The sequence below is a fragment of the Shewanella sp. GutDb-MelDb genome (assembly GCF_002836075.1).
Classification (GTDB): Bacteria; Pseudomonadota; Gammaproteobacteria; order Enterobacterales; family Shewanellaceae; genus Shewanella.
The window spans coordinates 1-115343 of sequence record NZ_PJBM01000265.1 but is presented as its reverse complement, the minus strand read 5'-3'; the positions used below and the strand labels follow the sequence as shown (position 1 = coordinate 115343).

Annotated in this window: 97 protein-coding genes, 2 tRNA genes and 1 pseudogene (1 of these 100 running past the window's edge); 79 read left to right on the top strand and 21 right to left on the bottom strand. The window is 43.9% G+C overall.

From position 1 onward, the window contains the following. The 3 genes from kdsA to CXF82_RS22110 all read left to right on the top strand — a co-directional run. On the top strand, positions 1-272 hold the 3' portion of the coding sequence (kdsA, locus tag CXF82_RS22120) for a 3-deoxy-8-phosphooctulonate synthase (protein WP_101089939.1). Its footprint begins 577 nt before the window's first position; 272 of the gene's 849 nt are visible here — the last part of the coding sequence; the start codon falls outside the window, past its left edge; the stop codon is at positions 270-272. A 500-nt stretch (positions 273-772) separates the two neighbouring features. Next, entirely contained in the window at positions 773-2332 is a 1560-nt protein-coding gene (locus CXF82_RS22115) for an AbgT family transporter (RefSeq protein WP_102038825.1), read from the top strand. 257 nt (positions 2333-2589) lie between these two features. After that, positions 2590-3465 carry a DMT family transporter gene (locus CXF82_RS22110; RefSeq protein ID WP_102038824.1) on the top strand — a complete coding sequence of 292 codons (876 nt, stop codon included), beginning with the start codon at positions 2590-2592 and terminating at the stop codon, positions 3463-3465. A gap of 48 nt (positions 3466-3513) precedes the next feature. Here the strand turns inward: CXF82_RS22110 and CXF82_RS22105 are convergent, their stop codons facing one another. From CXF82_RS22105 to CXF82_RS22085, 5 genes are all read right to left on the bottom strand, one after another. Further along, entirely contained in the window at positions 3514-4212 is a 699-nt protein-coding gene (locus CXF82_RS22105; RefSeq protein ID WP_102038841.1) for a phosphatase PAP2 family protein, read from the bottom strand. A gap of 79 nt (positions 4213-4291) precedes the next feature. Continuing rightward, on the bottom strand, positions 4292-4396 hold the full coding sequence (locus CXF82_RS22100) for a methionine/alanine import family NSS transporter small subunit (RefSeq protein WP_102038823.1): 105 nt from the start codon (positions 4394-4396) through the stop codon (positions 4292-4294). Continuing rightward, positions 4393-5892 carry a sodium-dependent transporter gene (locus tag CXF82_RS22095; protein ID WP_101089944.1) on the bottom strand — a complete coding sequence of 500 codons (1500 nt, stop codon included), beginning with the start codon at positions 5890-5892 and terminating at the stop codon, positions 4393-4395. The genes CXF82_RS22100 and CXF82_RS22095 overlap by 4 nt, the downstream gene beginning before the upstream one ends. Before the next feature lie 126 nt (positions 5893-6018). Beyond that, positions 6019-7041 (bottom strand): ketopantoate reductase family protein, encoded by a 1023-nt coding sequence (locus tag CXF82_RS22090; protein ID WP_102038822.1) that lies wholly within the window; start codon positions 7039-7041, stop codon positions 6019-6021. Between the two features lie 43 nt (positions 7042-7084). Continuing rightward, entirely contained in the window at positions 7085-7492 is a 408-nt protein-coding gene (locus tag CXF82_RS22085; protein ID WP_374702332.1) for a VanZ family protein, read from the bottom strand. Between the two features lie 124 nt (positions 7493-7616). On the opposite strand from CXF82_RS22085, the gene CXF82_RS22080 reads away from it, so the two are divergent. Continuing rightward, positions 7617-8102, top strand: a complete 486-nt coding sequence (locus CXF82_RS22080; protein WP_101089946.1) for a YajQ family cyclic di-GMP-binding protein — start codon at positions 7617-7619, stop codon at positions 8100-8102. A 60-nt stretch (positions 8103-8162) separates the two neighbouring features. Here CXF82_RS22080 and CXF82_RS22075 read toward each other — a convergent pair whose 3' ends face one another. The 4 genes from CXF82_RS22075 to CXF82_RS22060 all read right to left on the bottom strand — a co-directional run bounded on the left by CXF82_RS22075 (position 8163) and on the right by CXF82_RS22060 (position 11350). Next, positions 8163-9569 carry an AmpG family muropeptide MFS transporter gene (locus CXF82_RS22075; protein ID WP_374702331.1) on the bottom strand — a complete coding sequence of 469 codons (1407 nt, stop codon included), beginning with the start codon at positions 9567-9569 and terminating at the stop codon, positions 8163-8165. 180 nt (positions 9570-9749) lie between these two features. Beyond that, the gene (locus CXF82_RS22070; protein WP_101089947.1) at positions 9750-10070 is read right to left on the bottom strand and encodes a hypothetical protein; all 321 of its coding nucleotides are present in this window, start codon (positions 10068-10070) and stop codon (positions 9750-9752) included. 102 nt (positions 10071-10172) lie between these two features. Then, a complete protein-coding gene (locus CXF82_RS22065) occupies positions 10173-10754 on the bottom strand; it encodes a peptidylprolyl isomerase (RefSeq protein ID WP_232775180.1) in 582 nt (193 codons plus the stop codon). A gap of 29 nt (positions 10755-10783) precedes the next feature. Beyond that, on the bottom strand, positions 10784-11350 hold the full coding sequence (locus CXF82_RS22060) for a YajG family lipoprotein (protein WP_101089949.1): 567 nt from the start codon (positions 11348-11350) through the stop codon (positions 10784-10786). A gap of 223 nt (positions 11351-11573) precedes the next feature. Between CXF82_RS22060 and CXF82_RS22055 the strand changes: the two genes are divergently transcribed. The 3 genes from CXF82_RS22055 to CXF82_RS22045 all read left to right on the top strand — a co-directional run bounded on the left by CXF82_RS22055 (position 11574) and on the right by CXF82_RS22045 (position 14448). Continuing rightward, positions 11574-12137, top strand: coding sequence for a porin family protein (locus CXF82_RS22055; RefSeq protein WP_102038821.1), 564 nt, complete (start codon positions 11574-11576; stop codon positions 12135-12137). Positions 12138-12359: 222 nt separating this feature from the next. Next, a complete protein-coding gene (locus CXF82_RS22050) occupies positions 12360-13424 on the top strand; it encodes a DUF2804 domain-containing protein (RefSeq protein WP_102044942.1) in 1065 nt (354 codons plus the stop codon). 67 nt (positions 13425-13491) lie between these two features. Next, a complete protein-coding gene (locus CXF82_RS22045) occupies positions 13492-14448 on the top strand; it encodes a sterol desaturase family protein (protein ID WP_101089952.1) in 957 nt (318 codons plus the stop codon). A gap of 114 nt (positions 14449-14562) precedes the next feature. On the opposite strand, the gene CXF82_RS22040 is transcribed toward CXF82_RS22045, so the two are convergent. Beyond that, the gene (locus CXF82_RS22040) at positions 14563-15822 is read right to left on the bottom strand and encodes a methyltransferase (protein ID WP_102044941.1); all 1260 of its coding nucleotides are present in this window, start codon (positions 15820-15822) and stop codon (positions 14563-14565) included. Positions 15823-15954: 132 nt separating this feature from the next. On the opposite strand from CXF82_RS22040, the gene CXF82_RS22035 reads away from it, so the two are divergent. The 17 genes from CXF82_RS22035 to dinB all read left to right on the top strand — a co-directional run bounded on the left by CXF82_RS22035 (position 15955) and on the right by dinB (position 31989). Further along, on the top strand, positions 15955-16626 hold the full coding sequence (locus CXF82_RS22035; RefSeq protein ID WP_101089954.1) for an alpha-ketoglutarate-dependent dioxygenase AlkB family protein: 672 nt from the start codon (positions 15955-15957) through the stop codon (positions 16624-16626). A gap of 177 nt (positions 16627-16803) precedes the next feature. After that, positions 16804-17307: an ACT domain-containing protein gene (locus CXF82_RS22030; RefSeq protein WP_101089955.1), complete on the top strand. Its 504-nt coding sequence runs from the start codon at positions 16804-16806 to the stop codon at positions 17305-17307. A gap of 182 nt (positions 17308-17489) precedes the next feature. Continuing rightward, positions 17490-17789: a BolA family protein gene (locus tag CXF82_RS22025; RefSeq protein WP_102044946.1), complete on the top strand. Its 300-nt coding sequence runs from the start codon at positions 17490-17492 to the stop codon at positions 17787-17789. 592 nt (positions 17790-18381) lie between these two features. After that, positions 18382-18891 carry an S-ribosylhomocysteine lyase gene (gene luxS, locus CXF82_RS22020; RefSeq protein WP_101089956.1) on the top strand — a complete coding sequence of 170 codons (510 nt, stop codon included), beginning with the start codon at positions 18382-18384 and terminating at the stop codon, positions 18889-18891. Positions 18892-19544: 653 nt separating this feature from the next. Continuing rightward, positions 19545-20879 carry a Na(+)-translocating NADH-quinone reductase subunit A gene (locus CXF82_RS22015; protein WP_102038840.1) on the top strand — a complete coding sequence of 445 codons (1335 nt, stop codon included), beginning with the start codon at positions 19545-19547 and terminating at the stop codon, positions 20877-20879. After that, a complete protein-coding gene (locus CXF82_RS22010) occupies positions 20879-22078 on the top strand; it encodes an NADH:ubiquinone reductase (Na(+)-transporting) subunit B (protein ID WP_101089957.1) in 1200 nt (399 codons plus the stop codon). Before CXF82_RS22015 ends, CXF82_RS22010 begins: the two co-directional genes overlap by 1 nt. Then, a complete protein-coding gene (locus CXF82_RS22005; protein WP_101089958.1) occupies positions 22071-22865 on the top strand; it encodes a Na(+)-translocating NADH-quinone reductase subunit C in 795 nt (264 codons plus the stop codon). Before CXF82_RS22010 ends, CXF82_RS22005 begins: the two co-directional genes overlap by 8 nt. Then, positions 22865-23497, top strand: a complete 633-nt coding sequence (locus tag CXF82_RS22000) for an NADH:ubiquinone reductase (Na(+)-transporting) subunit D (RefSeq protein WP_101089959.1) — start codon at positions 22865-22867, stop codon at positions 23495-23497. Before CXF82_RS22005 ends, CXF82_RS22000 begins: the two co-directional genes overlap by 1 nt. A gap of 5 nt (positions 23498-23502) precedes the next feature. Then, positions 23503-24111 carry an NADH:ubiquinone reductase (Na(+)-transporting) subunit E gene (gene nqrE, locus CXF82_RS21995; RefSeq protein ID WP_101089960.1) on the top strand — a complete coding sequence of 203 codons (609 nt, stop codon included), beginning with the start codon at positions 23503-23505 and terminating at the stop codon, positions 24109-24111. Between the two features lie 46 nt (positions 24112-24157). Continuing rightward, a complete protein-coding gene (nqrF, locus tag CXF82_RS21990) occupies positions 24158-25405 on the top strand; it encodes an NADH:ubiquinone reductase (Na(+)-transporting) subunit F (protein WP_101089961.1) in 1248 nt (415 codons plus the stop codon). Between the two features lie 30 nt (positions 25406-25435). Continuing rightward, the gene (locus CXF82_RS21985) at positions 25436-26452 is read left to right on the top strand and encodes an FAD:protein FMN transferase (RefSeq protein WP_101089962.1); all 1017 of its coding nucleotides are present in this window, start codon (positions 25436-25438) and stop codon (positions 26450-26452) included. 12 nt (positions 26453-26464) lie between these two features. Next, complete coding sequence (gene nqrM / locus CXF82_RS21980) at positions 26465-26686, top strand: (Na+)-NQR maturation NqrM (RefSeq protein ID WP_101089963.1); 222 nt, start codon at positions 26465-26467, stop codon at positions 26684-26686. Between the two features lie 325 nt (positions 26687-27011). Beyond that, a complete protein-coding gene (bfr, locus tag CXF82_RS21975; protein WP_101089964.1) occupies positions 27012-27479 on the top strand; it encodes a bacterioferritin in 468 nt (155 codons plus the stop codon). Positions 27480-27491: 12 nt separating this feature from the next. Further along, entirely contained in the window at positions 27492-27959 is a 468-nt protein-coding gene (gene bfr / locus CXF82_RS21970) for a bacterioferritin (protein ID WP_101089965.1), read from the top strand. 295 nt (positions 27960-28254) lie between these two features. Further along, positions 28255-28458, top strand: a complete 204-nt coding sequence (locus CXF82_RS21965; RefSeq protein WP_101089966.1) for a hypothetical protein — start codon at positions 28255-28257, stop codon at positions 28456-28458. Positions 28459-28737: 279 nt separating this feature from the next. Further along, a complete protein-coding gene (locus CXF82_RS21960; RefSeq protein WP_101089967.1) occupies positions 28738-30738 on the top strand; it encodes a methyl-accepting chemotaxis protein in 2001 nt (666 codons plus the stop codon). Positions 30739-30912: 174 nt separating this feature from the next. Further along, entirely contained in the window at positions 30913-31989 is a 1077-nt protein-coding gene (gene dinB / locus CXF82_RS21955; protein WP_102038818.1) for a DNA polymerase IV, read from the top strand. Between the two features lie 183 nt (positions 31990-32172). On the opposite strand, the gene CXF82_RS21950 is transcribed toward dinB, so the two are convergent. Next, on the bottom strand, positions 32173-33636 hold the full coding sequence (locus CXF82_RS21950) for an aminoacyl-histidine dipeptidase (protein WP_102038817.1): 1464 nt from the start codon (positions 33634-33636) through the stop codon (positions 32173-32175). Between the two features lie 227 nt (positions 33637-33863). Here CXF82_RS21950 and CXF82_RS21945 point away from each other — a divergent pair, with 227 nt between their 5' ends. The 10 genes from CXF82_RS21945 to CXF82_RS21900 all read left to right on the top strand — a co-directional run bounded on the left by CXF82_RS21945 (position 33864) and on the right by CXF82_RS21900 (position 49030). Then, the gene (locus tag CXF82_RS21945) at positions 33864-35402 is read left to right on the top strand and encodes a M17 family metallopeptidase (RefSeq protein ID WP_101089970.1); all 1539 of its coding nucleotides are present in this window, start codon (positions 33864-33866) and stop codon (positions 35400-35402) included. A gap of 2095 nt (positions 35403-37497) precedes the next feature. Beyond that, positions 37498-38016 (top strand): TetR/AcrR family transcriptional regulator, encoded by a 519-nt coding sequence (locus CXF82_RS21940; RefSeq protein WP_101089971.1) that lies wholly within the window; start codon positions 37498-37500, stop codon positions 38014-38016. Beyond that, positions 38016-39065: an alcohol dehydrogenase family protein gene (locus tag CXF82_RS21935; protein WP_102044945.1), complete on the top strand. Its 1050-nt coding sequence runs from the start codon at positions 38016-38018 to the stop codon at positions 39063-39065. The genes CXF82_RS21940 and CXF82_RS21935 overlap by 1 nt, the downstream gene beginning before the upstream one ends. Positions 39066-39574: 509 nt before the next feature. After that, positions 39575-40864, top strand: a complete 1290-nt coding sequence (locus tag CXF82_RS21930; protein ID WP_101089973.1) for an NCS2 family permease — start codon at positions 39575-39577, stop codon at positions 40862-40864. Between the two features lie 319 nt (positions 40865-41183). Continuing rightward, positions 41184-42860, top strand: a complete 1677-nt coding sequence (locus CXF82_RS21925) for a sensor histidine kinase (RefSeq protein ID WP_102044940.1) — start codon at positions 41184-41186, stop codon at positions 42858-42860. Then, a complete protein-coding gene (btsR, locus tag CXF82_RS21920; RefSeq protein ID WP_101089975.1) occupies positions 42857-43567 on the top strand; it encodes a two-component system response regulator BtsR in 711 nt (236 codons plus the stop codon). Before CXF82_RS21925 ends, btsR begins: the two co-directional genes overlap by 4 nt. Before the next feature lie 259 nt (positions 43568-43826). Beyond that, entirely contained in the window at positions 43827-45263 is a 1437-nt protein-coding gene (locus CXF82_RS21915) for a carbon starvation CstA family protein (RefSeq protein ID WP_101089976.1), read from the top strand. A 438-nt stretch (positions 45264-45701) separates the two neighbouring features. Next, on the top strand, positions 45702-46820 hold the full coding sequence (gene proB, locus CXF82_RS21910; protein ID WP_102044939.1) for a glutamate 5-kinase: 1119 nt from the start codon (positions 45702-45704) through the stop codon (positions 46818-46820). Continuing rightward, positions 46817-48085 carry a glutamate-5-semialdehyde dehydrogenase gene (locus CXF82_RS21905; RefSeq protein WP_102044938.1) on the top strand — a complete coding sequence of 423 codons (1269 nt, stop codon included), beginning with the start codon at positions 46817-46819 and terminating at the stop codon, positions 48083-48085. Before proB ends, CXF82_RS21905 begins: the two co-directional genes overlap by 4 nt. Before the next feature lie 285 nt (positions 48086-48370). Continuing rightward, the gene (locus CXF82_RS21900; protein WP_102044937.1) at positions 48371-49030 is read left to right on the top strand and encodes a hypothetical protein; all 660 of its coding nucleotides are present in this window, start codon (positions 48371-48373) and stop codon (positions 49028-49030) included. Positions 49031-49127: 97 nt separating this feature from the next. Here the strand turns inward: CXF82_RS21900 and CXF82_RS21895 are convergent, their stop codons facing one another. Further along, positions 49128-50045, bottom strand: coding sequence for a DMT family transporter (locus CXF82_RS21895; RefSeq protein WP_101089980.1), 918 nt, complete (start codon positions 50043-50045; stop codon positions 49128-49130). A 301-nt stretch (positions 50046-50346) separates the two neighbouring features. Here CXF82_RS21895 and dnaK point away from each other — a divergent pair, with 301 nt between their 5' ends. The 11 genes from dnaK (at position 50347) to secF (ending at position 65133) form a co-directional block, all read left to right on the top strand. Then, positions 50347-52272: a molecular chaperone DnaK gene (gene dnaK / locus CXF82_RS21890; RefSeq protein WP_102038813.1), complete on the top strand. Its 1926-nt coding sequence runs from the start codon at positions 50347-50349 to the stop codon at positions 52270-52272. Positions 52273-52361: 89 nt separating this feature from the next. Next, positions 52362-53495 (top strand): molecular chaperone DnaJ, encoded by a 1134-nt coding sequence (gene dnaJ / locus CXF82_RS21885; RefSeq protein ID WP_101089982.1) that lies wholly within the window; start codon positions 52362-52364, stop codon positions 53493-53495. Positions 53496-53583: 88 nt separating this feature from the next. After that, positions 53584-54384, top strand: a complete 801-nt coding sequence (locus tag CXF82_RS21880; protein ID WP_102044936.1) for a M48 family metallopeptidase — start codon at positions 53584-53586, stop codon at positions 54382-54384. An 82-nt stretch (positions 54385-54466) separates the two neighbouring features. Continuing rightward, positions 54467-55084: a BamJ family beta-barrel-assembly machinery protein gene (locus CXF82_RS21875; protein ID WP_101089984.1), complete on the top strand. Its 618-nt coding sequence runs from the start codon at positions 54467-54469 to the stop codon at positions 55082-55084. Between the two features lie 63 nt (positions 55085-55147). Then, positions 55148-55963, top strand: coding sequence for a 4-hydroxy-tetrahydrodipicolinate reductase (gene dapB / locus CXF82_RS21870; RefSeq protein WP_101089985.1), 816 nt, complete (start codon positions 55148-55150; stop codon positions 55961-55963). 175 nt (positions 55964-56138) lie between these two features. After that, on the top strand, positions 56139-57311 hold the full coding sequence (gene carA, locus CXF82_RS21865; RefSeq protein WP_101090038.1) for a glutamine-hydrolyzing carbamoyl-phosphate synthase small subunit: 1173 nt from the start codon (positions 56139-56141) through the stop codon (positions 57309-57311). Between the two features lie 28 nt (positions 57312-57339). Beyond that, on the top strand, positions 57340-60561 hold the full coding sequence (carB, locus tag CXF82_RS21860; protein ID WP_101089986.1) for a carbamoyl-phosphate synthase large subunit: 3222 nt from the start codon (positions 57340-57342) through the stop codon (positions 60559-60561). 367 nt (positions 60562-60928) lie between these two features. After that, positions 60929-61405: a transcription elongation factor GreA gene (greA, locus tag CXF82_RS21855; RefSeq protein WP_101089987.1), complete on the top strand. Its 477-nt coding sequence runs from the start codon at positions 60929-60931 to the stop codon at positions 61403-61405. Positions 61406-61552: 147 nt separating this feature from the next. Continuing rightward, positions 61553-62068, top strand: a complete 516-nt coding sequence (locus tag CXF82_RS21850) for a hypothetical protein (protein ID WP_257982845.1) — start codon at positions 61553-61555, stop codon at positions 62066-62068. Between the two features lie 349 nt (positions 62069-62417). Then, positions 62418-64232, top strand: coding sequence for a protein translocase subunit SecD (gene secD, locus CXF82_RS21845; RefSeq protein ID WP_102044935.1), 1815 nt, complete (start codon positions 62418-62420; stop codon positions 64230-64232). 1 nt (position 64233) lies between these two features. Further along, on the top strand, positions 64234-65133 hold the full coding sequence (gene secF, locus CXF82_RS21840; protein WP_101089989.1) for a protein translocase subunit SecF: 900 nt from the start codon (positions 64234-64236) through the stop codon (positions 65131-65133). 136 nt (positions 65134-65269) lie between these two features. Here secF and yhbY read toward each other — a convergent pair whose 3' ends face one another. Then, positions 65270-65569, bottom strand: coding sequence for a ribosome assembly RNA-binding protein YhbY (gene yhbY / locus CXF82_RS21835; protein ID WP_101089990.1), 300 nt, complete (start codon positions 65567-65569; stop codon positions 65270-65272). Between the two features lie 91 nt (positions 65570-65660). Here yhbY and rlmE point away from each other — a divergent pair, with 91 nt between their 5' ends. The 14 genes from rlmE to rpsO all read left to right on the top strand — a co-directional run bounded on the left by rlmE (position 65661) and on the right by rpsO (position 79004). Further along, positions 65661-66290 carry a 23S rRNA (uridine(2552)-2'-O)-methyltransferase RlmE gene (gene rlmE / locus CXF82_RS21830; protein WP_101089991.1) on the top strand — a complete coding sequence of 210 codons (630 nt, stop codon included), beginning with the start codon at positions 65661-65663 and terminating at the stop codon, positions 66288-66290. 61 nt (positions 66291-66351) lie between these two features. Next, entirely contained in the window at positions 66352-68304 is a 1953-nt protein-coding gene (gene ftsH, locus CXF82_RS21825) for an ATP-dependent zinc metalloprotease FtsH (RefSeq protein ID WP_180961038.1), read from the top strand. Between the two features lie 112 nt (positions 68305-68416). After that, positions 68417-69205, top strand: coding sequence for a dihydropteroate synthase (folP, locus tag CXF82_RS21820; RefSeq protein ID WP_374702382.1), 789 nt, complete (start codon positions 68417-68419; stop codon positions 69203-69205). Positions 69206-69288: 83 nt separating this feature from the next. Next, the gene (glmM, locus tag CXF82_RS21815; protein WP_101089994.1) at positions 69289-70626 is read left to right on the top strand and encodes a phosphoglucosamine mutase; all 1338 of its coding nucleotides are present in this window, start codon (positions 69289-69291) and stop codon (positions 70624-70626) included. 186 nt (positions 70627-70812) lie between these two features. Beyond that, entirely contained in the window at positions 70813-71595 is a 783-nt protein-coding gene (gene tpiA, locus CXF82_RS21810) for a triose-phosphate isomerase (RefSeq protein WP_101089995.1), read from the top strand. A gap of 2 nt (positions 71596-71597) precedes the next feature. Further along, a complete protein-coding gene (gene secG, locus CXF82_RS21805; protein ID WP_102044934.1) occupies positions 71598-71933 on the top strand; it encodes a preprotein translocase subunit SecG in 336 nt (111 codons plus the stop codon). Positions 71934-72042: 109 nt separating this feature from the next. Beyond that, positions 72043-72129, top strand: a tRNA-Leu gene (locus CXF82_RS21800). Positions 72130-72234: 105 nt separating this feature from the next. After that, a tRNA-Met gene (locus CXF82_RS21795) sits at positions 72235-72311 on the top strand. 162 nt (positions 72312-72473) lie between these two features. Continuing rightward, the gene (rimP, locus tag CXF82_RS21790) at positions 72474-72929 is read left to right on the top strand and encodes a ribosome maturation factor RimP (RefSeq protein ID WP_101089997.1); all 456 of its coding nucleotides are present in this window, start codon (positions 72474-72476) and stop codon (positions 72927-72929) included. A gap of 27 nt (positions 72930-72956) precedes the next feature. Then, positions 72957-74456 (top strand): transcription termination factor NusA, encoded by a 1500-nt coding sequence (gene nusA / locus CXF82_RS21785; RefSeq protein ID WP_101089998.1) that lies wholly within the window; start codon positions 72957-72959, stop codon positions 74454-74456. Between the two features lie 26 nt (positions 74457-74482). After that, positions 74483-77164, top strand: coding sequence for a translation initiation factor IF-2 (infB, locus tag CXF82_RS21780; protein ID WP_101089999.1), 2682 nt, complete (start codon positions 74483-74485; stop codon positions 77162-77164). Positions 77165-77228: 64 nt separating this feature from the next. Then, positions 77229-77657 (top strand): 30S ribosome-binding factor RbfA, encoded by a 429-nt coding sequence (gene rbfA, locus CXF82_RS21775; RefSeq protein ID WP_101090000.1) that lies wholly within the window; start codon positions 77229-77231, stop codon positions 77655-77657. After that, positions 77657-78607, top strand: coding sequence for a tRNA pseudouridine(55) synthase TruB (truB, locus tag CXF82_RS21770; protein WP_101090001.1), 951 nt, complete (start codon positions 77657-77659; stop codon positions 78605-78607). The genes rbfA and truB overlap by 1 nt, the downstream gene beginning before the upstream one ends. 127 nt (positions 78608-78734) lie before the next feature. After that, entirely contained in the window at positions 78735-79004 is a 270-nt protein-coding gene (gene rpsO / locus CXF82_RS21765) for a 30S ribosomal protein S15 (protein WP_101090002.1), read from the top strand. A 139-nt stretch (positions 79005-79143) separates the two neighbouring features. Here the strand turns inward: rpsO and CXF82_RS21760 are convergent, their stop codons facing one another. After that, positions 79144-81189 carry a putative bifunctional diguanylate cyclase/phosphodiesterase gene (locus tag CXF82_RS21760; RefSeq protein WP_101090003.1) on the bottom strand — a complete coding sequence of 682 codons (2046 nt, stop codon included), beginning with the start codon at positions 81187-81189 and terminating at the stop codon, positions 79144-79146. Between the two features lie 197 nt (positions 81190-81386). Here CXF82_RS21760 and pnp point away from each other — a divergent pair, with 197 nt between their 5' ends. From pnp to deoD, 10 genes are all read left to right on the top strand, one after another. Further along, positions 81387-83492 carry a polyribonucleotide nucleotidyltransferase gene (gene pnp / locus CXF82_RS21755; RefSeq protein WP_101090004.1) on the top strand — a complete coding sequence of 702 codons (2106 nt, stop codon included), beginning with the start codon at positions 81387-81389 and terminating at the stop codon, positions 83490-83492. 224 nt (positions 83493-83716) lie between these two features. Beyond that, a complete protein-coding gene (gene nlpI, locus CXF82_RS21750) occupies positions 83717-84610 on the top strand; it encodes a lipoprotein NlpI (RefSeq protein WP_101090005.1) in 894 nt (297 codons plus the stop codon). Positions 84611-84782: 172 nt separating this feature from the next. Further along, positions 84783-86363 carry a peptide chain release factor 3 gene (gene prfC / locus CXF82_RS21745; protein WP_101090006.1) on the top strand — a complete coding sequence of 527 codons (1581 nt, stop codon included), beginning with the start codon at positions 84783-84785 and terminating at the stop codon, positions 86361-86363. 232 nt (positions 86364-86595) lie between these two features. Then, complete coding sequence (locus CXF82_RS21740; RefSeq protein ID WP_257982844.1) at positions 86596-87414, top strand: TatD family hydrolase; 819 nt, start codon at positions 86596-86598, stop codon at positions 87412-87414. Positions 87415-87591: 177 nt separating this feature from the next. Continuing rightward, positions 87592-88866 carry a NupC/NupG family nucleoside CNT transporter gene (locus tag CXF82_RS21735; protein ID WP_101090007.1) on the top strand — a complete coding sequence of 425 codons (1275 nt, stop codon included), beginning with the start codon at positions 87592-87594 and terminating at the stop codon, positions 88864-88866. 342 nt (positions 88867-89208) lie between these two features. Next, positions 89209-90054, top strand: a complete 846-nt coding sequence (locus CXF82_RS21730) for a nucleoside-specific channel-forming Tsx family protein (RefSeq protein ID WP_101090008.1) — start codon at positions 89209-89211, stop codon at positions 90052-90054. A 516-nt stretch (positions 90055-90570) separates the two neighbouring features. After that, positions 90571-91344, top strand: a complete 774-nt coding sequence (gene deoC / locus CXF82_RS21725) for a deoxyribose-phosphate aldolase (protein ID WP_101090009.1) — start codon at positions 90571-90573, stop codon at positions 91342-91344. Positions 91345-91507: 163 nt separating this feature from the next. Then, a complete protein-coding gene (gene deoA, locus CXF82_RS21720) occupies positions 91508-92839 on the top strand; it encodes a thymidine phosphorylase (RefSeq protein WP_101090010.1) in 1332 nt (443 codons plus the stop codon). A 13-nt stretch (positions 92840-92852) separates the two neighbouring features. Then, positions 92853-94073 carry a phosphopentomutase gene (locus CXF82_RS21715; RefSeq protein WP_101090011.1) on the top strand — a complete coding sequence of 407 codons (1221 nt, stop codon included), beginning with the start codon at positions 92853-92855 and terminating at the stop codon, positions 94071-94073. 99 nt (positions 94074-94172) lie between these two features. Beyond that, positions 94173-94883, top strand: a complete 711-nt coding sequence (deoD, locus tag CXF82_RS21710) for a purine-nucleoside phosphorylase (protein ID WP_101090012.1) — start codon at positions 94173-94175, stop codon at positions 94881-94883. Between the two features lie 109 nt (positions 94884-94992). Here the strand turns inward: deoD and CXF82_RS21705 are convergent, their stop codons facing one another. Beyond that, positions 94993-95700 carry a YtjB family periplasmic protein gene (locus tag CXF82_RS21705; protein ID WP_101090013.1) on the bottom strand — a complete coding sequence of 236 codons (708 nt, stop codon included), beginning with the start codon at positions 95698-95700 and terminating at the stop codon, positions 94993-94995. Positions 95701-95778: 78 nt separating this feature from the next. Here CXF82_RS21705 and serB point away from each other — a divergent pair, with 78 nt between their 5' ends. Together serB and CXF82_RS21695 are read left to right on the top strand one after the other, a co-directional pair. After that, on the top strand, positions 95779-96750 hold the full coding sequence (gene serB, locus CXF82_RS21700; protein ID WP_101090014.1) for a phosphoserine phosphatase SerB: 972 nt from the start codon (positions 95779-95781) through the stop codon (positions 96748-96750). Positions 96751-96972: 222 nt separating this feature from the next. Beyond that, positions 96973-97881, top strand: a complete 909-nt coding sequence (locus CXF82_RS21695) for an alpha/beta fold hydrolase (protein WP_101090015.1) — start codon at positions 96973-96975, stop codon at positions 97879-97881. A gap of 27 nt (positions 97882-97908) precedes the next feature. On the opposite strand, the gene CXF82_RS21690 is transcribed toward CXF82_RS21695, so the two are convergent. After that, the gene (locus CXF82_RS21690; protein ID WP_101090016.1) at positions 97909-98517 is read right to left on the bottom strand and encodes a response regulator transcription factor; all 609 of its coding nucleotides are present in this window, start codon (positions 98515-98517) and stop codon (positions 97909-97911) included. A gap of 157 nt (positions 98518-98674) precedes the next feature. Between CXF82_RS21690 and CXF82_RS21685 the strand changes: the two genes are divergently transcribed. The 4 genes from CXF82_RS21685 to nrfD all read left to right on the top strand — a co-directional run bounded on the left by CXF82_RS21685 (position 98675) and on the right by nrfD (position 104561). Next, positions 98675-100459, top strand: coding sequence for a sensor histidine kinase (locus tag CXF82_RS21685; protein ID WP_101090017.1), 1785 nt, complete (start codon positions 98675-98677; stop codon positions 100457-100459). A gap of 296 nt (positions 100460-100755) precedes the next feature. Next, positions 100756-103032 carry a thiosulfate reductase PhsA gene (gene phsA, locus CXF82_RS21680; protein ID WP_180961244.1) on the top strand — a complete coding sequence of 759 codons (2277 nt, stop codon included), beginning with the start codon at positions 100756-100758 and terminating at the stop codon, positions 103030-103032. A gap of 12 nt (positions 103033-103044) precedes the next feature. Beyond that, a complete protein-coding gene (locus CXF82_RS21675; RefSeq protein WP_101090018.1) occupies positions 103045-103617 on the top strand; it encodes a 4Fe-4S dicluster domain-containing protein in 573 nt (190 codons plus the stop codon). Beyond that, positions 103614-104561, top strand: a complete 948-nt coding sequence (nrfD, locus tag CXF82_RS21670) for an NrfD/PsrC family molybdoenzyme membrane anchor subunit (RefSeq protein ID WP_101090019.1) — start codon at positions 103614-103616, stop codon at positions 104559-104561. Before CXF82_RS21675 ends, nrfD begins: the two co-directional genes overlap by 4 nt. A gap of 119 nt (positions 104562-104680) precedes the next feature. Here the strand turns inward: nrfD and CXF82_RS21665 are convergent, their stop codons facing one another. Continuing rightward, positions 104681-107107, bottom strand: coding sequence for a PilZ domain-containing protein (locus tag CXF82_RS21665; RefSeq protein ID WP_102044933.1), 2427 nt, complete (start codon positions 107105-107107; stop codon positions 104681-104683). Positions 107108-107267: 160 nt separating this feature from the next. On the opposite strand from CXF82_RS21665, the gene radA reads away from it, so the two are divergent. Beyond that, positions 107268-108641, top strand: a complete 1374-nt coding sequence (gene radA, locus CXF82_RS21660) for a DNA repair protein RadA (RefSeq protein ID WP_101090021.1) — start codon at positions 107268-107270, stop codon at positions 108639-108641. Positions 108642-108693: 52 nt separating this feature from the next. Here radA and CXF82_RS21655 read toward each other — a convergent pair. Both CXF82_RS21655 and CXF82_RS21650 read right to left on the bottom strand, forming a co-directional pair. Beyond that, positions 108694-109066: pseudogene (locus tag CXF82_RS21655) on the bottom strand (PilZ domain-containing protein). Between the two features lie 157 nt (positions 109067-109223). Then, positions 109224-109769: a YgjV family protein gene (locus CXF82_RS21650; protein ID WP_101090023.1), complete on the bottom strand. Its 546-nt coding sequence runs from the start codon at positions 109767-109769 to the stop codon at positions 109224-109226. A gap of 606 nt (positions 109770-110375) precedes the next feature. Between CXF82_RS21650 and CXF82_RS21645 the strand changes: the two genes are divergently transcribed. Further along, positions 110376-111608, top strand: coding sequence for a DEAD/DEAH box helicase (locus tag CXF82_RS21645; protein ID WP_180961036.1), 1233 nt, complete (start codon positions 110376-110378; stop codon positions 111606-111608). 299 nt (positions 111609-111907) lie between these two features. Here CXF82_RS21645 and CXF82_RS21640 read toward each other — a convergent pair whose 3' ends face one another. Together CXF82_RS21640 and CXF82_RS21635 are read right to left on the bottom strand one after the other, a co-directional pair. Continuing rightward, the gene (locus CXF82_RS21640) at positions 111908-112603 is read right to left on the bottom strand and encodes a 2OG-Fe(II) oxygenase (protein ID WP_102044932.1); all 696 of its coding nucleotides are present in this window, start codon (positions 112601-112603) and stop codon (positions 111908-111910) included. Positions 112604-113962: 1359 nt separating this feature from the next. Beyond that, the gene (locus CXF82_RS21635; protein ID WP_101090026.1) at positions 113963-114301 is read right to left on the bottom strand and encodes a winged helix-turn-helix transcriptional regulator; all 339 of its coding nucleotides are present in this window, start codon (positions 114299-114301) and stop codon (positions 113963-113965) included. A 194-nt stretch (positions 114302-114495) separates the two neighbouring features. Between CXF82_RS21635 and CXF82_RS21630 the strand changes: the two genes are divergently transcribed. Continuing rightward, positions 114496-114906, top strand: coding sequence for a YybH family protein (locus tag CXF82_RS21630; protein ID WP_102038805.1), 411 nt, complete (start codon positions 114496-114498; stop codon positions 114904-114906). Between the two features lie 38 nt (positions 114907-114944). Then, entirely contained in the window at positions 114945-115166 is a 222-nt protein-coding gene (locus CXF82_RS21625; RefSeq protein WP_219621800.1) for an alcohol dehydrogenase catalytic domain-containing protein, read from the top strand. Positions 115167-115343: the final 177 nt, after the last annotated feature.

Sequence of the window (115343 nt, the reverse complement as noted above, 5' to 3'; positions counted from 1 at the left end):
CAGTGATGTTTGATGCGACTCATGCTTTACAACAGCCGGGTGGACGCAGCGATAGTGCTGGTGGACGCCGCGCTCAAGCAACAGAGCTTGCACGCAGTGGTATGGCATTAGGTTTAGCGGGCTTGTTTATTGAAGCGCATCCAGATCCAGATAACGCAAAATGTGATGGACCTTGTGCATTGCCGTTAAACCAGTTAGAAAACTACTTAAAACAAATGAAAGCGGTCGATGATCTTGTTAAGTCATTTGAGCCAATCGATACCAGTAAGTAATTTGTCACTTAAAGTCTATTTACTGCTAAAGCCTCGTTGAACAACGGGGCTTTTTTATGCCTATCTGAAACTGCAACAGTAGTAATACCAATCAGTATAAAGATTTGATCGCTCAGCGAGAATTTAGCGGTTCTTAGGCAAGGCCGCGAGTGAAGAGCATAGTCATTCTACGTTTAAGCTCGTTAACGCCGCATCAGAATCGCTAAAACTCGCCTATTAGGAGTGTTTTGGACTGCCTACTTCTGCGTTGAATGTACTCATAAGGGGATAACCATTATGTCCCCCATTCGCCTTGAATGAGTTTGCCAAAAACACTCTGAGTAGATACTGATTGGTATAACGCTATCTAATTTAAAATCAGCCGCTTAATTTAAGCTTGGGTAAAGCCACGAATTATATCCTATCGTTTACTAAGAAATCCGCGTTGCTGAGGTTGAGCCTGATGTATAGGTTTTCGCTTTTTAGCCAGACGGATAAAAACAAAATAGGTTGGATTGATTATGGCGAGTACACAAATCCCTGCTGATAACGGTGCGCAGGGCATGCTAGGTAAAGCGCTGGACGGTATTGAACGTGTGGGTAATAAATTACCTGATCCGGCGATGTTATTTCTAATACTGATGTTTGCAGTGTGGGGGCTCTCAGCACTGTTGTCAGGTGTCAGTTTTGATGCGATAGACCCACGCACTGACAGCCCAATTGTGGTGAACAATCTGCTGAGTGCGGATGCGCTCACTCACTTCCTAACCTCCATGGTTAGCACTTTTACCGCATTCGCTCCTTTAGGCGTAGTACTAGTCGCTATGCTAGGTGTTGGCGTAGCAGAGCATTCTGGCTTTATCAATACAGCGCTTAAACAGATGCTCAAGATAACGCCGGCAAAGTTTCTGACTCCTGCAGTGGTGCTGGTGGGTATTATCTCGCATACCGCAACCGATGCGGGTTACGTGGTGGTGATCCCGCTGGCTGGGGTTATCTTTTTCACTGTCGGACGACACCCATTAGCGGGAATAGCTGCAGCCTTTGCAGGAGTATCGGGTGGATTCTGTGCCAACTTCATTCCATCGGGAATTGACCCGTTACTGCAAAGCTTTACTCAGTCAGCGGCGCAAATTGTTGACCCAAGTATTGAGATAAACCCGCTTAACAACTGGTTTTTTGCGGCCTCTTCTTGTATTCCAATCACGCTGCTGATTTGGTGGTTAACCGATAAAGTGCTTGAGCCTAGACTAAATCGAACCCATAAGGTAAACCGCGACGAAGTGGACTTACCGGCGATGGATAAGGTTACGCCTATAGAGTTGAAAGCATTTCGAAGTGCCTCTTTAGTGATGTTAATCGCGATAGTGGGCTTTTTCTCACTAACTCTGCCAGAAACCTCAACTCTGCGTGATAGTAACGGCTCACTTACCAGTTTTAGTGCTCCTTTGATGCAGTCTATTGTACCGCTGATATTTATCTTTTTTATGTTGCCCGGACTCGTGTATGGCTATATCACCGGCAGTTTTAAAAACTCGAGTGATGTAGTGCAAGCAATGTCTAAATCGATGAGTGGTATGTCGCATTACATTGTAATGGCATTTTTCTGCGCTCAATTTGTAGCAGCATTTTCGGCATCGAATCTTGGGGCGCTAATTGCAGTTGAGGGAGCGAGTGGTCTTAAAGCGCTTAACTTACCGGCAGAGATAACCGTTGTGGGGATGATTATACTGGTTGGTTTTGTAAACCTGTTTGTGGGTTCATCCTCGGCAAAATGGGCATTGATAGGGCCAGTACTGGTGCCAATGTTGATGCAGCTCAATATCAGTCCAGATTTATCGCAAGCCGCTTATAGGGTAGGGGATTCAAGTTCCAACATCATTACCCCACTGATGCCTTATTTCCCGTTAGTGGTGGTCTATTGCCAGCGTTATGTGAAGGGTATTGGCATAGGAACGCTGATCTCTATGATGTTGCCGTTTAGCCTTGCCTTAATGACGATTTGGAGTGGTTGGTTACTGCTTTATTGGTCAATCGGATTACCGCTAGGGCTAGGGTCTAGTTACAGCTACGGCTTATAATTTAATGAGTGACTAATGTCAGTGTTAATGTGTGCAGCAAGCTAATAAAAGGCCAAGTTATTTAACTTGGCCTTTTATATATCGGGATCTTGGTAATATCGAGGTTTTTACTGATGATGAATCGAGCTAATTTGATGGAGTACACTCTCCTTATCATCCTCACTAATATTCACTATTTAGCTGAATGCAGAGCGTATCTTCGCTAACCATTGCATAATGGACCGAAATATCCTCTAAATTTAGGTGTGCAGTATAAGATGGGATGGATTCTTTTTACTTTTCTTGCCGCGTCAATGCAGGCATGGCGTAACGCATTTCAAAGCCAACTCAGTAAAGACGTTAATACCGCAGCGGTAACTTTGGCGCGCTTTTTATGGGCGACGCCTATTGCACTGGTTTATTTAGGCGGTTTATATTATTGGCAGCCGGTCGGGCTGCCTTTTGTTACTCCGACATTTAGCCTTTATGTGCTTGCTGCCGCAGTAATGCAGATCCTTGCCACCGTGCTGATGGTTAAGCTGTTCAAAATGCGAAACTTTGCAGTGGGTGCTGGTTTAGCTAAAAGTGAAGCTTTGATGGCTGCTATTTTTGGCGTGGTATTTTTTGGCACTTACCTATCATGGCTAGGCTGGTTGGGAGTCTTGCTTGGCGGTGTTGCTGTTTTCATCATGAGCAGTGGTCATAAGTTAAAACAGATATCCATTCCCACTGTGATGCTAGGTATCGCTTGTGGCAGTGCATTTGCACTGACTTCACTTTGGGTACGAGCTGCTAGTCTCAGTTTGGATCTGCCATTTCCTCACCGTGCGGCCTGGGTACTATTGTTCGTTATTGCGATCCAGACATCGGTACTAGTGTTGTATGCCTATGTGGTTGATCGAAGGACTATTGATAGCCTATTAAAACGCCCGAAACTGACGCTATTAACCAGTACCACTAGTTGTTTAGGCTCTATTGGTTGGTTTAGCGCTATGTCTCTGCAAACAGTGCCGTATGTTAAAACACTTGGGCAAATTGAGGTGTTCTTTACGCTGTTAATTGCCGCTTTCTGGTTAAAAGAAAAGGTCAAAATAAAAGATATAGCTGCGCTAGTGATGATTGCTATCGCGGCGATTTTAGTGATGTGGGGTTAACGCTAAACTTCAATACCGCGAGACTCTTAATTCTGTTCTTAGATTCAACTAACCAGCCTGATACTTATGCGATAGATAGCGGCTTATGTTAATCGATATGTGAGCTGCTAGGACTCCGAAGGTTGCCCCTGCAAGTAGATCACCTAAGAAATGGTAGTTCTGGCCGACTTGTCCAGCTATCGCCCCTAACATGGCTATCATCCAAATCCCTTTTAAGCGTGGAAACCGCCACCAAAATACGCTCACTAGTGCGAAGGTAAAAAGGGCATGCCCAGAGGGAAAGGAGTTATAAGCGAGCCCTTGGGCAAATGGGTGGAAGCCCTCTACACCATCGGTAATCCAGGATGGATTGCTCCCCGTTGCGGTATGGACCCAAGTTTCAGGCCAAGTACGACCAAAGGCAAACTTAGCACTCACACGAACGGCACTGGCCATGATTAAGGTAATAGTGAGCGTGAGTGCGAGCGAAGCAAACTTTTCTCGGCCTTTGGGGGTAATGCAGCAGATAAGTACCAAGGCGGATAATATTTCAAACAGTAGCGGCATTTGACTCAAGGGTTTAAAGATATAACTGGCGTGACTATACTGATGCATCCAACTGGCAATGCCGCGATCGAGAAATAGCACACAGAATAACGTCAGCGTGATGGCGCTAAGGTACAGGCATATACTGGTGCGTATGCTGATAGATGGTACGACATCAGGCGTAAGTAAAGGCATTTTAATTGAAAATGTTGGCTTGTTCATCAATGGCTTAGCAATAGGTGTTCTAGATGATAATAGTTTAGAGACTGATAAAGCCAAGCACAAGTAGTTTGCCAATAAGCTATTTTTTGTGTGATTTTTTCATCGCAATAGCAATACAGATTGCAGCGCCACCCCAAGTGATGATCAGTGCTAGTACCATCATAATGATTGCTCCAGTACTCATGGTTTACGCTCCTGTGGTAGGTGTTGATTCGACACTAGGCCGATAAAGATGGCACAAAAAAGCATTAGTGCGATAAGACCCCAGCCTAAAAGTAATTGATCGACGACGGGGTAGTCGCCATAGCCATTTTGAATAGTATTAATGAGGTTTTTGACCAGGATCCCTGCCAACATAATAGGGCTAATAAAGCGTAAGCAGACGATAAGCCACTTACCTACGCTAAACTCGCTACTGCGATTAACATAATCTCTGACATCTGCCAGTTTGAACAGCCAGCCCATGATCAATAGCTCAATCAAACAACTGGTCAGCAGTGCAACGTTGTTGATGAAGTAGTCCACCAGATCCAATAGCAGTAAGCCGCCATTACTGGAGAATGCAAGTGAGGTGATATAGCCTAGGGCACAAACTAACAAGGCAGCTTTCTTTCTTGAAATCGTGATTTTATCAATCACCGCGGATACCACGGCTTCAATTATCGATATATGCGAGCTAAGCCCTGCAACCACTAGGGCAAGAAAGAACAATGGCCCGAGAATATAAGGTATTGGTAATAAGTTGATTGCTGCAGGAATAGTGACAAAAGCGAGTCCCACCCCAGAGGTGACTACTTCGGTGATCGGTTTCGATTGTTCAGCAGCCATATAACCCAATACCGCAAAAATCATGATCCCACCGAGTATAGAGAAACCACAATTGATCAGTACGGTCATAAAGGCATTGTTGTTGATATCCGATTTCTCTGGTAAATAACTGGAGTAGGCCAGCATGATGGCAAAGCCAACACTGAGGGTGAAAAATATCTGTCCGTAAGCGGCTGACCATACTTTAGCATCGAGAATTTTACTAAAGTCAGGCCTAAATAGGTAGTTGAGCCCATCTAAAGCGCCGGGCAACATAACGATCCTACCTATAAGCACTAACACCATGATAAATAGCAAAGGCATCATTATTTTACTGGCGCGTTCGATGCCGGCTTTCACACCGGAATAAACCGCCAGAGTGGTTATTGACCAGGCGACCGTCATCGGTATTGCAATGTGGAACTGTAGGTCACCAAGCTTAGTGGGGGAGTTATCGCCTAGCGCTAAGTATTCGTCGAAAAAGAAACTATTGGTGTCGGTGCCCCAGCTTTGGTCGACTGAGAACACTAAGTAGGACATTGCCCAGCCAATAATAGCGACATAATAAACGGCAATAACCGCTGCGATAAAGACTTGAAACCAACCTAACCATTCGAGTCGTAACCCAATACTTTGCCCTAGCTTGGCGAACACCTTTGGCGCTGCTCCGCGGTATTTATGGCCGAGGCTAAATTCCATAATCATAAATGGAATACCTGCTGAGAGCATGGCAAATAGGTAAGGGATAAAAAACGCACCACCGCCATTTTCATAGGCCATATAGGGGAAGCGCCAGATATTGCCTAAGCCTATGGCTGAGCCTACAGCAGCAAGAATGAAGCCTGTTCTTGAATTCCATTGCTCTCTTTGCATCGAACGCGCCTTTTTCTTGCCAATTACTAGATTGTAAATTGGAGATCATGGCTTAATTTTAGTCTGAATTCAGAATCTTGCTTTATATGGGGTATTGGCGTGTAAGCTCGTCCTTAGTTACAGGTTCTAGCGGCGATATTGCAGCTCTAAACACTTGATTTGATCGACAAGCTGTTGGTTCTGAGGCGTGGTAATACCATGCCGTTTTGCCATCTGGACAACAAATCCATTAATGGAGTCAATTTCTGTGGTTCGTTGATGCAGCACATCTTGATGCATCGACGAATAGTTGTCGGCCGTAAGCGTTATTACTTGGTAAACCCTATCTAACACTGAAGGTAACTCCAATGGAATATGTTCGGCATTTGCGACTTTTACCAGCTCTGTGACCGCCGCTATGATGGTGTCACGGTATTGCTCATGTGCAAGCTGACCATTTTGACAATTATGGATCGCGGTCAGTGGATTAATCGCGACATTGATTGCCAGCTTTTGCCAGAGCATAGTCAAGATCTCTTCACTCCACAGACTTTGTGGTATGGCAGTTAAAAGTATGTTTTTAAGCGATTCAGATAATGTTTTCTGGGCAGAAGGCTTTTGCTGTGAAGCCGTTCCTAACGGCTTAAAATGCTTAGGCAGGTGAAAAGTCCCTAGCTGAGTGACCCCTTTGCCAGTTTGTTTGGTATGCCACTGAGATTGTTTTAATGCGGCTTGAGAGGTGGTGCCAAGACTAAGGCTCTGCCCGTTGAGCATTTGGGCAACGCCTAAATGCGGTCCCATTCCATTGTGTAACAGTAAGATGTTGCACTCAGTGCTGAGCATGGGGATGATTATTTTGAGTGCGGCGCAGACTTGATATGCTTTGAGACAAACAATGAGTAGATCGGTCTCTGGCAATCGCTGCGAATAGTCATTTAGGCCAACAAACTCTGCAATCTGAGTAGACTCAGTATTGTCTAGATTGGTAAACGTGAGCGGTTGTAATTGTGAATGCGCAGCTCTGCTAATGACGTTAACTGCTATTTTGCTCGCGGAGACATCAGTGCTTAGCTGGTGATAGATCAGTTGCCCTATCGCACCAGCGCCAACAATGCTGACCTGCTTTAATAATGTCGAATTTGGTGAGGTTGAATCGTTGGCTAAGATCATCAGTGATTTATGTTCTTTAATTATCAGGTATTAGCTTCTTTGCTTAGCCTACACTGTCGTCGATAACTTTCGCAGCTTTAAAGTACTTTATATAGAGCCATAGCGTGAAATAAAACAGCGCGATACCCATCATGTCAGCAATGACATCAGCAACGGAAGCGCTGCGGTAAGATAGCTGAGATTGGACCATTTCGATAAAGACGGCATAGACGGCTAACACGACTGCAAGTAAATACCATCTCGGTTTAAAGGCAAAATAGGTCAGACAGGATAGGACAAAAAAACTGCCGAGATGACCTAGTTTATCAAAGTTAGGAATGCTGTTGATGTTATAATTTGGCTTGGAAAAAACCAAATAACTAACGACCATTAAGGTTATTGCTAACGCGAGCTTGAAGATATTTTGTTTGTTGATCACATCGTACACACTGGAGTCATTTGCCTTTATCATAAAAAAATAGGCCGATAAAGTCACCTATAACTATGCTTGGTATCAATTTAATCCTTATTACCTCTTCAAGTCATCGCTTTTCGTGGGTAAAATACGGTCAAATCAAATTTTAAGGATCAAGCGCATGCCTTCAATGGATATCGTGTCTGAAGTAAATGAAGTCGAATTACGTAACGCCGTGGACAATTCTATACGTGAATTGCAAGGTCGCTTTGATTTTCGCGGCAAAGAAGCCAGTTTCGAATATAAAGACCATGCGGTGACGTTATCTGCCGAAGATGACTTTCAATGTAAGCAGTTAGTGGATATTTTACGTATGCAATTAAGCAAACGTGATGTTGATCCTAAGTCGATGGATGTTGCTGATAAGGCCATACATAGTGGTAAAACTTTCTCTTTACAGGTGAAATTTAAAGAGGGTATCGAAACATTAATTGCTAAGAAGTTGGTTAAGCTGATAAAAGACAGCAAGCTTAAAGTGCAATCTTCTATTCAGGGTGACTCGGTGCGTATTACCGGTAAAAAACGTGACGACTTGCAAGCAGTTATGGCGCTAGCGCGCGAATCGGATCTTGGACAACCGTTTCAGTTTAATAACTTTCGGGATTAATCGCTTTCGCGACTCATCCTAAGGCGTCGACAACTCATGTTGTTATAAGAGAGCTCACCGTTAACTGTTGAGCTCTTTTTGTTGGGTGCTTTCATCAGCGGTCACTGTTTGAGTCTCGGGGACATACTTTTGCACCAACAGCACTAGCCCTAATACTGGGAAACCGATTAGACTGGCACCAACAAAGAAACTCACGTAGTCATAAGCATCTATGTACGCGCCGGAGAAACCGGCAACAAACTTAGGAAATAGCAACATGATGGACGACAGTAATGCGTATTGCGTCGCACTATAGCCGGTGCTGGTTAGGCTAGAGAGATAAGCAATAAAGGCTGCCGTTGCAACGCCACCGCTGAAATTGTCGACCGAGATCGCTAGGGTTAAAAAAGGCACGTTGTAGCCAATGACGGCTTGATAAGCGAAGAGTAAGTTGGTAGTGGCGACCAAAAATGCGCCTAGAAATAATATTTTCATTGTGCCGTACCGAGCCACTAATAGCCCGCCGGCACCAGCGCCCACCAGCGTCATGATCAAACCATAGACTTTACTTAGTGTGGCAATTTCTGCTTTAGAGAAGCCCATGTCTACGTAAAATACGTTTGCCATTACGCCCATCACAATATCTGAGATCCGATAAGTCGATATTAACAGTAGAATTAGGATGGCACTTTTACCATAGCGTTTAAAGAAGTCGAGAAAGGGCAGTACGCTGGCGGTATATAACCAAGACAGAGTGGCCGCTATTGCTGGCGAGTAACGCATCGAAAACTGTTGCTTAAGCTCAGCTTCTTTCTCATCGGCCTCTTTAGATTCTACTTTGGGTTCATCGCTAAATAGCGTGGTGATGATACCGACGGACATTAAGCCCGCCATGGCTAAATAGGCTGTTTGCCAAGACACTAAGCTATAGGTGTCATTACTCGGTTCAATCCAGGCGGCGATGGTTAATGCACCTGCGGTCGCAATAATCATTGCGCTGCGATAACCCACTTGATAAGCCGCGGCTAGCGCTGCTTGCATCTTTTCTGACGCAGATTCAATTCTGAATGCATCAATAACAATGTCCTGAGTTGCAGATGCCAAGGCAACCATTAAGGCAAAAACAGCCAGCTTTTCGATATCGACCAGAGGATCGCTCTGGCTCATGCCTACAATGGCAACGACCAGGATCAGTTGGGCGAATATCATCCAGCCTCTGCGCCGGCCAAGTAGCTTAGTGAATATAGGTAATGACATTCGATCGACTAGCGGCGACCATGCCCATTTGAAACCATATACTAATGCTATCCAACTGAAATAACCGATAGCCGTTCGGTCTACTCCCGCTTCTCTTAGCCAAAAAGAGAGTGTTGAAAAAACTAACATTAGCGGTAAGCCAGCTGAAAACCCCAAAAGTAATAGGATCAGAACCCGTTTATGACAGTAGATCGAGAGTGATTTTTTGATGCGCTGAGAATAAGAGGTCATTGACACTGAAGGCACACGCTTGCTTAAAAAGTCAGGATATAAACAGCTTACGGGTGAGTTTGCTTTGGTTCAAGGATTTAATGGTGGGGGCAACGAATAATTGGTTAGACCCACTAAAAAGCCCAAAGCGAGAGGCTTTGGGCTTTGGGTGTTGCTTTTAGTTAAAGCTTTCGATTGAAACTAAGGTCTAACGCCCACACATCCTTGAGGAATTTCTCCACCAATACTGAGATAGTCACAGCAGTCATCGACTTGCTGCCTCAAGAACTGATTACCTCTAATTGCCCAAAAGGGCCATTTGTCGAAGGAATGTAGTAGGTGCCAAAACACACGCTCCATATCCGTTTGCGCATCACCCTGATGGTCATACATCTGCCATTCTTCTAAGGTGTCCCATAGATATAGCTGGATTTCATTGAAATCGAGTTGATTACTTAAAAACGCTTTTCCATAAAAAGCCAGCTGGGGCGCTTTATCATCAATGAACTCATTTGGTGTCATTGAACCGCCTCCTTATTACTTACTCTGCAAGTATAGGATCTAATTTAGGGCTTTTGCTCAAATAATTCAAAATAATTCAAAATAATTCAAAATTTACATTTGTTACTTTCTAGGCAGCAAAGTCGCTTTTTTTAATACTATGTCTTCGATAGGAAAGTCGGGCCATTTAAGCTTACTGTTAAACTCTGTTGGCACCAAAGCCATTGCCGCGAGAACTTCCATGCCTGACGTGACTTCACCAAAAACGGCATAGCCCCAACGGCGCGATGAAGGATCGAGCTTTTCGTTATCGGCGATATTGAAATAGAATTGGCTGGTGGCTGAGTGTGGCTCAGCTTCCCGCGCCATTGCGATAGTACCGGTTAAGTTGGATAAGCCACTGCCAGACTCATTCACAATGGGTTTATCCGTTGGACGTTCATCTTTATTTAAATCAAGGCCTCCTCCTTGCACGACAAAGTCTGCAATAACGCGGTGAAATAGCGTGTTGTCGTAGTGGCCTTTTACAACATAGGTGAGAAAGTTATCAACGGTCAGTGGTGCGCGGGTTCTGTCGAGCTCAACCACTATTTTTCCCATGCTGGTGTCAAACTCAACCTCGGGATATAGCGTATTAGGTTGAATATCGACAGCATGGGCAAACGGCGTGAGTAATAACACGACTAAGCTAACGCAATTTATCATCCAAGATTTCATAATCTTCCTCGTTGTCGTTATTGTTGTATGAACTGATTCAGTTCTGGATCATTAATAATGTCACGAGTGAGCTCACCGAGTAGCTTGTTCATTTCAAGTTCAAGGGTGGCGAAATCAGCACTAAAAGGGCCTTTTAACATGCCTTTTGCTCGATAGCGTTTAGTCAGCGACTGATGTGTATTTTGAGCAATGACATTGATGATGATCTGACTATTAGCTTCAAAACCAAAAGTACCTTCATCTACATCTGTTAATAACTGTTCTATTTGGATTTGTAAGTGCTTAACCGAACTTGGGTCGACATGATAACCTGCTTGAGAAAAGCCATCTCTAAAGACCTGATCCATTTGTACTCGTGGTGCTTCGCTCGGGCTCACTAAGCGCGCTGCATTGTCGCCATCATTAAATCGCACGATGAAGTTAGCTGAACGGGTATCGATAGTTTCTATCGCGATTGGCAGTAGGGCACCTGTCTGTTGCGTAATACTGGGGATTTCTGGATTTAACGCAATGTGTGTTGGGGGCTGGCTCGCGCAGCCTATAACGGAAAAAGCAACTGCAATTATCAAAAGTTGAGGTTTCATTATCACTATTTTTGTCAAAAATTGGGTTGGCTCCAGCATACCAGAAGATGATCTGATTTCCAGAGTCAGAGTGGATTTTTAGTACATCAGTTTTTCTGACCGTTTTTGTTATGGCGGACGCAATAAAAGTTGTTGTAATATGGCGGCTTAGTATAAGTGAACTGTTTATTTCTATGGATTAGTGGATTTCACTATCTTTGTAAAGTGTATTAAGGGAACAAATATGCGTATTTTAACAATCCTGGTCGCGGGTTTATTGAGTTGTAACGCAATGGCTGCTGAAGGCGAACATATTATAGGCGGTAGTGTGGGCTATGGCGGTAATGAAATTGATGGATTCGAGAAGGACACTTCAACCAGTGGTGATAACGTTGTTTATGATATTTACTATCGCTACATGTGGCATGACAATTTCGGTATCGAGGCGGGGTATTTTGCCGGTAGTAGCGGATTAGCCAGTGCTTTTGGGAGTATTTTTGGCCAGATTAACGATATCGAATATTCAGGTTTTAGAACCACTCTCTATGGAAAGTATATGTTATCTGAAAGAAACAGCTTATATGCTAAGTTAGGGGGGAGCGCTAATAAGCTGAGCTATGAATGGGGAAGTAGTTGGAGCAATGACGAACTTCAACATTCTAATGAAAATGATGTTGATTTATACACGGCTGTAGGGTGGGAGGTTCGTTTTCATTCGGGCTTTGGTATGAATATTGAGTACCAATATATTCCCGTTCAAGCGTTAACGGCTCAAAACGTTAACTTTGGTATCAGTTACCAATTTTAGAAGCGTAGATTGAATGCTAATAGCGTCTTTAATATAAGGCGCTATTTGCTGATAGAGAGTTGCCACTTTATATTTATCCCCTCCTCTAACCGCCATCCTTTCTATAGGCTATAGACCTAATTGATTTACAGTTCGTTAACAAAAAAACCTTGAACAGCTTTTAACCTGCGTCAGTTCCAGTTAGAGTAAAAGGTCAAATCTACTCTTACGGATTTACGCGTTATGTCAGCGAATCGTGTGCCATGGACACCAAAAGTTCTTACCAGTTCTACAGCTCCCCAAAGTCTTATCGATGATAAAGGCTGCGCGATCTATGGGCATTTCGATGGCCCGGTTGTCAATTTAGCGGCTGATAAATTCCGTTACTTTAACGAAATGGACAAGCCTGCATCACAGTGGGCTAAATATTTCGACTTTAAGCAATTTCAGTTTGTCAGTATTGTGACTCCCCATTATGTCATTGGCGTTGCGCTGGCTGATATTCGTTATGCGGGTAGTGCGTTTTGCTATTTGTATGACATTAAGCAAAACCAGTTGATTGAAACAAGCTGGCTCAAACCTTTGGGGATGGGCTATCAGATGTCAGCTTCCCCTATGCAGGGCGGCGCGAAAATAAAAAGCGTTAAAGGGTCCGTTGAATTTGATATTGAGCAGGGTCGCTGGCGTGTAAAACTCGATACGTTAGGCATTGAAGCTGATTTATATTTGCAACCTGAACCGCTGAGCTTACCTATGGCCATGTGTAACCCAACAGGTTATAGCGGCTGGACCTATACCCAAAAACACAATGCACTGAATGTAAAAGGTACCTTGCTGATTAATCATGAGCCACAACCATTGCAAAGGGTGACGGCGGGCTATGATTTTAGTGCCGGTTTTATGCGTCGTGAAACAAGTTGGCGCTGGGCCAGTATTAACAGTTTAACTGATGAAGGTAGTTTAGGACTTAACTTAGCCGCTGGCGTGAATGAGACAGGTTGCAATGAAAATGTGTTTTGGCTTAATGGCGAGCGACATCTGCTCGGTGCAGTGCATTTTGAGTTTACGCGACAGCGGATAAAAGGGGAGCAAGCACGGCAGTGGCGGATCTATTCCGACAATGGCCAGGTTGAGCTGACGTTTACCCCGCAAAATTGTCGCCAAGAAAAGCTAAACTTATGGCTAATTAAAAGCAATTTTAGGCAGTACCTCGGGCACTTTAACGGATTTATTACGGATAACCTGGGCAATAAGCACCCATTAACCAATGTATTGGGTTTAACCGAAGATCACTTCGCCCGTTGGTAATTAAGCTGAACAATCCTGCTTCTTAGGGGGTGAGTAATAACTAGAGACTATAGAAGGACAATATAAGATGGATTTTAATTCACTGATCTCCCACCCTGAAGTTTTGCTGCTGGTATTGGCACCGATTTTCTTCGTCTGTATTTTATTAGAATGGTATGTCGGCGATAGGCAAAATCGATTACCGCTTAATGCGCGCTATCATCTGCCAGAAGTATTGTGTAATTTTGGTTTGGCAGGTATGCATCAGTTAACAGATATCCTTACAGGACTGTTAATCGCTAAGCTTTATTTGGTGTTTTTTGGTTGGCGGCTATTTGATATAGAGATGAATGGCGCAACATTTGTCGCATTGATGGTTGCTCAAGATTTTTGCTATTATTGGTTCCATCGTGCCAGCCATCGAATTCGCTGGATGTGGGCAGCTCATGTGGCTCACCATAGCTCGGAGAACATGAACTTTAGTACCGCATTTCGCCAAAGCTTAATGTATCCGTTAGCAGGGATGTGGATCTTTTGGTTGCCGTTAGTGGTGGTCGGCTTTGATCCTAATTGGGTGGTGTTTGTGGTACTACTTAATTTAGGGTTGCAGTTTTTTGTCCATACTCAAGCGGTAAAGTCTCTGGGGATTTTGGAATGGCTGATCAATACGCCCTCGCACCATCGAGTGCATCACGGGCGTAATCCGCAATACATCGATAAAAACTACGCTGGGATCCTGATTATTTGGGACCGCATATTTGGTACTTTTGAAAAGGAAGTCGAAACGGTTGAGTACGGCATTACCAAGCCTATCAATAGCTTTAATCCGTTAGTGGTCACCTTTACAGAGTGGCGCGATATGTTTAAAGACACTTTCGCGGCAAACCTCAGTCCAATGCAGCGTTTTAAAATACTGTTTGCGCCGCCCGCGACGGCTGAATCGCAAATCACAAGGTTAGATGTTTATAATGAGAGTCAGAATACTAACAGCGATGAGCCACAAGAGCCGCTCGTTGCAGTAAAGTCGGCTACCGACGCTAAATAGGTTGTAGCCAGTGCTGATGGGATAAGTTAATTGTCTTAATTTACGCAATAAAAAACGGTGAGTTAATCGCTCACCGTTTTATTGTCTATCTATAGTGTATTAATGCCAATAAGCCTAAGCGTTAGGTTTACCGTACAGGGCACTTTGCGGGTGCGGTGTATCAGACATTTTATCTGTATCAAGCTCAACTTCAACTTCAAGCTCAGGCTCTTGCGCTTTTTTACTGATTTTTTGTGCCTGTAAAATCACAAATTTCCCATTTGATGCCACCGTCGTACAATTCTTGAAAATACGCTGTAACTTTACGTGGTAAGCCAAATGTCGATTACCTACCACATGTAAGATCCCGCCATTCTTTAAACGTCTAAATGCATCTAAAAACATCTGCCATGCGATATGATCGGTAATCGCTTCACCTTGGTGAAAAGGAGGGTTACATAAGATTAAATCTGGGCGGAAGCCTTCGCTCATGTGTGTTAGACAATCATCCCAAGCAAAAGTGGCTTGCTCGCCAATCAGAGTGGGGTTATCCAAATCATTCAATGCCCAGTTGTCTCTCGCCGATGCGACAGCCATCTCTGAGTCATCAATAAAGTGTATGTAAGCTTCTGGAAAACATTGTTTAGCGTGTAAGCCCAAAATACCGTTGCCACAGCCCAAATCGATAATCGATTTAAAATCACCTTTAGGCATGTTGTCGAGCATGATCCGTGCGCCTATATCAAGTTTGCTAGCGGCGAACACATTGCTCAAATTACTTATCTGCAGCTGACACTCGTCTACTGACCAGTTTGTGGTGGTGGGTAAGGTACGTGCTTTACCATCTGCGATACAGGTAATAACGCGGGTCTTTTTCCAAGTGAGGCTAGCGCTAGCCTCACCAAGATTACGGCTAATGGTTTCTAGCAGTGACTTATTAATCGATTTAGCTTTAGCCCCTATCAGCACGGGCGTTCCCGCTGGCAGGACATGTGACAATCTCTTTAGCTGGTGGCTAAAGTAGTTAAGATTCTTTGGTAGTTTCATTAACACCAGTTCGATGCCTTGCGGCAACTCGTCACGACTGTTAACCCATGTGAGGCTATCTTCACTGAGCTGGTTGCGCGTTAGGTTCTGGCTTGTGCCCAGTAAACTGGTTTTTGCGTCTGTTTCTAGCGTTAGTGGCCACTGAGGGTTAATGGATAACAAACCTGCAGTTAACGCACCAAAGCCATCATTTACAATCGTGGTGTTGACCGCCGCTTGCTCTGTGTCGATTAGATGCTTTACTAAGTGCTCATCGGCAGCGTCCCAAGCCTGCAGGTTAGACTCTTGTCTGCTAGGGTAACGGAAGAGTTCGAGATCGATGCTCGATACTGAAAATTGTGTCGTCATATGCCAATAAGTACCAAATAAATGCGGGCGCGTATTATCGCAGATTTATGATCTTAGGTATATGTTAGGTGTAATGATAGCTTTCTAGCACATTTGATGACTTTAAAAGCAGTATGAGAAGGAGAAGGAAGGATGAAACAAGAGGGCTTTGGCTTTGATGAACAAACACCATCGAGCGTAGATAAGTCAAAGACGGCGGAGAATTTTGCGCAGGCGGATCGATCAGCAAAACCTGTGTCTGCACCTTATACATTAATCAAGGGGTACCTTAATGAGGCTCAGCAACAAGCGCTATTGATTGAGGCGAGGCAATATCCGATGAGTCGGCCAGAATTGGTGGTATACGGTAAAAGTCATCCTATCCCTCGAAGCCAAGCTTGGTTTGCAGACAAGGGCTGCGATTACTTTTACTCAGGCCTGTTTATCGAAGCTCTACCATGGCCAAAATATGCTGATAAATTGCGACAAAAGCTAAACCGAGATTTCTCTCTGATGAGTAATGGCGTGCTGGTTAACTGTTATGAAAATGGCACTGAGTCGATGGGCTGGCATAGCGATGATGAGAAAGAGATTGAAGCAGGAAGTGATATCGCCTCGGTGACATTAGGCGCAAACCGAGACTTTTTTCTGCGACACAAACGTACGAAAGAAAAAATAGTACTGGCGCTAAATAGTGGTGATCTACTCATCATGCACTGGCCAATGCAGGCGCAATGGGAACATGCGTTACCCAAACGATTACGAGTGTCGCAAAGCAGAATCAATTTTACCTTTAGGCAGCTAATACCTCACTTTCATTTGTGACGAGTAACTCTTCGTCAAATTTATACCGTTTTGTTAGCAAGTTCGCACTCTACGCTTAATAATTACTCTATGCTGGAACAAGGAGTTGTAGTTACGTATAAAATTATTAACGTTAACTGCTATTAAATTGTGAAACGGGCTGAGGGCTCTTCACTTATGACGGTTAAGGAGTTTTCGATGAAAAAGATGTTTATTGCAACAGTGTTAGGCGCTGTTACTCCTGGTGTGATTAAAGCCCTGGCTGAAGAAACACGGCAAGCCGGTGGTGAGTGGATAACCAGCAAGGTTATTAAGGTTGATCACCATTTTGCGGCCTTGTTAAAAGTGGCTATTGAAGATGACATGTCACAGCCTTTAAAAGTTCAGTTTGAGCGACAGTTTCCCAAACTCACTTTTTTATTTGAAGCATCCAATGCAGCTCCGTTGAGTAATGTTAGGGAGCTTCATCTTAATGTGGATTGTAAAGATCGTCCTGGCTTGACGCGAGAGATCGTGGATGTATTAGTTAATCTAGATCTTGGCATTGAGCATATGGAGTTTAACCGGGTGCATGTGTCGACTATCGGGCAGACAGTATTTACTTCAAAGCTTACCGTATTACTGCCAAATGAGGTAAGCAACGAGAGTGTGGTTGAACTGTTGGAAGGAATATCTAACGATTTAAGGGTGAGTATTATTTAAAGGACGTTGTTATCGACAGTTCTGCTGTTGAATTAAACGGTGATACTGACTCGGCTTTGCTGCAAACTATCCGATAAGGCTAATGTGCGTGTCACCGTATCCGTAAACAGGCTAGAGTTGACCTTTACTTCTCATGGCAGTAATCTGCCGCAATCGCATTTATGCCATTTGAGAACATCGTTATGTCAGTTGAACAGATCATTACCGAAAAACTCACCGCAGCACTTTCACCTTCGCACTTAGAAGTGATCAATGAAAGCCATAACCATCACGTACCGCCAAACTCAGAAACTCACTTTAAAGTGATTATTAGTAGCAGTGAATTTGTGGGTAAACGTCTGATTGGGCGTCACCGAGCGGTAAACGAGGCATTAGCCGAAGAGTTTTCTCAAGGCTTACATGCACTCTCTATGCATACATTTACACCTGAAGAGTGGACGCTTGAATCTGCAGTACCTGCTTCTCCTAAATGTAAAGGCTAGTATTAGTCATACAATTAGTAAAACGCGTTTACAAAATCACAGCATAGCGCTGTGATTTTTTGGTTTAAGGCGCTGAAATGTGAAATAAAAGATGCTGGCTTTTATTTATGAATGTGTTTTGACCTTGTTCTAGTTTACTCGATGACATCTGCTCAACTTTATTGGCAGCTTACTTTGTCTATTTCCTGCTTCAACCCCCCATCTTGCTTACAGGGCTTTGAATTCCCGCGCAATGGTCAAACTTTTAATGCAATTGGTATAACAGAGTCGGCGGATCTTACTATGACTTAGCATTTGGTGTGCATCACGCCGCTAAATGCGGCGATTCCCAGGCTGCATGAGCCGTAATCTTAGGGTTATTGATAAGTTAATTGCTGCAGAGGTGATGGCTTAACTTGCGACTTGGTCAAAGAAAGCAACGGCAAAGCCGTCTCTGCAAGGCTCAATAATGAAAAAAGTTAATGGTGCTTAATATTGACTACTACGCTGGGGTACGTAAGTATCAGCTGATACCAAAAAATCCTTACAGTCGATTAAGGCAGTAACCTACACCGTGCTCGATGGTAAACAAAGAGCAAATTTGGAGATTAATATGCCGTTATTAGATAGTTTTACCGTTGACCATACTCGAATGAATGCACCTGCAGTTCGCGTTGCCAAATCAATGTCGACGCCTAAGGGCGATACAATAACGGTATTTGATCTGCGTTTTTGTGTACCAAATAAAGAGATATTAAGTGAAAGAGGCATCCATACTCTTGAACATCTTTTTGCCGGTTTTATGCGTGATCACCTAAATGGCGGCAATGTCGAGATTATCGATATTTCACCTATGGGCTGTCGTACCGGTTTTTACATGAGTCTTATCGGTACACCAACAGAGTCGATTGTGGCTGATGCTTGGTTGGCGGCCATGCAAGATGTACTTGCCGTGGTTGAGCAATCTGAGATCCCCGAGCTCAATGAGTACCAATGCGGTACTTATGAGATGCATTCGTTAGAACAAGCCAAAGAGATTGCTCGCAGCATCATATCTGCAGGGATAAATGTGAACCGTAACGATGAACTCACTTTGAGCGATGAGATCTTAAACGGCTTGTAATATTAGTCGTGTCGGTGATGTTAAAAAAGCGGCTTTAGCCGCTTTTGTTGTTTTTGCTTAGTCATCAGTCAATAGTGCGTCGATAGGCTTTTTTGACCGTTAACTTGTTAAATTGCGACCGAGGCATAATAACTGGCTACTTAGCGATCGATTTAAAAGCTATTTGAGTTGCTTAGCGGGGAATGTAAATCACACATTGTCTATATTAAGGTCGAATTCAAGCTGCAATTGTCTGATTCTTTGGTCATATTGTCCAATGAGACAAAGAGGTGTCGATTAAATAATCGGCATTTGAATTCAAGACCGTTGTTAATCATATCCGCCTAATGTTAGTTGCATTTTTCTCAATTAAAATCGATTAACCCCTTTATAGCTATGGATAAAGGGAGATCGGTGGCAACTAATTGAAACCTAAACATCTCATCAATTCGGGATGTTTGTTATTAAAACGTCGGCAACCTTTTAAAACAGGCATATTTTTCATGGCGACCTAGTGATATTTGGGGTAAAATGCGCGCGACCAGCGTGATTGCGATCGCATTTCTGTGATAAATCTGCGCTAGCTCAACACGAAAAAAAGGTTTGTTTAAAACTTGTGTGTTTAGCAGGAACGCGGCGCATTGTCTTTCCTTCATAACGTAGTGCTTGTGGATATGATTACAATAAAGAAAGGATTGGACCTACCCCTAGTCGGTGGGCCAGAGCAAGTTATCTATGATGGCCCGGCCATCAACCATGTAGCTATTTTGGGTGAAGAGTATATTGGCTTACGTCCTACGATGAAAATCAAAGTGGGCGATAAAGTTAAAAAAGGTCAGGTTCTTTTTGAAGATAAAAAGAATTTGGGCGTGAAATATACTGCTTTAGCCAGTGGCACAATTTCCGAAGTTAACCGGGGCGCTCAACGTGTTCTGCAGTCTGTTGTTATTGATGTAGAAGGGGATGACAGTATCTCTTTTGCTAAATTTGACGCCACTGCAATAGAATCAGTTGAGACTCAGCAAGTTCGTGACAACCTGATCGAGTCAGGTTTGTGGACGGCTTTGCGAACGCGTCCTTTCAGTAGAGTACCCGCAGTTGATTCAACTGCAGCCGGTATTTTCGTCACCGCGATTGATACTCAACCATTGGCAGCAGATCCTGTTGTCGTGATTGCTGAGCATAAAGCTGATTTTGAACATGGCTTAACGCTACTTTCAAAGTTAACCGAAGGTAAAGTTTACCTTTGTAAAGCACCAGGCGCTGATATTCCTGTTGCTAATGCTCAAGTTGAAGAGTTTGCAGGGGCACACCCAGCAGGCTTGCCAGGTACTCATATACACTTCCTATTACCAGCTTCTGCTAATAGAACCGTATGGCAGATTAACTATCAAGATGTTATCGCGATAGGTCAGCTATTTACTACTGGTGAGTTAAACACTCAACGAGTGGTATCTGTAGCAGGCCCTAAAGCGGTTAAGCCTCGATTAGTTCGTACTGTTGTCGGCGCCGCCATGGCTGAGTTGATTCAAAATGAAGTAAGCGAAGGTAACGTACGTGTTATCTCCGGTTCCGTTTTGAGTGGACGTATTGCCGTTGGTCCTCATGCTTATCTTGGTCGTTACCACAACCAAATTAGCTTGTTAGAAGAAGGCACTGAGAAAGAATTATTTGGTTGGGCTATGCCTGGCAGCGATAAGTTCTCTATCACTCGTGCATTTCTTGGGCATCTTTCATCTTCTCGTTTGTTTAATATGACAACGAGCACCGGTGGTTCTGACCGCGCTATGGTACCGATTGGTAACTATGAGCGAGTTATGCCGCTGGATATTCTTCCGACTATGCTACTGCGTGATCTTGTTTCTGGTGACTACGATGGCGCTGCAACATTAGGTGCATTGGAGTTAGATGAAGAAGATTTGGCACTGTGTACTTTCGTATGTCCTGGTAAGTATGACTATGCGTCATATCTACGTGACTGTTTAGATACGATCGTGAGGGAAGGCTAATGGGCTTAAAACAGTTTTTCGAAAATATTGAACCGCAATTTGAAAAAGGCGGTAAATACGAGAAGTTTTATGCGCTTTTTGAAGCTGCATATACTGTCTTCTATACGCCAGGTCAGGTGAACAAGGGTCGTACCCATGTTCGTGATAACTTGGACCTAAAGCGTATGATGATTATGGTTTGGGCATGTGCATTCCCAGCTATGTTTGTCGGTATGTACAACGTAGGTTTACAAGCACAAGACGCGTTAGCAGCAGGCTTTGGCTCTCCTGATACGTGGCAGGTTGCTTTGTTCGGGTTGTTTGGTACTGAATTGACTGCAAATTCAGGTGTGGCCGCATTGATGTGGTATGGCGCTTGTTGGTTCCTACCCATATACGCAGTGACATTCGCTGTCGGCGGTATTTGGGAAGTGCTATTTGCATCAGTACGTGGCCATGAGATTAACGAAGGCTTCTTTGTTACCTCGATTCTTTTCGCACTAACACTGCCTGCAACAATTCCTCTATGGATGGTTGCTTTAGGTATCACCTTTGGTGTGGTTGTGGCGAAAGAGATCTTTGGTGGCACTGGTCGTAACTTCTTAAACCCAGCACTTGCAGGTCGTGCATTCCTATTCTTTGCTTATCCGCTAAACATGTCTGGCGATACTACTTGGGTCGTTGCAGACGGCTTCTCTGGTGCAACTGCACTGAGCCAAGCGGCGCAAGGCACATTGGAATATGGAATTACTCAAGATTGGTGGAACGCGTTCTTCGGTTTCATTCCAGGTTCTGTTGGTGAAGTTTCGACACTGGCTATCTTGATTGGTGGCGCAGTTATCATCTATACCCGTATTGCTTCATGGCGTATCGTGGGGGGTGTTTTGGCCGGTATGATTGCCGTTTCATTTCTCCTTAACGCGGTTGGTAGCGACACTAACCCAATGTTTGCCATGCCTTGGTATTGGCATCTAGTGTTAGGTGGTTTTGCATTCGGTATGATGTTCATGGCGACAGACCCTGTTTCAGCGTCTTTCACTAATAATGCGAAGTGGGCTTACGGTATCTTAATCGGTGCTATGGCGGTATTTATTCGTGTTATCAATCCTGCTTTCCCAGAAGGCATGATGTTGGCCATCTTATTCGCTAACCTATTTGCTCCATTATTTGACCATTTTGTGGTTCAGTCGAATATCAAGCGGAGGATTGCTCGTGGCTAGTAATAAAGATTCGTTCGGAAGAACACTGTTTGTTGTTGTTGGCTTATGTTTCATCTGCTCTATGTTCGTTTCGACGGCCGCAGTATTATTGAAACCGATTCAGCAAGAAAACAAATTACTTGATAAGCAAAAGTATATTCTTGAAGCTGCTGGTCTGATTAATACTAAAGACGGTAAAGTTGAGAAGGCGCAGGTTCTTGAAATATACAATAAGCATGTAGAGGCTAAACTCGTTGATCTTAAAACGGGTGACTGGGTTGAAGGTAATGCAGATACTTTTGATGCAGAAAAAGCAGCGCGTACTCTAACGACTTCTTTTGTACCGCAAAATGACATAGCGTCAGTTAAGCGTGTTGCAAATAATGCCGTGGTTTACCTTGTTCGTGATGACAACCAGCAACTACAGACAGTGATTATTCCTGTTAAAGGTTATGGCTTGTGGTCAACGATGTTTGCTTTCCTTGCTGTTGAGCCTGATCTAAATACGATTCGTAGCTTGGTTTATTACAGCTTTACCGGTTCTGGTGAAACGCCAGGTCTCGGTGGTGAAGTGCAAAACCCACAGTGGATTGCTAAGTGGACGGGTAAGAAGTTATACGATGAAAAGGGCAACCTTGCTATCAGTGTCACTAAAAACCCGACTGTTGCCGCTTCTCCATACGGTGTTGATGCACTGTCTGGTGCGACGTTGACAAGTAATGGCGTACAGCATTCTCTGACATTCTGGTTAGGTGAAGAGGGCTTTGCTCGCTTTATCGAAAAAGCTCGCAATGGAGGGATTAGCTAATGGCTGATGCTAAAGAACTTAAACAGGTTCTAACCGGACCTATCATCAGTAATAACCCAATTGCTTTGCAAATTCTGGGTGTATGTAGTGCACTAGCTGTTACCAGTAAAATGGAAACGGCGATTGTAATGACCATTGCACTTACTGCGGTAACGGCACTGTCTAACTTGTTCATCTCAATGATCCGTAATCACATTCCAAGTAGTGTGCGTATTATTGTGCAGATGACGATTATTGCGTCACTGGTAATCGTGGTTGACCAAGTACTACAAGCTTATGCTTACGATGTTGCTAAGCAACTTTCAGTATTCGTTGGTTTGATTATTACTAACTGTATTGTGATGGGCCGCGCTGAGGCTTATGCGATGAAGACACCGCCATTGATGAGTTTCATGGACGGTATCGGTAATGGTCTAGGCTACGGTGCAATTCTATTGTCTGTAGGCTTCGTACGTGAATTGTTTGGTAACGGTTCATTGTTCGGTATTGAAATCTTAAGCAAGATTTCAGACGGTGGCTGGTATCAGCCTAACGGCCTATTGCTTCTGCCTCCTAGTGCGTTCTTCCTGATCGGTGCATTGATCTGGATTATCCGTACTATGAAGCCAGAGCAAGTAGAAGCAAAAGGATAAGCATAATGGAACATTATATTAGTCTACTAATTCGTTCTGTTTTCATTGAAAACATGGCGTTATCCTTTTTCCTCGGTATGTGTACTTTCTTAGCAGTATCAAAGAAAGTTAAAACTGCTATGGGACTCGGTGTTGCCGTTATCGTGGTACTGGCAATTTCAGTTCCCGTTAACCAAATTATCTATCAAGGTATTCTTGCTCCAGGTGCTTTAGCTTGGGCGGGTGTTCCAGATGCGGATTTGAGCTTCTTGAAGTTCATCACCTTTATCGGTGTTATCGCAGCTTTGGTGCAAATCCTTGAGATGGCATTGGATAAGTATTTTCCACCGTTATATAACGCGTTGGGGATCTTCCTACCGCTAATCACTGTTAACTGTGCAATTTTCGGTGCAGTCTCTTTCATGGTTGAGCGTGACTACAACCTGACTGAAAGTTTAGTGTTTGGTATTGGTTCTGGTATCGGTTGGGCATTAGCACTTGTCTTGCTTGCTGGTATCCGTGAGAAGTTAAAATATGCTGATGTTCCTAATGGGCTTCGCGGACTAGGTATTACCTTTGTTACCGCAGGTTTAATGGCTCTAGGTTTCATGTCGTTCTCTGGTGTGTCTCTGTAAAGAGGCACCTAACGACGTCTTAATTTGAACCTTTAAGGATAAGTTAATGGGTATTCTTGAATCTACTCCAATCGATGTATATCTCGGTGTGAGTATGTTTACCGCAATTGTATTGGTTTTAGTTTTGGTTATTTTATTTGCCAAATCAAAGCTAGTACCAAGCGGAGATGTCATCATCGGCATCAACGATGATGCAGGAAAAGCAATTACAACTGCTGCAGGTGGCAAGCTACTAGGTGTATTAGCAGAGAGCGGTATTTTCGTCTCGTCTGCTTGTGGTGGTGGTGGTACTTGTGGTCAGTGTAAAGTACACGTTAAATCAGGTGGTGGTGATATTCTGCCGACTGAGATGGATCATATTAGCAAAGGTGAGGCTCGTGAGGGCTGCCGTTTATCTTGTCAGGTAAACGTTAAAGCTGATATGGAAATCGAATTAGAAGAAGAGATTTTCGGTGTTAAGAAGTGGGAGTGTGAAGTTATCTCAAACGATAGCAAAGCCACTTTCATTAAAGAACTTAAGCTGCAAATTCCTGGTGGCGATTCAGTACCTTTCCGTGCTGGTGGTTACATCCAGATTGAAGCACCAGCGCACCACGTTAAATATGCAGATTACGATATTCCTGCAGAATACCGTGGTGACTGGGAACACTTTGGTTTCTTTAACCTTGAGTCTCAAGTTGAAGATGAAACAATCCGTGCATACTCAATGGCGAACTATCCTGAAGAGGAAGGTATCATCATGTTGAACGTACGTATTGCGTCTCCTCCACCGCGTAACCTTACGCTGCCTTGCGGTAAGATGTCATCGTACATCTTTAGCCTAAAAGCGGGCGATAAGGTCACTATTTCGGGTCCATTCGGTGAGTTTTTTGCGAAACAAACTGATGCTGAAATGGTCTTTATCGGTGGTGGTGCGGGTATGGCGCCAATGCGTTCACATATCTTCGATCAGCTTAAGCGTCTTAACTCTAAGCGTAAGATTAGCTTTTGGTATGGTGCCCGTTCTAGTCGTGAAATGTTCTATGTTGAAGATTTTGATGGCCTAGCGGCTGACAATGATAACTTCAAGTGGCATGTCGCACTGTCGGATCCACAACCTGAAGATAACTGGGATGGTTACACAGGCTTCATTCATAACGTGTTGTTTGAAAACTACCTACGTGATCATGATGCACCAGAAGATTGTGAATTCTATATGTGTGGCCCACCAATGATGAACGCTGCTGTTATTAGCATGCTTAAAGATCTTGGTGTCGAAGATGAAAACATCCTACTCGATGACTTCGGTGGCTAACCCCCTCTCTAATTGGAGATCTAGGTCATAATGTTTAAGACCTTAGTAAACTGGCTGGCCCTTATTGGGTTAGCCTTTTTTATTTCAGGATGTAGTAAACCTACTGAAGTAATTTCACTGTCTGGTAACACAATGGGCACAACTTATCATATTAAAGTTGTGCGCAGCGAGTTGCTACCAGATGTTCAACTCTTGCAGGCTGAAATTGATATGGCACTTGAAAAAGTGAACGACCAAATGTCAACCTACCGACCAAGTTCTGAGTTGTCTCAATTTAATCAACTGACACGTAATGTACAGATGGAAGTCTCTGCTGATACCGCTAAAGTGGTGGCAGAAGGACTTAGGCTCTACAAGATTACCGATGGCGCGCTTGATATTACTTTAGGCCCGCTTGTTAACTTGTGGGGCTTTGGACCCGATAAACGGCCAACGACTATTCCGTCTGCAGAGATGATAAACGATGCAAAAAGCCGTACAGGCATAGAGTATCTATCGTTAAACGGCAATAAGATGAGTAAGCAAAATCCTGATCTATATGTCGATCTGTCTTCGATTGCAAAAGGCTTTGGTGTTGATAAAATAGCTGCACTATTAGACAAGTATCAACCCATGGGTTATTTGGTTGAGATTGGTGGTGAGATTAGCCTGCGTGGAACAAAAGCTGATGGTTCTTTGTGGCGTATTGCAATAGAGCAACCAGGTGATACCAGCAGTGGTATTCAGCAAGTTATTTCACTTGAAAATATGGCAATGGCAACTTCTGGAGATTATCGTAACTATTATGAAGAGGAGGGCAAACGCTTCTCTCATTTAATTGATCCACGAAGTGGCTACCCAATTGACCACAAATTAGCATCTGTTACTGTGCTGCATGCCGAGTCTATGGTTGCTGATGGTTACGCTACTGCGATGATGGTTTTAGGGACTCAGGCGTCACTAGAACTTGCTAATCGCGAGCATCTTGCGATAATGCTAATAGAAAAGCAGGAAGATGGCTTTAAAGTTTTTTATAGTGAGGCTTTTAAACCTTTCGTCACTCAGTAGTTGGAGTCGAATATGAGCACATTTATAGCGGCATTTGTCGCGTTACTCGCATTTTTTTTCTTAATGTCGATAGGCTATCTTGTTAAGAGACAGGTGGTGGCAGGAAGCTGCGGTGGTCTAGGCGCGCTAGGAATTGAGAAAGCATGTGATTGTGATGATCCATGTGATAAACGTAAGGCCAAAATGGCTGAACAAGAACGTCGCGAAAAACTAGAACAGAACAGAATTATCTAAGTTCGTGTTGGCGATGGTTATTAAGGCTCCTCTTGAGGGGCCTTTTTTATATCTTTTATTGTTAGCGCTAGACACTTTTATCTGCTATCTAACAGCTGAACATCCACTTTAAAGATCGGTAAACTCACAGCTCTCCCGATTCAATACACTAGTTTTGTTCGATTAAATCGAGAATTAACGACGTGCGCGCCAATTAGGAATTGTAGTGCTAATGATAATGGTTACCTTTCATAAAGAATTGAAATATAAGGTTAATTTGTTTTTGTATGTTTTTTGCTCTAGGCTGTGGTTATTGATATAGATCAATTTTACTAAGGATGAGCAGATGAAAGGACAACCCAAGGTCATTAGCCAGTTAAATAAAGTGCTGACCAGTGAACTGACCGCAATCAACCAATACTTCCTCCATGCCCGAATGTTTAAAAACTGGGGATTGGGTGAGCTAAATGAAAAAGCTTACAAAAAATCAATCCAAGACATGAAGCATGCCGACAAGGTTATTGAACGTATTTTGTTCCTTGAAGGGCTGCCAAACCTACAGCAATTAGACAAAATCCGTATTGGTGAGCATAGCCAAGAGATGTTGGAATGCGACAAAGTGATGCTAGAAGAGCAACTTGTTTCATTGCGAGAAGCAATTGCTCTATGCGAACTGTCAGCAGACTATGTCAGCCGCGACATGTTAGAAGATCTGTTAGAAGATGAAGAGGAGCATTTGGATTGGCTTGAAGCCCAATTAGAGCTTATTTCACTGACAGGCATTCAAAACTACTTACAATCGAAAATGGACTAACCGGAGACTTTTATGAAAGGCAATAAAGAGGTTATCGACACATTAAACAAACTGCTCACCGGTGAGTTGTCAGCAATGGATCAATATTTCGTACATGGACTGATGTATGAAGATTGGGGCCTGAATGAACTGCATGAACGGATCTCTCATGAATCTGATGATGAGCGTGAACATGCTAAGAAGCTAGTGCAACGTATCTTGTTTTTAGAAGGCACTCCTGATGTTGCCAGTCGCGAGCCGCTCAATATCGGAAAAGATACCGAACAGATGCTCAAGAATGACTTAGCATACGAGTATCAAGTCGCTGATAACTTGCGTGTGGCAATTGCATTATGCGAACAGAAAAAAGATTACCAGAGTCGTGAGATTTTAGAGGTTTTGCTCGAAGAGACCGAATCAGACCATATGTACTGGTTAGAGAAACAGTTAGGCCTGATTGATAAAGTCGGTTTACCTAATTATCTACAAAGTAAAATGTAGCCTGCTATTTTTACAATAGATAGATGACTTAGTAGGCACCTGAGCTTCGACTAGTGATGGTGCCTAATGCTCTCTATCGTTATTGCCTAGACTTTTATATTGCCCATCTTTGTGGTTTATCCACTGCTGTACAGTGAATATTCAGCTTCTCTAAGTTACTATTATTCTCAAATTTAATACCATAATTAGTGGCACTGTTGGTTTTTTAGACTAATATTAAAGTCCAGTAGTGTGATTAATTCGATAGTTATTTTAATAGATAACGTGAACACAACTTGAGAAGAAAGGAGAGATTATGATGATTACAGGCAATAGCAACACATACGAAAGTGAAAATCAGCTAACAATCGAACGTCTTCTTGGTAAGATTGAACGACTAGAGCAACAACTTGAGTTGGCTCAGTCTGGAAATCGTCGTTCACAGGCAATGCACAAAGCTAACACGACTAAATCTGCTCTTTCTGCAGATGAGCTGTCAATGCTGACAACTCTATTTTAATCTTTAGGTCTCTTCAATTGTGCTCTGTTTAGTGCTAGAACTGTCCAAATTTTTTGTTAAAACATCTTGTTCTGCTATTACACAGTAACAAACAATATTATAGTTTTTCACTTGCATATCATTAGCTAATGTTATTGGCTACCGCGATTAATCCTCTTCGTTCTCAGTTAGCCCCTAATTAAGCTGCTAGTAATTAATGTTGTACTTTGTGCTTTAATCTTGTCAAATTTCTGTTAAATTCATTATTCCTAAAAAAATATAATTATAAAGGGATATAGGATGCATTGGTTTAAACGCTCGCTAAGTATGCAGCTAGTTGTGGCAATTGTTGGGGCTTTGGCGGTACTTTTTACCCTCGTTGCATTGTTCTTAGTTAAGAATGAAAGTGCCAGTACCCGTCAGCAAATCGACAACGACCTAAGCGGTCTAGTACAACTTAAATCTAACGAAGTTCGCAGCTATTTTGTCGCTAAAGGTCAATTGATCCACGCCGTCTTTGCTGATCCTATGGTGTTAGAATGGTTCGGTAAATATGATAGTCGTTCAAGAGACCTCTCTTCAGATAAACAATACCAAGCTATTGTTGACTACTTTAAATTTTTCTCCGATAAAGACAGCGACATTAAGTCGGTGTTTTTCGGCTCCGCTAATACCTTTGAGTACTTTGACCTTAATGGTCGCTACAACGATAGTGAGTACTACACTAACAAACGCCCATGGTGGCAAGAAGCGATTGATCAAAACGGCATGTTTGTCGGTGATCCAGCCGTAGATGCTAACGACGGATCAATCTCGGCAACAGTGAAAACAGTTGTAAAAGATCAGTCCGGTCGGTTTATCGGCATTGGGGGGATGGACATATTAATCGACACCATAGGTAGTGAACTACTAGCGCCGATTAAATACCAAGGATCAGGCCAAGCCTTCTTAATTACCGATGCGGGTAAATTGGTCTACTTTCCTGGTTTTACTGAACAATTCCCACCTGGCTCTGATGTTGAAAAAGTGGATAGCCAATTTAGAGACACCAAAGGCTTTAGTACCTTAAGCCAACAAATGCAATCACAAACCTCTGGTTTTGCCGAAGTCACTTTTAAAGGTGAGCAGCAAAGAGTGAGTTTTGTGGAAGTGGGGGGGGATTTCCCCGAACAGAAATGGCATTTGGCGTTCATGTTGCCAACGGCGGTCATTGAGGCTCCAGTGACCGATGCTATTATCAACTCAATTTTACTCTCTTGTTTGATCATGCTTTTTGTCGGTGTAACGGTGTGGGGAATGTTGCTTCCGTTTAGAAAACAGATCAATAACTTACTGCGAGCGATGGAAGATATTGCTGAAGGCGATAATGATTTAGCTAAGCGTATCCAAATGGACAGAGAGGATGAACTTGGACAACTGGGTGATGCATTCAATCGATTCGCCGCAAAAGTTCAGGGAATGCTACAAGATACTCGAGACTTAACTTTAGAAGTTGAACACGGCGTTTCAGCTGCGTCTGAAGTCAGCGAACGAGCGCTTAACTCCGTCGCGCAGCAGAAAGCGGAGATAGCCTCTGTTGCAACTGCTGCCACCGAGATGGCGCATACTAGCCAAGAGATGGCAGCAAGTGCACAACGTGCTAGCGACTTTGCCGATAAGGCACAAGCTGAATCGATAGAGGGTGGAGCCATCGTTGCGCAAGCGACTCAAGGTATGCAGTCTTTATCGGTGCAGGTGATTGAAGCCGCTAAAGTGGTTAAGCAATTACGCACCCGCTCTGAGCAAATAGGTGAAGTCCTCAATGTCATCAGAGGCATTGCAGAACAAACCAACTTGTTAGCACTTAACGCTGCTATTGAAGCTGCAAGAGCTGGTGAGCAAGGGCGTGGTTTTGCGGTTGTAGCTGATGAGGTGCGCACATTAGCCTCGCGCACTCAAGATTCAACCGCGAACATCCAAGAGATTATTCAGACGCTACAGCAAAATGCTAATGAAGCTGAGCAAGTGATGGAAGCGGGAGTCGAGCAGGCTAATATTGGTCAGGATCTCACCGCTAAAGTTGAGCTGGCGCTCGATAGCATTACCGGTGCTATTGGCGCTATTCAGCAGCAAACCATCGAGATATCGGCGGCTGTTGGCCAACAAGCGGTGGTTGCTGAAGAGGTGGCATGCAATGTTGAAAATGTTCGTGCTTTATCAGATGATTCTTTGGCGGCAAGCGAAGAGCTATCACGTAACTTTGACAGTTTTGCTCGGGTAACAGAGTCATTGTCGAGTAATATTAAGCAGTTCAAAATCTAGCCCTCTATAGTATGGGTCATAAGCTTTAACGAAAAAACGGAGCCGATTGGCTCCTTTTTTTGATCCAATCATAAGCCATTAATACGTATCCACTGCCGCTGAAAGCACTATTTAGTTAACTTTGCTTGAGTACTGTTTTTATATACAGTAATATCTTCTGTAGAGGGCTTAAGATTGCAAAAAATAATTCATGTCGATATGGACTGCTTTTACGCTGCAGTAGAGATGCGTGATTTTCCAGAGCTGAGAGGCAAGCCCATTGCAGTGGGGGGAAGGAGTGATCGCCGTGGTGTTATCAGTACTTGTAGCTATGAGGCCAGAAAATTTGGTGTGCGCTCAGCAATGGCATCAGGTTATGCACTCAAGCTTTGCCCTGATCTCATTTTAGTGCCTGGCAGGATGCAGGTATATAAAGACGTTTCCAGTCAAATTCGCGCGGTGTTTGCTAAATATACCAGTCTTATTGAACCACTGTCTTTAGATGAAGCCTATCTCGATGTGACTGACAGCCCTCATTGCCAAGGCTCTGCCACGCGTATTGCAGAAGCCATCAGGCAAGATATTTTTCAGGAAACGGGGCTTACAGCCTCCGCAGGAATAGCGTCAGTTAAATTTTTAGCAAAAATAGCATCCGATCTTAATAAACCTAATGGCCAATATGTTATCCGTCCTGAAATGATTGAAGAGTTCGTTAAAACACTGCCACTGATTAAAATTCCAGGGGTAGGTAAAGTCACCGCTAAAAAGTTAGCTGATATCGGCCTACATACCTGTAGTGATGTGCAAGCCTATCCGGATAATAAGCTAGTAGAGCGATTTGGAAAGTTTGGTTCTGTGTTGATAGAAAGGGCAAAAGGCATAGATACCCGTGGTATTTCGTCCAACAGAGAACGTAAGTCAGTTGGGGTAGAAACAACATTAGCCAAAGACATACATACATTAGAGCAGTGTAAAGCCGTTATGCCGCAACTGATTCAAGAGTTAGGGGCCAGAGTGGGTCGCAGTGCCAAAAAGCGTACCATTCATAAACAAGTGGTAAAGCTTAAGTTTGATGATTTTAAACAAACTACCATAGAGCACCGTAGTGATGAGGTCTCGGTTAATTTGTTTTATCAGTTATTAGGGCAAGCCTTGGAAAGGCAGCAAGGTAGAGGTATTCGTTTGTTAGGCGTTGCCGTTGGGTTGGCGTCTAGCGCATCGACTGACGATGAGGTGCAAACGGTTGCTCCACAGATGGACTTAGGGTTTTAATCAAATGGTTTAAACCAAGGACTTTTAAACAAGGGCTGTAGAACGAGTATGTTAGTCGCCTTATTTTAATGCCTTTGTTGGTCAATGTTAGAATACTGCAAAGTACTCATCGAAAAAAGCCGCTAAACAGTTAGCGGCTTTTTAGCTTGTGCGTTTGACTCACCGCACAGGTTACAGGCTAATTTAGCTGCCTTTAACGGGTGTGCGTTCAAGTACCGCTAACAATAGTTTCCAATATTGGCCAACGGTGGTGATGTTAACCTTTTCGTCAGGGCTGTGTGGGTAGCGAATGGTCGGACCAATAGAAACCATGTCCATCTCAGGGTAAGGCTTTTTAAATAAACCACACTCAAGACCTGCATGGATCACCATAATCGTTGGCTCTTTTTTATAGATGTCGGCATACGTTGCCCGGACACTTTCCATTACTGGTGAGCTGTTGTCAGGTTTCCAACCAGGATAAGCACCGCTAAATTCAACGTTGGTACCCGCAAGATTACTCAAAGAGGTTAATACGCCTTCTATCTCTTCGCGGCCAGAGTCGATTAATGAACGGATAAGACAAAGTATTTGAACAGAATCTGTTTCAGTACTGATGACACCGACATTAAGCGAGGTTTCTGTTACGCCTGCAACTTCGTCACTCATACGCACTACGCCGTTAGGGCAGGCATTGAGGATATCAATTAAGATCTGTTGTGAGTCTTCACTCATCACCTTTGTTTCGGCTGGGATCTCAGTCAATGTCAAGGTAGTGTCAGGATCTGCAATCGCTAGCTCTTGGCGAACTAAGGCTTGGAACTCAGCTATACGTTGCTGCAGCACTGTCACGTTTTCAGCTGGGATCATAAAGCTAAACTGTGCTTCACGCGGAATAGCGTTACGTAGTGAACCACCAGTGAAGTTAGTTAGCTCAAGTGCAAGCTCATCGCTATGATCGAATAGGAATCTAGCGAGTAATTTATTCGCATTACCGCGACCCAAATGAATGTTAACCCCCGAGTGACCGCCTTTAAGACCTGCTAACGATAACGTGAAGCTCGAGTTAGTCGGCTCTGGAGATTGCCACACCATAGGAACACTGATTTGACCGTCAACGCCGCCGGCGCAACCCATGTAGATCTCACCCTCTTGCTCAGAGTCTGTGTTGATAAGAATTTCAGCTTCAAGTGTGCCAGCTTCTAAACCAAATGCGCCTGTCATTCCAGCTTCTTCATCGATAGTCAATAAGACTTCAAGTGGACCATGGGCAATATCATTAGCGCCGAGAATCGCTAATGCTGAAGCCATACCGATGCCATTATCAGCACCTAACGTAGTGCCTCTCGCTTTAACCCAGTCACCATCAACGTAAGCATCGATAGGATCTTTTTCAAAATCATGCACTTTGTCGGCATTCTTTTGTGGAACCATATCTATATGGGCTTGCAGTACCACTATTTTACGATCTTCCATGCCCGCAGTTGCAGGTTTTTTGATGATCAAGTTACCGACTTTATCTTCAATAACGGAAAGCTGCTTGTCTTTTGCCCATGCTTGAATGTGCTCACTCAACGCTTGTTCATGCTTTGAAGGGTGTGGAATGGCACAGATTTGTTCGAACCATTGCCATAGTGCTTGTGGTTGTAGCTGGTTTAGTGCGGTCACAGAAAATTCCTCTATATCTAAGATTATCACTAGAGCGCTGGTGCGCTGGAGGCTGAAAATGGCAATATTCTACCATAGTCTTTGTTTGCGCAAGAGGGGTTTACTCCGCTTTACCAGATGACTGTCAGCAGAAGTTGCCAGATCAGTTTTTAAGCACTATTAAGTCGTTGGTAATCTGCGCTCAATAGGACAATAATGCCAACAATTAAAAATAAAAAGGAAGGGTTATGACTGCTGTAAAATTTGTTGATGTTGTCGATAAAGAGGCAATTTTTGAAGGTAACGGTTGGGATGCGCTGGTGGTGGTTTCCGCGGATCTTAAATCGATAAAAGTAGATGAAGTAGCAATGCTGGCTGATCATGGCCAAAAAGTCGATCAACGTGTCGGCAAGTCAGTGACATTGTTGTTTGCGCCAGGTATGGCGGGTGGACGCTTAGTGATTGCGCCAGTGAAAAAAGCTGCTGATGAATATGAAGATGTCCGCGTCTTTGCCGATGCCGCACGCAGTGGTATTAGAGTCGCCAAAGAGGCGGGGGCAAAACGGCCGTTATTGCTGGTTAATGGTATCGCTGATGCACGCTATCAAAAATCGGGCGAAGTTGCTGCGTTAGCATGTGGTCAAGAACTATGGCAAGCGTTAGAGCTGCGAGAAGCGGGTGGGGCGGATGAGGAGTTAGAGTGCATTGGTTTATTGAGTGATACGCATAATGCTGCGACGTTAACCGCGATTGAAGAGGGTCGTACTCTTGCGAGAGATCTATGTGGTACCGAACCCGAGCGTATGTCAGCACCCGCTTTTGCTGATTATTGTTTGGCAGCGTTTACTGATAGTGGCTTAACAATATCTGTTGTAGAAGACAGAGATATTCTAGAGCGTGATTACCCGCTGTTATGTGCAGTTGGCCGTTCATCTTTTGCGGTGCTAAGACATCAACCCCGGGTGCTAAAGCTTGAATATGTCGGTGAAGGCGATATTCAGCGTACCTTCCTATTTGCAGGTAAAGGGGTTATTTACGACACTGGCGGTGCTGATATAAAGATTGCTGGTGGAATGGCTGGCATGAGTCGAGATAAAGGTGGCGCTGCTGCCGTTGCGGGCTTAATGAAAACCGTGAGTATGCTTAAACCTAAAGGCATACGCATTGTTGCTGAGTTAGGATTAGTGCGAAATAGTATTGGTAGCGAAGCGTTTGTCACCGATGAAATTATCGCCAGTCATGCAGGTAAACGGGTTCGAATTGGTAATACCGATGCCGAAGGGCGACTTGTTTTAGCCGACTTGTTGTCTCATCTGCGTATTAAAGCGGAGTCTGCGGTGAGTCCTGAAATGTTCTCAGTGGCGACGTTAACCGGACATGTCGTTCGTTGTTTTGGTGGTTATACCGCGGCGGTAGAAAATAGTGTGGCTAAGCAAGCAAATGTGGCTGAACGTATGCAGCAAAAAGCGGCTGTTTGGGGCGAACCTATAGAAGTGTCACAATTGCGTCGAGATGACTTTAGCAAAATAGTGGACCCATCTGGCGCTGCAGATATGCTTTCGTCAAATAATGCTCCCTCTTCGGTTACTGCGCGAGGGCATCAATATCCTGCTGCATTTTTAATCCAAGCATCGGGTTTAAGCCGTCATGGCTTGAATAGTGACAAGCCTATCGCTTATACACATTTAGACATTGCAGGCAGTGCCACAGAAGGGCACCCACAATACGGCAGCCCAACGGCAACGCCTTTGGTCGGGCTATTTAACTATATGGTCGATAGTCAGTAATTTTCAGAAGCCGACTAAAATGTCGGCTTTTTACTGGACATTAGTGTAATTAAATTACGTAAAAAGTGCTTTATTGGCTTTTTTGATGGAAATACTTGTAATAAAGTTACATTTCGTTATAATGATTCTCGTTGGTTAGGCAGGTGCCTAATCGAGCTAGTCTATCCAGGATGGATAATTCTCCAAGGAATCGAGCGACAAGTTGACTTTGCTTAACCCAAGATGGGTTGTAACAACAAGCATAGTATTTGGAATTCAACTTAGTTAGGAGTATTGATTATGTCTTTTACAATGAGTAGCACTATTTATTCGCAGAGCTTTTGGTTAAACACAGATGCTTTGCGTGGTGGTATATACACCATGGCATACAAGGGCTAATCCTTCTTGTAGGCTTTTAGTTTTCATCATCTTTATCGCGCCTTTTAGGTGCTTATAGACCAAGTTGTGAATTGAGTATCAATTTGCAATTGATTACCGCTAGCGCGTTAACCAATTTCCAGTAGGAACACTTGAATACGTCTTGCCCACTCATAGAGTGGGCTTTTTTTTATCTGTTGGTTTGCTATACAGGAATTCATCAGGTTGAGCGTTAGTGATTATCGTTGTTTAATCGTAATTTTTTTGATCCTAAACTGTTAACATTTAGGCGTTGGTTTACAAAAGCAGCTGTTTTTGTGACTTAGACACACAATTGGTGTGGTTAAATTACCTTTAAAGCCTATTTTTGGCATTATTCGCAATTAATAGTTGTAATTAAATTACAAAAACCTATAATAGCAACTCTTGGTTAGGGTGAATGCCTACCAAGGTTAGTCTATCCAGGAAGGATAATTCTCCAAGGAATCGAGCGACAAGTTGACTCATCAGTTTAATTGGACTCAACCCCGTAATTAAATTGATTTGAGTATTTTTTACAACTTTGTTTAGGAGTAATGATTATGTTATTTACAGCTAGTAGTACTATTTATTCGCAAAGCTCTTGGTTAAATACAGATGTTTTGCGTGGCGGTTTATTCGCCATGACTTTTTAGGGCTAACCCTCCTTTAAAGTAGTTCCATATCCATCAACCTTATAGCACCTTCTGGGTGTGTTTAGACGCAAGTTGTGTATTGACCTTGTTGATACGCCATTGATTAACGCTAGCGCGCTAACCGATTTCCGATTGGAACACTTGAATATGTCTGCCAGCTCTTTGAGCTGGCATTTTTTTTGCCTACAATTTGGCAAAGGGTAAATTCTTTGCTTCTACTTCTCGTTTATTAAACGAGAAGTAGCAGGCATATTGCAGACACAGCCTTAACACGCTGCAAGTCCATCCTTGGAAGCTCGACCATGACGTCCATGTCATGGACGGTCAAGGCCGTATCTACACTTGATTATTGGTGTTTTCATTTAGGCTACTGTGAATTTATGTCTAACTTGGAAGTGACCCAAAACGATTTGACTGCTCTATCAGCTGTTTTGTCTAAATCTAAATCAAAGTCGTGGCGTTCGCCCACACCTGAGCCAAGGGATAAAGCGCTTGTACCTGCTCTTGATTTCATAAGAGTAGAACCCTCAGCGTGCTGACGAAATTGTCTGAAAATCAAAAATTTCCAACGAGGAAGATTGTTATCTTTAAGTCATGAGTTTAGTTTGTCAGTCGGGTGAAATATCATTTCATTAAGTTCCTATATGAAGCTCAAATGCCAATGGTTTGCGCTTTTCTAACCCTGTGTAGATGCGTCCAAGACAGTTGAAATCAAGGCCCATTCTATTCCCTACAGAATTTGGAATTTTCTCCCTATAATAAAGAGTTGCAACGAGATTCAGTTGCGTTTGTACATGCGCTCACTGTAGGCAATTGGAGCGTTTTGAGCTGAAGGTAACTCAGTATTGCCCTTTTCCATTTAGGGTTTTAACTCACAGCCAGATAGTGTCAGCCTATTTGCACTATAATAACTCATGTCAGACAGTTTATCCGTGACGAACGAAAGTACCCAAAGCAAGCCAAATTCAGCAGTACATCCCTATTATCTAACACAATGCATTGACAGGGGTAGAGTGAACACTCTACCCTATAGGTAGAGCGAACATTCTACCTATAGGGTCATTATGCTTAGAGAACAAATTGCCGCTAGTCTTGAAGAGGCGTTCAGTCAATATGGTTTCGCCGAACCGAGCGTTGCTCAGTTAAAGACTGCGTGTAATGTCAGCTTGCGAACCCTATACAAACACTACCCGTCCAAAGAAGCGATGATCGTCGGTGCGCTGACGTATCGTCATCAAAGATACCTCACTTTTCTGCTTAACGAGTCGCCTGCTTGTGGTGTTGAGTCTGTTGTGCATATTTTTAATAAACTTGAACAATGGATGAAAGAATTTTCACCACATGGCTGTCTGTCTATGAGCGCTATTGCGGCCTTTCCCGACAATCCAATTATTAACAAAGCCGTTAAAGAACACAAAGAAGATGTTCGCCAGTTCTTAGGCCTCCAAAGCCAGAGAGAAGATCTTGCAACGGCTCTTTTTTTACTGCATGAAGGTGTATCAAGCGCATGGCCCGTGCTGGGGCGAAACGCGGTAACATCAGCCCAAAAGGCGCTATTACAACTTTTAGAGGAACATTCATGATGACTACTATTCCAAAAATAATGAAGGGTATTCAGCTTGTTGGTCATGGTGGCCCAGAAATGCTCGAATACCGTGATGATATTCCTGTACCCACGCCCACTTCAAATGAGGTACTGATCCGTGTCTCTGCTGCTGGTGTTAACAATACCGACATCAACACCAGAACTGCCTGGTACTCGAATAAGGATGGTTGTAGCTCTGATGTAGGCTGGTCTGGTACTGCGATGGTTTTTCCTCGTATTCAAGGTGCAGATGTCTGCGGTGCTATAGTCGCCGTAGGTGATAACGTCAGTAAAGAACGTATAGGTGAACGAGTTCTTATCGAACCTTGTCTTAGCGAAGCCCACGGTCAGCCACTTAACTCTCCTTGGTACTATGGCTCAGAATGTGATGGAGGGTTTGCTGAATATACTGTCGTCACAGCCAAGCATGCCTATGCAGTGAATAGCGCTCTTACTGATATCGAATTGGCTTCATTTCCTTGCTCTTATTCAACAGCAGAGAATATGCTTACCCGAGCAAACGTCACCTCACATGATACAGTGTTGATATCTGGTGCCTCTGGCGGTGTTGGCTCAGCAGCCATTCAGCTTGCTAAAGCTCGCGGAGCGTATGTTATCGCTATTACCAGCCCAAGCAAAAACCAACAACTGCTGGATCTGGGAGCTGACCAAGTCATATCACGCGATGCTGACTTAATCGAGAATCTAGGTGAAAACAGTATTGATGTCGTTATCGATCTCGTTGCTGGAAAGCAGTGGCCGCAGTTTTTACGATTGTTAAGACCAGGCAGCCGATATGCCGTGTCTGGTGCGATTGGAGGTGCCTTGGTTGAGTTGGATATCAGAACGCTGTATTTAAAAGATCTAAGCTTTTTCGGCTGCACAGTGCTTGAACCTGAAGTATTCCGAAACTTAGTTAGCTATATCGAACAACGTAAAATTAACCCAATCATTGCACAAACTTTTCCACTGAAAGAGATAAATAAGGTTCAAGACATTTTCTTGAAAAAGAAACACGTAGGTAAAATTGTCCTAAAAGTATCATAGCAATAACAACAAGTTATCAAAAGTTAGTGAGTGCATAAATGGCTTTGTATTGAATTTTCAGTTCAAGGCCTGTTATTAGCTAAGCTCAAGTTTTTTACTCTGGTATTCAATCTAACCAAAAAATGTTCTCGCTTTGCCTCGAAATCAAGCATCACTGTCCCAATCCCAAGTAGTGACTTCTGGTTATATGCTTTACCAGAGGTTATCCGTAAATCTGGAACTGTGAATTTAGCGTAAGAATTTGTAGAGGATCTTCGCTAAATACAACGCCAGCGATGATATGGTGATTGTCACCGACTCATTAATGAAACCTTGCTTTTTAGCTAAGAGAGGCTGGAGGGAACTTATGCGAAAAGGGCATAAAAATTAGGCTCTTCTAGCGTATGGTAAATAGCTAGCCTGAATTATTATCTGCCCGTATAATCGGCTAAAAATAGGCTTTGTTAACGGTGCGTTAACATTAGTCATAACAATAGTGCCTACATCATAAAATCAAGGAACCTTGTTCCATGCTAGAAAAACTATTCAAACTGAAAGAAAATGAAACGTCATTAAAACAAGAGGTTATTGCCGGGTTAACCACTTTTTTAACCATGGCTTATATTATATTTGTTAACCCGATGATGTTAGCCGATGCAGGAATGGACCATGGTGCAGTGTTTGTGGCCACCTGTTTAGCGGCCGCTATTGGCTGCTTGATTATGGGAATAGTGGCTAACTATCCGATCGCACTCGCGCCAGGAATGGGCTTAAACGCCTTTTTTACGTACACCGTTGTTGGCGAAATGGGCTATTCGTGGGAAACCGCGTTAGGCGCTGTGTTTCTTTCGGGAGTCTGCTTTTTAGTCCTGTCACTTGTGCGTATTCGTGAGTGGATTGTGAACAGTATTCCTATGTCTTTGCGCTTAGGGATTGCGGCGGGTATCGGCTTGTTTTTAGCGCTAATTGGTTTGAAAAGTGCTGGGATTGTGGTGGCAAGCCCTGCAACATTGGTGACCATGGGCGATGTGACTGCATTTCCTGCGGTGATGGCAGTACTTGGGTTTTTCTTGATCATTGCCATGGTGCATAGAGGGATGAAGTCTGCGGTCATTATTAGCATTTTAGCGGTGACTGGACTTGGGCTGTTATTTGGCGATGTGCAGTATCAAGGGGTGGTGGCTATGCCGCCCTCAATAATGCCTACCTTTATGAAGATGGATCTTTCGAGTGTGCTCGAAGTGAGTATGCTGTCGGTGGTATTCGCATTTCTATTTGTCGACCTGTTTGATACTTCAGGCACGTTAATTGCTGTCGCGCAGCGTGGGGGGTTTTTAGATGACAAAGGTAAATTACCACGATTAAATAGAGCGCTAACGGCGGACAGTACAGCGACTATTGCGGGGGCGATGCTCGGGACTTCTACCACCACCAGTTATATTGAAAGTACGGCGGGTGTGAGCGCGGGCGGCAGAACTGGCCTAACCGCGGTCGTGGTTGGTTTACTCTTTTTGGGGTCACTGTTTATTTCACCTCTTGCGGGGATGGTGCCTGCATACGCCACCGCCGGAACGTTATTCTATGTGGCCATTTTAATGATGTCTGGACTGGTGCATGTCGAATGGGAAGATATTACCGAAGCTGCACCCGTAGTCGTGGTCTGTATTTTAATGCCACTGACGTTTTCAATTGCTACCGGTATCGCCATGGGCTTTATCTCTTACGCTGTGATTAAGTTGATGAGCGGCCGCTATAAAGATTTAAGTGTTGGCGTGGTTATTCTAGCAGCGCTGTTTGTGGCTAAGTTTATGTATGGCTAAGAGTCACGGAAGCTGAAGAGTGACTGCCATTTGACACGATAAATGATAAAGCCACCTTGTGTGGCTTTTTTTTGCCTGCTTTAAAGTTTACGCCTCTTTGCTAATCGCTTTCCCTAGGGTTAACATTAATGCCATGACTTAATGGCTATCTACTGATTTCGGTATAGGTTGTCTCATAAATTATTTATATCGTTAATAAATGATTTTTGAAAGTTGGACTTTGACCTTACACTCACAGAGAGATCTCAAGCAAAATTTGAATTGAGATCCTGCCTATCTTGCTATTGAATGCCAAGAATGACTCATTGGAATACTTATCATGTCGTTGATTTTACTTTTAACCCAACAGATGTGCCTTTATCTGGTGATGGTTTATCTTGTCAGTAAGACCCCTTTATTCAAGTTTTTTGCAGAAGCTGCAACCCGCTTGCCTCACAAAATATTCATCTACCTGATTTTTTCAGGTTTTTGCATCATGGCAACCTACTTTGGTGAGCAGACAAACGATGCTATTGCCAACACCCGTGCTATGGGAGCCGTCTTAGGCGGACTTTTAGGCGGTCCAGTGACAGGCTTTTTAGTAGGACTTACCGGAGGATTACACCGCTACAGCCTAGGAGGTTTTACCGATGTGGCCTGCGCAATTTCTACGACTCTAGAAGGGTTTTCAGCGGGCATAATTAGTCTCTATTTACGTCGGCAAGATAAAAGTGAACTGATTTACGCCCCTTTGTTGGTCTGCCTAGTTACTTTTTGTGCCGAAATGCTGCAGATGGGAGTGATTTTACTCGTCGCTCAACCTTTTGATGATGCATGGGCACTGGTCAAACAGATAGCCTTACCAATGCTCTTAGTCAACTCTATTGGTGCAGCCCTATTTATGAGTATGGTAAGAGATCAAAAAACCATGTTCGACAAACTCTCATCTACATTCTCAACTCAAGCTTTAAAAATAGCCGAGCGAAGCGTCGGGGTGTTATTGAAGGGGGTCAATCAAGAAAGCAGTGCTCAGGTAGCCCAAATAATCATTGAAGAAACCCATGTAGGAGCGGTTGCGATAACCGATAGAGAGCGCCTGTTGGCCTTTGTCGGGACCGGCGCCGACCATCATATTCCTGGTACTCCGATATCATCGAAAATAACTCAAGATGCCATTGATAATAATTGTGTCATGTTTGCCGATGGGGTCAATACGGCTTACTCCTGTTCTGTCTCGCCACAATGTAGACTCGGCTCCAGCTTAGTGATCCCGCTTCGTTATGAAAATGAGGTCATTGGAACCATTAAACTTTACGAGCCAAAGAATAAGCTGTTTCTTAACATTAACCGCACACTGGGTGAAGGAATTGGTCGATTATTGTCGAACCAAATCTTATTTGGTCACTTCGAACGTCAACAAAATCTGCTCACTCAAGCAGAGCTGAAGTTATTACAGGCTCAAGTTAATCCTCACTTTCTCTTCAATGCGCTCAATACCATTGCCGCCATCACAAAAAGAGATCCCTTAAAGGCAAGGCAGTTGATCCAACAATTATCTCAATTTTTAAGAATTAACCTCAAACGTACCACTGGACTGGTGACTCTTGCTGACGAACTTGAGCATATAGATTCATATCTGACCATCGAAAAAGCACGCTTTATCGATAAGCTAAACGTTGAGATAGATATCCCTGAACTGTTACTCCCTTTTCGCCTTCCCGCATTTACGTTACAACCCATCATTGAAAATGCAGTTAAGCATGGTACCAGCCATATGCTAGAACGGGGTGTTATAAGCGTTACTGGCAAGATCCACGATGATTTATTAATATTAGAGGTAATTGATAATGCAGGGCTATACAAGTTAGATAACAATTCGGAGGGGCTGGGGATGAATTTGGTTCATAAACGAATTCAAAATCAGTTTGGATCTGAATTTGGTATAGATGTCGATTGTCGCAAAGATGAATACACCAGAGTCAGTATTAAGCTACCATATACGGAAACCGAAACGTGATCACATCACTTATTATCGATGATGAGCATTATGCTCGAGAAGAGTTAGCCGACCTACTGAGTGAAAACTCAGATATAGAGATCATCGGCCAATGCAGTAATGCTATCGAAGCATTGCAGATGATCACAAAGCTTAAGCCGCAGTTGATTTTTCTGGACATTCAAATGCCAAGGATCAGCGGTATTGAACTCATTGGCATGCTTGATCCCGACATCATGCCACGTATTGTTTTCGTAACCGCTTACGATGAATTTGCCATCAAGGCCTTCGATAATCACGCCTTCGATTATCTGTTAAAACCTATCGATGAAAAAAGGCTTCAACAGACATTAAATCGAGTCAGAAAAGATCTTAAACCAAGATCTGTCAGTATTCTTACACCTGAGCAGCTAACTCATCTGCCTTGCTATAGCGGCTGTAAGCTTAAGGTGATATCGATTAAAGAGGTAGAGTTTGTATTTAGCGATCTCTGTGGTGTTAATGTTGCAACTGATAAGGAGCAAGTACATACACATTTGACCTTAAAAGTACTGGAAGAAAAAACCTCATTAATCAAATGTCATCGACAGTACCTGATAAGCCCTGAAGCAATATCTGAAATAGAGATCCAGGAAACCGGAGCCGAAGTTACGACAGTCTCAGGCGCTAAAGTGCCTGTTTCAAGGCGTTACTTAAAACCACTGAAGCAGATATTCGGTTTTCTATAGTCTGTTGGGTTTTTTAGCCGAATCGTATGATTGAAACGTTTGTCGAAAGCAACGATCGCAGCTGGCGCTTATTAAGCTCAGCTTTTAGGTGGTTTAACATTTAGGCAGAAAAAAAGCGTCAGTTCTGTAACAAGCCAAAACCACTTAGGGTCAATATAAAACCGTTAACCCTCTCCATTTGACCACTCACCTGATTCCCCATTTTCTAAATGACAAACCTCTTTACACTGACTGCAATTCAAAATGGGGGAGTGTAATTATGATGTGGTTTCTAATGTGTGTCGGCCTACTTATCGGCGGATATTTTATCTATGGGGCTTTCGTAGAGAAGGTCTTCGGTATCAATGCTCAACGCCAAACACCGGCATTTACTAAAACAGACGGTGTTGATTTCGTGCCAATGTCTAAGGGTAAGGTCTACCTTATTCAACTGCTCAATATCGCAGGTGTGGGACCGATATTTGGCCCTATTCTCGGTGCTCTTTATGGCCCAGCTGCCATGTTATGGATTGTTTTTGGTTGTATTTTTGCTGGTGCCGTTCATGACTACTTCTCGGGTATGTTATCTGTTCGCAATAACGGCCAGTCAGTACCAAACCTGGCGGGTAAATATTTAGGTAAAGGTGCTAAGCACTTTATGAACGTATTTGCCATCATCTTATTATTGCTTGTCGGTGTGGTATTTATTTCAGCGCCTGCTGGACTACTAGGAAAGCTTACCGGTTGGGACGTATCAATCTTCCTCGGTGTTATTTTTGCTTACTATCTTATCGCTACGATTGTCCCTGTCGATAAGATTATCGGTAGACTCTATCCATTCTTCGGTGCGCTGCTGCTCTTTATGTCAATCGGCCTGACGATTGCCATCATGGTCTCGAGTGAATACACATTATTACCTGGCTTCGAAGCCAGTGATTTTCTGACTAACCTTAATCCCAATGATATGCCTTTGTGGCCTGCATTGTTTATTACTATTGCCTGTGGTGCGGTATCTGGCTTCCATGCGACTCAGTCTCCTTTAATGGCTCGTTGTGTAGAAAGTGAAACTAACGGTCGCTTTGTTTTCTTCGGCGCTATGATCGGTGAGGGTGTCATTGCGCTTATCTGGTGTGCTATTGCTCTCTCTTTCTTTGGTGGTGTTGAAGGCCTTAACGAAGGGATGGCGGGTAACCCAGCAAACGTTGTATATGAAGCATCAACTGGGCTTCTAGGCACTGTGGGTGGCTTTATGGCAATCTTGGGCGTTATTGTTCTGCCAATTACCTCTGGCGATACAGCCTTTCGTTCGGCTCGTTTAATCTTGGCTGAATTTTTCAAGATCCCACAGACTGAATTACCTAAGCGTTTAATGCTAGCCGTCCCCCTATTCATCATGGGTGCAATTCTGACTCAAGTTGACTTCGGTGTTATCTGGCGTTACTTCGGTGTCGCAAACCAAACTACTGCGGTCATGATGCTATGGACTGCCTCTGCATACTTGCTGCGACACAACAAGTTCCACTGGATCTGTACGGCACCGGCCATGTTCATGACGACGGTAGTGATTAGCTTCCTGTTGAGCTCACACACCTTAGGTGCAGGGCTGCCTATCACTATTTCAACCATCGCGGGACTTGTCTCTACAGCTGTCATTACCTCATTGGTGATGATTAAGACAAAGGGCAAAGGTGATGAAGGAGTCATCGAAGAAGCTTAACATTTACCCGTTTAGCTGAGTCCATTAGAAAGTCAGTCATGTGACTGTAATGCCGTTTATTTAATGATTTATCGAGCGGTTGACTGATCTTCTAGATGCTTAAGAATCCGAGTCCTATCTCTAGGTCTCGGATTTTTTTATGCTTCTTTAGCTCATGATATGAGCTTTGACGAACTCGGTATTTCCCTCGGATGGTCAAGCGTCTGCCTCAAGATAGGCCAGAAATAAAAATGCCAATAAGTTTAATCGCACTATGCGTGGCTTTTTTGCCAGCTTTAACATTTACGTCTCTTTTGGCCATATATGGCAGGTTAAATACCAATAATATGAGATATATCCAATTCATCTTATTTATTTACGGCTCTTTGTGGGTACTCACTACCAATTCAAACCGAGATTGGGTATAAGGTTTATTCAATGCATTTTAGCTAGATAATAATGAACTTAAGTGAGATTGCTTATCGCCGTGTGGTGGTAAAACTGGGAACGAGTGTGCTGACCTCGGGCAGCCGTAAGTTAGACAAAGCACATTTAGTTGAACTTGCACGTCAAATGGCCAGTTTGATGAAGTCTGGTGTCGAGGTTGTACTGTGTACATCTGGTGCTATCGCCGCAGGAAGAGAACACTTAGGTTACCCCGAACTCCCCGATACCATCGCGAGTAAGCAATTATTGGCAGCCGTTGGCCAAAGCCAATTGATCCTTGCATGGTCTCAGTTATTCAGTATTTATGGTTTACACGTTGGCCAGCTGCTATTGACCCGAGCAGATCTGCACGACAGGGAGCGCTACCTTAATGCAAGAGACTCGTTAAATGCACTGTTAGCCCATGGCATAATCCCGATCATCAATGAAAATGATGCCGTCGCAACCGCTGAAATTAAAGTCGGTGATAACGATAATCTATCGGCCAGAGCAGCTTTGCTTTGTGATGCCGACATACTTATTTTATTGACTGACCAAAAAGGGTTGTTTGACGCAGATCCTCGCAAAAACCCCAATGCAAAGTTAATCACGCAAGTTGATACTATCGATGACAGCCTGCGCATGCTTGCTGGTGGAGCGGTCTCAGGGCTTGGTACGGGCGGAATGGCGACTAAGCTAGAAGCGGCTGATATTGCAAGGCGAGCAGGCGTTGAGGTGGTGATTGCGTCGGGACATCATAAAGATGTTATTCAGAAAGTGGTGTGTTCAATCCCCGTGGGTACCCATTTTACCGCCTTAGAAAATCCATTAGAAAGTCGCAAGCAATGGATCCTTGCGGGCCCCGCTACGCGTGGACAATTGATACTGGATCCCGGTGCGGTGGAAGCGGTCACTCATAAAGGCAGAAGCCTGCTGTCTAAGGGCATTACTGGCATAAAAGGGCAGTTCCAACGAGGCGATACTGTTGAGCTTACTGATACCAGCGGTAAAGTCTGCGCGAAAGGGATGAGTCGATATAGTGCTAAAGATCTAAGCCTGATAGCGGGCAAACATTCAGATAGCATCGAGTCGGTGCTCGGTTATGATTACGGTGATGCAGTGGTTCATCGCAACGATATGGTGGTGTTATGAATAATAGTGAATTTTTAAACAGCCTAGGCCAAAAGGCAAAAACGGCAAGCTACGCGTTAGCGAGCTTAACAGGCGTACAAAAAACGGCTTTATTACGTTGTATCGCCAGTAAGCTAACCTATGCAAAGTCTGACATTATTGCTGCTAATCAAAAAGATGTCGAACAGGCACAAGCTAACGGCTTGTCTGAAGCGATGATAGATCGATTGTTAATGGATGAGCATAGGTTACTCAGCGTCATTGCCGATATTGATAATGTGATGGGGTTAACCGATCCAGTAGGTAGCGAGATTGATAGCCGAGTGCTTGATAATGGTCTGCGCTTATCTCGTCGTCGCGTGCCACTGGGAGTTATAGGCGTTATTTATGAGGCACGGCCGAACGTCACCGTTGATATCGCCGTCTTAGCATTAAAAACCGGTAATGCAGTGATACTGCGTGGCGGCAAAGAAACCTTGGCGTCAAACAGAGCATTGTGCAAAGTTATTCGCAGCGCAATGGTTGAGCAAGGGCTACCTGAAGACAGTGTTCAGCTTATCGATAATCCCGATAGAAGTTTGGTAACAGGCTTATTAAAGCTGGATAAATATGTCGATATGATCGTGCCGCGAGGCGGGCAAAATTTACAACGCTTATGTGCTGAGCAAGCGACTATTCCGGTTATTTTAGGCGGCATCGGGATCTGTCACCTTTTTGTTGATGCAGAGGCCAATCTAGAAAAAGCGATTGCCGTTGTAGAAAACGCCAAAGTACAGCGCCCAACGGTGTGTAATGCCTTGGACACAGTATTGGTGCACCAACAAAATGCACAGCGTTTTATCCCGGCTTTATGCAAGCACTTGGCAACACAAGGTGTTAGCTTTTATGGCTGTGAGCAAACTCAAGCTGTTATGGCGATGCACGAGCAACAAGTGCTAGCTGCCACAGATGAGACCTATTCAACCGAATGGTTGTCGTTAAATCTGGGGATAAAAGTTGTTGGCACGCTTGATGACGCCATTGCGCATATCCGTCAATATTCAAGTGGCCACTCTGAAGGCATTTTGACTGACAATATTCATACCGCAAGTGAATTTATGAACGCGGTAGATTCTGCAGCTGTTTACGTCAATGCAAGTACCCGATTTACTGATGGCGGTGAGTTCGGCCTTGGAGCTGAAGTTGCTGTAAGCACGCAAAAGTTACATGCTCGTGGGCCAATGGGGCTTGAAGCGCTGACAACCTATAAGTGGTTAGCTTGGGGAGATTACACCGTAAGAGGGTAATCACTCATTGGTTTTTAAAGGCCGCTAATGCGGCCTTTTTATTTACCTCAATGGTATTGCGCGCCATATAAACCCTTCTATTCCATATAGCTTATCTTTTTCACCTATTTATATACGCTGCAGTACGGGTAAAAATAGCGATTAATTAGTGTATAAGACTACTGTTACAATAAACATGGAATCTCTATTTTATTATCTTATTGATATATATCGTGTTTAAAGTTGGCCTGCAGATTGCAATTCATTGTTAGTAGTAAAAATGAATCACATCAAAAGGATTTTACCATGACGATAATAAAAACTAAGACTAAAAGAGCAACAGGCATTCTGGCATCAATGGGTCTTTTAGTGGCGATGGTATCAACGGGCATTTTAGCAGCAGAAACACGAACGCTTAACCAGACTTATGCTTATAACGGCCAGTCAGTTAATTTAGATATGGACATTGGTTCTGCAAAGTTTATTGCCACTGATAATGATGAGATAAAAATTGAAGTCATCGTTGAGGGCGCAGACACTAACTGGTTATTTTTCTGGGGCGATACCGATCTGGATGCCGTATCGATTGAATCCACTGCCACGGTTAGTGAAATTACTTTAACGCTAAGTGAGCAAGACAATATAGAGCAACAATGGATAGTCTATTTGCCAAAACAAGCGGCTTTATCATTGGAGGTCGGCATCGGTGACATTGAAGTCACGGGCTTGTCTAGTAACATTGATATCGCGCTCGGGATCGGTAGTGCAAGAGTTGAGCATCAAACGTTATTTAATACGGTAGAGCTTGGCTCTGGTATCGGCGAAGTTTCAATTTCGGAGCAGGGAAAGCACTTAGCAGTAACAGAAAACTTGGTAGCCCAGTCATATTCAAACAAGAATTTGATCGGAGAGTCAACGTTGTCAGTTGATGTTGGCGTCGGTGAAATCGTGGTTGTTAAGCTATAGCAGCAAGGTATTCAACCGCTGTTCGATAGAGTTACCCATAAAAAACCGGCATAGTCGCCGGTTTTTGTATTCTTCATTTGAAAGGGGGCTGATGATGTTACTGCACTGGCACCCGTTTTTTGTTGCGCCACTGGCCAAGCTTAGGAAGTACTTGCTGTAGTGCGAGAGCGGATAAGATCAAGCCTAAGCCTATATAAGTCGAACGTTCGATACTCTCATGCAAGATCCAAGCGATAAAGCCTATCGATAACACGGGAGTGATAAACACCAGTGTGGTAATGCTGGCGGTCCGCAGTGCTTTTTTCAACGCAATAAGCCACAGAACAAAGGTCACACCCATCTCAAACAGACCAACATACATACCGGCTAACATGCCTTCTACATTCCAAGTCGGCAGGGTCTGCGTCATCATCAGTGCCGTGACAATAAATGGCAACCCAACAAGGAAGCTGAGTAATAAGCTCACCACAGGGTCACCTTTATCTTTGGTGTTGACGATCCAATAGAGAGACCACAGCAGCGTACTGGTTAGCGCGAGAACCACTCCAGTGGTGCTTTCAAATTCAAACCCTGTCAAATTGCCTTTAGTTGCAATGGTAAATACACCCAAGTAGGCAACGAGGGCTGCAGCGAGATCACTCTTTCTTAGCTTTTGCCCCAATAAAGGCACTGACAGTAAAGGCAGCAAAATAGCCCAAGTGTAATTAAGCGACAATGCTTGCTGTGCGGGTAATAGGTCATAGGCTTTAAATAATACTAAATAGTACAAGAAAGGGCTGAGCAAACCGGTTTGTAAATAAAACAGTGGCCGGCTGACAAATTGCTTCTTAACCAGCGATAATTTATTTTGTGCCACCAGGATGGTTCCGAGCGCCACAATAGAGGTCGTAACAGCAATAAATACCAGCTGTAAAGGGGTGTAATGTGTCAGGGCTATTTTAAAAGCCGTCGCTACGGTTGACCATAGCAATATCGCACCTATGCCGAAAGCATATGCTTGATGGGACTGTTTCAATTTTAATCACTCTACTTCGAGACTACATTCATTTGTTCAGTTATCACATTTGTTAAACTGAACGACACTTTCTTCGATTGTATGCATTATACATCGGTAACGGGTTTAAACAGAGTGTGAGATCAAAAATTTGTAATCAAATGACAAAATTTACATTTTTCCCTTGTATTCGTTTCAAACGTCCCAATATAGGTAACCAAGAGACGAAATGGACAACATGTAAGACTTGAAAACGATTCAGTCTGACCCCATTTCTATTACCAGATAACAAATTTAGTTAAGACATATTTCGGAGGACTCCATGGGTAGAATTATTGGTATCGATTTAGGCACAACAAACTCTTGTGTTGCAGTATTAGATGGCGGCAAAGCGCGCGTATTAGAAAATGCTGAAGGCGATCGTACTACACCCTCAATCATCGCATACACTGCAGATGAGACTCTCGTTGGCCAACCTGCAAAGCGTCAGGCTGTAACAAACCCAACGAACACCGTATATGCTATTAAGCGTCTTATTGGTCGTCGTTTTAAAGATGACGAAGTTCAACGTGACGTTGACATCATGCCATTCAAAATTGTTGGCGCAGATAACGGCGATGCTTGGGTTGAAGCCCAAGGCAAGAAAATGGCTCCACCACAAATCTCTGCTGAAATCTTGAAGAAGATGAAGAAGACAGCAGAAGATTTCTTAGGTGAAGAAGTCACAGAAGCTGTTATTACTGTTCCTGCATACTTTAACGATTCACAGCGTCAAGCAACTAAAGATGCTGGCCGTATTGCTGGTCTAGAAGTTAAGCGTATTATCAACGAGCCTACTGCTGCTGCACTTGCATACGGTATTGATAAGAAGCAAGGCGATAACATCGTTGCAGTATACGATCTAGGTGGTGGTACATTTGATATCTCTATCATTGAAATCGACAGCGTTGATGGCGAGCAGACTTTCGAAGTGCTTGCGACTAACGGTGACACTCACTTAGGTGGTGAAGATTTTGATAACCGTATGATTAAGTATCTTGCGGATGAGTTCAAAAAAGAACAAGGTCTTGATTTACGTAACGATCCGCTAGCGATGCAGCGTCTTAAAGAAGCTGCTGAAAAAGCGAAGATTGAGCTTTCAAGCACTACTCAAACTGAAGTTAACCTGCCTTACATCACAGCTGATGCAACAGGTCCTAAGCATTTAGTGGTTAAGATCACTCGTGCAAAACTTGAGTCACTGGTTGAAGACTTGATTACTCGCACGCTTGAGCCACTAAAAGTTGCTCTAGCAGATGCTGACTTAAAAGTTTCTGATGTCAACGAAGTGATTCTTGTTGGTGGTCAGACTCGTATGCCTAAAGTACGTGCAGAAGTTTCTGCTTTCTTTGGTAAAGAGCTACGTCAAGATGTTAACCCTGATGAAGCTGTTGCTATTGGCGCAGCTGTTCAAGCGGGCGTACTTTCTGGCGACGTTAAAGACGTATTGCTACTAGACGTTACGCCACTGTCTCTAGGTATTGAGACTATGGGCAGTGTAATGACTAAGCTTATCGAGAAGAACACCACTATCCCGACTAAAGCGTCACAAACGTTCTCGACTGCTGACGACAACCAAAGTGCTGTGACTATTCACGTACTTCAAGGTGAGCGTAAGCAATCAAGCGGTAACAAGTCTCTAGGTCAATTCAACCTAGAAGGTATTGAGCCAGCTCCACGTGGCATGCCACAAGTTGAAGTTGCTTTCGATATTGATGCCGATGGTATCTTGCATGTCTCAGCGACAGACAAGAAAACGGGCAAAGCACAGAACATTACGATTAAAGCCTCTTCAGGTCTAAGTGATGAAGAAGTTGAAGCAATGGTTCGTGATGCTGAAGCTCACGCTGATGAAGATGCTAAGTTCGAAGAGCTAGTCACTGCGCGTAACCAAGCCGATGGCATGGTTCACTCAACGAAGAAGCAAATCGAAGAAGCCGGTGAAGCATTACCTGCTGACGAAAAAGAGAAGATTGAAGCTGCAATGGCTGCTGTTGACACTGCCACTAAAGGCAATGACAAAGAAGCGATTGAAAAAGCGACTCAAGAGCTAATGGAAGCCTCTTCTAAGCTAATGGAAATTGCCCAAGCTAAAGCGCAAGCACAGCAAGGTCAACCAGAAGGCGCAGACGAAGCTCAACAAGACGCTCACGCAGCTGATGATGTTGTTGACGCTGAGTTTGAAGAAGTGAAAGACGACAAAAAATAATGCCGGATAACTCCTAATTTATTCTAGCGGGCGTTATGAGGAAACTCTAACGCCCGTTCGTGTAACTCCAGCAAAGAAAGCATGAGATTATGTCAAAGCGAGATTTTTACGAAGTATTAGGTGTCGGACGTGACGCCAGCGAACGCGAAGTGAAAAAAGCTTATAAGCGTTTAGCAATGAAGTTTCACCCAGATCGCAACCCAGGTGATAAAGAAGCAGAAGCTAACTTTAAAGAAGTTAAAGAAGCTTACGAAATCCTTACCGACAGCGATAAGAAAGCCGCCTATGATCAGTTTGGTCATGCTGGTGTTGATCCTAATCGTGGTGGTGGCGGTCAAGGCGGTGCTGATTTTGGCGACGTGTTTGGCGATGTATTTGGTGATATCTTCGGTGGTGGCCGTCGTGGCGGCGGCGGACAACGTCAAGCTGCACGTGGTAGCGATCTACGTTACAACCTTGAACTGTCTTTAGAAGAAGCGGTTAAAGGTTTAAGCAAAGAACTGCGCATTCCAACATTGGTCGCGTGTGAACCTTGTAATGGTAGTGGTGCTAAGAAAGGCTCATCACCAACCACTTGTGGTACCTGTCATGGCCAAGGCCAAGTGCAGATGCGTCAAGGGTTCTTTGCGGTTCAGCAAGCTTGTCCTACTTGTCATGGTCGCGGTAAGATCATTAAAGATCCTTGTAATAAGTGTCATGGCGAAGGTCGTGTTGAGAAGAGCAAAACCTTGGCTGTTAAGATCCCAGCAGGGGTTGATACCGGCGATCGTATTCGTTTAACTGGCGAAGGCGAAGCGGGTGAGTTTGGTGCACCTGCTGGTGACCTATATGTTCAGGTCAGTGTACGTGAACATGCTATTTTCCAGCGCGATGGCAATAACCTTTATTGCGAAGTGCCAATTTCATTTAGCAAGGCGGCGTTGGGCGGCGAGATTGAAGTACCGACATTAGACGGTAAGGTTAATCTTAAAATCCCAACCGAAACGCAAACAGGCCGTATGTTCCGTATGCGCGGTAAAGGCGTTAAGTCTGTACGCAGTCACGCTGTTGGTGACTTGTTATGCAAGGTTGTAATGGAAACTCCGGTTAACCTTAATGAGCGTCAGAAAGAGTTACTTCGTGAATTCGAAGATACACTCACTGGCGAATCAAAAAAACATAGCCCTAAAGCTGACGGTTTTTTTGACGGTGTTAAAAAGTTTTTCCAAGATCTGAATAGCTAATAAAAGTCATCGACTGGCCGATTTAGAACGACTAAAGCCTCGCATAGCGAGGCTTTTTTTTACTTAAAAATAATGGATTTAACCCACGATGAAAGGATTACTCCTAATTGTTAGCGCCTTATTGCTAATATCAGGTTGCGCGACGCATCACTCCCCGACAGGCCGAAATCAAACACTGCTGTTTTCTGCTCAAGAGATGTCGCAGCTAGGGGACTCATCTTTTGTTGAACTTAAAAAGACAGAAAAAATTAGCGATGATATTCAACTGAACCGATTTGTTGATTGTGTGGCGGCTCGAATTACACGGGCGCTACCAGAGCAAGGTCAGCGTTGGGAGGTTATTGTGTTCGACTCTAAACAAGTGAATGCCTTTGCACTGCCTGGTCGGCATATAGGTGTTTACACTGGCTTACTCAACGTTGCCATCAATGAAGATCAATTGGCGACGGTTATTAGCCATGAAGTTGCCCATGTTCTGGCTAATCATAGCAATGAGCAAGTATCGCGCGCGAAAATGACTGGAATAGGAATGCAGTTTGCGGATCTTGCTCTAGATGTTGGTGGTGTTTCAAATCAAGAGGGGTATATGGCCGCCTTAGATTTAGGCATTCAAGTGGGGTATATGTTGCCTTATGGTCGAGAGCAAGAAAGTGAAGCCGATATTATGGGGGTACAATTGATGGCTTCTGCAGGGTTTAATCCTGCAGAAAGTGTAGCACTGTGGCGTAATATGGCCAAAGCGGGTGGTGAACAAGGTCCTGAATTACTATCTACCCACCCATCATATGGCCAGCGCATTGAATCATTACAGGAAATGCAGGCTAAAGCTCAACATCTTTATGAGGCTAACCGTGTTAGTGTGAAAGATACTTGTCAAAGGCCAAAATAGCTGCGCTTTTTAGGGCTATATCACAGAAAATATGCTAAGGTTTCGCGCGAAAATTCATTGAATCATTAAGAGAATAATCATTATGTCTGATAAGTTCAGTACAATTGAAGAGCAAGCAAGTTACGGTGTTGGTCGTCAACTAGGTGAGCAACTCGCTGCTAACTCATTTGAGGGTATCGATATTTCAGCTGCTCAATTGGGTCTATCTGACGCTTTTGAAGGTAAAGAAAGTATTGTTGATATGCAAGATATGCAAGTCGCATTTACTGAAATCAGCCAACGCATCCAGAAAGTGCAAGAAGCTGCCGCTGCCGCTGCATCAGAAGAGGGTGATAAGTACCTAGTTGATAACGCTGCACGTGACGGAATATTGACCACTGAATCTGGCCTACAGTATGAAATTATTGCTGAAGGTAATGGCGACAAGCCTGATTATGATTCAACTGTACGTGTTCATTACCACGGTACTTTCATCTCTGGTAATATATTTGATAGTTCAGTTGCCCGTGGCGAGCCTGCTGAATTTCCAGTGTCTGGCGTTATCGCTGGTTGGACTGAAGCATTACAACTAATGCCTGTCGGTTCTAAGTGGAAGTTGTTCGTGCCGCATCACCTAGCATACGGTGAGCGTGGAGCGGGTGCTTCAATTCCACCGTATTCAGCTTTGGTATTCGAAGTTGAATTGTTAGATATTATCTAAGTTAGCCAATAAGCCTAAGTTAATACTTAGGCTTTTTTTTGACATTTGTAAGGAGTGACCGAGATGACTGAAAAAGTAAGAGTGGCTATTACCGGCGGCAGTGGTCGTATGGGACGTACTCTTATTGAAGCGGCTAAACAGAATGATCTCATTTTGTTAGGTGCTGCGATTGAGCGTGCGGGTTCTACGTTGATGGGTGTTGACGCGGGAGAACTTGCAGGTGTGGGCGCAATGAATGTTGCGATTACCGACTCACTAGACAAGGCCGTTGATGATTTTGATGTGCTCATCGACTTTACTTCGCCTGAAGCTAGTGTCATCCATGCTGGTTGGTGTGCTAACAATGGCAAAGCTATTGTTATCGGCACAACCGGATTCAATCATGCTCAAAAAGAGCAAATTTCAGCATACTCTAAACAAGTGCCAATTGTGATGGCGCCTAATATGGCTGTCGGCGTAAACCTCATGTGGAAGCTGCTTGAAGTGGCTGCCGAAGTGATGGGTCATTATAGTGATATCGAGATTATCGAAGGCCACCACCGTTATAAGAAAGACGCCCCTTCAGGGACGGCACTCAAAATGGGTGAAGTCATCGCTGAAACGTTAGGCCGTGATCTGGATAAATGTGCCGTATATGGCAGAGAAGGGATCACTGGTGAGCGCGATAGAGAAACCATTGGTTTTTCGACCATACGCGCTGGCGATATCGTTGGTGAACATACTGCAATGTTTGCCGATATTGGCGAGCGACTCGAAATAACCCATAAAGCATCGAGTCGAATGACCTTTGCTAATGGAGCGATGCGGGCTGCATCCTGGTTGGTCGTTCAGGGCGAAGGGCTCTATGATATGCAGCAAGTCCTTGGCCTAAAACAATAAATATTAAAAACCGCTATTAGCGGTTTTTTTTTGCGCGAACAGTTATTTTTGTTAAAAGCACAGTTCCGCTATAGACGAATACCCATTTTCCATATAAACTCGGCGGAATTTGTCAAAATTTCGTATTTTATCGAAAGTTGGTATTTTAAAAAAACACAAAAAACATTGTATTTCAATGATTTGGCTCTTTCCGGAGGTCGCGTTGACAAAGTCTGCCTTACTCGTACTTGAAGATGGAACCGTTTTTTCTGGCACTGCAATTGGTGCTGAAGGGATGTCTGTTGGTGAAGTGGTATTTAACACTTCAATGACTGGTTACCAAGAAATTTTGACTGATCCATCGTATTCACGTCAAATCGTAACCTTAACTTACCCACATATCGGTAATACTGGCACCAATGATGAAGACACTGAGTCGTCATCTGTTCATGCTTGTGGTCTTATTATTCGAGACTTGCCGCTTACCGCAAGTAATTTTCGAAATCAGCAATCTTTAAGTGACTACTTAAAGGCCAACAACGTCGTTGGTATTGCGGATATTGATACCCGTAAATTGACTCGTATTTTACGAGAAAAAGGCGCCCAAGCAGGATGTATTCTTGTGGGTGACTTAGATGAAGCCAAGGCGCTAGCAGCTGCTAAAGCGTTCCCTGGTTTAAAAGGCATGGATTTAGCCAAAGAAGTCACCACCACTGAAGCCTATCAATGGCGTAGCGGTAGCTGGCGTCTTGTGGGCGGTTTACCGTCAGATAAGACTGAAGCAGAGCTTAAGTATAAAGTCGTTGCTTATGATTACGGTGTTAAGCGTAACATTTTGCGCATGTTAGTCGACCGTGGCTGTGACGTCACTGTTGTTCCGGCACAAACACCTGCATCGACAGTGTTAGCGATGAACCCAGATGGGATTTTCCTATCAAATGGTCCTGGTGACCCAGAACCATGTGACTATGCAATTACGGCGATTCAAGAGATTTTAAAGACTGAAATTCCTGTCTTTGGTATCTGTTTAGGTCACCAGTTATTAGCATTAGCCTCAGGCGCTAAAACCTTGAAAATGAAATTTGGTCATCACGGTGCAAACCACCCAGTGAGCAATATCGAGCAAGGCAATGTAATGATCACCAGTCAAAACCACGGTTTTGCTGCAGATGAAACAACACTGCCAGCCAATATTAAAGTGACTCACAAGTCACTGTTTGATGGTTCTTTGCAAGGTATTCACCTTACTGATAAGCCAGCGTTTAGCTTCCAGGGTCACCCTGAAGCAAGCCCTGGACCACATGATGCCGCGCCATTGTTTAATCATTTCATTGACTTGATTGAACTGTATCGCCAGAACGCCAAGTAGTAACCTCATCCGGGAGAAGATTTAAGCAATGCCAAAACGTACCGATATAAAGAGTATTCTTATCCTAGGGGCTGGACCAATTGTTATTGGCCAAGCCTGTGAGTTTGACTACTCAGGCGCTCAAGCCTGTAAAGCCCTACGCGAAGAGGGTTACCGAGTTATTCTTGTTAACTCTAACCCTGCAACGATTATGACTGACCCAGAGATGGCCGATGCAACTTATATCGAGCCGATTCACTGGGAAGTAGTACGCAACATTATTGCTAAAGAGCGCCCAGATGCGATCTTACCAACAATGGGTGGCCAGACTGCACTTAACTGTGCTCTCGAGCTTGAAAGCCGTGGCGTACTAAAAGAGTTCAATGTCGATATGATTGGCGCTACAGCCGATGCAATCGATAAAGCGGAAGACCGCAGCCGTTTTGATAAGGCGATGAAGTCGATTGGACTTGAATGTCCTCGTGCCGGTATCGCTCATAATATGGATGAAGCTCGCGCTGTATTAGCAGAAGTCGGCTATCCATGTATTATTCGCCCATCATTCACCATGGGCGGCAGCGGTGGCGGCATCGCGTACAACAAAGAAGAATTTGAAGATATCTGTTCTCAAGGTCTGGATCTTTCTCCGACCAGCGAACTGCTTATCGACGAATCTTTGATTGGTTGGAAAGAGTACGAAATGGAAGTGGTACGTGACCGTAATGATAACTGTATCATTGTCTGTGCCATTGAAAACTTCGACCCAATGGGTGTGCACACCGGTGATTCCATCACCGTTGCTCCAGCACAAACCTTAACTGACAAAGAGTACCAATTGATGCGTAATGCATCACTTGCAGTGCTACGTGAGATTGGTGTTGAAACCGGTGGTTCTAACGTACAGTTTGGTATCAACCCTGAAGATGGCCGTATGGTTATCATCGAGATGAACCCACGTGTATCGCGCTCATCTGCATTAGCGTCTAAAGCGACAGGTTTCCCTATCGCTAAAATCGCTGCCAAGTTGGCGATTGGCTATACGTTAGACGAGCTAAGCAACGACATTACAGGTGGTGCTACGCCAGCATCTTTTGAACCTGCAATTGATTACGTTGTGACTAAATTACCCCGCTTTAACTTCGAAAAGTTTGCCGGTGCTAATGACCGTCTAACAACACAGATGAAGTCAGTCGGTGAAGTGATGGCGATTGGCCGTACTTTCCAAGAGTCACTGCAAAAAGCACTACGTGGTCTTGAAGTTGGTAAAAACGGTCTTTGTCCAGAGATTGATATCACTGAACCTGATGCTATGTCGCGTATTCGTCATGAGCTAAAAGAACCTGGTGCAGAGCGTATTTGGTATATTGCTGATGCATTCCGTTTAGGTTTGTCGGTTGAGGATATCTTTGGTTTAACCAATGTTGACCCTTGGTTCCTAGTGCAAATTGAAGACTTACTTAAGTCTGAAACACAAGTTGCCGAAGCGGGCTTTGCGGGTTTAGACAAAGATACTTTACGTAAGCTTAAACGCAAGGGTTTTGCCGATTCGCGCTTAGCAGCGCTTGCCGGTGTTAGCGAGACTGAAGTGCGTAAATTACGTACTCGTTTTGAAATTCATCCGGTTTACAAGCGTGTTGATACTTGCGCCGCTGAGTTTGCAACCGATACCGCATACATGTACTCAACTTATGAAGAAGAGTGCGAAGCTAACCCATCAAATCGTGAAAAAATCATGATATTGGGCGGCGGACCTAACCGAATCGGTCAAGGTATTGAATTTGATTACTGTTGTGTACACGCGGCGTTAGCGTTACGTGAAGACGGTTACGAGACCATCATGGTTAACTGTAACCCTGAAACGGTATCTACCGATTACGACACTTCAGATCGTCTGTATTTTGAGTCTATTACTTTTGAAGATGTACTTGAAATCGTGCGTATCGAGAAGCCAAAAGGCGTTATCGTGCAGTACGGTGGTCAAACACCGCTTAAGTTAGCCCGTGATCTTGAAGCCGCTGGCGTACCCATTATTGGTACCAGTCCAGATGCCATTGACCGTGCTGAAGACCGCGAACGTTTCCAGCAAGCGATTGTGCGTTTAAACATGAAGCAACCTGAAAATGATACGGTAACGACCGTTGAAGGCGCTGTGATCTCTGGCGAGCGTATCGGTTATCCATTAGTGGTTCGTCCATCTTATGTATTGGGTGGCCGCGCAATGGAGATTGTTTATGATGAACAAGATTTGCGTCGTTATTTCAATGAAGCAGTGAGTGTTTCAAATGCATCACCAGTATTGCTAGACAGATTCCTTGATAATGCGATTGAAGTCGATATCGATGCAATTTGTGACGGTGAAACTGTAGTTATCGGTTCTATCATGGAACATATCGAGCAAGCGGGCGTTCACTCTGGTGACTCTGGTTGTTCTTTACCTCCATATAGCTTGAGCCAAGATATTCAAGATCGTATGCGTGTGCAAGTGGGTAAGTTAGCCATGGAACTTGGCGTTATCGGTTTGATGAACGTACAGTTTGCCATCAAAGATGACGAAATCTACATGATTGAAGTTAATCCTCGTGCAGCGCGTACCGTTCCTTTTGTATCGAAAGCGACAGGCGTCCCGTTAGCCAAGATTGCGGCACGTGTTATGGCGGGTCAAAGCCTTAAGTCACAGAATATTACTGAGGAAGTGATCCCACCGTTTTTCTCTGTAAAAGAAGTGGTATTGCCGTTTAACAAGTTCCCTGGTGTTGACCCATTGCTCGGCCCTGAAATGCGCTCTACCGGTGAAGTGATGGGTGTGGGTGACTCGTTTGCCGAAGCTTATGCTAAAGCGCAGCTTGGTGCGACGTGTGAAGTGCCAAAATCAGGCCGCGCATTATTGTCTGTTCGTAACAGTGATAAAGCGCGCGTTGCCGATTTAGCCGCTAAGTTGATTGAGCTGGGTTATGAAATTGATGCGACTCACGGTACTGCAGTTATTTTAGGCGAAGCGGGTATTAACCCACGTCTAGTGAACAAGGTACACGAAGGTCGTCCGCATATTCTTGACCGTATTAAGAATGGCGAATATACCTACATTGTTAATACCACTGAAGGTCGTAAGGCGATTGAAGATTCACGTCAACTTCGCCGCGGTGCACTGCGCTATAAAGTGAATTACACCACGACATTGAATGCTGCATTTGCAACGTGTATGGCGCATGCTGCCGATTCCCGTTCAAATGTGACGTCAGTGCAAGAGCTACATAAACGTATTACTAAGTAAATTTAAGTGATGCAAAAAAGGCCGCATTTTTTGCGGCCTTTTTTATGATTTATTTACGGGATTATACCGAAACGATAGATATGGATAGAAACCCCGGTACAACTTCTATGTTACTAGCGCTCACTGCAGGCGAATAAAGCTGAGGTAGAAGTAAAGGTGCAAATTAGGTGAACGGACTCTCGATTAATAAAGATTTATCTGACTTTGCTAGTAAGTATTGCCAAGGTTGAGTAAGCTCTATAAATTCTGCAGGTGCAACTTTTGCCCTCAGCGTTTACAATAGCGCAATTCCACAGATTATTGCCACGTTGACAAATTGACCCGTCAGCGAGGACTGCTTTTGTTTTAAAGGAGACGAAAGAAGCTTATGAGTAAGGTTCCAATGACAGTCGTCGGTGCTGAACGACTACGTAAAGAATTAGAGATTTTGAAATTTGACCGTCGTCCGAAAATTGCACAAGCAATCGGTGAAGCGCGTGAGCTAGGCGATTTGAAAGAAAACGCTGAATACCACGCTGCTCGAGAAGAGCAAGGGCTATGTGAAGCTCGAGTTCGTGATATCGAAGGTAAACTGTCTCATGCACAAGTTATTGATGTGACGGACATGCCTAATACAGGTCGAGTTATTTTCGGTACTACAGTGACGATCTTAAACGTCGATACTGATGAAGAAGTGACCTATCGCATCGTGGGTGAAGATGAAGCTAATGTGAAAGAGAATTTACTTTCAGTGAGCTCACCTATCGCACGTGGTTTGGTTGGTAAGAGTGTTGATGATGAAATCTCGATCACTACACCCGGTGGTACCAACGACTTTGAAATTATTAAAGTCCAATATATCTAACTTAATTGATTAGATATTAAAGAAAACCGCTGTTTAGCGGTTTTTTTATGAGATTTTTATTGTGATGCTATTAAAAGTTTGTATAAGCTGAGCGCTACGCTTAGTATATAAATCTTAATAGATATACCTGAATATAGGCAAAAAATAGTGCAGTTATTTTGGCGGTTTGGATTCATTTTGCTATTCATAGGGGGATTATTTCTCACTCCTATGTCTGCGAGTGCATCAGTGCCAAATCAAAATAATGACATCGGCTTTGTTACTTTAGATCTTACTCTGTCTGAAGTGGCGCTTGGATTTTATAGTCACACTTCGATCGCTCCAGATAGCCAGCAGTTGCATAATCTATCCAGCAATATGCTTTTAAGGTTTCAAAACAAGCAAGCCAAGCAGACTGAAGGCGACGGCTCTGAATATGCCCCGTTGGTGTCGCAACGTTTTATCAGTTTTTCGCAACACGATCCGCTACGAAATCGTCCAAGCTATCTGTTAGCCTTTGAGTTTTTATCCCCCCCGATCCCTTCTTTAACTGTTGGATATCGAATAGATGTCAAGCCTACCGTGGATTGGTTGCTGCATATTGAAAGCGCTTCTCATCGACTTTCTGCATGGAAAGAATCTAATTTACTGTACCGTTTTTCTCACTCCCGCTCCCTTAGCTAAGTATCGATAAGCCCGTTGGCTTAACTATCGAGAACGGTTGCTAGCAGTTATTCCAAAGTCAAATTTACACTTAGCGCTCCATCGTGAATAGATGTGAGCGGTCACTGGTGAAACTGTATTTGTCCTTTGTTGCCTAATTGTCATCAATATCTGTTTTAGACGTTTGAAATTGACGTTTTATGTCGATTATATATCCGCGTCTGATTTTTATATTGGAATTTGATGCCAAGTAAGCTTGGACTCAATCACTCTCTCGATAGCTAATAAAGCAATATTGCATTTGCCAGTACCTACTGGGATAACTGCCAATATTTATCGCGTTACTAGTGAATATAAAGAGCAAGACAATATGAGAGAAAATAACAAATCGACGATTTTAAATCATTACAGTGCATGGAAGTATGTGCTGTTACTAGTCACCATTATCATTATGTTATTCAGTGCATTGCCCACTTTTTATGGTGAAGATGCCGCCGTGCAAATCGGTGCGAAAGCGGGTCTAAAAGTTAACTCTTTAGCGTTACACCATTTGCTGGAGTCCCAGGGCGTTAACGTCAAACGTATTGACCAAGCTAAGGGGGAAACACTGATCGTACTCGATGATAACTCGCAGCAGTCCCAGCTTAAAACGATGCTCTCCGAGCAAGTTGCAGATCCTTCAGAGTTGACTCTAACACTGGCACCTGATGCACCCAATTGGTTGCTATCTCTAGGCTTTTCGCCAATTAAACTTGGCTTAGATCTTAGAGGTGGAGTGCAGTTCTTACTTGATGTAGAAATTGAACCTGTTTACACAGTGCATTACGACGCTCTTGTTGAATCAGTGAGGCAATTTATTCGCGGGGAGTCTCTTTATGGCGCCAAGGTCCAGCAACACTCGAGTGGAAAGGTAAACATCTCAGTCTCAGATCCAAACCAAAGGCAGGCGCTAAGACAATTCGTTAAGCAGCAATATCCAAATTGGCAGGTAACGAATGCGGGTGATAGTGCGCTTAATGTGGATCTATTAGCGAGTGAAAAAATTAATATTCGCGATTTGATCGTAAAACAAAATCTGCAAATTATGCGCAGTCGTATTGAGCAGCTCGGGATAACTGAAGCTGTTGTGCAGCGTCAAGGCGAGCACCGCATAAGAATTGAGCTGCCAGGTGTGCAAGATCCAGCGGCGGCTAAATCGGTCATTGGCGCAACGGCGAGCCTAGCCTTTTATCAGGTTATGCAACCGGGCTCTGTGAATGCCAAAGTGTTATTTGATGAGCAGAAAGCACCAGTCTATGTGGCAAGGAAGCCAGTTTTAGGTGGCGAGCACATCATTGATGCTAGGGCATCTTTAGGTGAAATGGGCTTACCGGAAGTCGTTATTCACCTCGATCGTGAAGGTGGAAAAATCATGTCGAACTTCTCTCGTGACAATATCGGCAAACCAATGGCGACCTCATACAGTGAATATAGCCGAGATGATAAAGGCCAGATAAGGCAAACCACAGAAGTGATTAGTGTAGCAACGATTCAGTCTCAGCTCAGTGATCGTTTTAGCATTACGGGTGCGGGTGACTATGCCAGTGCACAGCAGCTGGCTTTATTACTTCGAGCAGGCTCTATGACTGCGCCAGTGACTATCGTTGAGGAGCGTACTATTGGCCCGAGCTTAGGCGAAGAAAACATTACTAATGGCTTTTCGGCACTTGCTTTAGGAATGGCGTTTACCTTGTTATTTATGGGGCTTTGGTATCGTCGACTCGGTTGGATAGCAAATATTGCGTTAGTTGCAAACATGGTTTTGCTATTTGGCCTGTTAGCGTTGATCCCTGGGGCAGTGTTGACCTTACCCGGTATTGCGGGACTGGTATTAACGGTTGGTATGGCGGTTGATACCAATGTACTTATTTTTGAAAGGATTAAAGATAAGTTAAAAGAGGGGAAGAGCTTTGCGCATGCGATTGATAGAGGCTTTGACAGCGCTTTGTCCACCATTATAGATGCCAATTTTACCACGATGATCACCGCTATAGTGTTGTACTCAATCGGTAATGGTCCTATTCAAGGGTTTGCTTTGACCTTAGGGCTGGGGTTATTAACGAGTATGTTCACCGGTATTTTTGCTTCAAGAGCATTAGTTAATTGGGTTTATGGACGCGATTTTAGTCGCGATGTGAAGGTGTAATATGAATTTTAAAAAATTGAGTAAGTTAACTAAAGCGCGCTACTTATCTAGCCTAATGTCTTTAGTGATAATGTTCTGCTCCGTCGGAATTATCTTGGTTAATGGTTTTAATTGGGGTTTAGACTTCACCGGCGGTGTGGTTACAGAGGTGAAGCTTGATAGCAATATCAAGGCCGCTCAGATAAGTGAGCTACTAGCGCAACACTCAGATCAAGATGTGAGTGTTATTTCGGCGGGTGAAGCTGGACGTTGGGTGCTGAGATATAGCCAAGTTAACGCTGAATCTAGTTCGAGTATCACCCGTGTTCTGGCGCCATTGACTCATAATATAGAAGTGCTCAATTCGAGTATCGTTGGGCCGCAAATAGGCCAAGAGTTAGCAGAGCAGGGAGGCTTAGCACTTTTGGTTGCGATGTTATGTATCCTCGGCTATCTAAGTTTTCGTTTTGAATGGCGTCTTGCCAGTGGTGCACTATTGGCACTATTTCATGACGTGGCTTTTGTCTTGGCATTCTTTGCGTTAACTCAGATGGAGTTTAACCTTACTGTACTCGCAGCAGTGTTAGCTATTTTGGGGTATTCGCTAAATGACTCAATTATTATCGCAGACCGGATCAGAGAGCTATTAACCTCTAAGCCTAAAATGGCGGTTGAAGCGGTATGCAGTCGAGCGGTACAGGCGACATTCTCTCGCACCATGGTGACGAGTGGCACAACATTAATCACCGTTTCTGCATTGTGGATAATGGGCGGTGGCCCTTTAGAGAGTTTTTCAATAGCAATGTTTCTTGGCATTGTGATTGGTACCTTCTCGTCAATTTCTATCGGGACCAGCTTGCCTGAGTTGCTGAAAGTTAACTCCGAGCATTATAAAGTAAAGCCTATATGTGACGCTCCATAAAAAAACACACAAAAAAAAGCCGCTGAATAATCAGCGGCTTTTTTTATTTATCTTGCAAACTTTTCTTTTTTAAAAGAAACTTTGCTAATTACTTTGCTAATTACTTTGCTAATTACTTTGCTAATTACTTTGCTAATTACTTTGCCTTAGGCACAGCAATTTTCATTTCTTCAGACTGTCGGAACAGTACTAAGACGTGACCGATAAGCTGTATTTTTTCAGCTTGGGTTTCACGTACGATGGCGTCGACGATTGCATTTTTAAGCTCTCTGTCACCAGAGGCTACTTTCACTTTGATCAATTCATGATGAGAGAGTGCACTATCAATTTCAGCCAGTACACCTTCAGTCAGGCCGTTGCCACCAAGCATCACTACAGGCTTTAAATTATGCGCTAAGCCCTTTAAGTGCTGTTTTTGTTTGGTTGTTAAGTTCATTTATACCAACTTTATGCTGAGTTACTGTTGAAAAGCCGCTATTCTACCCTTATATATGCTTTGTGTAACTCTCAATTGTTGCGGATTTTAAATGTCAGGTAAAAAACGAACCGCCAGCTCTTCACGCTGGATGCAAGAACATTTCGATGATCACTATGTCAAGTTAGCGCAAAAGCGCGGCTTTAGGTCGCGAGCGGCCTTTAAGATAGAGGAGATCCAAGAGAAAGATAAACTTATACGATCCGGCATGACTGTGGTCGATTTAGGCGCAGCACCTGGAGGATGGTCGCAAGTGGTTGTTAAACTTGCTGGCGACAAAGGTAAAGTGATCGCGTGCGATATTTTACCTATGGACCCGATTGTTGGGGTCGATTTCCTACAAGGTGATTTCCGCGAAGAGAACGTACTTGAAGCGCTGCTGACGCGAGTTGGTGATGCTAAAGTGGATGTCGTATTATCTGATATGGCGCCAAACATGAGTGGTACTGGCGGGGTCGATCAACCTCGTGCTATGTATTTAGTCGAACTCGCATTAGATATGTGCCATCAAGTTTTGGCACCTAATGGCTGTTTTGCTGTTAAAGTCTTTCAGGGGGAGGGCTTTGACGAGTACATGAAATTAGTTAAACAAGCATTTAAAACCGTTAAAACACGTAAGCCGGATTCATCGCGAGCACGATCACGTGAGGTCTATCTTGTGGCGACGGGGTACAAGTTATAGTAATCTATCGTAAGTACTCTAACATTAGTTTTCGAAAGACTTTAAAAAGAGGTCGAGTAATTTGAGTGACATGGCTAAAAATTTAATTCTCTGGGTTGTCATCGCGGTTGTGTTGATGGCAGTGTTTCAGGGCTATTCCCCCTCTTCTTCTACCAAGCAGAAGATGGATTATTCTACCTTTTTAGACGATGTTCGTGACGGGCAGATTAATACTGTCGAAGTGAAAAGCGATCAACGTACGATTGAAGGAACAAAGCGTACTGGAGAGAAGTTCACCACTATTATGCCAATGCCAGATCTTGACTTGATCAATGATCTAGCCCGTAAAGGCATTATGATGAAAGGACAAGAAGCAGAAGAGTCGGGTTTCTTAACTCAAATCTTTATCTCTTGGTTCCCTATGCTGCTGCTTATCGGGGTATGGATTTTCTTCATGCGTCAGATGCAAGGCGGTGGTGGTAAAGGCGCAATGTCATTTGGTAAGAGTAAAGCCAAATTGATGAGCGAAGACCAAATTAAAACGACTTTTGCTGACGTTGCTGGTTGTGACGAAGCGAAAGAAGACGTTAAAGAATTGGTTGATTACTTAAAAGAGCCAACGCGTTTCCAAAAGTTAGGCGGACGAATTCCTACTGGTGTGTTACTTGTTGGCCCACCAGGTACCGGTAAGACGCTAATTGCTAAAGCCATTGCGGGTGAAGCTAAAGTGCCTTTCTTTACCATTTCAGGTTCAGACTTCGTTGAAATGTTTGTGGGTGTTGGTGCATCTCGAGTCCGTGACATGTTTGAGCAAGCTAAAAAGTCTGCTCCCTGCATTATCTTCATTGATGAAATTGATGCCGTAGGTCGCCAGCGTGGTGCGGGTGTTGGTGGTGGTCATGATGAACGTGAGCAAACATTGAACCAACTACTGGTTGAAATGGATGGTTTTGAAGGCAACGAAGGCGTCATTGTCATCGCCGCGACTAACCGTCCAGACGTGTTAGATGCAGCGTTACTACGTCCAGGTCGTTTTGACCGTCAAGTTGTTGTGGGTCTGCCTGACGTTCGTGGTCGTGAGCAAATTCTTAAAGTCCATATGCGCAAAGTGCCATTGGCTGACGGTGTTAAGGCAAGTGTTATTGCTCGTGGTACGCCAGGTTTCTCTGGTGCAGACCTTGCTAACCTTGTGAACGAAGCGGCATTATTTGCAGCTCGTAACAGTCGCCGCGTCGTGGGCATGGAAGAGTTCGAAAGTGCTAAAGACAAGATCATGATGGGTGCAGAGCGCCGCACTATGGTGATGTCTGAAGCTGAAAAAGAGATGACCGCTTACCATGAAGCAGGTCATGCGATTGTCGGTTGTTTAGTGCCAGAGCATGATCCTGTGCATAAGGTGACTATTATTCCACGCGGTCGAGCGTTGGGTGTGACTTTCTTTTTGCCTGAAGCGGATGCTATTAGCCAAAGCAGACAGAAACTAGAAAGCCAGATTTCAGTTGCCTATGGTGGTCGTTTAGCCGAAGAGATTATCTACGGTAGCCAGAAAGTGTCTACGGGTGCTTCGCAGGATATTAAATATGCGACATCAATAGCACGTAATATGGTGACCCAGTGGGGCTTCTCTGACAAGTTAGGCCCAGTACTCTATGCTGAAGATGAGAATGAAGTCTTCCTTGGACGCAGCATGGGTAAGTCGCAACATATGTCAGATGACACTGCGCGTATTATCGATGCTGAAGTTAAGCTGCTGATATCGTCTAACTACGATAGAGCGCAAGTGTATCTTACCGAGAATATGGACATCCTTCATGCGATGAAAGATGCGCTGATGAAGTATGAAACGATAGACTCGAATCAAATTGATGATTTGATGAAACGTCGTGAAGTGCGTTTACCTGCTGAATGGGAAAAAGATAAGCAGTCTAAGGATAATGACAGTAATGACGCTTCTTCTGAAAAGAAAGAAGATGTTAAGGATACTGAAGATAGTCAAACGGATGTAAGTGATGCGGACGAATCACCTGCTAAGTAATCTTTAGACAATTTTAGAAGACCCCTTTATGGGGTTTTCTTGTTTATGGAGCTTTATTTTGTCGATATTAACTAGTGGTGATAAAGCGTTAGATTTATCCACTGCCGTGATTATGGGGATCCTTAATGTTACCCCAGATTCTTTTTCTGACGGTGGCGAGTTCGCCTCAATAGCGAGCGCCTGCCATCAAGCCGATACTATGGTTGCTCAAGGGGCGACTTTTATTGATATTGGTGGCGAGTCTACAAGACCGGGGGCTAAGGATGTCTCTGAAGCTGATGAGCTCGACCGAGTTATTCCGCTGATAGAGTATGTCGCTAAAACTCATAATGTATGGATCTCAATCGATACTAGCAAGCCTGTGGTAATGAGAGCCGCAGTTGCTGCGGGGGCGCACCTGATTAATGATGTTCGGGCACTGCAAGAACCTGGTGCATTAGTGGCGGCAGCTGAGCTTGGCGTCCCTGTTTGCCTAATGCATATGCAAGGTCAACCTCGAACCATGCAACAAGCGCCAGTTTATGAAGACGTTGTTAAGGATATTGCTCAGTTTTTTGAGTGGCGTATTGAGGCTTGTCTTCAAGCGGGAGTCAAACGAGCGAATATTGTGCTCGATCCAGGATTTGGTTTTGGCAAGTCATTAGCGCATAATTACGAGATACTGCAGCGTTTAGCTGAATTGAGTACATTTGAGCTGCCAATTTTGGCTGGAATGTCTCGAAAAAGCATGTTTGGGCAACTACTTAATCGTGAAGTGTCACAAAGACTAAGTGCCTCCCTTGCTGCTAATATGTTGGCAGTACAGGCGGGCGCAAGTATTGTGCGAGTGCATGATGTACAAGAAACCGCCGACATGATGGCTGTGTTAAGTGCAACAAAAAATTACAAGGATTTAGGCTGAGCACTCGCTTAGCCTAAATGAAGTATGATTGGGTAGGATCTGGGCATTCCTTTCTACCCACCGTTATTAATTTTGGAGTTTTCGTGAAACAAAGACAATTTTTTGGTACTGACGGTATTCGCGGTAAAGTAGGTGCGGGCAAAATGACCCCTGAGTTAGCGCTTAAGCTGGGCTGGGCTGCAGGAAGAGTGTTATCCCGAACGGGTACGCATAAAGTGATTATAGGTAAAGACACCCGCATTTCTGGTTATCTATTTGAATCAGCACTCGAGGCTGGGCTTTCAGCCGCAGGCCTTGATGTCATGCTGATAGGTCCAATGCCAACACCTGCCGTTGCTTATTTGACGCGAACATTCCGTGCAGAAGCTGGCATTGTGATTAGTGCATCACATAATCCTTATTATGATAATGGCATTAAGTTTTTCTATACCGATGGCAGCAAACTTGATGATGCGGTAGAACTCGAAATCGAAGCAGAATTGGAAAAGCCATTAACCTGTGTAGAGTCACACCTTTTAGGCAAAGTTTCTCGTATCGATGACGCCGCGGGTCGTTATATCGAATATTGTAAAAGTCATTTCCCAGCAGAACAAACATTAAGTGGCTTAAAAATTGTTGTCGATTGTGCTCATGGCGCAACGTACCACATCGCCCCTAGTGTATTTAAAGAACTCGGTGCTGAAGTTGTCGCCATTGGTGATAAGCCAAATGGCTTGAACATTAATGATAATGTGGGCGCAACCTCAACGGCTAAAATTTGCGAAACTGTACTGGCAGAAAATGCCGACCTTGGTATTGCACTCGATGGTGACGGTGACCGGATCATGATGGTTAACCGCCATGGACGAGTGATTGATGGCGATGAAATTCTCTACATCTTGGCTTGTGATGCGCAAAAGCGCGGTGTACTGCGGGGGGGAGTTGTCGGAACATTGATGTCTAACTTAGGCTTAGATCTTGCTCTTCAAGCGCTCGATATTCCGTTTGTTCGTTCAAAAGTGGGCGACCGCTACGTAATGGAACTGCTCAAAGAGCACGATTGGCGTATCGGGGGGGAGAATTCTGGCCATATTTTAAACTTAGATCATGGTACAACGGGTGATGGTATTGTAGCGGGGATCTTGGTCCTTGCTGCCATGCGTCGTCAAAATGCCAACCTAGAGGACTTAACCGTCGGTATTACCATGCTGCCTCAAGTGTTGGTCAATGTGCGCTTTGAGGGTGCTGATGACCCATTAACGTCCGCTGAAGTGTTAGCCGCTAAAGTTGAAGTTGAACGAAAACTTGGCGCTAGAGGTCGAGTATTATTGCGTAAATCAGGCACTGAACCTTTGCTTCGAGTGATGGTTGAAGGTGATGATGAAAATGATGTGACCAAATTTGCTAATGAAATTGCTGATGCAGTTCGCAACTTAGTCTAAATGTTCAACTGAGTTTGAGCGCATAAACGTTGATAAAGCTGTTTAAAGGAGTTGCATTGTGAATATAACTCCTTAGTCGCGTAAAAAATATGCGTTCTCGCCTAGTTTATTAAAAATTACGCTTTTAGCTATTGTAACTTAACAAGTGGTTCGATATTATTCACGCCGCTTTCAGAGGAGACCGTGATGGCACTTAGACGTCCGATGGTTGCTGGTAATTGGAAAATGAATGGCAGTGCGCAACTTGCACAAGAGCTATTCAAAAAATTCGCTACCAAGCTCCAAAATGATTCAGCTGAAGTGGTATTGTGTCCGCCTTCTATTTACTTAGAAAGTGTTCGACAGCTGCTAGATGAAAATAAAGAAGCCTTAAACGGTTGTCTTGTCAGAATGGGTTCGCAGAATGTCAGTCAACATGACTTCGGAGCTTATACTGGTGAAATATCTGGGCAGATGTTAAAAGATTCAGGATGCCGGTATGTTATTATCGGACATTCAGAACGTCGCCGTATGTACGGAGAGACGAGTGACATCGTAGCAGAGAAATTTGCTGCTGCTCAAAAACATGGTTTGACGCCGATATTATGTGTTGGTGAATCAGGTCCAGCTCGTGAAGCAAGAAGAACTTTTGAAGTTATTGCCGAAGAGTTAGATATTGTCATTGAAAAAAATGGCACCATGGCTTTTGACAACGCTATTATCGCCTATGAGCCGCTTTGGGCTGTAGGAACAGGTAAGAGTGCTACACCAGAGCAGGCACAAGAAGTTCATGCGTTTATTCGCAAACGCCTGTCTGAAGTTTCTCCCTTTATCGGAGAAAATATCAGGATTTTGTACGGTGGTAGCGTAACACCGAGTAATGCTGCGGATTTATTTGCGCAGCCTGATGTAGACGGTGGCTTGATTGGCGGTGTAAGCCTCAATGCTACTGAATTTCTCAGTCTATGTACGATAGCGATGAGCGCATAAATATGTATGAAGTTCTAATGGTTATATACTTGTTGGTTGCTATAGGTCTAGTAGGACTTATTTTAATCCAGCAAGGTAAGGGTGCAGATATGGGAGCCTCTTTTGGCGCCGGCGCATCAAATACTCTGTTTGGTTCATCAGGTTCTGGTAACTTCTTGACTCGTTCAACAGCTGTTTTAGCAATTGGTTTTTTTGCTCTAAGTTTAACCATTGGTAACTTAAGTGCAAATCACACACAAGCTGAAGACGCTTGGAACGATTTAGGTAGCGATGCAGCACAAGCTGTTGAGCAAGTTCAGCAAGAAGCTGCAAAGTCAGAAGATAAAATCCCTGACTAACCCATAGATTTTTATGGGGACTATTAATCGATTGATTAATAGAGATTGTTTAAATGACTATTAACCTCTTAACGTAGTCATTAGTAAAAACAATCGATGTACAAATTATGCGGATGTGGTGGAATTGGTAGACACGCCAGCTTGAGGGGCTGGTGAGCGCAAGCTCGTGGGGGTTCAAGTCCCCCCATCCGCACCAAATCTTTGATTTTGTTTAATGACCAAGTCAAAGATAATAAAGTGGTATATAAAGCGCTTTATTATTGCAAGTCGAGGTAATTCTCAATATACTTGCACAAGTTGTCGCGGGGTGGAGCAGTATGGTAGCTCGTCGGGCTCATAACCCGAAGGTCGTCGGTTCAAATCCGGCCCCCGCAACCAGCTTCCCAGTAAAGGATTTAGATCCTATACTGTTACAGGTTTCTGGATATATCAACCTCGTCATTACGGGGTTTTTTGTTATCTGGGAGTTACAAAACGGTCATGAAAGTGACTTTTTACTGGGGCTAATTAGGCCCTTTTTTGTTTTTCTGAGGGGTAACCTTGGCTACATTAGAACGCAAACTGGTAGAGATGCTCAAAGCGCCAGTTGAAGCATTAGGTCACGAGCTCTGGGGCTTGGAATATATTCAAGCAGGTAAGCACTCTATCTTGCGTCTATATATAGACAATGAAAAAGGTATTTTTGTTGATGACTGTGCCGATACCAGTCGTCAAGTTAGTGCTGTTATGGATGTTGAAGACCCAATCTCAACTGAGTACACGCTAGAAGTTTCTTCGCCTGGTGTCGATCGGCCATTGTTCACTGCTGAACAATATCTGCTCTATACCGGCGAAACTGTAAAAGTACAATTAACGATGCCTGTCGCAGGCGGTCGTAATTTGAAAGGTACCGTTATTGGCGTCGAGGGGCAAATGCTCACTCTGTCAGTAGAGGGTAATGAACTGATAGTTGCTTTGGATAACATCCGTAAAGGCAATTTAATCGCTAAGTTTTGATGAATTCAAGGTGAACGAGGCAAGAGAATGAATAAAGAGATCCTGCTAGTCGCTGAGGCTGTTTCGAATGAAAAAGGTGTACCACGCGAAAAGATTTTTGAAGCGTTGGAAGTTGCACTAGCCACAGCAACCAAGAAAAAATATGAAGGTGACATCGAAGTTCGTGTTGCTATTGATCGCAAAACTGGTGCCTATGAAACATTCCGTCGTTGGATGGTTGTTGAAGACACTGGCGAGCCATTAGAAAACCCTTTCCGTGAAATTACTCTCGAAGCGGCAGTATATGATGAACCTGAAATTGAGCTTGGCGGCTTTATTGAAGATGAAATCGATTCAGTAGCATTCGACCGTGTTACGACGCAAACGGCAAAGCAAGTTATCGTACAAAAAGTACGTGAAGCTGAACGCGCTCAGATTGTTGACCAATTTCGCGATCGCGAAGGTGAGTTAATTGTCGGTGTGGTTAAGAAAAGTAATCGCGAAAGTGTTGTTGTTGATTTGGGCGGTAATGCCGATGGCGTATTGTTCAAAGAAGACTTGCTCACTCGTGAGTCTTTCCGACCAGGTGATCGTGTACGTGCATTGCTTTACTCTGTACGTCCAGAAGCGCGTGGCGCTCAGTTATTTCTAACACGCACTAAGTCTGAAATGCTGATTGAGCTTTTCCGTGTTGAAGTACCTGAAATTGCCGATGAGATGATCGAAATCATGGGCGCAGCTCGTGATCCAGGTTCACGTGCAAAGATTGCAGTAAAATCTAACGACCGTCGTATCGATCCTATCGGTGCGTGTGTTGGTATGCGTGGCGCACGTGTTCAAGCCGTTTCAAACGAGCTTGGCGGTGAACGTGTTGATATCGTTCTTTGGGACGATAACCCAGCGCAGTATGTTATTAACTGTATGGCACCTGCTGACGTGGCGTCAATCATCGTAGATGAAGACAACCACTCAATGGATATCGCTGTAGAGGCTGATAGCCTAGCGCAAGCAATTGGTCGTAATGGTCAGAATATTCGTCTAGCGACTCAACTGTCTGGTTGGGAACTAAACGTCATGACGGTTAATGACATGAAAGTTAAGCACCAAGCGGAAAGCGCTAAAGTGGTTAATTTACTGATTCAGGCGCTAGACGTTGATGAACAGTTTGCTCAAGTTCTGGCTGACGAAGGCTTTACCTCTTTAGAAGAGATTGCTTACGTACCAACATCAGAACTATTAGAAATAGATGGATTTGACGAAGATACCGTCGAGTCTTTAAGAGAACGTGCAAAAGCGGCGATCTCGACTCGCGCACTTGCGACTGAGGAAGCACTTGACGGTGTTTCACCAAGTGATGACCTTCTAGCGTTAGAAGGTTTGGATAAACACTCGGCATTCGTAATGGCAAGCAAAGGCGTAATCACGCTAGAAGATTTAGCCGAACAAGGCATTGATGATTTGATCGAAATTGTAGAATTAACAGAAGCAAAAGCAGGTGAGCTCATTATGGCTGCCCGTAATATCTGTTGGTTTGGCGAAGAAGCATAAGTCGATCAACAGAGGGGAATTTATACATGGCAGATACTACAGTAGACAAACTAGCCGCAGAAGTTGGGAAAAGCGCTGATCGACTCGTCGAACAGTTTTCTCAGGCTGGCATTAAGAAATCGACAAATGATACGGTTTCAGAATCTGAAAAACAGCAGTTGCTTGATTTTCTTAAGAAGCAACACGGTGGCGAAGCTGCACCAACTAAAATGACACTTCAACGCAAGTCAGTGTCGACTTTGAGCGTTGCAGGCAGTGGCGGTCAATCAAAAGACGTTAAAGTAGAAGTGCGTAAAAAGCGTACTTTTGTTAAGCGTGATGAAGCGCAAGAAGCAGAGCTTGCTGCAGCAGCAAAAGCTGAAGAAGACGCTAAAGCTGCGACAGCAAAAGCTGAAACTGAAGCGAAGAACAAAGCTGATGAAGAAGCAAAAGCCGCGAAAGCGACTGCTAAAGTAGCAAAGAAAGAAGCTGCTCCAGTGCAAACTGCAGATGAAAAAGCCGCTACAGATGAAGCTGATAAGCTTCAAGCTGCTAAAGATGAAGTTGCTATCGCTAAGGCTGATGTTGAATCAGTTGCCGCGACAGAAGAAGCGCGTCGTCTTGCTGAAGAAAACGCTAAGCGTTGGGCTGATGAAGAAAAAGCACGTAAAGAAGCTGAAAAGACGGGTGATCACCATGTGACCACCTCGACAGAAGCACGTGCTGCTGAAGATACAGCCGATGCAAAAGCAGAAAAGAGTGGACGTCGTCCACGTAAACCTTCTGCAAATGCTGGTAACAATGCAGCTCCTAATGCTAACGCTAATGCTAATGCCGGTTCTGGTCGCCCAGGTGGTAAAGGTAAGCGCGGTAAAGACAACCGTCGCGATAGCCGTAATTCACGTAATTCACGTAATACGCGCAGCGTAGCACCTGAATCAATGGATCACGCGTTCAACAAGTCAGCTGTTGTTGTAAAGGCAGAAGTTAGCATCGGTGAAACAGTTTCAGTTTCTGAACTAGCTTCAAAGATGTCAATTAAAGCGACAGAAATCATTAAGCAGATGATGAAGATGGGCTCTATGGTTACTATTAACCAAGTCCTCGATCAAGAAACTGCCCAGCTTGTTGCCGAAGAGATGGGACATAAAGTTATCCTAACTCGCGAAAACGAGCTTGAGCATCAAGTACTTGCTGACCGTAATGGCGAAGTTAAACTTGAATCACGTGCTCCAGTGGTTACTATCATGGGTCACGTCGACCATGGTAAGACATCACTACTTGATTACATTCGTCGTGCAAAAGTAGCCTCTGGCGAAGCCGGTGGTATTACTCAGCATATTGGTGCTTACCACGTTGAAACTGACAACGGTATGATCACTTTCCTAGATACACCTGGTCACGCTGCGTTTACCGCAATGCGTGCTCGTGGTGCTAAAGCGACTGATATCGTTATTCTAGTTGTTGCTGCAGATGATGGCGTTATGCCACAAACAATCGAAGCTATCCAGCATGCTAAAGCAGGCGGTGTGCCACTGATTGTTGCCGTTAACAAAATGGATAAGCCAGAAGCTGATCCTGAGCGCGTTAAATCTGAACTGTCTCAACATGGCGTAATGTCAGAAGATTGGGGCGGAAACAACATGTTTGTTCACGTTTCAGCTAAGAGCGGTGAAGGTATTGATGATCTTCTTGAAGGTATCCTTCTAGAATCTGAAGTACTAGAACTTAAAGCGGTTCGTGAAGGTATGGCTGCAGGTGTTGTTGTTGAATCTAAGCTTGATAAAGGCCGTGGTCCAGTTGCAACAGTACTTGTACAAGAAGGTACCTTGAAGCAGGGCGATATCGTTCTTTGTGGCCTTGAGTACGGTAAAGTCCGTGCTATGCGCGACGAAAACGGTAAAACAATCACTGAAGCGGGTCCGTCGATTCCTGTTGAGATCTTAGGTCTTTCAGGTGTGCCATCTGCTGGTGATGAAGCGACTGTTGTACGTGATGAGCGTAAAGCGCGTGAAGTTGCATTGTACCGTCAAGGCAAGTTCCGTGATATTAAGTTGGCTCGCCAGCAGAAGTCTAAGCTTGAAAACATGTTCGCCAATATGGTTGAAGGTGAAGTTGAAGAGTTGAACTTAGTGCTTAAAGCTGATGTTCAAGGTTCTCTTGAAGCGATTGCTGATTCACTGAACAAGCTTTCTACTGATGAAGTTAAAGTTAACATCATCGCTCGTGGCGTAGGTGGACTCACTGAAACAGATGCTACTCTAGCGGCAGCATCTAACGCTATTATGATCGGCTTTAACGTTCGTGCAGATGCACAAGCGCGTAAAGTGGTTGACAGCGAAAGTGTAGATCTTCGTTACTACAGCATCATCTATCAGTTGATTGATGAAGTTAGAGACGCGATGAGCGGCATGCTAGCGCCAGAATTTAGACAAGAAATTATTGGTCTTGCTCAAGTTCGTGACGTATTTAAGTCTCCTAAGATTGGCTCAATTGCTGGTTGTATGGTGACCGAAGGTACTATCAAGCGTAGCGCTCCAATCCGCGTTCTGCGTGAGAACATTGTTATCTACGAAGGTGAGCTTGAATCTCTTCGTCGCTTTAAAGACGATGTTGCTGACGTTCGTAACGGCATGGAATGTGGTATCGGTGTGAAGAACTATAATGACGTCAGAGTTGGCGATCAGATTGAAGTCTTCGAAACCGTTGAGATAGCGCGTACTCTGTAACGCATCTTGTAACTTACTTATAGGGGCGGCGTTAGCCGCCCTTACTATTTAGGGCAAATATATCATGGCAAAAGAATTTAGTCGTACACGCCGCATAGCACAACAGCTACAACAAGAGTTGGCGCAGGTGCTACAGCGTGACATGAAAGACCCTCGTATCGGTTTTGTCACCGTTAATGATGTCGATGTTTCGCGTGACTTAAGCTATGCAAAAGTTTACGTGACTTTCTTTGAAGAAGACGAAAGTCTTGTTAAAGAAAAGGTCAAAGCATTAGATGATGCAGCGGGCTATATCCGTTCACTTGTCGCTGGGCGCATGAAATTGCGTGTGATGCCTGAACTGCGTTTTATCTATGACAGTTCATTGGTTGAAGGTATGCGTATGTCAAACCTTGTTAGCCGCGTGATCAGTAATGATGCAGCTAAGCAGCAAGAGCACGGCACTGAAGAAGACATTGAGCAAGACAGTAACAAGGCTGAGGACGACAAGTAATGGGTCGTCGTTCTCGTGGCCGTCACGTTGATGGCGTGTTACTGCTAGACAAAGATACTGGCATGAGCTCAAATTTTGCTTTGCAAAGAGTAAAGCGATTTTTTGATGCAAACAAGGCTGGCCATACTGGCGCGCTTGATCCATTAGCGACTGGCATGCTGCCTATCTGTTTAGGCGAAGCGACTAAGTTTTCCCAGCACCTACTCGATGCTGATAAACGTTACTTAGTCACGGCTAAACTTGGTGAGCGCACTGATACTAGCGATTCAGATGGTGAAGTGGTTCAGACCCGAGAAATGGATTTTACTCAAGCGCAGTTAGATACCGCTCTTGAATATTTTCGTGGCAAAACCATGCAAGTTCCTTCAATGTTCTCAGCGCTTAAATATAAAGGGCAACCTTTGTATAAGTACGCCCGTGAAGGCATTGAGGTTCCGCGTGAAGCGCGGCAGATCAATGTGTTTGAGCTTAACTTTATTAGCCTAGAAGGCAATGAGTTAACTCTAGATATACATTGTTCTAAAGGGACTTACATCCGCACGATTACCGATGATTTAGGTGAAATGCTAGGTTGTGGTGCACATGTCATTATGCTGCGTCGCACTCAAGTTGCGGGTTACCCATACGATAATATGGTGTCACTAGCACAGCTTGAAGCGCTTGTTACTCAGGTTGAAGAGGAGTCTTTAACCTTAGCAGAGGTATTGGATCCCCTTCTATTGCCGATGGATACAGCAGTGAGTGGCTTTAAAGAGATTAACGTCTCTGATGACATGGCGCCATTCTTAATGAATGGCAACCCAATACAGATTGCTAATTTGCCCGTTGATGAGCTTGTGCGGATCACTTTAGGTGATGAACGTAAGTTTGTTGGTGTAGGCCAAATGAATGATGACGGCCTGCTTGCGCCTAAGCGCCTTATCGTTTTGAGAACTGAATCTGACGAATAGCCTTGTTTTATCGTGCGGTAGGGGAATCTAGTTGCTACTCCTTCGCTTAATAGGTAGAATACGCGCTCACTTTAGCTGAGTTAGTGATCGGCTAAAGATTTATTAACGCATTATTTGGAGAGACAACATGTCACTAAATGCTGAACAAACTGCTACTATTCTGGCTGAATTCGGTCGTTGTGAAAACGATACAGGTTCTTCTGAAGTTCAGGTAGCTCTGCTAACTGCACAGATTAACCACCTTCAAGGTCACTTTAAAGAGCACATCCACGATCACCATTCACGTCGTGGTCTACTACGTATGGTTAACACACGTCGTAAACTTCTTGCATATCTTAAGCGTACTGAAAACGTTCGCTACCAAGAGCTAATCAAGAAGTTAGGTCTACGTCGTTAATCTTTTATTAGATTACGTTTGACCTATTAAAAGGAGGCTTAGCCTCCTTTTTTTGTGCCTGTAATAAGCTGGATAATATTTACAATTCGTGTGGTCATTGATAGAACTGCAAGGGGATTAGATTGGGTTGCGGCTCGAGTTATCCCAAAGATTTAGTCGCTTGATGATAGCGTTTAATGTATTTATCTTCGAAGGCTTCTAATGCCAAAGGCTTGCTAAAGAAATACCCTTGACCTATTGAGCAATCACGCTCTTGCAGCCATTTAAGCTGTGCTTCGTTTTCAATTCCTTCTGCAACAATCTTTAAATTTAATTGTTTTCCTAGCATTAAAATGGTTGAAGCAATGGCACTCTCTTGCGGTAAATCACTGACAAAACATCGGTCAATTTTCATGGTAGTGATTGGCAGTTGACGCAGGTATGACAGCGAAGAGTAACCAGTACCGAAATCATCAATGGCAATGCTAAACCCTGCAGCGCGTAACTGTTCAAGTTTTTTAATCGCGAGTTGCACGTCATCAATGAGTGACGTTTCAGTGATCTCAATCTCTAATAGTTCAGCTGCAATCTGGTAGCGCAATACTGCTTGTTTTATGTCAGGTACGAGACTCGTATGTTCAAACTGTTGTGAGGCGACATTGACAGCAATAGGCAGCGAGACATTGTATTGTTGTTGCCATTTCTGAATGGTTCGGCAACTCTCCTCTATCACCCAGCGCCCGAGCGGAATGATAATGCCTGTCTCTTCGGCGACCGGTATAAACGACATCGGACTGATAAGCCGGCCATCTTTTTTCCATCGGATCAAGGCTTCGCAACCGACGAGTTCACCGGTTTTTATATCAAGCTTAGGTTGAAAATGCAGGACAAACTCTTCATTTATCAGTGCGTCATGTAAGGATGCTTCGGTTCTTAGCCGCACGGCTGCTCTCTCGGTCATCTGCTGCTTGAAGAATGCCCATTGATTAGAACCAGCCGCTTTTGCACTGTACATTGCAATATCGGCGTGGCGAATAAGATCTTCAGCGGCTAACCCGTCGTCAGGATAGAGAGATATCCCAACGGACGCGGCAGGATGAATTGCATACTCATTGAGATGCATTGGTGTATTGAGCTGCAGCAGAAGTTTCTCGACGAACTCGGCGGCGAGGGTCGGCGAGGTTAATCCATCGGCCAAAATGACAAATTCATCTCCGCCTAAACGAGCCACAGTCCCTCGCTCTCCGACTGCACTCTCGAGGACCCGTGCTATCCGCACTAGAAACTGATCACCCAATGCATGGCCGAGCGAATCGTTAATATTTTTAAACCTATCTAAGTCAATGAATAGCAGCACAAACTGAGCTTTATTTACTCTAGCTCGTTGAATTGTCACCGCGATGGTCTCAAGTAAAAGGGCCCGATTAGGCAAGCCTGTCAATGAATCTCTGGTGGCCATTTTACGCAGTTTATTCTGTGTTTTGGCAAATTGAACCAGGATTTGATTGAATTTACTGGTGACAAGCCCAAGCTCATCATCCATGTGCGGCCGAGAATTTGGCAGCAGATTATCACCCGGTGATTCAGGATCTATTCTATCAATGGCTTCGCTTATTCTAGCGATAGGTTGAGTTAAGAAACGGTGAAAGACAATTGACAGTACTAATGTGAGTAAGAACGCGCGAGCGAGGGTGGCCCAGAGGCTATAACGTAACGTTGAGAATAGCGAACTGGTCAACTCTTGAACATCGTAGTTGAGAGTGAGTTTACCAATGATCTCTTTCTTATAACGACTACTGGTGAAAAAAGGGCGGTAAAGCGAGCGAGATATTTGATTGAGATCACCAAACAGTTCATCACTGATACCTTGGAATAACGTCGATGTTTTTGCTGACGGAGTGCTGTTGACGGCAACAAAGCGACTGCCATCATCTAACTCTATGGTAGCTGAATCAATATTATCGACCTTCAACAAACCTTGAATCGTTTGAGCGGCTAAAGTTTCGTCCATTGCCCAGACCGCATTAGCCGCAGGTTGTTCTACCGAATCGAGTAATTCCTGCTGCGTTGCAATAAGTTGCTGGCGTGCGTTGACAAAAGCTAACGATATTTCAACAAGAAAAATAGCAACAGCAAAAAATAACGTTGAAGAAACAACAAGTATTGTTTGCTTCCAAGTCAGTGATTTAAAATTTTCCTTTGTCAACTATTTTCCTTTATTTCAATGCCTTATGCTTGCTTAGAACGGCGGGTGATTGTATTCCAGGAAACATACTATTAGTAATCTGCTCACTTTAGAGAAAAGAATCGGCTTTGTCATTAATCATTCCCTTTATCTATTGAATAAACTTGAAGTATACTTACGCGCGTAATTAAGGTAATTAAATTTAAGGAATGGTTCACGTGAATCCAATCGTAAAGAGTTTTGAATATGGTCAGCACACCGTTACATTAGAAACGGGTGTTATCGCACGTCAAGCAGACGCCGCTGTTTTAGCAAGTATGGGTGATACAACAGTATTAGTGACTGTTGTTGGAAAGAAAGCTGAAGAGCCAGGCCGTGACTTTTTCCCGCTTACAGTTAATTACCAGGAAAGAACATACGCAGCCGGTAAAATCCCAGGCGGATTTTTCAAGCGTGAAGGTCGTCCATCTGAAAGCGAAACACTGATTGCACGTCTAATTGACCGTCCAATCCGTCCATTATTCCCAAATGGCTTCAAGAATGAAGTTCAGGTAATTATCACAGTAGTTTCTGTCGATCCTGAAATCAATCCTGATGTTATTTCGATGATTGGTACTTCGGCAGCATTGGCTATCTCTGGTCTGCCGTTCAATGGTCCACTAGGTGTGGCACGTGTTGGTTATATCGGTGGCGAATATGTGCTTAACCCAAATGTAAGTCAACTTGTTGAGAGTGATCTTGATTTAGTTGTTGCGGGTACTGATGCTGCTGTTCTAATGGTTGAATCAGAAGCTGCTTCTCTACCTGAAGAAGTTATGTTGGGTGGTGTGGTTTATGGCCATGACCAGCAGCAAGTAGTGATTAATGCTATTAGCGAGCTTAAAGCTGAAGCTGGCAAGCCTGCATGGGACTGGACAGCTCCAGTTCAAGACGCAGACCTTGTTGCTAAGATTAAAGATTTGGCTGAGGCCGACATGGCCGCTGCTTACCAAATCGAAGTTAAGCAAGATCGTTACACTCAAGTTGGCGTTGTAAAATCTGCTGCTAAAGAAGCATTATTAGCTGAAAACCCAGAAGCTAACTTGCGCGAAATCGACGGCCTTCTTGGTAGCTTAGAGAAGAAAGTCGTTCGTAGCCGTATTATTGCTGGCAACCCACGTATCGATGGTCGTGAGCCAGATATGGTTCGTGCACTTAACGTTATGGCTGGTGTTCTTCCACGTACTCACGGTAGTTCACTGTTTACTCGTGGCGAAACTCAAGCACTTGTGACTTGTACACTGGGTACTGAGCGTGACGCTCAGAAAGTAGACAGCATCATGGGCGAATACACAAATCGCTTTATGCTGCACTATAACTTCCCTCCATACTCTGTTGGTGAAACAGGTTTTGTTGGTTCGCCTAAGCGCCGCGAAATCGGTCACGGCAAGCTAGCATGGCGTGGTATGCAAGCGGTTATGCCTTCGCCTGAAGATTTCCCATACAGCATTCGTGTTGTATCAGAGATCACTGAATCTAACGGTTCAAGCTCAATGGCTTCTGTATGTGGTACGTCTCTTGCGCTTATGGATGCAGGTGTTCCAATTAAGACTTCTGTTGCAGGTATTGCAATGGGTCTAGTTAAAGAAGGCGACGATTTCGTTGTTCTTTCTGACATCCTAGGTGATGAAGATCATCTTGGTGACATGGACTTTAAAGTTGCTGGTACTCGTGACGGTATTACTGCTCTGCAGATGGATATCAAGATTGAAGGTATCACTAAAGACATCATGGAAATTGCACTGCAACAAGCTTACGGTGCACGTGTTCATATCCTAAACGTAATGGACCAAGCAATTGGAACACATCGTGACGATATCTCTGATCACGCTCCACGTATCACGACTCTTAAGATTAACCCTGAGAAAATTCGTGATGTTATCGGTAAAGGTGGTGCAACAATTCGTGCACTTACTGAAGAAACTGGTACTACAATCGAGCTTGAAGATGATGGAACAGTGAAGATTGCTTCTTCAAACGGCGAAGCAACTAAAGAAGCTATCCGTCGTATCGAAGAGATCACTGCTGAAGTTGAAGTCGGTACTGTCTACAACGGTAAAGTTGTTCGTATCGTTGACTTCGGTGCCTTCGTAACGATTCTTCCTGGTAAAGATGGTCTAGTTCATATTTCTCAAATCGCTGAAGAGCGTGTTGCGAATGTGTCTGACTACTTAGAAGTTGGCCAAGAAGTTAAAGTTAAAGTAATGGAAGTTGACCGCCAAGGTCGTGTGCGTCTTTCTATGAAAGAAGCAGCGCCTAAAGTTGAAGCTCCTGTTGCAGAATAAACCATAACGGTTTGTTTAAAAGGAGGCCATACGGCCTCCTTTTTTGTGCCTGTGATTTATTTCAACCATTTTTGTGATCAGCAAAATGACCTAAGATGGACAGAAAAGAGGCAGTCGTTGGGTAATAATTAGCGTAAATGAGATTATTTTTCAATTCCTTGATAGCAGTAGTAACAGGGGATTGCTATTATTGGGGCTATTGCTGAACTCAAAAGGTTAAATGGATGAATCAAAAGATGCGTACCAGCGTGGTTGTGGTGATTGCCGGGATCAGTATGTTGCTGACCGGGTGTGTCTCAACTCAATCAGGTAGCAACCAACAAGCCTCCATCAAAGTCGCGCCAGTTTCCCCAGACTATAAATTAGAGATAACCTTAGCTAAGCTCAATGAAATATTATCGAGTATGGAGTTGACGCAAGAGCAGCGTGCGCGTTTTCACTATGATCGTGGCGTGATCTATGATCGAGTCGGTTTACGGATTCTTAGCCGTATTGATTTTCATCAAGCCCTTAAATTACAGCCCAATCTAGCTGATGCTTATAACTTCCTTGGCATTTATTACACTCAAGAAAATGAGTTCGAAAGTGCCTATGAAGCGTTTGATGCTGTGTTAGAACTGTCTCCAGAATATGATTACGCTTATCTTAATCGCGGTATTTCATTGTATTATGGTGAGCGTTCAGAACTTGCAGTCTCGGACATGGATGCATTTTATAGCAAGGACACCTCGGACGGTTACCGCGTACTATGGCTATATATAGCAGAAAGAGAAGTCGACGCACAAAGCGCAACGTTGAGAATGACAGCTAACCGCGCGAAATTAAACCCAGATGCTTGGTCAACGGCGTTAGTGGATTACTATCTCGGCACTAAAGATAAAGAAGCTGTTTTCGCTTTAGCAAAAGAGGGCTTAAAGCATCCAAATGAGTATGCTGAACGTTTATGTGAAGCCTATTTCTATATGGCTAAGATAGCCCAGCAACGTGGTGATAATGCCGAAGCAGCTAATTATTTTAGACTTGCGCTAGCGACCAACATCTATGATTTTGTAGAGCACAGATATGCACGTTTAGAGCTTGCCCGAGTGAATGCAGCAATGGCTACTGTCGTCAATTAAGTTTGGCTACGAATTATTTTTGAAGCAAGCCTCCTTTTTGGAGGCTTTTTTATTGAGCTGTTGCTATTTCAAATCAGTTTCAATATTGATTTAAGCGACGGCACTGGTAGCCAAAATATAGGTGAGCAGCTATAATTGCCGCCTTTGTGCACTCCCAGAATTACAGGTAAACATGTCAGGCAATAAAGTTGAGGTCGACAAGCGTCGTACTTTTGCCATCATCTCTCACCCAGATGCGGGTAAAACCACCATTACTGAAAAAGTTCTTTTGTTCGGAAACGCTTTGCAAAAAGCGGGAACAGTAAAAGGCAAAAAATCAGGTCAGCATGCTAAATCTGACTGGATGGAGATGGAAAAAGATCGTGGAATTTCAATTACGACATCTGTGATGCAATTTCCGTACAGTGATACCTTAATTAACTTGCTTGATACGCCTGGTCATGAAGACTTCTCTGAAGATACTTATCGTACCTTAACGGCTGTCGACTCATGTTTGATGGTTATCGATTCCGCTAAAGGTGTTGAGCAACGTACTATTAAGTTGATGGAAGTGACCCGTCTACGTGATACGCCAATCGTTACCTTCATGAACAAACTCGATCGTGATATTCGCGACCCCGTCGAACTGATGGATGAAGTTGAAGAGGTGCTTAATATTAAATGTGCACCTATCACTTGGCCCATTGGTGCAGGTAAAGAGTTTAAAGGTGTTTATCACCTACTGCGTGATGAGGTTATTCTTTATCAAGGTGGTATGGGGCATACAATACAAGATTCAAAAATCATCAAGGGTTTAGATAACCCTGAACTTGACGACGCTATTGGCACCTATGCTGACGAAGTGCGTGAAGAGATGGAGCTTGTTGTTGGCGCTTCACATGAATTTGATCATGAGCTGTTTTTAAAAGGCGAACTGACACCCGTTTACTTTGGTACCGCGTTGGGTAACTTTGGTGTTGATCATATTCTTGATGGTATTGTTGAGTGGGCGCCTACTCCGCAGGCCCGTGAAACCGAAACACGAGTTATCGAGCCTAGCGAATCTAAGTTCAGTGGCTTTATATTTAAGATCCAAGCAAATATGGATCCTAAACATCGTGATCGCGTTGCCTTTATGCGTGTCTGTTCTGGTCGTTATGAGCAGGGCATGAAGATGCATCATGTGCGTTTAGGTAAAGATGTCAACGTGAGCGATGCTCTGACCTTTATGGCTGGTGATCGTAACCGTGCCGAGGCCGCTTATCCTGGCGATATTATTGGTTTGCATAATCACGGTACTATTCGTATTGGCGATACCTTTACTCAAGGTGAAAAGCTGCGTTTTACCGGTATTCCTAACTTTGCACCGGAAATGTTCCGTCGTATTCGTCTAAGAGATCCACTAAAGCAAAAGCAATTGCTTAAAGGGTTAGTGCAGCTATCTGAAGAGGGTGCTGTACAGGTATTTAGACCCATAGATAGCAATGACCTCATTGTTGGTGCGGTCGGTGTGTTGCAGTTTGAAGTGGTTGTTGGTCGACTAAAGACTGAATATAAAGTTGAAGCTATTTATGAAGCAATCAGTGTTGCGACTGCACGTTGGGTTTATTGTGACGATCACAAAAAACTTGATGAGTTTAGCCGTAAATGCAGCATGAACTTAGCACTCGATGGCGGCGATAATCTGACTTATATCGCTCCAACGATGATTAACTTAAACTTGTCGATGGAACGTTATCCAGATATTGAATTCGCTAAGACGCGTGAGAACTAATCTCAGCTGATGATGTTCAATAATGAAACCCAAGCAAATGCTTGGGTTTTTTATTGGGCTAATAGAAATATAACGAGCTTCATTTCATCAGCGTCAGTGACTATGCTGGGTTCTATATTTGAAGTGCGTGATGACTTACTGTAAAGATTAACAATGCAGTGCGGCCGTTAGCGAGATAATACTGATAAGTAACGGCACTTATAAGTAACATAAATAGGGAACTCGAGCATAAATGGCGATAGTAGAGATGAATTCCAGCCCCGAACAGCAGCCTAAAATGAGCCCTTTAATCGACAGCCATGCGCATTTAGACTTTGCTGAGTTTGATCATGATAGAGCTGAGCTGTTTGAAAAGATGAAGGCACAAGGGATCACTCAAGTCGTGATCCCGGGGGTTTCAGAAGACAAATGGCTTAACCAACTTCACATTGCTAGCACCTATAATTGCGCTTTTGCTTTAGGGGTGCACCCATGGTTTTGTGATTCAATGACAGAGCAAACGTTACCTAATCTCAGACAGTTACTGTTGAGTCTGCATCAACAGCGAAAACTTGTTGCAATTGGCGAGTGTGGTTTAGATAAGTTACATAAAAGTAATTTCACTACGCAATTGTCAGTGTTCAGAGCGCACATTTTACTGGCTCAAGAATTCGATCTACCTCTCATTATTCACTGTGTTAAAAGCCATGAAGAGATGCTAGGTCTACTGAAAAGCGCAAAAAATGCTAAAAAAGGAGTGATCCATGGCTTTTACGGCGGGCCAGAGCTTGCTTTGCGTTATGTTAATTTAGGTTACAAATTAGGGATAGGTGGTTTGCTATTAAATGATAGCGCTAAAAAACTCCAACAAACGGTAGCACAATTGCCCCTCAGTGCATTTGTATTAGAAACAGATTCTCCTGCTATGAGCCCTATAAGTAGCGAGAATGATCGAAATACTCCGTTGATTTTGCCTTTATTACTCAAAAAAATAGCAAGTTTACAAAAGAAAACGAATGTTCTTATATCAGAACAGTTGTATTTTAATGCAACGCAACTCTTTGACCTTTAGTTTTTTTTGATTAAACAGATGTAACTCGCATCAGAATAACCAACGAAATCATTGAAATAAAACTTCAAAAATTTGATCAATACGACGCTTTTAGGCTTCCGCTCGGGTATAATCGACCGCGGAAAAAGGTTGGTTAACAACATAATTAAAAAGTATTAACATATAGGGTGATGGTTAATGGATATTTTAATGAGTTTAGTAGGGGTGGTCACCTTACTTGCGATCGCTTTCGGGCTTTCAAATAATAAAAAAGCAATTAACAAACGTACCGTTTTTGGTGCATTAGCAATTCAGGCCATTTTTGGTGGTTTCGTATTGTATGTACCAGTTGGGCAAGAAGTGCTTGGCGGTGTTTCAATGGGTGTTGCCAATGTTATTGGTTATTCTCAAGCTGGTATCGACTTCCTATTTGGTGGTCTAGGTACTGACGCTATGTTCGCAAACGGTGTTGGCTTCGTCTTCGCTATCCGCGTTCTACCCGTTATTATCTTCTTCTCTTCTTTGATTGCTGTACTTTATTACCTTGGCATCATGCAGATGGTTATTAAGTTCATCGGTGGTGGTCTACAGAAGGCACTAGGTACAAGCCGTACAGAATCTATGGCTGCTACTGCAAACATCTTCGTTGGTCAAACAGAAGCGCCGCTTGTTGTACGTCCTTTCATTGCGACTATGACGAACTCTGAGCTATTCGCAATCATGGTTGGTGGTTTAGCATCAATCGCGGGTGCGGTACTTGCTGGTTATGCAGGTATGGGCGTTAAAATAGAATACTTGGTTGCTGCCTCTTTCATGGCTGCTCCTGGTGGTCTTATGATGGCTAAGCTTATCCATCCAGAGACTGAAGCAACTAAAAACGACATGGACGATCTGCCTGAAGACACTGATAAGCCAGCTAACGTCATCGACGCTGCTGCTGCCGGTGCTGCTTCTGGTATGCATTTAGCACTAAACGTTGGTGCAATGCTTCTTGCTTTCGTTGGTCTTATCGCGATGCTTAACGGTTTGTTAGGTGGTCTTGGTGGATTAGTTGGTTTTGAGAACTTAACTCTAGAGCTTATCTTAGGTTACTTGTTCATGCCTCTAGCATTCCTTATCGGTGTGCCTTGGAATGAAGCAATGGTTGCAGGTTCTTTCATTGGTCAGAAGATCATTGTTAACGAATTCGTCGCTTACCTAAACTTCGCACCTTACCTAAAAGATATTGCTGATGGCGGTATGGTAGTTGCTGAAACTGGTCTTGCTATGACTGATAGAACTAAAGCTATCATCTCATTCGCACTCTGTGGATTTGCTAACTTATCTTCAATCGCAATTCTACTTGGTGGTCTAGGCGCTATGGCTCCAAGCCGTCGTCATGACCTTGCTAAGTTAGGTGTTCGTGCCGTTATAGCTGCGTCGCTAGCGAACCTAATGAGTGCCACAATTGCGGGTCTTTTCTTAGCATTGTAAGCACTTTGAGATTGGGTAGGCAATCGTCGCCCAATCTAGGCTCTGCTCTTGTTGAGCAGAGCCACTATTAAGTCAATCGTTTTCCAATTAAGAATTTTTTACGAAATGATCAATAACTAAGGTTAGGGTTCCTTTCGGCATAAAAACGACAATAACAATGATATGGCAGCTTAATCTGTCGATAAATCATGACTTTGTTCGAATGTTAAAACTTAGTGTTCGCATTTTTACATAAATACTGTTGAAGTTTGGCATAAATTAAGTAAAATGCGACGCCATAAAAAAGAAACGCTGACTCTTCATAAAGTAGAGCGGTAAAACCATAAATAAATGGGGTTGATGATGAAAAACGTTAAAACTATAGCACTAGCTACAGCACTCGCAGCAACAGCAGCAATGTCTGCACCAACATTCGCAGCAGATCGCGGCGATGATATCCGTTCTGGCGATTACAGCTGGATGCAGTTCAACGCAATGTATGCGTTCAACGAGCTTCCACGTTCTGACGCTGATGACGGCGGACATGACTATCTAGAAATGGAATTCGGCGGCCGCGCTGGTGTTGTTGACCTATACGGTTATGTCGATGTTTTCAACCTTGCAACTGGTGATTCTGGCGATAAAGCTACAGGCACTGGCAAAAGCAAGATGTTCATGAAGTTCGCTCCTCGTTTCTCTATCGATGCGATGACTGGTTGGGATCTTTCTGCTGGTCCTATCCAAGAAGTTTACATCTCAACTCTATTCAACTGGGGTGGCGGTGTTATCGGCGAAGATGTTAACTCATCTTTCTGGGGTATCGGTGCTGACGTAATGGTTCCATGGTTAGGTAAAACTGGCATGAACGTATACGCTTTCTACGACATGAATGCTAAAGAGTGGAACGGTTATCAGTTCTCTATGAACTGGTTCAAGCCTTTCATGAACTTCGACAATGGTAGCTTTGTGTCTTTCCAAGGTTATGTTGATTACCAGTTTGGTGCTGACTCAAATTCAACTGCTTTCGTACCTACTACATCTAGTGGTGGTGCTGCATACTTCGGTGTGCATTGGCATTCAGACAACTATGCTCTTGGTTATGGTCTAAAAGCATACCAAGATGTTTACCTAGTTGAAGATGGTGTTGGCGCACTAGATCTAGAAGCAACTGGTTTCGCACATTATCTAACGGCTACTTACAAGTTCTAAGCAATCGCTTAAAACATAGTTAAGTATATGTCAGAGCCGCGTAGTTTCGCGGCTCTAACTAACGTTTACACACTGTAACGTTGACGATTAAATTTATAATACAACTTTTGCTGAATTGATAAGGTAAACGTCTTAATTTTTACTTAAGCATGAACTATATTTAATGAACTTGTTTAGGTAAGTATTAATTGAAAGTGATATAAGATTTATTACGCGCTAAAAGGGACTTTTCGCGGAAAGGCAGACATAAGCAGTACCAATCTCCCTTCCCGGTCTTCATGGATTCAAGTCGTGACACTAGTGTCAAGATTATTGCAGCTCAAGACGTTGCAATGTTGGATACCTGAATATTGACCTTAAGTTGAATATGGTTCACCACTATTCATCATTTAAGGTCTGGCAATGCTCGAAGGCCCGGCCCATAAAAATAATCAAAAAAAAGCCACTTCTAAGCACAGCCTTACGACAAATTTCTATCAAAAATTTTACTATTTGAATATGTCTCGGAGAGCTATTATGAGCGACTTAAAAAAAGCAGCACAACAAGCCATTAGTTTAATGGATCTAACCACGCTTAATGATGATGATACTGATCAAAAGGTCATTGAGCTTTGTCATAAAGCAAAGACACCAGCTGGTGATACCGCTGCCATCTGTATTTTTCCTCGCTTCATTCCTATTGCTCGTAAAACACTGAATGAAATTGGTGGCGACGACATTAAGATCGCAACTGTGACAAACTTCCCACACGGTAATGATGATATTGCTATCGCAGTATTGGAAACCCGTGCTGCAGTCGCTTACGGCGCAGACGAAGTCGATGTTGTTTTCCCATACCGCGCCCTAATGGCAGGTAATGAGACCGTCGGATTTGAACTCGTTAAAGCATGTAAAGAAGCTTGTGGCGACGATGCAATCTTAAAAGTCATCATCGAGTCTGGTGTATTACAAGATCCTGCGCTAATCCGCAAAGCTTCTGAACTCGCTATCGACGCTGGTGCTGATTTCATTAAGACCTCTACGGGTAAAGTTGCTGTTAACGCAACTCTTGAAGCCGCAGAGATCATGATGACAGTGATCAGCGAAAAGAATACTAAGGTTGGCTTTAAGCCTGCTGGCGGCGTAAAAGATGCTGCAGCTGCTGCAGAGTTTTTAGGTGTTGCTGCACGTCTTCTTGGTGATGACTGGGCTACTTCAGCTACATTCCGATTTGGCGCTTCTAGCTTACTGACTAACCTACTGCATACGCTTGAGTTAGGTGATGTAGCCAAAGGACCACAAGGTTACTAATCTTTACTGATTAAGCTTGTTGTTAAGTGTGATCTAAATCTAATTAGGTGTATCAAAAGTTCGTTAGTATGTAACTATATTACAGCTTTTGATTTCACTTTAGCAGGTTGTTAACTAAAAATACCATCAGATGGGAATTTAGTTACATTCTTGGAGGTAGTACATGTTTTTAGCTCAAGAAATTATTCGTAAAAAACGTAATGCTGAAGTCCTTTCAACAGAAGAGATCCAATTTTTTGTTAAAGGCATCACTAATAACACCGTTTCAGAAGGTCAAATAGCGGCGCTTGGCATGGCTGTTTACTTCAACGATATGAATATGGATGAGCGTATCGCGCTGACCACTTCAATGCGTGATTCTGGTACGGTTCTCGATTGGAAATCACTAGACCTTAATGGTCCTATTATCGATAAGCACTCAACTGGCGGTGTGGGGGATGTCATTAGTTTGATGTTAGGCCCAATGGCGGCAGCTTGTGGTGGTTATGTACCGATGATTTCAGGTCGTGGACTGGGTCATACGGGTGGCACACTCGATAAGTTTGATGCTATTCCTGGCTACAACACCGAACCCGATAGTGCACTATTCCGCAAAGTCGTAAAAGAAGCGGGTGTAGCCATTATTGGTCAAACAGGCGATCTTGTTCCTGCCGATAAACGCTTTTACTCTATTCGTGATAACACCGCTACCGTTGAATCTATCTCGCTTATTACAGCCTCTATCTTGTCTAAAAAGCTTGCTGCGGGTCTCGATGCTCTTGCTATGGACGTCAAAGTCGGTACTGGCGCCTTTATGCCAACGTATGAAGCCTCTGAAGAGCTAGCACGCAGTATTACTGCGGTAGCTAACGGCGCAGGCACTAAGACGACAGCACTACTAACTGACATGAACCAAGTATTGGCATCGTGTGCGGGTAACGCAGTAGAAGTCAAAGAAGCCGTCGACTTTATGACAGGTGCATACCGCAACCCACGTCTTTACGAAGTCACTATGGGCCTTTGTGCTGAAATGCTGATCCTTGGTGGTATTGCAAGTAATGAAGCTGAAGCTCGCGCTAAACTTAACCAAGTATTGGATAACGGTAAAGCAGCGGAAATATTTGGCCGTATGGTATCGGGTCTTGGCGGACCAACAGACTTTGTAGAAAACTACGGTAAATACCTGCCAGATTCAAAGATTATTCGTCCTATTTATGCTGACCAAGTAGGTTTTGCTACGGGCATGGATACACGTGAACTCGGTCTTGCCGTTGTCACTTTAGGTGGCGGACGTCGCAAACCTGGTGACACGCTTGATTACAGCGTAGGACTTACTAAAGTGTGCGCACTTGGCGATGAAATTAGCGCCGATAAGCCTATTGCATTTATACACGCTCAATCTGAAGACGCCTTTGCTGAAGCACAAGCTGCAGTGAAAAAAGCGATTCATATTGGCGATACCAAGCCAGAGAAAACTCCTGAGATATATCGCTATATCCGTGAGTCAGATCTGTAACGGAGCACAGTTTATGAAACGTACTATAATCATGATGCTAGATTCATTTGGCGTTGGTGCAGCAAAAGATGCTGAAGCATTTGGCGATGTCGGAGCAGATACTTTCGGGCATATTGCACAAGCATGCGCGGAAGGTAAAGCAAATGAAGGTCGTGAAGGGCCACTAAAACTACCTAACTTGGCTCGTCTAGGCTTAGGTCATGCATCTAAAGAGAGCACGGGCGAGTTTCCGGCTGGATTTGGTGATGACGTTGAGATCATTGGGGCTTATGGCCACGCAGATGAATTAAGTTCAGGCAAAGATACCCCAAGTGGACATTGGGAAATGGCGGGTGTCCCTGTGTTGTATGAATGGGGCTACTTTAGCGATTTAAGCAACTCTTTTCCGCAGGAACTTACAGACAAAATTCTTGCGCGAGCAGGTTTGACTGAGTTTATGGGCAACTGCCACTCTTCAGGTACTGTGATTTTAGAGCAGCTTGGTGAAGAGCATATGCGCACGGGTAAGCCAATTTTCTATACCTCTGCTGATTCGGTGTTCCAAATTGCTTGTCATGAAGAAAGTTTTGGTCTTGAGAAGCTGTATGAGCTTTGTATCATTGCTCGTGAAGAACTTGCCGATTACAATATTGGCCGCGTTATTGCTCGTCCATTTGTAGGCACTGATGCAAGTAACTTTGAGCGTACTGGTAATCGTCGTGACTATGCGGTTAAGCCACCAGCACCGACAGTGTTGGATAAGCTAAAAGATGCCGGTGGCGAAGTGGTTAGTGTGGGTAAAATTGCTGACATTTATGCGCATTGTGGCATTACTAAAAAAGTAAAGGCTACAGGGCTTGAAGCACTGTTTGACGCGACTTTAGAGCAAGTTAAACAAGCGGGTGACAATACGATTGTATTCACTAACTTTGTCGACTTTGACTCACATTTCGGCCATCGCCGTGATGTTGCGGGCTACGCACGCAGCCTAGAGTATTTTGATTCACGTTTACCTGAAATTCTAGCCTTGCTAGATGAAGATGATTTCTTACTGCTAACTGCAGATCACGGTTGTGATCCAACATGGCCTGGTAGTGATCATACTCGTGAAAGAGTACCTGTTCTTGCTTATGGCGCAGGTTTAGCACCTGGGTCGCTTGGACTACGTAATAGTTTTGCTGATATGGGCCAATCAATTGCGAGTTACTTTAAGCTTGAACCAATGGAATATGGCGAATCTTTTATTCGTTCATAAACGAACTAAATTTTAAATTTGGCGGCTCACTTTGGGCCGCTCGCAAACATAGACTCAAGTATTAACGACAGTCTGAAAAATATAAATAGGGGTTTTCTGATGGCTACACCACACATTAATGCCGTAGACGGTGCATTTGGCGATACAGTTCTATTTCCTGGCGATCCATTACGCGCTAAATATATTGCTGAAACGTTTCTAGAAGACGTTGTGCAAGTTACTGATGTTCGTAACATGCTAGGCTTTACTGGTACTTATAAAGGTACTCGCATTTCAGTGATGGGTTCAGGTATGGGTATCCCATCTTGTTCAATCTATGCAACTGAACTTATTAGAGATTACGGTGTTAAAAACCTAATCCGTGTTGGTACTTGTGGTGCTGTTAGCACTGACGTAAAAGTACGTGACGTGTTAATCGGAATGGGAGCTTGTACCGATTCTCAAGTGAACCGTCTACGTTTTAAAGGTCAAGACTTTGCCGCTATCGCTGATTACAGCCTACTTAGCGCCGTGGTTAAAGCTGCTGAAGCTAAAGGTACTAAATTCCGCGTTGGTAACATTTTTTCTGCTGATCTTTTCTATACGCCAGATCCAGAAATGTTCGATGTTATGGAAAAGATGAACATCTTGGGTGTCGAAATGGAAGCTGCTGGTCTTTACGGTGTAGCTGCTGAGTTCGGTGCTAAAGCGTTGTGCGTTTGTACTGTATCTGATCATATCCGTACCGGTGAAAAGACCTCTTCTGAAGAGCGTCAAACTACTTTCAACGAAATGATTGAAATGACACTTGAAGCTGCAATCACGCTTTAGTTTGTGATGCTGTAACGTGAATAGATTGGTTTGACTAATCTATTAGTCATAAAAAACGGACATATTAATGTCCGTTTTTTGTATCTATAGTTCACTGACTATCAGGGCTCTATTCCTTTTTTTGTTCGCTTGCTGCTGACGTTGACGTTTCATTATCTTGGTTATCTGCTTCTAGCTGTCTATGTTTAGCATTTCGTTGACTGAGTAACTGCCGCAGTTTTACTTTCGCTTTACGTCTATCAAAATCAGCACGTTTGAACGACAGTGCTCGTGATAGCAACATGCCTATGAGCCCAGCAATGATAAGCATCATCTGCTGTTGTTCCATGTTGATTTGATGCGCTTCTTTAATTTCGTTAAAAAAGTACTTTGGTTCTAGTCTCACTTCCACATATCCCAAGTTTTGACCGTCCTGAGACACGGACTCCACATACGGTGGATATTGCTCAAGCAGCAGTGCCATCTCCTCTGAATCAGCTTCGTAGTCTTCTTGGGTCACGCTTTGTGCGAAGGACAGCCTTACGCCATCTTCGCTAAAAATACTGGCAGACATCACTTTAGGGTCAAGTACTAAGGCGGTTGCCAGCCACTGCAGCTGTTCATCATTCTCTAATTGAAGTGCAGGGGCCGCGCCGTAGGCTGTTTGCTGCACTAATAATCTTGCCATCTTTTCGGTTTGGGACTTTAGAAGCTGTTGCCCTTGTAGTAGGCTAGTTTCCCACAGCTGATCCAGACCAATGAATAATGCGATAGCGACAAGGATCTGTAATATCCTGCTTATTCTATGGCTCTTTTTTAGGCCTTTTAAATAAAACACTGAAACCCTTAATTTATAGTGTACTCACTTAATCATAATTGATTATGTCGGTACTCGGTAGTTGGAGAATCATAACTAATGGACAATTCGAGTCAATCTACTGTTTTTGAATGGTTAAGCAGTGAAAGTAGCATGTCTTTTAACGCTGGGGAACAAAGATTTACTCGCCATGTTGAGGCTTATTTTCCAGCTCGTCATCATCGTTATCGGATCCTATTTTCCGATAGCCAACATCTAAGTCTGATACAGAGTTGGTTGTTGTCAAATACAGCAGAATTAAGCTTGGCGATGATCTCGCGAACAACAGGGCTGAATTGTATTGAGGTTTGCGCTCTTGAACCCTTAGTGTTTGTGACTTTAGCATCCTTGTCGCAGCTTGAAGTATTTGAGATGAAAGCTGATGCGCCGGTATTAAATCAGCCGGGTTTATTGGTCATGGACATGGATTCTACGGCGATTGAGATTGAGTGTATTGATGAACTTGCTGAAATGGCGGGTGTTGGTGCAGCCGTCGCCGCGGTTACCGAGCAAGCGATGCAAGGAGAACTCGATTTTGAAGAGAGCCTGCGCGCCCGAGTGGCTAAACTGACGAATGCCGATGCGAGCATTATTGATAAATTATGCGCTCAGCTGCCCTTGATGCCAGGATTAACGGAAACGATAACCGAGCTTAAACAGCACCAATGGCGTACTGTTGTGGCGTCGGGTGGTTTTAGGCCTTTTGTTAATCATCTGCAGCAGCTGTTGGATCTCGATGCCGCCTTTGCCAATGAGTTAGATATTGCTGACGGAAAACTCAACGGCACCGTCTCTGGCCAAGTTGTCGATGCTCAGTTTAAAGCCGATTGTGTGGTTAACTGTGCACAGACGTGGGACATCGGCTCAGGCCAGAAAGTGGCGATTGGTGATGGTGCCAATGATATACCTATGATCAATATTGCAGATTTTGGCATCGCATATCACGCTAAGCCAAAACTCGCAGCAGTGGCTGATGCTAATATCAGCAAACTTAACCTTAAGGCTTTACCCTACTTATTTCAGCTTAAGTAAGCGAGTTAAAGCGGTATTTCACCGATAAACTGTCATAGACTAGCCTGCCAAAAATACTTGGTAGGCTTTTTTGTTTTATCGGTGTTTTAATCTATAGCTATCAACTTGATTAGCCATAAGCTTTCTATCATCACTTGTTTAAATGGTTAAGTTAGAGTTATTACTCTTGTTTTTTTGTTTTGACCTCAGTAGTTTAGTGGTTAAAAAAGCGAGTACTAAAGCGTGAATATCCAGCAAAAATCCCTCTATGTGCCATACAATCATGGTTATCTTCACTTAAGACAATTGATCCCCGTTAATGCTGATATGAGTAAGCCGCCCTTGTTAATGTTGCATGGCGCTATGTCTAATGGTCGGGTTTTTTACAGTGATTCGGGTAAAGGTCTTGGTTGCTACTTGGCGGAGTCTGGGGTGGTTGTTTACGTGCTTGATACGTTAGGTCGCGGCCGCAGTACCCCTAAACTTGGTCCAGGATTTAGTGCCGGGCAGGGGGAGGTTATTCGGGAGCAGTTACCGCTTATTCAGCAATATATTCTCGCTTTACATCCTAAAACAGATGTTGTCCATTGGTGTGGTCATTCATGGGGCGGGGTGTTGATGGCAAGCGCTATTGCACGATACGACTCTTTACAAGCGTCCGTGGCCTCGCTCGTCACTTTTGGCAGTAAGCGCCGGATCGAAGTTAAGTCTTTAAGTAAGTGGTTGCAAGTGGACTTGGTATGGAACAAACTCGCGCCCTTTATTGCTTGGCATCGTGGTTACCTGCCCGCTGATAAGTTAAAAATGGGCATGGATAATGAATCTAGAGCTTCTTTATTGCAAAGTATAGATTGGGTTCGGGGACATTGGATTGATCATGACGATGGCTTTGATTATAGCCAAGCGGCAAAAAATGCTAAGTGGCCAAAGTCTTGGTTTATTGCAGGCCAAGGGGATACCGTTTTGGGCAACCCAAGCGACGTGAAACGCATGATCAACGAATGCCAAATGCAACAGGTCGATTATACGCTTTTATGCCGTAAACATGGTTTTAAGCATGATTACGATCATGCGGGAATGTTGACCCATAAAGACGCGGTGCAAGATCACTTTCCCAGAGTGCGAGATTGGTACAGCCACTTAAACGGTTAATATTTTTGTTTAGCTGATCAACAGCCGCTAGTCTTCTGAGCTCATCAATGGCGCCAGCTTAAGTAATTCTGCTAAGTTGGCTGCCCCGAGTTTGTTCATCAGCTTTGATCTATGCACTTCAATGGTTCTAAGCGCAACACACAGCGAGTTTGACATCTGTTTGTTGGTGTTTCCTGCAATAATCAATTCAAAAATCTGGGTTTCACGTTCAGATAAGTGATTAATCATCTGCTGATTACTGAGCTGCCAATGCAGATGCACACTATGTTGTAGCCCTTTGGCAATCGATTGCGATAGTCGTTGGCCTTGCACGGGTTTCTGGAAAAAATCGAAAGCTCCATTCTTGAACGCATCTACTGCCATTGGCACATCACCGTGCCCCGTTAAAAAAATCACCGATAATGGGCTCTTAGCTTCGCTCAGCAGTTGCTGTACCTGTGGGCCGCTGAGACCCGGCATACGCGCATCTAAAATGACACAACCCGGTTGACTGAGATCAACTGTGGCTAGAAAGTCATTTCCAGTGTTGAAACTCATCATTTTGTAGCCATAGCCATCCATTAGGAAAGTGATGGCGTCAACGATAGCGTCATCATCATCCACAAGGTAGACAGGCCCATTGATTAACAGTGGCATTAGCGATCCTTTTTCACGTTTACGGCGTTAGTAAGATAAGTATCTCAGTTCACCACTTAATGCGAACATCTTTTTTACAAAGCATGATTCTCATCACGTTGAGCTTACATCGGGCTATCGTAAGCTTAAGCTTGATAATTCATGTGAGGCGAACTGTGTGTATCGGGTTTTATTTTGTTTATTGCTTTTGTGTAGCACTTCGAATGCTTGGGCACAGCCTCAAGCGCTATATGTTGGCGTATTATCTAATTGGGGAAACCAGCAAGCTCTCGAGCGCTGGACGCCAATGATGCAGTATTTAGATGAGCAGGTCCCCGGAACGCAGTTTCATGTTTATCCCGGTAATTTTGAAGCGCTTAACCTCGCAATGGAGTTAGGGCAGATCCAGTTTATTATTACTAATCCTGGTCAATATCTTTATCTTTCCAACCAATACCCATTATCTTGGCTGGCAACCATGCGTTCTCGGCGTCACAAGGGGGCTACATCGGCCATTGGTTCAGCCATTATCGTTAAAGCTGAAAGTAATTATCGCACTTTATATGACTTGAAAGACAAAGTCATCGCTGCGAGTGATCCTCATGCATTGGGCGGGTATCAGGCCACCGTCGGCTTAATGCACAAGTTGGGTATGGACGCTGAAGACTATTTTAAAGAGGTTAAGTTTTTAGGGTTTCCGTTGGACCCTTTATTATATCAAGTCCGAGATGGCAACGTTGACGCCGCTATTACACCGCTATGTACCTTTGAAGATATGGTCTCTCGCGGCCTCATTAACGCTGCTGACTTCCGTATTCTTAATCCGAGTCGACCAGATGGGTTTGATTGCCAATGCAGCACTCATCTTTATCCCAATTGGTCCTTTGCTGCGAATGAAAGTGTCGGTATTCGTTTGAGTAAGCAGATCACCCAAGCTTTAATGGAGCTGCCAACTGAACACCCTGCAGCGATAAAGGCCCAGTTGATGGGCTGGACATCACCCATTAGTCAGCTCGCAGTGATCCAACTTTTCAGTGATTTACATATTAAAGGCACTGATAGTAGCCGTTGGGAGAGTGTGCAGAACTGGCTTAAAGATAATCGGCATTGGGGCATCTTCGCCATTTTTATTTTTGTGGTGGCAACCATCTATCATTTATGGATTGAATATCGGTTCCACCAAAAGAGTGAGTCGTTAATTGAGACAGAAAGGCAGCTAAAGCAACAAGCTATAACGCTTGAAAGATTACAAAGCGCCTCTATTATTGGTGAGATTGGTGCCGGTTTAGCGCATGAGATTAATCAGCCGATTGCTGCCATTACCAGTTATAGCGAAGGCGGTATTATGCGTCTTCAGGGAAATCAAACTGGCGATGTCGCCGCGAGTATCGAACTGTTGGAAAAAATTCATCGACAGTCCACTCGAGCTGGAGAGGTGGTGCACCGGATCCGTAGTTTACTTAAGCGCCGAGAGTCAGTCATGGCTGACGTCAATATTCTGAGTCTTGTGGATGAGTGTATTTCACTGTTGAAGCTGGAATTACAACGCAGAGATATTCAAATTAATAAGCGTATTAAAGGTGAGCCATTCTTCATTACCGCCGATCGTGTAGGCTTGCTACAGGTATTAATTAACTTAACTAAAAACAGTATCGACGCCATTGCCGAAACCCAAGCATCAGGCAGAGGTGAGGTGACTATTGAACTGATATTTAAAGAATATCAAGTCGATGTCTTAGTTATTGATAATGGTACCGGCTTATCGCAGAACTCTGATTCTGTAATGGCTACTTTTTTTACCACCAAAGAGGATGGATTAGGCCTGGGGCTGGCTATTTGTAATGAGGTGGTCAGTGAGCACGATGGCGCATTCTCGTTAAAAACTCGGGACGACAAGCAGGCCGGCTGTATTGCCAAAATTAGCTTAAAAAAGAGGGGTTGTGAGCGAAAGGTTGAAAGTTGATTTTATATGTCTAACTGTATTTGATAACTGAAATATAACGATATGTGGTTTACCACAATAGACAAGTGAACCTCCTTTGTGGCGGTTGTTTTTCGAACTGTGAACCGCTTCACAAAGCTTACATCGTTAGTGTTGATATGTGGTTTACCACAATATTCAACGTTTAACACCTAGCAGACAATAGTGAAAAGTTTAGGGCGGATAGCTATTTAATCAAGCTAATTTAAGGTTGATTAACGTGGCTAGAACCTCCCCCTTCAACGCACTTAGTACCATTGTCTACTGGGAGAATAATCATGAAATTAGATCGGCGAACCTTTATCAAAGGGGCTGGAGCGGGTACCGCTGGTTGCGCACTCGCAACACTGCCTGGTTCTTTAGCTGCTCTAGGGCATTCCACATTGAAGGGCAGTGCAGAGTCTGTCGCCAGTATTTGTGAAATGTGCTCAACTCGCTGCCCGATTTCGGCTCGGGTCGTTAATGGCAATAACGTCTCAATTCTGGGTAATAAAAATGCTAAATCTTACGGCGGCGCTGTATGTGCTCGTGGCGGAGCAGGGCATAGCCAGTTATATGATAAGCAACGCATTGTTAAGCCATTAAAACGCGTTGGCGAAAGAGGCGAGGGCAAATGGGCCGAGATTGAGTGGGAAGAAGCCTACGCTACAATTGCTGAAAACCTCAATAAAATTAAAGCTAAACACGGCGCCGAATCGGTTGCGTTCTCCTCTAAATCGGGTTCACTCTCAGGTCATCTATTTCACCTTGCTAAGGCATTTGGTAGTCCCAATACTTTTACTCACGCATCGACTTGCCCTGCGGGTTATGTGGTTGCAGCCAAAGCGATATTTGGCGGTAAAGTAAAGCGTGACTTAGGCAATTCAAAGTACATCATCAACTTTGGTCATAACCTCTATGAAGGCATAAACATGTCTGAAACGAGAGGCATGATGAATGCGCAAATGGAAAAAGGCGCCAAGCTTGTGGTGTTTGAACCGCGCTTTTCGATTGTGGCTGATAAGGCTGACGAATGGTATCCGATTAAACCAGGTACCGACGTTGCGGTAGCATTAGCCATTTGTCACACTCTGATCGAAGACGACTTATACGACAAAGCGTTTGTCGCTGAGTTTGTGTCAGGTTTTGCTGAATTTGCTAAAGAAGTCAAAGCCTATACCCCAGAGTGGGCCGAATCAATCAGTGATGTTCCCGCTGAAGATATTCGCCGTATCACTCATGAGTACGCTGCTGCAGCGCCGCACGCACTCGTCGATTTTGGCCACCGTTCATCATTTACTACCGAAGAGTTTGAGATGCGCCGGGCGCTATATGCTGCCAATGTGTTGGTGGGTAATATCGAGCGCAAAGGTGGTTTGTACTTTGGTAAGAAAGCCTCTAAGTATAATAAGTTTGCTGGAGATAAAGTCGCCCCCACACTGGCAAAGCCAGGTGTCGAAGGTATGCCTAAACCTAAGGCCAAAAGAATCGACATGGTCGATGAACAATACGCGCTTATTTGGTCATCTGGTGGGGTGTATCAAACCATTCTCGATGCCACGTTAGAAGCTCAGCCTTATCAACTGCACGCTTGGGTAATGAGTCGTACCAATCCAATGCAGACCATGACAGACAGAGCTAGGGTCGTTAAAACGATGCAGAAGCTCGACTTTGTCGTCGCTTGTGACATTTATATTAGTGAAAGTGCAGCTTATGCTGATATTTTCCTACCAGAATCAACTTACCTAGAGCGCGACGAAGAGATAGTTGATAAGTCGGGTAAAAACCCAGCTTACTACGTGCGCCAAAAAGTCGTTGAAACGATAGGCAACACTAAGCCTAGCTGGCTTATATGGAAGGAGCTTGCTAACTCGTTGGGTCAAGGTCAATTCTTCCCTTGGGAGAACATGGAAACGCTGCAACTGTTTCAAGTCGACAAGAATGTGCCGCTACTCAATAAAATCAAGAGTGATGGCTGGGTAAGTTATGGCGAACCACTGTTGTTGCGTGAACCAGAAATGGTGAAGCAGTTTGCCAATACGTATCCAAATGCTATCGCAACTGATGCTGATGACACGTACGCAAGTCACCTCTCTTTTAAAACACCTTCAGGAAAGATTGAGCTCAGCTCTAACAAAGTCGAAAAGATGGCGCCGGGTCGCGGGGTGATCAAATACCGTGAAGTGACCATGAAAAAGGCGGACGAGTTGTTCTTCATTCAGGGCAAGGTTGCGGTACATACCAACGCGGCGACTCAAAACGTGCCGATGTTGGCGAGTTTGATGTCTGATAATGCGGTGTGGATCCATCCTATTACGGCTGGACTACTCAATATTTCCAGTGGTGACAAAATCAGAATCTACAACGATACCGGCAGCGAAGAGGGTCATGCCTTAGTCACCCCTGGTATTCGTCCTGACACTGTCTTTGCCTATATGGGTTGCGGTTCAAAGAACAAAGAGCTTGCGCGAGCGACCGGTAAAGGTGTGCATTGCGGTAACTTACTTCCCCACGTTACGTCTCCGGTGACAGGTATGAACCTGCATACTACCGGCGTCAAAATTGCCAAGATTTAATCGGAGATCATTATGACTAAGCGTTATGTTCTTGTGCACGATGAAAATAAGTGCATTGGCTGCCAAGCTTGCAACGTGGCTTGCCGCAGTGAAAATAATGTTCCTGAGTCGGTGACCCGGCTGCAGGTTCGAATTGAAGGGCCATATGGCAACTTCCCCCATTTACATTTTAAGTACAACCGTGTTTCGTGTGAGCAATGCGAAAATGCCCCTTGCGTTAAGGTTTGCCCTACGGGCGCAGCCTATGTCAACGACGATGGCATAGTGTCTATTAATGAAAACAAGTGTGTAGGTTGCCTATATTGTGTCGCAGCGTGTCCTTATAAAGTGCGCTTTATCAACCCTGAAACCCGGGTGCCAGATAAATGCGATTTCTGTAAAGAAAGTCGTTTAGCCCGGGGTGAACAACCTGCTTGCGTCACAGTGTGTCCAACTCAAGCGCTCACCTTTGGTGATGCTAATGACTTGACCTCTGAAGTGCGCAAGGTGTTAGACACTAAGCCTAGTTACCAACAGAAGGTAAATCTTGGTACAGAGCCAAGAGTTTATCGAATTCCAAGTCGTAGAGGAGGGATCAAAGCATGAACAATATATGGGGCTCAATGGAGCAATATGATCCCGTCGTTTGGAACTGGATCATCGCAGTATACCTATTCATGGCCGGGCTCTCTGCAGGCTCAATGTTGGTCGCTATCGGGCTAAAATGGTACAAGAAAAGCCGAGGCTTGCCGACAGAAGGTTTGCCGGTGATAAAAGCGGCCGCAATAGTGGCACCGGTATCTATCAGTTTAGGTATGGCGCTGTTAGTTTTGGATTTGACTAAGCCGTTCGAGTTTTATCATATCCTGCTTAACTACAACTTAACCTCGGTGATGGCTTGGGGGGTACTGGCGTTATTGGTCTATATTCCACTGGTGTTTGTGTTTGCCGCGTTAGTGTTTGAGAAGCAGGTTCTGAAATATGCACCATGGCTGGCTGGGATCCTAAAAGTCTGTCGTCAGCTTGAAAATAGTATCCATAAACTGATTTTTGTTTTGGCAATTGGAGTAGGTGCGTACACTGGCTTCTTATTATCGGCACTCATTAGCTATCCGATTTTGAACACTGCAATATTGCCAGCGCTATTTTTAACCTCGGCATTGTCAGCAGGTTCAGCAGGTAACGTGTTAGTGGCAACTCTGTTCTTTAGTAAAGAGAAGTCTGACTGTATTGACCAAGTTCATCGTATTGAATATCCAGTCGCTTTTAACGAAGCCCTCTGTTTAGTGTTGCTATTTGTTGGATTAAACTTTTCAGGTCCTGCAGCTCAAGGTGCTTTAGGTGCGATTACTCAAGGAGTATGGGCGAGTGTATTTTGGATTGGAGTGGTAGGACTTGGTTTGCTGGTGCCGGTACTGTCGAGCATATTTGCACCTAAGTCTTGGCGCCATACCAAGGGATTTTTGATTACCGTTTCTTGTAGTACTATTTTAGGGGTACTCGCGCTTAGACACTTTGTAGTCTACGCCGGACAAAGTTATATCAGTTAATCGGTAGTCGATGTCAGTTGACGGGGAGACATCGTTTCAACTGGCACGGTGACTGAAACAAAAAGCCCAAGCTATGCTTGGGCTTTTTATGATGTAAATTAACTTACTAAGGTAGAAGATTACGATAAGTTTTTGACTGCACTAGTGATTAATTCAGGGAAACGCAGTATTACCTCGCGACTGATATCGAGTAGCTCACCCACACCAATAACGCGCCAGAGTTGTTCTTCTAGTTTTTTGCCCTTGTGCAGTGCGTGCATCTTTATGTATTCCCGTTCACGACGGATATAATCTAAGTCCGGTTTTCCGGTAGCGCCGCGATAAACCCGCAATGCCATAAACTCACCTAACTGTCGACTCTGCTGGATAAAGTGTAATAACTGAGCGGTATCTTTAAAATCTGAATCCGTAATACACAGAACGTCTACCTTGCCTTGCGACAGCCGAGAAATTTGCACATAAACTTCATAAAACGCTAGCCCATTCTGCGGCTTCATTGTACGGATCGGCACTATGATATCGCGCTTAAGCTTTCCGTCTTGGAACAGCGGTGCTAAGTCATATTCCAACGGTTTTTTACTGTTGGTAGCAAATATATTGGCGATAGGGTTTTGTTCAACACCAATCCCAACCGTAGAAATATAGGCCGATTTTACGGTTTTTTCTAGATAGAAAGGCACTGACACCAACTTGCGCATCAGCAGATTTTTCATACCATCGGCAAGCTCTTTTACATCATGGTTGTTTTCTGTGAGTTTCTGAAACTTGCTTTTATTGTGTTCAATTAAACGGTTAAGAAACTCAACGCCAACGTGTGGTGTATGGCCGACTTGCGCCGCAAGGTGCAAGGTGACGCCATTTTTTCGAGTGCGGATCAGTCGATAGGGTAATTGCTGCAGTACGACTTTACCTGCAATGGTTTGCAGTTTCGGAAAGCTGAGCCCGATAGGCAGAGCCTGATTAAACTCAACGGCAGTATCAGTGGTGATCTGCAGCCCTTTACTGGAGATATCTTGGGTGTAGGCGCTAGTACTGATATTTCCTTGACTCAATACCACTGGTGTCCTAAAGGCAAAACGCGCTTCATTACGGCGTTCGCTAAACTCCATAGAGACTTGTTTCAAACCCGGTAATGTTAATTTTTGCTGACCAAACACTTTGAGCTCATTAACGTTGCAGTTGTTAAGGGATTTCCAGATTTGATACTGCCCATTAGCAGCATGGTTGGTGACATCAATCAACTGAATAACATGCGTAAATGCGGCCAGTTGAGCTTCGGTCAATGCATTATAACTGGCGTCATCGCCCGGCAATAGGCTAGCTCTGTAAGCTTGGCTGTGATCGATTGTTTGGCGCGCAACATGAAATATCCGCCAACTGGGTTTTGTCGCGCCAAAGCTGAAAAAGAGTGCTTGTAGCTGTTTATCTTGCAACTCTGCGAGAGTGGCTGAATAAAAGTATTTGCCCCCTTGTGCTTGAAAGGTAAAACAAAATAGCTGGCTATGCGGACTGGTTTCATCGGCGCAGATGATAGCGTGCAGTCTTGATGGCGTTAACAGCGCGTTTATTTGGCTAATGCCAGATTCATCTTTAAAGTACTGTGAAATTGCCTGATTATCTCGCCCCAACAACATATGTGTTGGTTGATATAGAGGGGCATCATCAGCGGATGACTCAAGCTTTTTATCTTCGATAAATAGCGCAAGATGAGGTATGTGCGGTAAGTAGTGCCGTTCAAAACCTAAGCCTCTAGTCGTGACCAGCACATCATTAACATCGACTTTATAGCGATACTTATGGCCTCTGATGAGCTTTCTGAGCATGTCAGCCAAGGCGTCACTGCCTGATATTCGTTTGAGCCTTAGCCAGCTATATTCTTGATTACCTTCAATATCGACAATCTCATATTCAACACCTTGTTGTAGATCTTGGTGGTAATAATCATCGCTAAGCTCGAGTAGTTTGATTTTTATAGGCTGTTTTACATTGAGTGGCTGCTTGGCTGGCAGACGAATTCTTGCGCCGCCGACCGATAGATCAACGGTGATCCCCAGATATTGCTGCATCGTTTGGGATACTTCAATTTTCATGCTGTAATTCATGCGCTCTTCGCAACGTGCAAAGTAGCTGCCCAATACAATGCCTTGCGCGGTATAAGGGGCATCGACAGGGCTTACCTCAATATCTGCATTGGTGCGTGCTTTTAGTACACGGGCTTTATGGGCGGCAATCACTTGCTCATAAACCCCTAGGGTATATTGCTCTCGATAAAGGGCTAATGCCTCTAAAAAATTGGCTTTTGTAGCTTGATCAATAAAATGGGTTTGCGTACCAAACTCGAAAGTTTCGCATTCAAGATCTGTTTTGTTGCGTAAGTCGATGACTCGAGCACAGCTGGATGCAAGCCTATTAAGCTCCATCTTGAGGAGAAATCGAGTCGAATTTGACTCTTCTGCTGTTAGTTGCTCAAACAGGGCATGGAAATTGGGTTCCATTAGCAAAGGCGTCAGTTGTTCTATTAGCGCATTATGCAGATCTAAACTCATCTATTACTTCTTTTTGGATGCTTATTGGACCAATGGCTGATAGGCTCATTGGCAAGTTTTTGTGGAATAAACCCAATTTACAGTACTATCTTCCTTGTACCCTTAGCTATCGGCTGAAAACGCCGATACTTTATCGACTTTATACTACCTAGAAAGAATCATGGCAAAGAATAAAACAGCTTACGTATGTAATGAATGTGGTCAAGACTTTCCTCGCTGGCAGGGCCAATGTAGCGCTTGCCAAGAGTGGAATACCATTAGTGAAATAAAGATCTCTACCGCAAAACCCACCACTGCAACCCGTTTAGGTTACGCAGGCTCTGTGGGCGGCGGTTCTAAAAAGCTGAACGAGATAGAAGAGGTCGATGCGGAAAAGAGATTGACTGGCATTGGAGAGCTAGACCGGGTGTTGTGCGGTGGCCTAACAACAGGTTCAGTCAACATTATCTCTGGCGATCCGGGTGCGGGTAAAACGACCTTGCTCTCTGATTTAGTCTCGCGTATGTCGCAATCAATGCCGTCGCTTTATTGTACCGCAGAAGAATCATTGTCGCAGTTTAAGAATCGCGTGAACCGTTTAAAGCTCAATTGTAATGAAGACAACCTTTACCTTATGGCTGAAACCAGTGTTGAAGCGATTATTGCTGAGTTAGAAGCGAAGCAGGTGAAGTTTGCGGTGATTGACTCTATTCAAGCCGTAGTCACTGAAATGGCTAACGGTAGCCCTGGTTCCCCTTCACAAGTGAAGGGCAGCGCACAGGCACTGACGCAGTATTGTAAACAAAACAATGTCACCATGTTTTTGGTCGCTCACGTGAACAAGAATAATGAAACGGCAGGGCCACAAACCCTGATCCACATTGTTGACTGTTTAACGCATATTGAGTGTAACGATGGTCAAATTCGTACGCTTAGAGCTAACAAAAACCGTTTTGGTGATGTCGATACCGTGGGTATTTTTCGCATGACTGAGCGCGGCATGTTGAGTGTCGATAACCCGAGTGAAATATTCCTTTCTGGTTCGAGTACCGATTCCGCAGGTGCCGCTATTACCTGTATTCGAAAGGGCAATCGCAATTTGTTGCTTGAAATCCAGTGTCTAACCACTGAAACCGAGGGTGAGTTTCCGCAGCGAGTCTGCGTCGGGCTCAATATGAATCGGATTAAGATGTTAACTGGGATTTTACGTAAGCATACCAAAACCAAGATTTTCCACGACACTTACTTTAACTTAGTCGGTGGCTTAAAAATTGATGAGTCTGAAACCTGCATCGATCTTGCGTTGGTTGCGGCTTTACTGAGTAGTTTAAACGATTTTATTGTGCCGAGAACGACTTGCATCATGGGCGAGCTGAGTCTTAATGGTGACGTTAGGCCGATAGACAGTGGTGTGCCTAGAGTGAAAGAAGCGGTGCAGCATGGCTTTACCGAAATCTATATCCCCTTTAGGAACTACCATAAATCGATGGAAGGGCTAGGGGCAACAATTCACTCTGTTAAAACTATTCATGAGCTCATTGAACTTATCAATTAGTGATGCATTTATGAGAAATGCATCCATGGGAAGTACCACCACTGAAAAGTGGTTATTTCCCTTGGTTGTGTGTATCAATAAATAGGGCAAGTTCTCGGTCGAGTAAGCTAGGGTCACCGACATTGAGCTCTATCAATCTTCTCAGGTGGGCTAATACTTTCAACATCAATATGGCTGCAAGCCAAGCCTAATAGATTGTCTTTTTGATGCACAAGCTGGGTATCCATATGCACCTGAATGTCGGAATCAGCAATAAAAAAACTCAGCTGGAGTTGTTGGCTGCTTGGTGCAAACTGCGGTGGTAATTCAATGAGGGCACCATTGAGACTGATATTAAATAGCGTTGTTTGCCATACTTTATCTTTGCATTTCACCTGGGCTTGATTGGCAAATGAAACCCGTGAAAACTGTCGTCTTTCATCCATAGTGACTCCCTTCTAAATCTTCCATTTTGCACTTGAATAGTGTTTTAGATTATTTCTAAAGTGCTTTTATATATTATAAGTTAACTCAACTCAACGTTAGAGAAAGGAATTACTCCCATTTAGGCGTAACTTCATTATAAAGTGCATAACATGTTATTTAAGTGGTGCGTTCTAACACGTAAGATTGCTGCTTAATGGCAGGTAACCCTTTTAAAATAATGGCGATGGTGACGAGCTGATAAGCGATACCTGACCAAGAATGCAGGTGCACCGATAATGTGAGGTTTAACAGATTACTGATCAGCAAGGCATAACGTAGTCGGGTTGAACTGCAATAAAAAAGCGCGTAGCTCATTAAGACTGCAGCAGCAACCGCCGCCCATTCAGACCAATGTTCAGCCCAAATAAGACCTTGTGTCACTGCTAACGCTGAAAACACTAAGGGCAATAGTGTGATACGCCAACCGCAGCGTGCTTTTTCGCTACGGCAAGTCGCAAAGCGGCCAATATTAAGTAGCTGATTCATCATCCCTAAGGTACTGCCAAGCAGGCCTAAGTGAATAGCGGTTAAGCCGGATGCTAAAAGATTACCTGATAATAATTTTCGGTCGCATAACTGGGCATTTGCCCACCAACCAATGGTCATCGACACAAAGCCTAATGCCTGAACCCAAAGTAAAGCTTGATGTGATAACTCGAACACTAAATGACCAACAATAACGACAACATTAAACCGGCAGCTATTGTCGTTTTTTTAGCCGTTCAAATTGTGACCTCATCGTCACTTTAGCATTTGCTTTATCATACTTCGCTCTAGCTTGTGATCTTGGTCACGTTTTCGAGTCTGTTAAAAACCAGAGCCTAGGTTAACGTACCACGCAACGTCTTCTGGACCCTTGGCAGTATCCATTCCCATATATAAGCCATAACGCTGGGCAATGGTGTATCTAAAGCCAACAGCATTAGCATTTTGCTCATCGTTACCTCACTCTCACCACTGTCTTAGCTTGCCTATAAATGACTGCTGGATCTAGAAAGATATTCCCCCGCATAAAAATAGTCATCAATCGGGTCAAATAAATCGATAGTGCAGTAAGTAATAGCGCAATTATTTTACTATTCATCAGGTTATTTGATCCCTCATTGACCAATGATGGTTATAGGGGGAGAGTGCAAAAATGTTCCAATAAGTTGTTTGAGTTGGGTGGGATTGGTAGTCAAGAGAGTTGGTAAAACAAAACGGCTATTTTCTGCTAATATGCGCGCAAGCCATCTGGTGCTGAATAGAACGACTTTAAGGAATATGCTGGTGTCTTTTTCATCCCTATTATTAAGCGATACTTTACTTAGCGTACTCACGCAAAAAGGCTATATCGAACCAACGCCAATCCAATTGGCTGCGATTCCAGTCATTTTAGCGGGTCAGGATCTGATGGCCAGTGCTCAGACTGGCACCGGAAAAACGGCTGCATTTACCTTACCCTTGCTGCAAAAGTTAATCGAGAAAACTGAAACTTGCCAGCAAAAGGTACTACGGGTATTAGTGCTGGTGCCAACAAGAGAACTTGCGTTACAGGTTAATAAGAGTATTGCTGAATATGGTGCCAACACCGCAGTCAAGAGTACGGTGATTTATGGTGGTGTCAGCATTGATGCTCAGGCTCAAAAGTTAGCCGATGGCATCGATATTGTGGTGGCAACGCCTGGGCGTTTACTTGATCACCTGCGTCGAGGTTCTTTGTCGCTATCTGCAATAGAAACATTGGTGTTTGACGAAGCCGATAGAATGCTGGATATGGGGTTTATGGATGAAATTAATGCCATATTAAAACAGTTGCCACCACAGCGGCAGACACTGCTTTTTTCAGCAACGTTTTCGAAAGTTATTTTTGAGCTGAGTAAAAGATTGTTGCAGCAACCGATCAGGGTTGAAGCCAATCAAGCCAACAGCACCGCGGATAATGTTGAACAGATTGTTTATGCGGTAGATAGCGATAGAAAACCTGAGCTGATAAGCCACCTGATTAACAAAGGTCAATGGCAACAGGTGTTGATATTTAGTCGTAAGAAGCAGACCGTCGATACGATTAGCCAAAAGCTGATTGTAGCAGGCGTTGAAGCCAAAGCACTGCATGGCGATTTGAGCCAAGGTGCTAGAGAGCAAGTGCTCAACGATTTTAAGATGGGAAAAATCAAGGCGCTGGTGGCCACTGATGTTGCCGCTCGTGGGCTGGATATTATAGCGCTTGATTATGTGATTAATTATGAACTGCCCTTTATTGCAGAAGACTATATTCACCGTATTGGTCGTACAGGCCGCGCAGGTAATAAGGGCAAAGCAATAACGCTGTACAGTGAAGATGATGCGCTGTTACTTGAGGAGCTTGAATCGTTATTGGATAAACGTCTGCCGCAGCAGTGGTTAGCGGGCTTTGAGCCTGATCTTACCAAGGTTGAACCTGTAACACGCAAAAACAGTAAATCGGCACAAAGGCAGCGCGCCAAAAAGCGCGCATTAGCGGGTAGCAAGCGCGGACGTTAAAGTTTCATTTATTTGCGGTGGTGATGACCGTTCAGTGATATTTCTGACATTATAGTGACATTTCCTATCTGACCGACACGGACATGGGGAATGCTTGAGTGATATCTGAAATATCATAAGCCTTATGGGTCAGATGTCAGCGAACGGCTTATCTCTTGAAAGCGATGCCCACGCCGAGTGAGCATACGGACGTTGCTTTACAAGGAGTCTTAACGGACTTAGGTAACCTCGATGTGGATGATGGTTATCTGTTGGCACAGTGTGTTATTTAAAGTCTGAGCATTTTATAGAAGAGTACATTATTCAGACCAATACCAACTGGTCACATTATAGCGATATTCATCGGTATATTCAGCATTCAGCTTTTCCACCCAGTGTTCAGAGCCCTTTGAAGAGGGGTCAAACAAAATACAGCGGTTATATAAAGGCGCAATACTAATAGGCTGATTATTCTTACCTATAAAAGTAAGTTCACCTCCTGCATTGTTGTGCCACTCTTTATTTAAATACACCAACATACAGATCTCTCTTCCGGGAGAGTCATCCGCGTGCAGTTCAACAAAGTCGGCAGCGCCTAAGCGAAAATAATTGGTATTGATTAGAGGGGCAGCCACATTCATATCGGTTATCGTCACATTAAAAATACGTGATAACAGCGACATAAACTCATCCCCGCGCAAAAATGACAAAAAAGCCTGAGCTATATTGGTAGAGTCGTTGTTGGAACTCGCCGCTGCACGTTGCCAAACATCTCGCTGTACAAAGCGTTGCTCTGTGGTCGTATTTTCCCATTGGAGGTTATCGACATATAAAGCAGAATAAGTATGTTTTTGAGTTTGCCAGTCATGCGGTTGCTGCAACACCTTTATTACGTCATCGAGTCTGTCTTTATCAAATAAGTTATCAATCACGATATGATTGGGACAAGAGCTCAATAAAGACTCTCGATATGCAACTATCCTTGAATCGATTAGCTGTTTTTCATTTAACCACATTAAAACTACCCGCTTGTATCTTTAGAGCATCAGCTAAAGATTTGATAATACAGGGTTGAACAATAATTCCCTATTACTGGTTATTGTCTTTTGTTTTTTTAAGCTGCGGCGGAACGGTTTAATAACAGCAAAGGTCGTGGTGCTTCGCCCACACCAGAGCCAAGGGTCAAAGCGCTTGCGCCCTTGGCAATCCCTCAGCGCCCCGGCGAAATTTAAAAAGCAAAATTTCCAACGGGGGAGATTTGATTCTGTGATCACAGTTTATTCTGTTTGATAATATCGTTTAATTTAAGGCTTGTGTCTTTAAATTGAAAACTCAAATGGCGAAGTATTGCGCTTCCATAACCCAATGTAGATACGGCTGAGGCCTTCGAAAACAGGCCAATTCTGTTCCCTACATAATTTGGCATTCCCTCCGTCCTTGGAGGTCAGATGTGTTCACGGTGAGTCTCAGTAGCGTCTGTCATACGCCGACCGCAGGTCATTGGAACCATTTCAGCTTGAAAGTAACTCATTCCTGCCGTGCGACGTGAAGTCGTATGAAGCGTTGTTCACCACGATAAGAGTGAACCATCTTTATCACCAGATGACCCTAAGACTCTGAATAAAGCAGCGAGTCTGACAATGTAACGAAATTCGGTTTATAGCCGGATGGGAACAGAATCGTGAGAGGATGTTCTTCCTGATAACCACAAGTCGGGTAAGTGCTAGGGAGTGAGTATGATGAACATATGTGAATTCACGTAAGGTGCGTTATATGAGAAGCAGCGGAAGTGGTTTATACGCTGTGGCCAAAAGGCAACGAGAGCTGGAAAGATATTGAGAAATGCTCTTTCGTGGTCATATAGCTCTTCGCACTAGAGTGGGCATCTAAACTGACATTACGCTTCATACGGAACACGGTAAGCCTGAATCGCTCCCATTGGGAAAGTTATCTGTGAAGATAGCCGATAGTGGTGCCGGTAAAGGAGACTGGAGAAAGCCAATGCTGCATTGTAATTATGCAGATACAGACCTTGTGTTTGCCACGAAAGTGATCCCACTTCCAGCTGGTCTCCCGTTGCAATACAATTAGAAGAACTTTGTTAATGGAGAAACGCAAATGTTGACTTCGATTGAAGTTAGTGACTCTCCTTGCTTTGCTCAACGATAATCCAAAGATTGGAAAGTCATAGAGCAGAAAGTATCAAAGCTTCAAGTGAGTATTGCAAAGGTAACCCCTGTGGTTACCGGGTAACATAGTACGCCTTGGTGGAGGCTTGAGTCGTATGCAGTGAAAGTTGCACGTAGGTTCTTAGGAGAGCGGAACTTGGTAACCAGTGCCGCTTATCCGACCATTCTGAGTCGTGGGTACATGAACTACATCGCATCCCATAGTTCGGCTTTTTGTACAATAATATCGACCACATTAGCAAGCTCTATACCTTTAGGGGTTAAACCGTAATTCACCGTGACCGGGATAGTGTCTTCTTGTTTTCGCCAAACAAATCCATGCTCACGTAACAACTTTAAACGCTCAGTGAGTACCTTACTTGAGACTAATGCCAACTGCTTACGTATTTGACCAAATCGCATCTCTTCCTGTTGGCCTAGCAACCATACGATATGTGCAGTCCATTTAGTTGATATCAATGTTAAGTATTTGTCCACACTACAATAGTTGGCTGGCTTTACTTGATGATTCACTTCTATTGGCATCACTCTTCCCTCATTCGTTCTTCTTTAATCTACAGTTTAATATCGATCGATATCACAGCTTACTAGTTACATAGGGGTAACTGGTTACTTTTTGGAAGCTACTTTCAAATAGTAACCAAGTTCATTATTATAACTTACAACGACAAGGCAAAGATATTGGTTGTATCTGAGCCAACAATTAACAGGACTAAGTTATGCGTTACATTTTACTTTTAACCACTCTGTTTTCATTCTGTCTGCAGGCAGGAACTCATTACTCGAAACCACAAACGCCTGCTGAGTTACATGTATTATTTGGGCAATACTTTGCACAGAAAGATATAGAAGGATTAAGTACGCTTTTTCATGAAGATGCAGTATTTATTTTAGATGAAGAAGGCAACCAAGCTAAGGGGCATGAAGCGATTAAACAGGTATTACAGGGCTTTATGCAGGGTGATGTAAAGATGGTCACAAAAAGTGTTTCTATTCATGTAAATGGTGACGTAGCCATGATCCTCTCAGAATGGGAAGTACCAAATGCTATGCATGGCACTGCTTTAGAGGTTATGCATTACGTGGACGGTGGCTGGGTTTACGTTATCGACAATCCATATGGTTTTTAATTTTAGCAATAATGAATAGTTTAGAGAGGAATTTCAAAATGAAAGCAGTACAGGTTCAGTCGTTTGGTGATATCGATAAATTAGTTGTCAATGACGTTGAAAAGCCATCAATTACACCCACTCAAGTTCTTATAAAGGTAGCGTATAGCGGTGTTAACCTCGCGGACACTTATATTCGAAAAGGGGCCTTTCCAGGTTTACCAACACCGCCTTTCACACTTGGTATGGAAGGTTCTGGTGAATATGTGGGGTCAGTGTAAACTTTAATTTATTACCGTACATTTCCTAATCTCACAGCTCACTTTTAGACCTTTTGCATTAACTCGGTTCTGTCCAGAAATGAGCTAGACGCTACTTTGAACTCGCTGGCAGAACATCTGCTGTGGAACGTGCAAGCTTCTGAAAAAGGGATTTTTCAGCAGAGCCTACATGGAGGT

Bases quoted from the DNA above. Each gene is read 5' to 3' on its own strand.
- CXF82_RS22045 (WP_101089952.1), top strand. From the start codon at position 13,492: ATGGATTTTAATTCACTGATCTCCCACCCTGAAGTTTTGCTGCTGGTA.
- CXF82_RS21965 (WP_101089966.1), top strand. From the start codon at position 28,255: ATGATGATTACAGGCAATAGCAACACATACGAAAGTGAAAATCAGCTA.
- CXF82_RS22115 (WP_102038825.1), top strand. From the start codon at position 773: ATGGCGAGTACACAAATCCCTGCTGATAACGGTGCGCAGGGCATGCTA.
- CXF82_RS21985 (WP_101089962.1), top strand. From the start codon at position 25,436: ATGTTTAAGACCTTAGTAAACTGGCTGGCCCTTATTGGGTTAGCCTTT.
- rpsO (WP_101090002.1), top strand. From the start codon at position 78,735: ATGTCACTAAATGCTGAACAAACTGCTACTATTCTGGCTGAATTCGGT.
- nusA (WP_101089998.1), top strand. From the start codon at position 72,957: ATGAATAAAGAGATCCTGCTAGTCGCTGAGGCTGTTTCGAATGAAAAA.
- folP (WP_374702382.1), top strand. From the start codon at position 68,417: ATGGGGATCCTTAATGTTACCCCAGATTCTTTTTCTGACGGTGGCGAG.
- CXF82_RS22090 (WP_102038822.1), bottom strand. From the start codon at position 7,041: ATGATCTTAGCCAACGATTCAACCTCACCAAATTCGACATTATTAAAG.
- CXF82_RS22100 (WP_102038823.1), bottom strand. From the start codon at position 4,396: ATGAGTACTGGAGCAATCATTATGATGGTACTAGCACTGATCATCACT.
- CXF82_RS22055 (WP_102038821.1), top strand. From the start codon at position 11,574: ATGCGTATTTTAACAATCCTGGTCGCGGGTTTATTGAGTTGTAACGCA.
- CXF82_RS22030 (WP_101089955.1), top strand. From the start codon at position 16,804: ATGAAAAAGATGTTTATTGCAACAGTGTTAGGCGCTGTTACTCCTGGT.
- secD (WP_102044935.1), top strand. From the start codon at position 62,418: ATGAGAGAAAATAACAAATCGACGATTTTAAATCATTACAGTGCATGG.
- nrfD (WP_101090019.1), top strand. From the start codon at position 103,614: ATGAACAATATATGGGGCTCAATGGAGCAATATGATCCCGTCGTTTGG.
- CXF82_RS21930 (WP_101089973.1), top strand. From the start codon at position 39,575: ATGCTAGAAAAACTATTCAAACTGAAAGAAAATGAAACGTCATTAAAA.
- secG (WP_102044934.1), top strand. From the start codon at position 71,598: ATGTATGAAGTTCTAATGGTTATATACTTGTTGGTTGCTATAGGTCTA.
- prfC (WP_101090006.1), top strand. From the start codon at position 84,783: ATGTCAGGCAATAAAGTTGAGGTCGACAAGCGTCGTACTTTTGCCATC.
- luxS (WP_101089956.1), top strand. From the start codon at position 18,382: ATGCCGTTATTAGATAGTTTTACCGTTGACCATACTCGAATGAATGCA.
- greA (WP_101089987.1), top strand. From the start codon at position 60,929: ATGAGTAAGGTTCCAATGACAGTCGTCGGTGCTGAACGACTACGTAAA.
- CXF82_RS22000 (WP_101089959.1), top strand. From the start codon at position 22,865: ATGGCTGATGCTAAAGAACTTAAACAGGTTCTAACCGGACCTATCATC.
- deoD (WP_101090012.1), top strand. From the start codon at position 94,173: ATGGCTACACCACACATTAATGCCGTAGACGGTGCATTTGGCGATACA.
- CXF82_RS22105 (WP_102038841.1), bottom strand. From the start codon at position 4,212: ATGAACAAGCCAACATTTTCAATTAAAATGCCTTTACTTACGCCTGAT.
- truB (WP_101090001.1), top strand. From the start codon at position 77,657: ATGGGTCGTCGTTCTCGTGGCCGTCACGTTGATGGCGTGTTACTGCTA.
- CXF82_RS22015 (WP_102038840.1), top strand. From the start codon at position 19,545: ATGATTACAATAAAGAAAGGATTGGACCTACCCCTAGTCGGTGGGCCA.
- CXF82_RS21675 (WP_101090018.1), top strand. From the start codon at position 103,045: ATGACTAAGCGTTATGTTCTTGTGCACGATGAAAATAAGTGCATTGGC.
- tpiA (WP_101089995.1), top strand. From the start codon at position 70,813: ATGGCACTTAGACGTCCGATGGTTGCTGGTAATTGGAAAATGAATGGC.
- proB (WP_102044939.1), top strand. From the start codon at position 45,702: ATGAACTTAAGTGAGATTGCTTATCGCCGTGTGGTGGTAAAACTGGGA.
- carB (WP_101089986.1), top strand. From the start codon at position 57,340: ATGCCAAAACGTACCGATATAAAGAGTATTCTTATCCTAGGGGCTGGA.
- CXF82_RS21715 (WP_101090011.1), top strand. From the start codon at position 92,853: ATGAAACGTACTATAATCATGATGCTAGATTCATTTGGCGTTGGTGCA.
- nqrM (WP_101089963.1), top strand. From the start codon at position 26,465: ATGAGCACATTTATAGCGGCATTTGTCGCGTTACTCGCATTTTTTTTC.
- CXF82_RS21630 (WP_102038805.1), top strand. From the start codon at position 114,496: ATGCGTTACATTTTACTTTTAACCACTCTGTTTTCATTCTGTCTGCAG.
- CXF82_RS22040 (WP_102044941.1), bottom strand. From the start codon at position 15,822: ATGACGACACAATTTTCAGTATCGAGCATCGATCTCGAACTCTTCCGT.
- CXF82_RS22010 (WP_101089957.1), top strand. From the start codon at position 20,879: ATGGGCTTAAAACAGTTTTTCGAAAATATTGAACCGCAATTTGAAAAA.
- CXF82_RS21730 (WP_101090008.1), top strand. From the start codon at position 89,209: ATGAAAAACGTTAAAACTATAGCACTAGCTACAGCACTCGCAGCAACA.
- CXF82_RS21875 (WP_101089984.1), top strand. From the start codon at position 54,467: ATGTCTGATAAGTTCAGTACAATTGAAGAGCAAGCAAGTTACGGTGTT.
- CXF82_RS22060 (WP_101089949.1), bottom strand. From the start codon at position 11,350: ATGAAACCTCAACTTTTGATAATTGCAGTTGCTTTTTCCGTTATAGGC.
- CXF82_RS21640 (WP_102044932.1), bottom strand. From the start codon at position 112,603: ATGTGGTTAAATGAAAAACAGCTAATCGATTCAAGGATAGTTGCATAT.
- nlpI (WP_101090005.1), top strand. From the start codon at position 83,717: ATGAATCAAAAGATGCGTACCAGCGTGGTTGTGGTGATTGCCGGGATC.
- CXF82_RS22070 (WP_101089947.1), bottom strand. From the start codon at position 10,070: ATGACACCAAATGAGTTCATTGATGATAAAGCGCCCCAGCTGGCTTTT.
- nqrE (WP_101089960.1), top strand. From the start codon at position 23,503: ATGGAACATTATATTAGTCTACTAATTCGTTCTGTTTTCATTGAAAAC.
- CXF82_RS21905 (WP_102044938.1), top strand. From the start codon at position 46,817: ATGAATAATAGTGAATTTTTAAACAGCCTAGGCCAAAAGGCAAAAACG.
- rbfA (WP_101090000.1), top strand. From the start codon at position 77,229: ATGGCAAAAGAATTTAGTCGTACACGCCGCATAGCACAACAGCTACAA.
- CXF82_RS22075 (WP_374702331.1), bottom strand. From the start codon at position 9,569: ATGACCTCTTATTCTCAGCGCATCAAAAAATCACTCTCGATCTACTGT.
- CXF82_RS21690 (WP_101090016.1), bottom strand. From the start codon at position 98,517: ATGCCACTGTTAATCAATGGGCCTGTCTACCTTGTGGATGATGATGAC.
- CXF82_RS22025 (WP_102044946.1), top strand. From the start codon at position 17,490: ATGTCAGTTGAACAGATCATTACCGAAAAACTCACCGCAGCACTTTCA.
- CXF82_RS22050 (WP_102044942.1), top strand. From the start codon at position 12,360: ATGTCAGCGAATCGTGTGCCATGGACACCAAAAGTTCTTACCAGTTCT.
- CXF82_RS22095 (WP_101089944.1), bottom strand. From the start codon at position 5,892: ATGCAAAGAGAGCAATGGAATTCAAGAACAGGCTTCATTCTTGCTGCT.
- dnaJ (WP_101089982.1), top strand. From the start codon at position 52,362: ATGTCAAAGCGAGATTTTTACGAAGTATTAGGTGTCGGACGTGACGCC.
- CXF82_RS21945 (WP_101089970.1), top strand. From the start codon at position 33,864: ATGACTGCTGTAAAATTTGTTGATGTTGTCGATAAAGAGGCAATTTTT.
- CXF82_RS22035 (WP_101089954.1), top strand. From the start codon at position 15,955: ATGAAACAAGAGGGCTTTGGCTTTGATGAACAAACACCATCGAGCGTA.
- CXF82_RS21960 (WP_101089967.1), top strand. From the start codon at position 28,738: ATGCATTGGTTTAAACGCTCGCTAAGTATGCAGCTAGTTGTGGCAATT.
- CXF82_RS22085 (WP_374702332.1), bottom strand. From the start codon at position 7,492: ATGATAAAGGCAAATGACTCCAGTGTGTACGATGTGATCAACAAACAA.
- dapB (WP_101089985.1), top strand. From the start codon at position 55,148: ATGACTGAAAAAGTAAGAGTGGCTATTACCGGCGGCAGTGGTCGTATG.
- CXF82_RS21665 (WP_102044933.1), bottom strand. From the start codon at position 107,107: ATGAGTTTAGATCTGCATAATGCGCTAATAGAACAACTGACGCCTTTG.
- CXF82_RS21940 (WP_101089971.1), top strand. From the start codon at position 37,498: ATGCTTAGAGAACAAATTGCCGCTAGTCTTGAAGAGGCGTTCAGTCAA.
- rlmE (WP_101089991.1), top strand. From the start codon at position 65,661: ATGTCAGGTAAAAAACGAACCGCCAGCTCTTCACGCTGGATGCAAGAA.
- CXF82_RS21925 (WP_102044940.1), top strand. From the start codon at position 41,184: ATGTCGTTGATTTTACTTTTAACCCAACAGATGTGCCTTTATCTGGTG.
- bfr (WP_101089964.1), top strand. From the start codon at position 27,012: ATGAAAGGACAACCCAAGGTCATTAGCCAGTTAAATAAAGTGCTGACC.
- infB (WP_101089999.1), top strand. From the start codon at position 74,483: ATGGCAGATACTACAGTAGACAAACTAGCCGCAGAAGTTGGGAAAAGC.
- serB (WP_101090014.1), top strand. From the start codon at position 95,779: ATGGACAATTCGAGTCAATCTACTGTTTTTGAATGGTTAAGCAGTGAA.
- CXF82_RS22065 (WP_232775180.1), bottom strand. From the start codon at position 10,754: ATGATAAATTGCGTTAGCTTAGTCGTGTTATTACTCACGCCGTTTGCC.
- CXF82_RS21880 (WP_102044936.1), top strand. From the start codon at position 53,584: ATGAAAGGATTACTCCTAATTGTTAGCGCCTTATTGCTAATATCAGGT.
- CXF82_RS22080 (WP_101089946.1), top strand. From the start codon at position 7,617: ATGCCTTCAATGGATATCGTGTCTGAAGTAAATGAAGTCGAATTACGT.
- nqrF (WP_101089961.1), top strand. From the start codon at position 24,158: ATGGGTATTCTTGAATCTACTCCAATCGATGTATATCTCGGTGTGAGT.
- bfr (WP_101089965.1), top strand. From the start codon at position 27,492: ATGAAAGGCAATAAAGAGGTTATCGACACATTAAACAAACTGCTCACC.
- radA (WP_101090021.1), top strand. From the start codon at position 107,268: ATGGCAAAGAATAAAACAGCTTACGTATGTAATGAATGTGGTCAAGAC.
- carA (WP_101090038.1), top strand. From the start codon at position 56,139: ATGATTTGGCTCTTTCCGGAGGTCGCGTTGACAAAGTCTGCCTTACTC.
- secF (WP_101089989.1), top strand. From the start codon at position 64,234: ATGAATTTTAAAAAATTGAGTAAGTTAACTAAAGCGCGCTACTTATCT.
- phsA (WP_180961244.1), top strand. From the start codon at position 100,756: ATGAAATTAGATCGGCGAACCTTTATCAAAGGGGCTGGAGCGGGTACC.
- CXF82_RS21915 (WP_101089976.1), top strand. From the start codon at position 43,827: ATGATGTGGTTTCTAATGTGTGTCGGCCTACTTATCGGCGGATATTTT.
- CXF82_RS21635 (WP_101090026.1), bottom strand. From the start codon at position 114,301: ATGCCAATAGAAGTGAATCATCAAGTAAAGCCAGCCAACTATTGTAGT.
- CXF82_RS21740 (WP_257982844.1), top strand. From the start codon at position 86,596: ATGGCGATAGTAGAGATGAATTCCAGCCCCGAACAGCAGCCTAAAATG.
- yhbY (WP_101089990.1), bottom strand. From the start codon at position 65,569: ATGAACTTAACAACCAAACAAAAACAGCACTTAAAGGGCTTAGCGCAT.
- dnaK (WP_102038813.1), top strand. From the start codon at position 50,347: ATGGGTAGAATTATTGGTATCGATTTAGGCACAACAAACTCTTGTGTT.
- deoC (WP_101090009.1), top strand. From the start codon at position 90,571: ATGAGCGACTTAAAAAAAGCAGCACAACAAGCCATTAGTTTAATGGAT.
- CXF82_RS21735 (WP_101090007.1), top strand. From the start codon at position 87,592: ATGGATATTTTAATGAGTTTAGTAGGGGTGGTCACCTTACTTGCGATC.
- CXF82_RS21625 (WP_219621800.1), top strand. From the start codon at position 114,945: ATGAAAGCAGTACAGGTTCAGTCGTTTGGTGATATCGATAAATTAGTT.
- CXF82_RS21900 (WP_102044937.1), top strand. From the start codon at position 48,371: ATGACGATAATAAAAACTAAGACTAAAAGAGCAACAGGCATTCTGGCA.
- CXF82_RS22110 (WP_102038824.1), top strand. From the start codon at position 2,590: ATGGGATGGATTCTTTTTACTTTTCTTGCCGCGTCAATGCAGGCATGG.
- CXF82_RS21935 (WP_102044945.1), top strand. From the start codon at position 38,016: ATGACTACTATTCCAAAAATAATGAAGGGTATTCAGCTTGTTGGTCAT.
- deoA (WP_101090010.1), top strand. From the start codon at position 91,508: ATGTTTTTAGCTCAAGAAATTATTCGTAAAAAACGTAATGCTGAAGTC.